Genomic DNA, 113483 nt, shown 5'->3' with positions numbered 1-113483 from the left:
GTCGCTCAGCGAGGAGGACATCAATGCGGTGGCGGAGTACGTGGCCAATGCAACAGCGGGGTCATGACGCGCGGTTCCATGGCGTCGGGTGCGGCCATCAGGGCCGTGCCCATTCAGGAACCCCTGGAGAATCGGGCATAGCGCATACAATAGAGGCACTGCATCAACTGGAACGGGCGTAGCCCGGCGGCCCCGACGGGGCGGAGCCTCATCATGCACGACCACAGCCATACAGGCGCGGCCCACGAACATGGCCATCACGGCCACCACCATCATCACGGCCCAGGCGGCCACAATCACGCGGCGGGTATTACCGACGAACGGCGCATAGCCTGGGCATTCGGCATCATCGTGGTGTTCCTGCTGGTCGAAGTAGCGGGCGGCCTGTTTTCGGGATCCCTCGCGCTGCTCGCCGACGCTGGCCATATGGCCAGCGATGCCGCTGCGTTGGGCTTCAGCTGGTTTGCGCTGCGCATAGGACGGCGTGAAGCCACTGAACAGCTGTCATACGGCTATCGCCGCATGGAGATCCTGGCGGCATTTGTGAATGGGCTTGCGCTGTTTTTCATTGCGGTCTGGATCGTGGTCGAGGCAGTGGGGCGCTTCATTGAGCCCGTGGCAGTAATGGGGCTACCCATGCTTGCCGTCGCCTGCGCGGGCCTGCTTGCCAATATCGTGGCCTTTGTGGTGCTGAATGGCGGCAGCCAGGCCAATTTGAACATGCGCAGCGCGCTGCTGCATGTGCTGGGCGACATGCTGGGTTCGGTGGCGGCCATAGCGGCGGCGCTGATCATCATGTGGACCGGGTGGATGCCCATAGATCCCATTCTCTCCGTTCTCGTTGCGCTGATTGTCTTGCGTGGCGCGTGGCACATCATCCGTTCGTCGGGCCATATTCTATTGGAGGGGGCGCCGTCCGGTGTCAGCATCGCCGATATCAAGGCCGACCTTGAGCAGAATGTGGCTCAGGTCAGCGATGCCCATCATATCCATGTCTGGTCCATGACGGCGGAGCAGCATCTGCTGACCGTCCATGTCGTACCTCGCACGGGCGCCCAGCCTCGCGACGTGGTCGCTGCCATCAAGGCACGTGTGGCCGAACGGTTCAACATCCTGCATGTGACCGTGCAGGTCGAAGAGGATGGCTGTGCCGATACCGACGAGGCGTCGGGCCAATGCTGCGGCTGAGATAGCCGGTTCCGATTTCGCCAGGCCTGAGGCCGGGTAAATGTCGCGCGCCGGTGTTACGCTTGATAAATGCCTGCCATGAGAATCCAATGTCCGCCCGGAGCCTGTATTTGCGAGCGTGAAAGGTTGCTGTCGCAACCCGAGGGCGATCTGCGCATTCTGATGTTGACGCGAGAAGAGGAAAAGCGGCTGCTTGCCCGCATCGAGTCTATCGACAGCCTGGCTGATCTGCGGCACGTCCAGGGTTTGATGCGCCGGCAGCTCGGAATCGTGGTGGATATAGCGCCGGGCAGCAACGAAGTGCGCACGGTCATGGGCCTGCGAATAGAGGTCTTGCCGCAACCAGGGCTGTGCCGCAAGACGCGCAAGAGCATTCCGGCGGCGCTGCGGCGATGTTTCGAGGCAAGACGGCAGGTCGTGTTCGACCTGCTGGATGAGCACGATCTGCTCGCGGCAGTCCATGACGGCGTTTCCAGGCCATAGCCTCATGAGCACATTGCCTGTGGTCATCGGCATCATCATCGGCCTTACGGCGATGTGGGGCGCATTGGCGCTGTATATTCGGTTGCCCGCGCCGCGGTGGGCAGGTGCCAGCGCGGCGGCGGTCTGGCTGGTGCTCGCCGCAGCGGCGCTGGCAGGGACGGCCTCTGGCCAATGGTGGCTGGCGTACGCATACGGGGCCGTACTGTCGGGGCTATTGGCCTGGTGGCATTCGATTCGGCCCGCGGGCGATCGCGACTGGATTCCCGAGGTGGCCAGGCAGACGCACGGCGTTGTGCAGGGCGATTGGATCACGCTGCGTAATGTACGCAACTTTGCATGGCGCAGCCGCAGCGATTTCACGCCGCGGTGGGAAACGCGCCGCTATGCGATATCCAGGCTTCAGTCCGTGGACCTCACCCTTTCCTACTGGGGGCACAGGTCGATCGCTCATGCGCTGGTCTCTTTCGGCTTTCTTGATGAGGACGGACGAAATGATTACGTTGTGTTCTCGGTCGAGATCCGGCGCAAGAAGGGTGACCGGTTCTCGGAGATCGGCGGCTTTTTCAGGCAGTACGAACTCAGCCTGATCGCGTCGACCGAAGAGGACAGCCTGCGTGCGCGCACCAATGTGCGAGGCGAAGACTGTTATCTGTATCGGGTGCATATGCCTCGGGAGGCTGCCGGCGCCCTGTTCCTGGCCTATGTGAACAGCGCGAACCGCCTGCTGGCGCAGCCGCGCTTCTATAACACACTTACGGCCAACTGCATCACCATTGTATTCAGAATGGCCCAGCAGATTGTGCCGGGCCTGCCCATGGACTACAGGTTGCTGTTGTCGGGCTACCTGGATGGCTATCTGTACGACCTGGGAGCCCTGCAAGGCGCCAACTCGCTGCCGGAATACCGGCGGCGGGGGCGTTATACGGACAGAGCGCGCGCCGCACGGGATGCGGTTTCCTATTCGGCGTCGATACGGCGCGGCGTTCCCGGCATCAATGCCGAAGTATAAAAGAACCGGCTCGTCGGCACGCCTCAGGCGGCGGCACGGCCGCTGTGGCGCACCCGCCGGTTGATCCTTAGCGCCAGCAAGGTACACGCGGCGCCGGACAGCAGATACAGGCTAATGCCAGCCAGGCCGAACCGGGTCGACACGCCCAGCGCGACCAACGGCGCAAAAGCAGCGCCGATCAACCATGCCAGGTCGGTCGTGAGGGCTGCGCCGGTGTAGCGGCAGCTGGGCAGGAAGTTTGCCGTTGCGGTACCCGAGGACTGGCCATAGGAGAAGCCCAGCAGGGCAAAGCCGATCAGGATGAAGGCGTCCTGGCTCATGGTGCCGCCGCCCAGAAGCCAGGGGGAAACCAGGGCAAAGGCGGCCGTCAGCACCGCGCCCAGGCCGAGTGTGGAACGGCGGCCGATCCTGTCGGCAATCATCCCCGACAGGAACATGAAGGCGAGGCCGATGACTGCGCCGATCAGTTCGATGATCAACACATCCGGAATGGCCTGGCTGTGATGAATGGCGATCCAGGACAGGGGGAAAATGGTCACCAAATGGAACAGGGCGTAGCTGGACAGCGAGGCAAAGGCGCCGATGAACAGGTTGTAGCCTTGGGTGCGGGCCATCTGCACAGTGCCGATGGGCTTGAGTTCGCGGTCTTCCAGCATTTGCGTGTATTCATTTGCCAGAACCAGGCGCAGGCGGGCAAAGAGACCGACCACGTTGATGGCGAATGCCACATAGAAGGGGAAACGCCAGGCCCAGGTCAGGAAATCCTGCGGTTCCAGCCTTGTGTGCAGATACAGGAATAGTGCGCCGGCCACCAGGAAGCCCAGAGGTGCGGCCAATTGGCCCATCATGGAATACCAGCCGCGTTTCTTGGCGGGGGCGTTCAGCGCCAGTAGCGACGGCAAGCCATCCCAGGAACCCCCATAGGCAATTCCCTGGATGCAACGGAATATGGCCAGAAGCAATATGGCGTGGGCGCCGCTGGTCTCGTAGGACGGCAGAAAGGCGATGCCCGCCGTGGCCGTGCCCAGCAGAAAGAGGGCGGCTGTCAGCTTGACACCCCGGCCCCACAGCTTCTGTATGTGCATGAACAGCGTGGTTCCCAGGGGGCGGAAAATGAACGCCAGTGCGAAGATCGCAAAGGAGTACATGGTGCCCGTGAACGCATCGACGAAGGGAAAGAAAACCTGCGGAAAGACAATGACCGAGGCGATGCCGTAGGTAAAGAAGTCAAAAAACTCCGAGGTTCTTCCTATGATCACGCCGACAGCGATATCGCCGGGTGTGACGGTTTCGTGACCCGCCGCCTCTCGGGCGGCCCTTGCCCTGTCGTCCCGCTGTGCGCGGACGCCCGGAACCGGCGCGTTCAGGGTATGTTCAGCCATGGTGTCTCTCCTGCTGCTGCTTTATATGTAACGACTACATGTAACAAATGCCTTTCTGTACTGCGATGTAACAAGTATTTCCTCGACAGCATGTCACCGCTCCGCACCGCGCGCCATAGGTCAAAACCCGTGCCCGGCACCGGACCGGCGCGGGGTGGTAGGACAAAATGTCCAATTCCCCCGCGGACTGTTCAAACTTATAGTACTCGCTTTCAGAATTGACCTTGGTTTTACCGGCATATCGGCAATGTTTCGTATCAAATCCCTGAAGCTGTTCCTCATTTCTGCCGTGGCCTTTCTCCTGAGCGGTTGCAACGCGGTTTTGCTCAAGCCCTCCGGAGATATCGCTGTCCAGCAACGCGATCTCATCTACATAGCCACCGGCCTGATGCTCATCGTCATCGTTCCGGTCATCATCGCGACCATTGTTTTCGCTTGGCGGTATCGCGCATCGAATGCAAGCGCCCGCTATGAGCCCGACTGGGATCACTCCACCAAGCTCGAGCTGGTCATCTGGTCCGTGCCCCTGATGATCATCATTGCACTGGGCAGCATCACCTGGGTCAGCACGCACTTGCTCGATCCCTATCGTCCTCTCGATCGCATTGAGGCGGGCCGCCCCGTGCCTGCCGATGTCAAGCCGCTTACCGTCGAGGTCGTGGCGATGGACTGGAAATGGCTGTTCATCTATCCCGAATACGGTTTTGCCACGGTCAACGAGCTGGCGGCGCCCGTCGACCGGCCCATCACGTTCAAGATCACAGCATCTTCGGTCATGAACTCCTTCTTCATTCCCGCCCTGGCTGGCCAGATCTACGCCATGGCCGGCATGCAGACCATGCTGCATGCGGTCATCAACAAGTCGGGCGTCTACGAAGGCATGTCCGCCAACTATAGCGGTGCAGGCTTCTCGGGAATGAACTTCAAGTTCCATGGCCTGAGCGAGGCCGACTTCGAGAAATGGGTCGCGAAGAACCGGAGCGCCGGCGGCGAACTTGACCGCGCCAGCTACCTGAAGCTTGAGCAGCCCAGCCAGAACGATCCAGTTCGCCGCTATGCCAGTGTCGCGCCAGATTTGTATGAAGCCATCCTGAACCGTTGCGTTCGCTCCGGCACCATTTGCATGCGCGACATGATGCACATGGACATGAAGGGTGGCGGCGGCATGGAGGGCGTGCATCATCCCGGTACGCCGGACATGCCCATGCCGCATCGGCATCCTCCCAAGCTGGATGCTTCTGAGATATCCGCGGCTGACTATGTCGGCGATCTGTGCTCGTACAGCGAGGCCGAGGCTCTCGCCAGGGCGCGTGCGCACGGCGTCAGCCCGGACGCATCCCTTTCGTAGCCCGGCCGCGGCCAAACGCCCCTGACGGGCTACCGGCGCTTTGCGCGCCACGCGTTGCTGTTTTCAAACCTTGCCATCAAGGCAATACCCGAAGTAAGAATTATGGACCTGCAAAAACTGGTATTCGGTAAGTTGACCTGGGAGTCCATTCCCTATCATGAGCCGATCCTGGTCGCCACGTTCGCCGCCGTCGCCGTGGGCGGCATCGCGTTGCTGTACCTGATCTCCCGCTATCGCCTGTGGGGTTATCTGTGGCGCGACTGGATCACCAGCATCGATCACAAGAAAATCGGGATCATGTACATGATTCTGGGTATCGTGATGCTGCTGCGCGGCTTTGCCGATGCAGCCATGATGCGTCTGCAGCAGGCCATCTCCTTCGGCGATTCGCTCGGCTACCTGCCGCCGCACCACTATGATCAGATTTTCACCGCGCACGGCGTAATCATGATCTTTTTCGTGGCCATGCCGCTTATCACGGGCTTGATGAACTACATCGTGCCGCTGCAGATCGGCGCCCGCGACGTGGCGTTTCCCTTCCTGAATAATTTCAGCTTCTGGATGACAACGGGCGGCGCCATACTGGTCATGATCTCACTGTTCATTGGCGAGTTCGCCAAGACCGGCTGGCTGGCCTACCCGCCGCTCTCGGGCCTTCAATACAGTCCCGACGTGGGGGTTGACTACTACATATGGGCCTTGCAGGTAGCGGGGGTTGGCACGCTGCTTTCGGGGATCAACCTGGCGGTCACCATCATCAAGATGCGCGCGCCGGGCATGAAGCTGATGAAAATGCCGGTGTTCACCTGGACCGCGCTGTGCACCAACGTGCTCATCATCATCACCTTCCCCATTCTCACCGCGACCTTGGCCCTGCTCGGCATGGACCGCTACGTCGGCACCCAGTTCTTCACAAACGACCTGGGCGGCAATCCCATGATGTACGTGAATCTGATCTGGATCTGGGGCCACCCCGAGGTCTATATCCTGATTCTGCCTCTGTTCGGCGTGTTTTCCGAAGTGGTGTCCACCTACACCGGCAAGCGCCTCTTCGGCTACACATCCATGGTGTATGCCACCATCGTCATTACCGTCCTGTCCTACCTTGTGTGGCTGCACCACTTCTTCACCATGGGTTCGGGCGCCAGCGTTAACTCTTTCTTCGGCATCACGACGATGATCATCTCGATCCCGACGGGCGCCAAGATATTCAACTGGCTGTTCACCATGTATCGCGGCCGCATCCGTTTCGAGCTGCCCATGATGTGGACGGTCGCCTTCATGATCACCTTCGTGATTGGCGGCATGACGGGCGTGCTGCTGGCTGTTCCGCCGGCCGACTTCGTGCTGCACAACAGTCTGTTCCTGATAGCCCACTTCCACAACGTGATCATCGGCGGCGTGCTGTTCGGCCTGTTCGCCGCCATCAACTATTGGTTCCCCAAGGCGTTCGGATTCAAGCTCGACCGGTTCTGGGGCAAGTGCTCCTTCTGGTTCTGGGTCGTGGGTTTCTGGGTTGCCTTCATGCCGCTGTACATCCTGGGCCTCATGGGGATCACGCGTCGTCTGAGCCATTTCGACGATCCTTCGCTGCAGATCTGGTTCCAGATCGCCGCGCTGGGCGCGCTGTTGATCGCACTGGGCATTGCATGCTTCCTGATCCAGATTTTTGTCAGCTACCGCAACCGCGAGGCCCTGCGCGATCACACCGGTGATCCGTGGGACGGTCGCACCCTCGAGTGGTCCACTTCCTCACCGCCGCCCGACTACAACTTTGCGTTCACACCCCGCATCTTCAGTCGCGACACCTGGTGGCACATGAAGCAGATGGGCTACAAGCGTCCCGTCGATGGGTTCGTGTCGGTACACATGCCCAAGAACACGGGTGCCGGCTTCATTCTTGCTGCGCTCAGCACCGTGCTCGGTTTTGCCTTGATCTGGCACATGTGGCCACTGACGATACTGTCGTTCGTTGCGCTAATCGCCTATTCGATCTACCACACCTTCAACTACAACCGCGACTATCATATTCCCGCCGATGAAGTCACCCGCGTAGAAGAAGCGCGTACCTTGCAGCTTGCCAATCATGTCTAATACACACGTCATCAGCCATCCGGGCGGCGGCCAGCCCGCGCCCGACTTCATCGTCCGCGAAGACCATCACCCGGAAAACGGCACACTGCTCGGGTTCTGGATCTACCTGATGAGCGACTGCCTCATCTTTGCGTGCCTGTTCGCCGTCTATGGCGTACAGGGTCGTGCCTATGCGGGCGGCCCGTCGGGCGCGGACCTGTTCGAGCTGCCCTTGGTCGCGCTCAACACCGCCATGCTGCTGCTTTCGTCCATCACATATGGCTTCGCCATGCTCAAGATGCAGCAGAACAAACTGAGCGGCACAGTAGGATGGCTCATCGTCACAGGCCTGTTTGGCCTTGCATTTCTGGGCCTTGAGCTCTTCGAATTCAGTCATCTCATCCATATTGGCGCCGGCCCGCAGCGCAGCGCCTTCCTGTCGTCTTTCTTCACGCTCGTGGGCACGCACGGCCTGCACGTCACCTTCGGCATAATCTGGCTGGTCACGCTGCTGTTCCAGCTCAAGCGCCACGGCCTCATACCAGAAAACCGCCGCCGCCTCATGTGCCTGTCCATGTTCTGGCACTTCCTCGATGTGGTCTGGATTGGCGTATTCACCTTTGTCTACCTCATGGGAGTGCTGCAATGAGCGTAAATCAACACGACGAACACGCGCACGACGCGCACGGACCTGAAGGCGGGCACGCTCCCAGCACGTTCAAGGGCTACATGACAGGCTTCATCCTGTCCGTCATTCTCACCGTCATACCCTTTTGGCTGGTCATGAACGATGTGCTGTCCACGTCAAGCGCCACCGCCCTCACCATTCTTGGCATAGGCGCGGTGCAGATGGTGGTTCACATGATCTACTTCCTGCACATGAGTCCGCGTTCCGAAGGAGGCTGGACTCTGCTGGCGCTCATCTTCACAGTCATCATCGTGGTCATCGCCATGGCTGGCTCGCTGTGGGTGATGTACCATCTGAATACCAACATGATGCCGGGCCACCTGCACGAGATGCCGTCCATGTAAAAGGCCCGGAAGGTTCCAAAGGGTGAACTCCCGAACTTCCGATATACAAACCGCTAAGGAAACCACACGGCACTCCCGGACGCTTCGTCCGGGAGTGCTTGTACTGTGGGCGCTGCTTGCCCTGATAGCCTTTTGCGGCTTTGTGGCATTGGGGACCTGGCAGGTGCACAGGCTGCACTGGAAACACGACCTGATCGCGCGGGTTACGCAGCGCATTCATGCGCCCGCCGTGCCCGCGCCGGGGCGGAGCCAGTGGGCCGGTATCAATGAACACGACGATGCCTACCGCCGTGTCATGCTTCATGGCGTTTTTCTCAACCAGGATGAAACCTTTGTTCAGGCAACCACGGCACTGGGCCCTGGGTTCTGGGTCTTGACGCCGCTCAGGCGCGACGACGGCAGCTACGTCCTGGTCAACCGGGGCTTCGTGTCGCCGGCCCATCGCGATCCTGCGACACGCGGCGCGCTGGCGCCGCAGGGAGAGGTTACCGTGACGGGGCTGCTGCGCGTTACCGAGCCTGGCGGCGCTTTTCTACGCAAGAACAACTCAGCGAATGACCGATGGTTTTCGCGGGATGTCCAGGCAATTGCCGACAAACTGGGTCTGAGTCCCATCGCCCCTTACTTCGTCGATCAGCAGGCCAGCGCGGGGGCGTCCGCGGTCAATCCCATGCAGCCGCCGTCAGTATGGCCGGTGCCAGGCCTGACAGTCGTGCACTTTCGCGACAGCCACCTCAGCTACGCCATCACCTGGTACATTCTGGCCCTGATGGTGGCGGCCGCTTCGTTCTACGTCGTTCGAATAGAGCTGCGGCAACGCAGGCGGCGTGCCGACCATCAGGCTGGGAGGAAGCCATGATGCCGCGAGGCAAGGACACCTCATTCGGCGCGACGCCCAACGGCAGCGTGGCTGGCCGCCACAATCTGCGGCAACTTATCCAGCTGCGCTGGATTGCTGTGCTTGGCCAGATCATCGCTATTTCTGTTGCCCTGATCGGCTTTCAATTGCCGTTGCCGCTCGAAGGCATGGTAATCGTGGTTGTGGTGCTAGCGGTATACAACCTCTTCAGCCTGCTGCGGCTCAGGCTGCATATGCCGGTTACGCAGATCGAGCTCTTCCTGGCGCTGCTGCTCGACGTCATGGCCTTGACTGCGCAGCTGTACCTGAGTGGCGGGTCGACCAATCCCTTCATCTTCCTGTTCCTGCTGCAGGTGGCCCTGGCGGCGGTTCTGCTCAAGCCTGCCACCACTTGGATGATTGTCGCGCTGACCGCGGTGGCGTTCGCCAGCCTGGCCCTGACCAGCCATCAAGAGTATGCGCTGCCGTTGGACCTGGGCCGCGGCCTGGCCAGCCCCTTCGTCATTGGAATGCTGGTGTGCTTCGTGCTCAACGCAGTGCTGCTGGCCATCTTCATCACGCGCATCACGCGCAATGTAAGGACCCGCGACGCGCGACTGGCAGCCATGCGTCAGCGGGCGGCTGAAGAGGAGCACATCGTCCACATGGGTTTGCTGGCCTCTGGCGCCGCGCATGAGCTGGGCACGCCGCTGGCCACGCTGGACGTCATCCTAGGGGACTGGGCGCATGCCAAGGCGGTGACCGAAGACGGTGAACTGAGCCAGGACGTGCTCGAGATGCAGGCTCAGGTTCGCCGATGCAAGGCCATAGTCAGCGGCATCCTCATGTCGGCGGGCGAGGCGCGCGGCGAGACGCTTACCGAAACTACAGTCAACACATTCCTGGATACGCTGGTCGAGCAATGGCGCAGGGCACAAGCGGGTTCCAAGCTGAAGTACGTGAACAAGGTGGACGAGGACATGGTCATCATTTCCGACCAGGGCCTGAAGCAGATGATCTTCAATGTGCTGGACAATGCGCTCGAGGCCTCGCCGCGTGGCCAGCGGTTGGTGGTCGAGCGCGATGGCGGCAATCTCGTCCTGGTTGTCACCGACGAAGGGCCGGGCTTTGCGCCCGAGATACTCAAGGAGCTTGGCAAGCCTTACCAATCGACCAAGGGTCGCCCAGGCAGCGGGCTGGGCCTGTTTCTATCGCTCAACGTGGCGCGCACGCTCAGCGGCAGCCTGATTGTGCGCAATCTGCCTTTTGGCGGCGCATCAGTCACGATTACCTTGCCACTGTCTTCCCTTGCGCCAGAGGAGTCCGATGATGACGATGAATGACAATACGCAGGCGTCGGCGCGCGACGACACCTTGCGCGGCGACGCGGATGCGGCGAACCGTCTGCTTCTGGTCGTGGAGGACGATGCGGCCCTGTCCCGCACGCTCGTGCGCTCCTTTGAGCGCCGCGGCTACCGCGTCATCAGCACCGACAGCCTCGAGGGCGTGCAGAAACTCCTGGAGGATCACTCCCCGGGCTATGCGGTGGTCGACCTCAAATTGCACGGAGAGGCATCCGGCCTGGCATGCGTCCAGACGTTGCACGAACACGACGCCGATATGCTGATCGTGGTGCTTACCGGTTTCGCCAGCATCGCCACGGCCGTGGAAGCCATCAAGCTGGGCGCTTGCCACTACCTGGCCAAGCCCTCCAATACGGATGACATCGAGCGTGCCTTTCAACTGACGCAGGGCAATGCCGAAGTTGCCCTGGCGCACCGGCAGGCGTCCATCAAGACGCTGGAATGGGAGCGCATTCATGAAATGTTGGTGGCTACGGATTTCAACATATCCGAAGCGGCGCGCCGTCTTGGCATGCACCGCCGCACATTGGCGCGCAAACTGGACAAGCGCCGAGTCAGCTAGCCGCAGCGCTTGCTCAGTGTCTCTGCGAGATCCAGCAAGGGGGCGCTGACGCGCCGGGCAAAGCGCTCGCCTGATTCCTCGGTGGTCATACTGGCGTTCAAGGCATAAACCGGGCCATTGGCCATCAGTACAGGAGCGCCTACCGCCACCACATTGGGCAGCCACGAGGCAATGCAATAGCCCTGTGCATGAACGTGGCGGATGGCGTCTTCGATGCCCTGGCGCACCAGCGGCCAGTGGTCGGGATGGCGCAGGCGAAAGCGCGCATAGTGGTCCAGGACCTGCTGCGTCGGCAGCGTGGCCAGCCAGGCGCGTCCAAGCGACGTCGTTTCCATGGGAATGCGCTGGCCCGGCATGACGGTGCGAACCGATTTGCGGCTGCTCAAGCGTATGGATTCAAGATAGACCATGTCGTCGCCGTCGGCTACGGCAATGCCGACGTTGATGCGCGCTCGCCGCGCCAGGTTTTCCATCAGCGCAGAGGCCTGGTGCAGCACCGTGGAACTGCTGCGCAGAGAAAATGCCCATCCCAGGACCGGCACGCCCAGCCGGTAGGCGCGCCGCACGGCATCGTATTCCAGCATGCCTTCATGCTGCAGCGTTTGCGTCAGGCGGCTGACGGTTGCCCGCGGCAGCCCCGTTTGTTCGGCAAGTTCGCCATTGGACAGTATCTCGACGCCAGGCCGAAATGCGCGAAGAATTTGCAGTCCGCGCGACAGGGAGCGGTTTGGTGTGGAAAGACCAGCTTTGCGCATGATTGGAGGGTAGGGCCGGTCAGGCGCGCAGCACATGCGGCCCTGCTTTTCGAATGCGGAAAGTGGAAATTATATATTCCACACAGTGAAATAAGTGGGATGCCTGCGGCAGCGCCCGCAGCTAGACTGTAAGACCAGTACACAGCGACAAATCCTTATCCCGAGCCCTTCGGGCACTTTTCCACGGAGACAACAATGTCATATAAAACTCTGGCCGCTACGGCCGCACTCGCCTTGGGCGTATTGTCGGCGGCGCCGGCAATCGCCGCTTTTCCCGATCACGCCATTGAAATCGTCGTGCCCTTTTCCCCGGGAGGAGGCACCGACCAGATCTCGCGCACGATTGCCGATGGCATGGCCAAGTCGCTTGGTCAGCCCGTTGTCGTCATGAACAAGCCGGGGGCAGGCACCATCATCGGCACGGGTTATGTCGCGAAGGCCAAGCCCGACGGCTATACGCTGGTCATGGCAACGTTTGCACATGTGGTGAATCCCAGCCTGCATAAAGACCTGCCATTCGATATCGACAAGGATTTCAAGCCGGTCGCACTGGTCGGAACATCACCCAATGTGCTGGTGGTCAACAGCAAAAGCCCATACAAATCGGTCAAGGACATCATTGACTATGCCAAGGCGCATCCCAGCAAGCTCACCTTTGGCTCCTACGGCACGGGCACGTCAGCGCACCTGGCAGCGGCCCTGTTCGAGAATCTCGCCAACGTGAAGATGACGCATGTGCCTTACAAGGGCAGCAGTCCGGCTATCACGGATCTCCTGGGTGGGCAGATAGATATGGTGTTCAGCACGGCGGCCAGCGTGTCTCAGTACGTGAAGGCGGGTCGTTTGCGCGCCATTGCCGTGACGGCAAAGGAACGTTCCACCGCCTTTCCGGACACGCCGACCATAGCCGAGTCGGGCCTGCCCGATTATGCGGCCGAAAGCTGGTATGGGCTGCTCGCGCCCGCAGGTACGCCGGATGAGGCCATCCAGGTGCTCAACCAGGCGGCGGGCAAGGCCATCCAGTCAGACGAATTCCAGCGCCAGATCAAGACCGAAGGGCTGAATCCCCATGTCGGGCCGCCCAAGGATCTCCAGGACTATATTTCCGCCGAGGAGCAACGCTGGCGCAAGGTAGTGCATGACGCGCACATTTCCCTTCAGTGACAGAGCCCTGCATGACGGCGGATCTGCACGTGCAATCTCGTGCTGGCGCCGGCATGCCCAACAACTTCCGGATTACATCAGATGAGCAGTACAAACCGTATCAGGCTGGAAACCGAGGATGGCATCGCCACTGTCGTTCTCAACCGTCCAGAAAAGCGCAATGCATTGGATGACGGCATGCGCGAGGAATTGCTTGCCGCACTGCGCGGCCTTGCCGACGACAAATCGGTGCGGGCCGTGGTCATCACAGGAACGGGCAAGGCTTTTTGTGCGGGGGGCGATATTGCCGCCATGCGGGAGCGCGCCCAGGCGCCTCTGGGAGAACTGGCCTTCAACGGCTGGAGCCGCCAGCAAAAAACACATCAGGTCGTTGCCTTTCTGCACACACTGCCCAAGCCCGTGGTGGCGGCCGTCAATGGCGCAGCCACCGGTCTCGGGGCGGACATCGCGCTCAGTTGCGATTTTGTCGTGGCCGGCGAGGCGGCCTCCTTTGCCTGGAACTATGTACTGCGCGGATTGATTCCCGACGGCGGCGGCATGTACTTCCTGCCACGCCGCGTAGGCCTGAGCAAGGCACGGCATCTGATTTACTCGGGCCGGACAATTTCCGCCGCTGAGGCGCAACGCATAGGTGTCGTGGACCAGCTTGTCCCCCAGGACAGTCTGCTTGAGCAGGCGCGCGCCTTCATTCGCGATTGCACGCAGGGCTCGGCGTCCGCCATTGCATTGTCCAAGTCGATACTGAACAAGAGCTTCGAAATGGATGCGGAAGCCGTTTTCGCCCAAGGCAGCCAAGCCCAGGCGATCTGTTATACCAGTACGGAGCACAGGCAGTCGATTGCCGCATTCCTGGAAAAGCGGAGCGGGGCCGATAAGCAATGAGTACCATCGATTCCCTGTTCAGACCGCGCAGCGTCGCCATCGTTGGCGCCTCGGCAGACCCGGCCAAGACGTCCGGCAAGCCGCTTGCCTACCTGCGCAAACACGGCTACGCGGGCGCCATTTATCCCGTCAATCCCAAAGTCAGTCATATCGACGGTGTGCCGTGCTTTCCGGACATAGCATCCCTGCCGCAGCCGCCGGATGTCGCCATCGTCATGCTGAGTGCGGACAGAGCCATCGAAGCGGTGCGTGAGCTTGCGGCCAAGGGCACGGCGGCCGCCATCGTGCTGGCCAGTGGCTATGCGGAACTTGGCGAGGATGGCGCGCGTCGCCAGCAGGCACTCAAGCAGGCCGCCGGCTCAATGCGGCTGCTCGGCCCGAACACGATTGGGCTGGTGAACCTGACGGACGGCATTCCGCTGTCGGCCAGCGGCGCACTGGAGGCCGGTCTGCTGCCTGCGGGGAATATCGCACTGGTATCCCAGAGCGGCGGCATTCTGGGATCGCTGCTGTCCCGGGCGGCGGCGCAGGGCATCGGGTTTTCAAAACTGGTTTCCACCAGCAACGAAGCCGACCTGGGCTTGGCGGACATCATTGACGCACTGGTGGACGACGCGGCCACGCACGTGATTGCTCTGTATATGGAGACATTGCGCGATCCGGTGCGCTTTCGGCGGGTGGCGGCGCGCGCGCGCGCGGCGGGCAAGCCCATCGTCGCATTCAAGATAGGCCGCTCGGAGTCCGGTGCGCGCTCGGCGGTTTCTCATACCGGGGCGATGTCGGGCGCGGATCGCATGTATGAGGCGCTATTCAGCGATGCGGGCATCTGGCGCGTGTACGATTTTGCGGATCTGCTGAATGTGCCCGCCGCGCTTGCCGTGGGCCGCAAGCTCAGGGGAAAGCGTGTTGCGATACTGACATCGACTGGCGGTGCGGGCACGTTGGTCGCCGACAGCCTTGGGCTTGCCGGGTTTGAAACACCCGTTCCCGATGCGGCGACATCGGAACGGCTGCGCAGCATACAGCACACGCAATCGGCATTGGATCGCAATCCCATCGATGTCACGCTGGCCGGTCTTGATCCGCAGGTGCTGCGATCCGCCATCAGCGCCTTGATGGATAGCGATACCTATGATGGCATCGTGGCGGTGGTCGGGTCGTCGGCGCTTGCACAACCCGATCTCATGGCGGATGCCATTGGCGCATGCCTGCATCTGAGCGCCAAGCCCGTGATCGCTTATGTCAGCCCGCATGCTCCGCACATCACAGCGCGTTTGAATCAACGGGGTATCCCCGCCTTCAATGCGCCCGAAGCCTGCGCTGCGGCATTTCTCGCCATGCATGCCTTGCCTGGCGGTCCAGCGTCCGGAGGATCGGAAGCACAGATGGAAGGAGCGCGCGAAGCCGTGAATACACCGAATGGAGGGCCTTCCTTGCTCCCTGCCGGCTTGGCGCAGGCCAGCGGCACGCTTGACGAGGCGTCTTCCAAACTGTTGTTTGCCCGCTTTGGCATTCCTTCCACCCGCGAGACCGTCGTGCATGACGAGGTGCAGGCGCAGGCGGCGGCCGTGCAATTCGGAGGCAGTATTGCGCTGAAGATCCTGTCGGCCGATATTACGCACAAGCGTGATGTGGGGGGGGTTGCGTTGGGGCTGGATGCGCAGTCCGTGGGCCCCGCGCTTGCGAGCATGCGACGCCAGGTGCTCGAGAGCACCGGCCATGCCCCGCGGGCCTTCCTGGTGCAGGAGATGATTACCGATGCAGACGAGCTCTTGCTTGGCCTTGCCCGGGACAGCCTGGGTTCGGCGATCCTGCTGGGTGCCGGCGGCACGCATACGGAGCTGCTCTCGGATACGCAGCTTCGCATGCAGCCGCTGGATCGCGCGCTGCGGTTCGATGAGGCCATGGATATGTTGCGCAGCCTCAAGACCTGGTCTTTGTTGACCGGCTATCGCGGCCAGCCGCCGCGGGATGTGCAGGCCATGGCCCGCTGCATTCAATCGTTCTCCGAAATGGTGCTGGCACTGGGCGACAGGCTCCGGGAAGCGGAAATCAATCCCATGTTTGTGCGCGGCGCGGGAAAGGGCGTCGTGGCGGGAGATGGTGTGGTCGTTATAGACTGATGGTTTCGTTTTCCGCGGTGCCCCCATGGCCAAAGATATTCATCTACTGATCGTTGACCCCCAGAACGATTTCTGCGACCTGCCCGACGAATGGCTTCCGGCGGACCCCATGGCTGGGCGCACCGAACGTCTGCGGCCACAATTAGCGGTCCCTGGCGCACGAGGACATGTTGCGCTTGTCCGACTTTATCCGCATCCATGGGGAAAAGCTGTCCGGCATTACGGTAACGCTCGATTCCCATCATCACGTGGGCATAGAGCGGCCAGCATTCTGGGTCGGTCCGGCTGGCGCCGACGTCGCGCCCTTCACCCCGATAACTGCCGGTCAGGTGCGCACGGGAGACTATTTGCCGCGGGATCCCGCACTGTTGGATCGCGTACTGGCTTATCTTGACGCACTCGAATCAGCCGGGCGCTATACCCATATGATTTGGCCCGCTCACTGCGAGATAGGAAGTTGGGGCCACGGCGTCCATGCCGCCGTACATGCGGCTTACAACAGTTGGGAATCGCGGCGCGCGCAGTCGGTGGGCAAGATTCTGAAAGGCCAGAACCCGCTTACCGAGCATTACAGCGCCGTGAAGGCCGAAGTTCCCGATCCCGACGATCCGGCCACCGATGTCAATCGGATGCTGCTGGGGCGTCTTGAGTCTGCCGATGTCATCGTGGTGGCTGGCGAAGCAGGCAGCCACTGCGTGCGTGCCACCACGGAGCATCTGCTCGAGTATCTCGAGCCGGACCGCGCGCGACAGCTTGTTCTTCTTGGGGATTGCATCAGCCCGGTTACCGGATTCGAGCGGGAATACGAGGCATTCCTGGCTGCCATGTCGGCACGGGGCGTGCGCACCGTGCCCGTCTGCGATTTCAATCTGTAGCAATGTTGTGCGCCCAGGTTGATCCGTGGCCTTTTCGTTGCAAGCCGGTCATTTGCGCGCTACGGCGGTCAGACCTGCAACCAGTTGGTCGATAAAGAAGGTGTACAGCACCGCCACCGGGATGCTGGCAATCAGCGCGCCGGCAAGCAGAGGCCCCCAGTGGTATACATCGCCACGTATAAGATCGGTGGGCACGGCAACGCTGATGGTTTTCGAGGCGGAGCTCGTGACAAAGGCCAGGGCGTAAATGAATTCGCTGGTGGACAGCGTGAAGGCAAAGACAACGACCGTGAGCAGTCCCGGCATCGCCAGTGGCAGGATAACGTGTAGAAAGGCGCCCAGCCGTCCATGCCCGTCTATCATGGCCTGCTCCTCGATGTCCACGGGAATACCCTTGAAAAAGCCCATGAGCAGCCAGGTGCAGAATGGAATGGTGAAGGTCGGATAGGCCAGCACCAGCGCCCACAGGGAATTCTGCAGGCCCAGAAGCGCGATGACTTTGGAAAAGGGAATGAAAAGCAGCGTCGGCGGCACAAGATAGCTCAGAAAAATCCCTATGCCCAGCGACTCTCCCCATCTTCCCGCAAGGCGCGCCAGGCCATAGGCGGCGGGCACCGCCAGCACCAATGTGATGGCCACCACAGCCAGCCCCACCAGTGCCGTGTTCAGCAGCCACTGTGTGAACTGAGTGTGCAGGAACAACTGCTCTATGTTGGCCACCGTGGGTGCCTCGGTGAACCAGAACGGATTGTTCGCCGGCGAGAATATGTCTGACTGCGTCTTGAACGTCGTGATCAGCATGACGTAGAAGGGCAGGGCCGAAAACAGCGTGAACAGAAGAACCGCGGCGTACAGGCCGCCGCGGCCGCCATAATACCTTGCCTTTCTCGACATGGTCAGATCTCCCGCCGCCGTATGGCGGCCAGAATAATCACCGATACGGCGGCCAATACTGGCAGGAGAAATAGCGCCGCCGCCGCGCCCTGACCGAGTGCGCCGCCCTGCACGCCGGTGAAGAATGCAAGTGTGGTCAGTACCTGCGTGCTGTTTGCCGGCCCGCCGCGTGTCAGTATGTAGACGGTTACGATATCGCTGAATGTGAACACAAAGGTAAACAGGATCGTGACGCCAAAGACGGGATAGAGAATGGGAAACACGATCTGGAACAAGCGGCGGAAGTAGCCTGCACCATCTATCTGTGCCTGTTCGGCGATATCGCGCGGTACGCCATTGAGTCCGGCCAGTATGATCACGGTACCCAGGGGCAGCATGCGCCATATATTCACCAACACAATGGACGCCAGCGCCAGTCCGGACCGCCCAAGCCAGTAGGCATTTGGAAAGGGTCCGAACAGGTCTCCCTGCTTGCCCATCAACCCCATTGCGCGCAGCAGCCAGTCCAGTGGACTGAATGTCGAGTCCAGCATCCACAGCCAGGCAATCACGCTCAAGGAGGCGGGCGCTGTCCAAGGCAGCAGGATCAGGAAGCGGACTATCCATTTGCCCCGAAAATCACGCAATAGCAGTTCGGCCTGTATGGTGGCGAGCACCAGCACACCTGCCAGAGTGGTCGTTGTGATCAGCAGCGTGTTGCCGACGGCCCGCAGAAAATCAGGACGGGAAAACAGGGCCTCGAAATTGGCAAGGCCCACGAACTTTGCCGCAATGCCTCCCGTCGTAATGTCGCTGAGGCTGTAGTACACCGCCAGAATGATGGGCACGCCCAGCAGCAGCGCAATATAGAGAATTGCCGGCAAAACCATGGCCGCCGCCAGCCAGTTGTCGCGCGTGCCCGCGGTCATGCCCGAATGAGCCGGTAAGGATCCGTTCATGCTGGTCTCCTAGCGGCGGCGCAGTCCCGTCCCAGCGTCGAAGCGCTGGACCAGGCCTGGCGGCACATGGAAGTGGTGGTGCATGCCCGTTCGCAGCGATTCGGCGCCGAGTTCGGGTAGCTTGATGATGATGTCCGTTGGCGGGTTTCCGGCGATACCGTACACCAGCGCATCGGCACCAAGCAATTCACCCTGCTGAACAAGCATGCTGACCGGATATGCACCGTCCGGTACGACACTGTTGGATGGATAGGCATGCTCGGGATGGAAACCGATGAGCACATCGCCTTCCGGCAGCAGATTCATGGGAGGCGAGCCCATGAATTGCGCCACAAACGTGTTGGCCGGCTCATGGTAGATTTCGTGCGGCGTGCCTATCTGCTGAATCTTGCCTGCGTTCATGACCGCCACGCGCTGTCCAAGCCCCATCGCCTCAACCTGATCGTGCGTCACATAAATAGTGGTTACGCCGGTTTCCTGATGCAGGCGTTTGAATTCACGCCGCGCGGCGTGGCGCAGCTTGGCGTCCAGGTTGGACAGCGGCTCGTCCATCAGAAACAGGCTGGGAGAGCGCACCAGCGCCCGGGCCAATGCAACACGCTGGCGCTCTCCACCCGAAAGTTCGCGGGGCCTGCGCGTGAGCAAATGCCCGATGCCGAACAGCCCGGCCGCCCAGTCGACTTTCTCGCGTATGGCTGCCGCGGGCGTCTTGAGCGCTTCCAGCGGAAAGGAAATGTTCTTCTCCACGGTCTTGTGGGGATACAGCGCATAGCTCTGGAATACCATCGAGATATTGCGATCCTTCGGTGCAAGATCGTTGGCCAGCTTGTCGCCGATCAGTATCGTTCCGGAAGTCGGCTGCTCCAGCCCGGCAATGGTGCGCATCAATGTCGATTTGCCTGACCCCGAGGCGCCCAGCAGCACCAGGAACTCGCCATCGGGCACGTCAAGACTGATGCCTTCGACCGCTTTGACGCGGCCATAGTACGTATGAAGATCCCGAATGCTCAAGCTTGCCAATTCACACCTCTCGTATTGAAGGAGGCGCCCGCGACCGCCGCCGCGGGCTGCGAAGATGTTGCCTCAGGCGTCGCCGCCTATCAGTCCGCGCTTGCGCCAGTTTTCATAGATCTTGCTGATGCGACCGGCCGCCTCATCCACGGCCTCTTCCGGCTTCAGATCGCCACGCGCGGCCTTGGCCATCATGTTGGGCAGAATGAAGGTATTGAACACCTCGCCCACGGCAGGGCTGGAATAGCCCGGATGTCCCAGGTTGGTGGTCCATTCCGTGGCGCTCTTGAGAGAGGCCAGCTTGCCGTCCGCCTCGCCATCCAGTTTGAACGGATCATGCGTGAACCAGGCGTCGCTCAACTGTTTCAAGGTCGAAGCGCCGTCCACCTTGTCGTAGCCGCGTTCGCCGTCCGGCACGGCGGTGTTGAAATAGCTTGGCGAGTTGTAGAGCTTGCTTTGATAGACAGCCTGGTCATAGCTCTTGAGCAGATGCAGGATGAACTGCTTGGCTGTATCTTCGCCAGCCTTGGCGAACTTAGGAATGATGTAGTTGTAAAGCACGTGCACATTGGCCCAGCGCGTGCCGTTGGGTCCGGCAAGCGGTCCGGTGAAGAACACATCGCGTGCGATATCCGGCTTGCTCTGCTGCGCCGACCGATAGGCCGAGATTGAGTTCAATATATAGGAAGCCTGCCCTGCGATCAGATCCTGATTGTTGGATGCCGCATTCCAGGAAAATACGGCGGGCGTCATTGCCTTCTGGAACAGATCGGTCATGTACTTCACGGCTTCCACGGCGCGCCGCCGAAAGACGCCCTTGTTCAGCACCACATTGTCCCATTCATCCTGGACATAGGTGTCCCACGCCCACAATATCGAGCGTGCCGCCATATTCGAATCCAGTTCCTGCGACATGCCTATGCCGACCTTCACGCCCTGTTCGTCGCGTATCCGCGCACCTACCTCGAGCAATTCCTGCCAGCTGTCCGGTCCTTGCGGCATACCGGCTTTTTTCCACAGCGATTGACGGTAGTCGCCGCAGTCTATCGTCCACCCGTGGCAGAAGGCATACCAGGCCTTGGTGACCGGATTCCTGGACACGCGTTCCGCAACAAAAAAGGGCGCGCCAAACTGCTTGCCCGCCTCTTGGTTGATATCGGCCATGTCCAGCACGTTCGGCATGAACTGGGCCGCTTCAGGGCCGAGTTCTATCAGGTCGTGACCCGAGCCGGCGGACATTTCCGATGTAGTCGTTGTGACCAGGTCGCCGATATTGATGTGGTCCACCACGACATTCACGCCATTGGCTTTGCCCCACTCCTTGGCAAAGTTGTCGAACCAGGTATCGTAGCTTGGAACGAAATGGCTCCATTGCAGAATCTTCAGAGAGCGCTCGGCCGCCATGGCCGACCTTATCCTGAACAGCGGCATTGCGATGGATGCCAGTCCAGCAGCGCCGGCCGCCTGCAGCACGCGTCTTCGCGACGGCCGCGCGGGCGTCGCGGCAGCGGTGGAACTGAAGGGTGGTTTGTTTTGTGACATGATCTGCCTCCTCCAAATGATGAAGGGGGAGTCAGTCTCGCTATCTTGCCGGCTACTCTCCCTTCGGATGGGACTGCAGCTGCGTAGCGGTCGAAATGTGCTGGCGCGTCACGCAAGGAAACGAAAGCGCAAAGGCTTTGATGTGAATTGTAAGACAATGATAGGGAATGTCAAAATCTCCACTTCGACCGTCTGGTGAAACAGCGGGCCCGCGTGTGATCCGCCGTCGCACATATCAGGGTACAGTCGATGCATGGTTCATGACCTTTCATTGCGAGGACAAAATGCTATACATGGTAGACATGACGGTGAATCTGCCGCATGACATGCCCGCGGACCGGGCAGATGACATCAAGGCCAGGGAAAAGGCCTATGCGCTGGATCTGCAGCGTCAGGGAAAATGGCCGCACATATGGCGCGTGGTGGGTGAGTATCGAAACATCAGCATTTTCGATGCGGCCGATCACAGCGAGCTGCACCAGCTATTGAGCCAGTTGCCCTTGTTTCCCTACATGGTCATCAAGGTAACGCCGTTGTGCCAGCATCCTTCGTCCTTGCAGGCCCAGTCATGAGCACCCTGGACCTGGATGGTGCATCCTTCCATTACGTTCTTGAAGGGCCCGGCGGCGCACCGGTTTTGCTGTTCTCCAATTCGCTTGGAACGGACTTGTCGCTCTGGGACGCACAGGCTGAAGCGCTGCGCGACACATATCAAGTGCTTCGCTACGACACACGCGGACATGGCAGCTCGGTCAAGAACGCGGGGCCATATACCATCGAACAGCTTGGTCGCGACGTCCTGAAACTGGCCGACGCACTGGAACTGCCACGTTTTTCATTCTGTGGAATTTCCATGGGTGGTCTCATCGGGCAGTGGCTTGGCCGGCATGCGCCCGAGCGCCTCGAGCGCCTCGTGCTTGCCAACACGGCTGCGCGCATCGGCACGGCGCAAGCGTGGAGTGAACGCGCCGCACTGGTGCGCAAGGAAGGCATGCAGCCTGTCGTGGCGGGCACGCCTGCCCGCTGGTTTACCGCCCGCTTCGTGTCCACACACCCAGAGATTGTGGACCCGTGGCTGCAAGCGCTGGGCCGTACCGATCCGGAAGGCTACGCGGCTTGCTGCGAGGCCATCGGCCAGGCCGACTTCCGCGATGAGCTCCAGCGCATACACACGCCAACCTTGGTCCTTACCGGGAGACACGATCCCGTGACGACGCCGGAGCACGCGGACTATATCGCGGGCCGGATAGCGGGGGCGCGGCGCATTGACCTCGATGCATCGCATCTGTCCAATCTTGAGGATGCCGAGGGATTCAACCGAGCGCTGCGGGCGCATTTGCAGCCCTGACTGGGCGTGGCCTGGCCAGGCTGCCGCGGCACGCCCTTCAGGCCAGGAGCACTTCGGGCACGGCGGCGGCGAGCGCCTCATAGCCTTCGCGCTGTCGGGCCTGGGTGTTGCTCACCAGAAGGCCGATTCGGTCGGGCATGCAATAGCTTTCCCTGCTGCGCACGCCGATCTTGCTGTAGTCGGCCAGTATCCACGTCTGCCGGGCACAGGACGACATGGCTCGCGCAATAACGGCCTCTCCATGATGAAAACTGGTGGCGCCGTGGCGTGCGTCCACGCCCACAGGAGAAAGCAGCGCGATATCCACTTGGAAACGGTGTATTTCCTCCACGGCCGACGGCCCCGTGGTTGCGGCAACATGTTCGCTGAGCTGGCCGCCAATCAGTATGATCTGGTTGTTCTGCCGCGCCGTGGCCTGGCTGTCACGGAACAGCGCCGCGGCATCGAGCGAATTGGTGATGATGGTCAAGTTGGACATCAAGGCCAGTTCGCGTGCCAGCAGTGTCGTCGTGCTGCCCGCATCCATGAACAGACTGACTGGGTGATCGATGCGCTGCGCCGCGGCCCGCGCGAGGGCTTGCTTGTGGCTTACGCGTATCGTGTTGCGTTTGTCTATGGGCGGCTCCTCCTGCACCAGCAAGGCGCCGCCATGGACGCGCTTGAGCACGCCCTGTGCCTCCAGCTCCAGGAAGTCGCGTCTGACGGTCTCGCGCGACACATCAAGTTCCTGTGCTACGTGCCCCGTGGTAATACGCTCGAAGCGTTGCAGCAGGGTCTGGATACGTTGTAGACGAGATTCTGACCACATGGCCTAGGTTAGTTTTTGATTCAGATTGGGACGGAAGTGATGCACAAGCCCGCGCATGAGCAGCATGGCGCAGGCAACGACGATAATGATAATGGTGGAAAACGCCGCCGCCTGAGACACAAATCCGGCCTCGTTCAGATGCATGACTGACACGGCGGCCAGATTCAGTTCCGGCGTGACCAGGAAGATGACCGCGGACAGCGTCACCATGGAGCGCATGAACAGAAAGAAAAACACAGCCAGGACTGTGGGCGCGATGAACGGAAGTATCACATCGCCGAGCACATGGCGGCTGCGGCCTCCCAGGCAGGACACGGCCTCTTCAAGCGCCTGAGGCACAGCCCGCATGCCGGTGGTCATCGTCAGGAAGCCCTGGGTGTGATAATGATAGAAATTGCACAGCGCAATCAGCACCGCGGTGCCGTAGAACCAGTAAAGCGGAGTGGCGGGGTTGTTGAATGCAAAGATGTAGGACAAGCCCAGTACGAGTCCGGGCACGCCCACGGGCAGTACGGCCAGCAGGTAGATCGCCTTGGCGACCGGTCCGTGTATCTGGCGCATGCCATAGGCCATTGCGAACAGCAGCAGCACGCCTGCGACGGCAGCCACTACGGATACATACAGCGTGGTCCAGATGGGCGTGTAGCCGCTGCTGATATTGACGTCGAAATTGGCCAGTGTCAGTGCCATATTGTAGGGCCACAGCTTGACGAAACTGGCAAACACCACCACGGCGACTATGGAAAGAATAAGGAGCACGGTCAGCCACGCAATGGCTGTGAAGACACTGTCGCGCAAGGGCTTGCGTTGAGGCTGTACCGGAATCTGCCCGTCGGTGGCCACGCCGAACTGCTTTTGGCTCGACACGCGTTCGATGTAGACCGAAACCAGGGCGGGCGCAAGCAGGATGATGCCCACCACCGAGCCCATGCCGAAATTCTGCTGCCCGGACACCTGATTGAATATCTCGGTGGCCAGCACGCGGTAGTCGCCAGCAATGACGGCCGCGTTGCCGAAATCGGTGATGGTGATCGTGAAAACCACGAAGGCCGCGCTCAGCAGGCCGAAGCGGCAGTTGGGCAGCGTGATGTGAAAGAAGCGCTGGGAAGCGCTGGCCCCCATGACAGTCGCTGCGTCGTAATAGCGTGTGTCGGCGCTGCGCAGCGCGGCCTGGATGATCATAATGGCTTGGGGCAGGGCATAGAACACGTCCGACAGCAGCAAGCCCCAGAAGCCGTAGATGTTCATGTCTATGCCCAGCCAGCGTGATACGAGGCCGTTGCGGCCCAGCAGGAACAGCAAGCCCAGGCCTTGTACCAGGGAGGGTGCGAGCAAGGGCAGAAGCAGGCCTATCCTGATCGCCTCGCGCCCGCGCATGCAGGTGCGTTCAAGACCATAGGCAATGGCGAAGCCCAGAACGATGCACACCAGCGTGGTGCCGGCGCTGATCGCCAGGCTGTTCCAGCCCGCCTGCACCAGTCCTGGCGTGGTGGTGATGGCGCGATAGTTGTCCAGGCCGATGGAGCCATCGAAAAGCGTGACGCTGTGCAGAAATATCGTGGCCAGGGGAAACAGGAAGAACAAAATCAGCGCCAGCGTGGGCACCGCAATACACACCCATGCCAGCCACTGTTCGGCAGTGCGTGGAACCGCGCGCGCACGGCGCGATGGCGTGGGGGAGGGCAGGGCGGCAGAGCCGGCTCGCATGGCGTCTCCTTTTCTGTTGCCAGGCATGATGTCAGCAGCGGACCCAGCTGCAGTGGCTGGCATCGATCTCCAGACGGGCGCGTGCGCCGGCCGGCAGCGGCGCCTCGCCGTGGCTTTCCACGATGAAGCGCTGTTCTCCCCAATGGGTGCGCGTGCGCAGCAGGTTGCCCAGGAAGGTCGTGGAATCGACGCGGACAGGACCATCCTCGGCGGGCAGCAGGCGAATATGCTGCGGCCGGACGCATAGTTGATGCGCTTCGGGGCCGCCGTCGGGACATCCGGCCATGAGTGCCGGCCATTGCGCGGCGACCCAGTCCGCCTGCAGTAGATTGCTCACGCCCACGAAATCCGCGACAAATCGTGTATTCGGGTGCTCATACAGTGTCTGTGGCGTGCCGATCTGCTCGATCACGCCGTTGTTCATGCATACCACCTTGTCGGCCAGCGTCAGGGCCTCTTCCTGATCGTGCGTCACCATGATGGTGGGTATGCCCAGGCGGCGCTGCACATCGTGTATTTCCTGCCGCATCTCGTCGCGCACTCTTGCGTCAAGAGCCGAAAGCGGTTCGTCCAGCAGGATCAGCCTTGGATCGACCGTCAATGCACGGGCAAGCGCCACCCGTTGCTGTTGGCCTCCGGATAGTTGCCACGGATAGCGGTCTGCCATGGAAGCCATGCGGATAAGATCCAGCAGCTGACCGACGCGCTGGGTTATCTGCGACCGTGCAGCCTTGCGGATGCGCAGGCCGTAGCCCACATTCTCGGCCACAGTCATGTTGGGGAAGAGGGAGTACGACTGGAACACAATGCCGAAATTACGTTCTCGAGCGGGCATGTCGGTCAGGTCGCGACCTTCGAACGTCAGGGTTCCCGTGTCCGCCTGAAGCAGACCGGCGATGATACGCAGCAAGGTGGTCTTGCCGCAGCCGCTGGGGCCGAGCAGACAGACGAAATCATGCTCGCCCACACTCAGGTTGATATCGTCCAGCGCCACGAAATCGTCGAATTTCTTGCTGAGTCGGGAGATTTCCAGGGTCATCGGCGTGTCTCGCGTGTCAGCCATGCGGCGCGCGGGCTCACACAGGCATGGCGCAAAAAAAGGAAAATGCTGCGTGCCGGACAGGCACGCAGCGAGGATGCTACTTAGCGGTGACTTGCTGCCACTTCTTGATGATATCGGCGCGTTCCTTGGCCGATTTTTCGAAGTCCATGGGGTACAGCACCTTGGACACATCGTCGGGCAGCCCGGCCTTGACCGCCTGCTCCGATGGCTCCACGCCCGGAATGGTGATGATCTCCTTGTATTTCTTGTAGAGCTCGGCTGCATCGGGAGACACGGTCCAGTCAAGGAACCGTTTCGCGTCCTTCAGGTTCTGCGTGCTGGCCATGATGCCCGAGGCTTCAAGCTCATAGCCGACCCAGTCGGACGGGATCACCATCTTCACCGGGAAGCCCTGTTCGATGGACTGCATGGCCGGAAAGGCAAATGATGCGCCGATGGCATATTCGCCGGTGCGGGCCATCTTGCATGGGCGGGAGCCAGAACTGGTGTACTGGGCGACGTTCGGATTGATTTCCTTGATCAACTGCCAGCCCTTGTCGTCGCCCATGCCCTGGAGTATGGCGGCGATCTGCAGATAGCCGGTGCCGGATGCGGCGGGGCTGGGCATGACAATCTCACCCTTGTACGCCGGGTTGGTCAGATCCTCCCAGCTCTTGGGCATGGGCAGGTCCTTGGATTTCAATCTCTCGGTATTCACGCAGAATGCGGCCATATAGCCCGTGGCCGCAAACCATTTTCCGTCGGCACCCTTGTAGATGTCGGGAAGCTTTTTGGCCGCCTCCGGCAGATAGGGTTGCAGGTTGTCGCGAATGCGCGGATCGAGCATATTGGTGACGGCGAACCCCCAGATGACATCGTTGCGCGGACTTTTGCCTTCGGCGAGCAGGCGCGCCGCCAGGTCGCCCGTGGACAGGCGAAGTACATGGAAATCGATATCGGGCATGGCCTTCTTGGCCACGGCCATATAGTCCGAGATCTCGTCATCCTCGAGTGCCGTGTAGACAGTCAGTGAGCCGGCCACGGCCAGTTGTGCGCAGGAAAGGCCTATCGCTGCAAGCAGGCCGCTGGCCAGGATGAATCTGGAAGGTTGTCTCATGGTGTCTCCTGTTTTTGATCGTACTGCGGGTCTGGTGGCGCCGGCCGGACGCTGCGGCTTGCCCAACGCGGTGTAGTTATTGCAGGATTTGACAATTGTTTTGCTATTTTGTGGAAATTTGCATATTTATGCAAGCTCATTCAGAATATTCTTACCGCCGATCTTTCAGTTGTCCAGGAGACGCTACGTTGACCAGCACCAAAGACGCGCCCGATACCCTGGCGCAAATGCGCGACTTCGCCCTGGATTGCGTGACCGAGGCGCGCGCCGTCGCGCTCCAGTGGTTTCGCCACCCCATCGATGTCATGGCCAAGGACGATGACAGCCCGGTCACGATCGCCGATCGCAGCGTCGAAGCCTTTCTGCGCAAGGCCATCAGCACCCGCTACCCGGACCACGGCATCCTGGGCGAGGAGTTCGGGCGCACTCATCTCGATGCGGACTATGTGTGGTCCATCGACCCCATCGATGGAACACGCAGCTTCATCTCCGGCAGCCCGTTGTGGGGCAGTCTGCTGGCGCTCTTGCACCGGGGGCAGCCGGCACTCGGCATCATCGACATTCCTTTTACGTCGGAGCGCTGGGTGGGCGAATGCGGCGCGCAATCGCTGTACAACGGTAAGCCGTGCTGTACCCGAAGTACCGGCACGCTTGAGGACGCCGTCCTGTATGCCACCTCGCCCGACCTGTTCGAAGGCGGCACGGCCAGCCGTTTTGACGCGCTCAGCCGTCGCGTGGGCATGCGGCGTTTTGGAGGGGATTGCTACAGTTACGGCCTGCTGGCATCGGGTCATATCGATCTGGTGGCCGAGTCGGGCCTGCAGCCCTACGACTATCTGGCCATTTGCCCTGTCGTGGAGGGGGCCGGCGGCGTCGTGACCGATTGGACGGGAAAACCTCTGACGCCGGCATCCGGCGGCAATGTGCTGGCTGCGGCCAATGCAGACATCCATCGCCAGGCGCTGGCGCTGCTGAACGCCTGAGACGCGGCCCGGGCGTGTTGTTCGCGCCGCGCCGATTGAGGCTAAATATCCCGGCGTGTCGTAAGCTAGCGGTTTGCATCCCTCAAAACGCTATTGCATGGCTACCGACTGGACCCACCGCATACGTCTGAGAAATCTGCGGATTCTGCTCAGCCTGGCACAAACCCGGAACCTCAGTCATTCTGCGGGTTTGCTCAATACGACCCAGCCGGCGCTGTCCAAATGGTTGCGCGAACTGGAAGACGACATCGGGTTGACGCTGTTCGAGCGCCATGCTCGCGGGCTGTCTCCCACTTCGCATGGTGACGTGCTTATCGCGCATGCGCGGCGCATCACTGCCCAACTTGACCGGGCCAGCGTCGATATGAACGTGCTGCGCGAAGGCGGTGGCGGCAGGGTGGCGATCGGCGCTTCCGGAGCGGCTGCTTCCGAAGCGGCGCCGCGCGGCATTCTTGCCATGGCGGCGCGCATGCCCGACATGCGCATTGATCTTGTGGAAGGCACCATGGACAGGCTGCTTTCGCTGCTAAGCCAGGGCGATCTCGATATCGTTATCGGGCGTACCACCAACGAGCAGGTCGATGAGTTGCGCATCAGCAGCGAAGTGCTGTATGTCGAGCCCATTGATCTGGTGGCCCGGCCTGAACATCCGCTTTTCGAGCTGCCGGAAATACAATGGGGCGACGTACAGGCTTATCGGTGGATAGTATGGCCGCGGCACACGCCCATACGCAATGCGCTCGAAGTGGCGCTCGCGGCGGCGGGCCAGGCGTTGCCGCCCAACTATATCGAGACCAATTCCGTCATTGCCAACGTGGCGTTGCTGAACAACAGCGACCTTATCGGTACCGCATCGCATCGCGCCACGCTCATGCTGGTCGAGATGGATCAGTTGCGCATTGTGCCGCTGCGGCTCGACGGCTATGGCTCAGTATCCATGTACTGGCGTAATGATGAAATCTATCCCAAGTCCGTCGACCAGGCGCTTGACTGCATCCGCCTCGCGGTGAAGGACGGTACCGCCTGAGCGGCGCTACATCGGCCAAGTGTTTTGCCTTTATCGCAACTGCAGGCAGTTTTCCTTGCGCCAGCCGTACAGCCACTCCAGGCTGCTGTAGAAGTCGTCCTGCGTCTTGTTCTGCCACAGCAGATTGCGCACCGTGCGTTCCACGCCCTTGGCGTGGTAGATGCGGCCCATTTCCCGTGTGGACCAGACTACACGCGCCGTGCGCGGGCAGCGGATGGACTCATACAGCCGGAAGGCGGCGTCGAGATCATGATTGCATTGCGCCACTGCTTCGCCCAGGGTTACGGCGTCTTCGAGCGCCATGCAGGCACCTTGCGCCATGTATTGGGTCATGGGGTGCGCGGCGTCGCCCAATAGCGTTCCCAGGCCCGAGCCCCATTCATCGACCGGATCGGCGTCGGCGGTGGCCCAGCGCCGCCATGATGTAGGACAGTCGAGCATTTGCCGGGGCCGTTCGTGTATGCCCGCAAAATAGGACAGCACTTCCTCTTTGCTGCCATCCTTGACTCCCCATTCCTCCTGTTCGCGGCTATGAAATGTGACCACAAGGTTGTACTGCTGGCCTCCGCGAAGTGGATAGTGCACCAGATGGCAGCGCGGACCGGCCCACAGTACCGGCGCCTTGATGCGCAAATCCTTGGGCATGTTCTCCAGCTCTACAACCGCGCGATACACCACATGACCCGTAACACGATGATGACGTCCAATGGTTTTCTCACGCACGACCGATTTCACGCCGTCGCAGCCCACCACCGCGTCGGCCCGATGGACGTCGCCCTTGGTGTCCGTCACTTCAACGCCCTTTGCACTTATTTTCACGTCCGCCACGTGCGTGGATGTCCGAAAACTGATCAAGGGGTTTTGTTGCACTGACTCCAGGATGGACAGGTGGATGTCGGCGCGATGGATGACGGCATAGGGGCCGCCGAAGCGGCTGCGGAATTTGTCTCCGGTTTCTATGCGGACCACTTCGGTGGCATCCACGGCATCCATCATGGTGATGTGTTCCGTATACACGGCTCGTTTGCGCGCGGCGTCCCCCGCGCCCAATGCATCCAGCGCATTGAAGGCGTTGGGGCCCAGCTGTATGCCCGCGCCAATTTCGCCGATGTGCGATGCCTGCTCCAGCAGTAGCACCTCGATGTTCTGCCGCGCCAGCGACAGGGCGGCAGCCAAGCCGCCTATGCCGCCGCCCACAACGATGATTTTCTGTTTGGCTCCGTGAGTGGTCATGAAATTACCTTTTTTATCTTGCCTCAGTCTTCGGGCCGGCGTCGCCGCCGCAGGCTTTGTGCCTATTGGTCGAAGTCCGGTTGTTGTGCAGGCGCCGCCTTCTGGAACGCCGGCAGCGTATTGCAGTGCTCATACACTGCCCTGATGCGAGGATAGGGCGATACATCGCACTCCATGCGCAGGGCATTGGCCACTTGGGGGACGAGGCAGCAGTCCGCCAGCGAAACCTGGCCGCCAATGCAGAATCCGCCGGAGCCGGCCCGGGCGAGCAGCGCTTCCAGCGAAGCGAAGCCTTCCGCGATCCAGTGCTGATACCACTGGTTTTTTGCTGCTTCCGTCACGCCCATATCCTGCGTAAGGTAGCGCAGCACGCGTAGATTGTTCACCGGATGCATATCGCAGGCAATCAGGTTGGCAATTTCCAGCACGCGGGCGCGCTGCTTGCTGTCACGCGGCAGCAAGCGCGGCTCAGGGTATTTGTCATCGAGATAGTCGATGATGGCCAGCGACTGGCCGAGGTGAAATCCGCCGTCATCGATCAGGGGCACGCCAGCGCTGGGATTACGGGAAACATAGCCCGCTTCCCGGTGCTCCAGCTTGCGGATGTTGACGGGTATTGTTTCATGGGCCACGTCCTTCAGGCCAAGCGCAATGCGCACGCGGTATGAGGTGGAACTGTTGAAGAAGCTGTAGAGATCCATCATCAGATCACCTTCACCTTGATTTCACCCAGGCCGTCGACACCACCGATCATGGTCTGGCCCGCCACGACGGGGCCCACACCCTCGGGCGTGCCCGAATAGATCAGGTCGCCCGGCTCCAGACGGAAGTATTTGGAGAGATAGGAAATCGTCTCGGCCACCGACCAGATCAGCTTGTCGATACTGCTGGACTGCTTGCGCTCGCCATTCACGTCCAGCCAGATTGCAGCCTTGTCGGGATGCCCTGTGCTGGATGCGGCATGGATGGGGCCAATGGGGGCGCTGTTATCGAATGCCTTGCCCAGCTCCCAAGGGCGGCCCATTTCGCGCATGTTCTTCTGCAGGTCCCGGCGCGTCATGTCCAGGCCGACCGCGTAGCCCCATACGTGCTTCAGGGCTTCATCGACGCTGATGTTGGTGCCGCCCTTGCCGATGGCCACGACCAGCTCAATCTCGTAGTGATAGTTGCTGGTTTCGGGAGGATACGGCACTTCAAGCGTGCCGCCATCGGCAACCGGACGTACCGCATCAGCCGGCTTGCAGAAAAAGAAGGGTGGTTCGCGATCCGGATCAAAGCCCATCTCACGCGCGTGAGCGGCATAGTTGCGGCCCACGCAATATACGCGGCGCACAGGAAAGGTATCGCTGCTGCCGGCGACAGGCACGGAAACAGCGGCGGGAGGCGTTACAACATGGGACATATCGGTTTTCTCTCGTTGTTGACGGGGGTGAGTGCGGGCAGGGCGGCGCCTGGCTAGTCGATGCGCTGTGTGCGCAGCAAACCCAGGGCCTGCTGGATGGGGCGGTCGGAAAAACTGAAGAGCACGGTTTCTTCATCCGCATTAAGCTGCACAGGCTGCCACGAGGGCACCACGAATACATCATGCGGCTCGAAATCGTAGCGGGCATCGCCGATGACGGCGTGGCCCCTGCCTTCGACGGCACAGTACACGGTCGCGTCGGTGCTGCGCTGGGCCTTGCCGCGAAAATCCTTGGGCAGGTATTGCATGAAGGTGGCCATGGTCGGCATGGCATAGCCGCCAGTCGCCGGGTTCACGTATCGCAGTTTCACGCCGTCCCATGCGTCAATCTCGCCATGGTGTTGAAGGTGATCCAATGCTTCCCGTGTTCTGTCATAGGGATAATTGATCAGCGGCGACGTCTTGCTTGTGTGCTCATAGCTGACAGGCAGCATGTTGTAGCCATAACGCGCCAGGCTGTCGCCGTCGGCGCGCGTCAACGGTTGCTCGGCTTCGGGATAAGGTTCCGCGAAGCCGGTTCCCAATGTTCGGATGAAGGGAATGTCCAGCCCGTCGAGCCAGACTACGGGCTCGCCGCCATCCGCTTCAGCCAGGTTGCCGTGATCGTGCCAGGTCCAGGAGGGCGTAATGATGAAGTCGCCTGGATGCATGATGGTGCGTTCGCCGTCCACGGACGTATAGGCGCCTGTGCCTTCGACGATAAAGCGAAGCGCCGATTGCACATGGCGGTGGCTGGGCGCAATCTCGCCCGGCAGGATCAATTGCAGGCCGGCATACAGGGTGGGCGTAATGGACGACAGGCCGCGCAAGCCGGGGTTTTCCAGCACCAGCACGCGCCGCACGGCTTCCTCGGCCGTGATGAGCGAGCCTGAGTCCATGATGTCGCCGCGGATTGCGGCATATTTCCAAAGGGCTGGCCGACAGTCGGTCGTGGGCTGTGTAGGCACGAGTGCATGCAGGGATTCCCACAGCGGAGTCATGCCTTTCTTGTCGATGCGCGCGTAATATGCTTCGCGCTCGGCCTTGTTGCGGGCTTGGGTAGTCATTGTCTTCGTCTCCGGAATTGCCGCGCGGGGAGCGGACTCGGGCCGCGCGCAATCAATACTACGCGGTTTGACGCGTCAAAAGGGTGTTTTGATATATATTTAATGATGAAATATTTCTATCATTCATATATAAAAATATATATCTGTGAGAACGCCCCATGACCTGTCTATGGACGGCGATGCAGGTGCGGGCGCAGCCTAGGAAGTGGCATTGCACGCCTGGCATTACCCGCCTGCGCGATGCCCGCGGATGCGGACATCGCCGAGCGCGAGGCCTCAGTCCTGGCTCTTGGCCTTCCACAGCTCCCACGGTCGGTGCATCACGCCTCGGATGGCGATGTCGGCCAACTGGCCTTCTTCCTGTTCCAGGTAAACAATGTCACCTCCCAGGTTGATGGCCTTTTCCTGCAGGGCGGCATTCTGCTCCGTGTAAATGGCGCGATATACCGCCACGGCGATGTCTCCACCCACGGCCACAAAGCCGTGTCCGCGCATCAGCGACACCGGGGCGTCGCCCAGCGCTTCGGCCAGGGCCTTGCCGTGATCGCCGCAGGTGACCAGCATGTCCGTGCAGCCGAAATGGCACCTGATGTCAAAAACCGGCGCGCCGCCGGTCAGGAAACCAGCCATGTGATAAATGGGCTTAAGACGCACGGAGGAGGCCGCAAAGGGTATGACTGACGGGGAGTGGCTATGGACCACCGCCTGCACGTCGGGACGCCTCCTGTATATTTCGCCGTGAATGAAACGTTCCAGGTAGGGACGCCGCGTGTCGCCGGTGACCGGCGTGGAGTCCAGATCGAACTCCATGATGTCGTCCAGCGTGACGAGCTCGGGGGCCAGCGAACGCGAGAGAAAGTAGTGCTGGGGATTTGCCGGGTTGCGCATGCTGACATGCCCGAAGCCGTCAAGCACACCGTGCTGTGCCAGAATGCGATTGGCAAGAACGAGGTCTTCCTGGCCGAACTGCAATGCCGTATTCATGGTGCTCCTTCCGATACGGGTTACTTGAGGACGATATTGGATTGCTCGGCCAGCGTCTTGTAGCTGGACAGGTCGCTGTCGATCTGCTTGGCGAAGGCGGCTGAATCCATGACATCGATTTCGTAATAGCGGTCATTGAACTCCTTGCGCAACGCAGGATCCTTCATGGTGGCGAGTATGGCCTCTTCCAGCTTCTTCCTGATATCCGCAGGCACGTCCAATGGCGCGAACACGCCGAACCACACCGTGATGTCCATGTCCTGGAACGGCGCTGTTTCAGCAATCGCCGGCACGTCCTTCATGAAGGACAACCGGTTTTTCGAAGCCACGCCCAACAGGCGCAGGCTGCCTTTTTCGGCATGCGGCGCCGCATTGGGTATGGTGCTGAACAACACAGGCACCTGATTGCCCACGCCGTCGTTGATGGCGGGCGCGCAGCCCTTGTACGGCACATGCATCATGGAGAGCTTGGCCTCAAGGTTGAACTTGGCCCCGGCAAAATGCTGGGGTGTGCCCGTACCGCACGAGGAATAATTGAGCGTGTCCGCATGCTTGCGCGCGTAGTCCACCAGATCGGACACGCTTTTTACCGGCAGGCTGCTGTTCACCGCCAATGCGATGGGCGTGGACACCAGGTTGGCAATGGGGGCAAGGCTTTTCCTGATATCGAACCCCTGCATCATGTCCAGGCTGGCATTGATTGTCATGGTGCTGTTGGTCAGCAGCAAGGTGTAGCCATCGGGTTTTGCACGGCCGACAAACTGAGCGCCGATGTTGCCCGAGGCGCCCGCCTTGTTGTCCACGACAATGTTCGCGTTGTCCAGATGCGCGGGCAGATACTGGCTGAGGAGCCGTCCCACCAGATCTGCGCCGCCTCCCGCTGAAAAGGGCACGACCAGCGTGATCGGCCGTTCGGGATAGTTTTCCGCGCGGACCGTACCGCTGGCGAGAAAGGCGGCCGCCATCAACGCGGCCAAGCCCAGCTTGGGCATATGAGTATGAAGAACCATGGTCCAGTCTCCTTGCTTGTTCTGGAATTGTTTGCATGTAGAGATGCTGCCTGGTCGCTGCAGGCGCGATGCCAGCTTAATGATCTTTAAAATATTGATCAATCTTGATTGAATAATCAATATAATAGCCGCGACAGGTTCCACATTTCATGCAATGACACGCTCAAAAAAGCCCATGCCAGCCAATGAATCCGCCAAACCGCGGGACAACGACCTATCAGCCGTCGATAAATCCGCGCGAGCCGTCACTGCCCAGCCGCCATCCGGTTCAGGCGAACACGACGGGTCGGGGTCGGGCATCTACCTCAGTGCACGCGAAGCCATCGAACTGCTCGATATCAAGCCCCAGACGCTCTACGCCTATGTCACGCGCGGCTGGGTTCGGGCAGTCGGACAGCCTGGAAGCAGGCAGAAACGCTATCTGAGGGACGACATCGAGAAGCTGCGTGCCCGCAGCCAGGCGCGGGCGGGACATGGGCCGACCGCTGCCGGCGCATTGCGCTGGGGCGAGCCGGTGATTGCCTCGTCCATCACGGAAATCACACCCGACGGTCCTCGGTATCGCGGCATACTGGCTACGGACATGGTGCGCAGGGAGTGCGCGTACGAAGCCACTGCCAACCTGCTCTGGAGCGGCGTATGGGACGAGACGGCCTCATACTGGCCGCGCCGCCTGCCCGGCGCAGCATTTGAGAAATCGGTCAACCGTTATATGCGGCATGCTGCCGACGGCATCATCCATAGCAAGTTTGCAACCATAGTGCAGGTGCTGTCCGAGGATCAGGGCGGCAACCCGGAGATATTGCTTGGCTCATCGACTGTGGCCGGATGCCAGATCATTCATACGCTTGCCGGAGCCTTCGGGCTGCTTTGCCGCGGCGGTTTCGTGGCGGGCGATGATGCCGAGCCTGTCGCGCACATAGTGCTGCGCGCGCTTGGCCGCGAGGCCGACGACGCGGTCATCAATGCCGTGAACGCGGCACTGGTGCTGGCTGCGGATCATGAGTTGGCCCTGCCGACTTTTGCAGCCCGTGCGGTGGCCTCCACGGGTGCGCCGCTAAATGCCTGCGTGCTGACGGGCCTGGTTTCCTTTGACGGCCCGCTGACGGGCATTGTTGGGCGAGGGCTGGAAGAGTTCGCCATGGAAAGCCGCAGCCAGGCGGACTTGAGGCGAAAAATCGAAACGGCATGCAGGCAGGGGCGCCAATTGGTGGGCTTCAATCATCCCCTGTATCCGACTGGCGATCCGCGCGCATTGCAATTGATGGATTTGGTCAAGGCCCTGCCGGTCATGCCGGCGCCGGCGCATGCCTTGCTCGAAACGCTGGAAGACGTTACGCGCGATGGCAATCTCGCTCTGGGTTTTCCCGCAGGCCTGCTTTTGCTGCAGATGGCTTTCGGGCTACCGCCGCGCACGGGCGGCGCGCTTTTCCTGCTTGGCCGCATCGCAGGCCTGGTGGCTCATGTGCAGGAACAGCGCCTGGCCGGATTCTTCATGCGCCCGCGTGCCAAATACATTGCTTGAGCAAAGCGCTAGACTACGGGGTAGGCATTATCCATTGTATTCAACCTCAGGACCCAGGAGCCTTCGGATGCAGCGCCACGCCATTGCCATCATCGACGATTATCAGGACAACGCCATGCAGCTTGCCGATTGGAGCGGCATACAGGACAAAGCGGATATCCAGGTGTTCAACTGCGCCTGGGAAAACGAGGATGATCTGATCCGGAAGCTGCAGCCCTTCAGCATCATTTCTCTCATGCGTGAGCGCACGGCTTTTCCCGCTCGCGTCATCGAACGGCTACCCAATCTCAAGCTTATCTCCATGACGGGGGGGCGCACTTCGACGCTGGACATCGATGCCTGCACGCGGCGGGGCATCTGGGTGTCGTATACCGGTTCTTCGCCTTCGCATGCCGCGGCCGAGCTTGCACTGGGATTGATGTTCGCCTGCGCCAGGGCCGTCCCCCGGGCAGATGAAAACATGCGGGGCGGAAAGTGGCAGCAGGGCATTCCCATGGGCATGCAGCTTGAAGGCAGGAGGCTGGGCGTGGTGGGCCTCGGCAAGCTCGGTGCATATGTGGCGCGTGTTGGGCTGGCCATGGGCATGGAAGTCGTGGCATGGAGCCAGAACCTCACTGCACAGGCGGCGCAGGAGCAGGGAGTTCAACGCGTCGAAAAAAACGAGCTGTTTGCAACATCTGATGTGGTGTCCCTGCATTTGACGCTGTCGCAGCGCAGCCTGGGCATCGTTGGCCGGCCGGAACTGGAATCCATGAAGGAGGGCGCCATTTTCATCAACACTTCGCGCGGCCCCCTGGTGGACGAAGGAGCGCTTCTGGATGTCCTGGGCGCTGGGCGCATCATCGCTGGCCTTGACGTCTACGACACCGAGCCGCTTCCCGCCCATCATCCGCTGCGCACTATGCCAAATGTCGTGCTGGCGCCGCACTTGGGCTACGTCGTGTCCAATGCGCTGACACTCTTCCTGCGCGAAAGCGCGAGAAACATCGAAACATTTCTGGCTGGCGAGGTACCCCCCCTCAGGAACCCCGAAGTGCTGAATCAATCGGGCGCTACGAAAGCGTAGCCTGCTCGAAAACTTCGGTGCGGAACTCGGCCGGCATCACGATTTCGAGCATTTCGAGATCGTCGCTGTGGCCCAGTTCCTTGTGCTTGATTCCTGGCGGCTGGTAGACACAGGATCCTGCCTCCAGGCGCGTGGCGCCATAGCCTTCGTATTCGAACTCGATCCAGCCATTCAGGATGTACACCATTTGAAATTGCGTCTCGTGTGAATGAACCGGATTATGCAAGGCCTGCCCCGGGACGGCGCGGATGACGTGAGCCACGACCCTTCCGTCGGTCGCATCTGCCATGCCCAGGTCTCTGTACTCGAAAAACGAGCGCAGTCCGCGTTCGAACCGCGCGTCGCGCGCGTGGCTCACGACCACTTTCGAATTATGCATTGATTCCTCCTTTTGATGCGGCGGCTGGCATCTGGCCATTCGCCTGGAACGGTCCCTGTTTTTCGACTGTAACGCATTGGCCTGGCAGTAGATTGCCACCAGCAGTGGGTGCCGGCCACGAGGCCGGCCTCGCCCATGCGCCGGCACGGTGTATAGTCTGCTTGAATGTACAAGCCTTTCGGGCCGGCTGCGCCAAGATTGCGCCGGCCTGATTCATTTTTTCAGGAGATGCACATGCCTGGCCTGTTGCCTGATGTCGATCCCGATGGACTTCTTGAATACTCGGTTGTTTATACCGACCGTGCCGTCAACCATATGTCAAACGCCTTCCAGGCGGTCATGCGCGATATTTCCCGTACGCTGAAGACAGTCTATAGCGCGGAATCCGCCATTGTCATTCCAGGGAGCGGCACGTTTGGCATGGAAGCGGTGGCTCGCCAGTTTGCCACCGGCAAAAAATGCCTGGTCATACGCAATGGCTGGTTCAGCTACCGTTGGACGCAGATATTCGACATGGGCGGCATCCCCGCCGAATCCATCGTCATGAAGGCGCGCCCTGTGCAGCAGGGCAGCGAAGCGCCCTTCGCGCCGCCGCCTGCCGGCGAGGTGGTGGAAGCCATCAAGAAGAACCGCCCCGATCTGGTTTTTGCCGCGCATGTGGAAACAGCATCCGGCATCATGCTGCCAGATGACTACATCCGCCAGATTGCGCAGGCCACACATGAGGCGGGCGGCCTGTTTGTACTCGACTGCATAGCATCGGGCACGGTGTGGGTTGACATGAAGGCTTTGGGCGTGGACATTCTCATCAGTGCGCCGCAAAAGGGCTGGACGGGATCCGCATGTTGCGGCCTCGTCATGCTGGGCGCCGATGCCCGCAAGACCATTGACAACACGACCAGCACCAGCTTCGCCTGCGACCTGCGCAAGTGGCTGCAGATCATGGAGGCCTACGAAGGGGGCGGCCATGCGTATCACGCAACCATGCCTACCGACTCCCTGACCGTGCTGCGCAATGTCATGGCCGAGACCGAGGCCTATGGCTTCGAAAAGGTCAAGGCAGAGCAGCTTGAGCTGGGCTTCAAAGTGCGCAAGCTTCTTGCCGAGAAGGGGTTCAAGAGCGTTGCCGCGCCGGGTTTCGAGGCTCCGGGCGTTGTCGTCAGCTATACCAGCGACGACGGCATTCACACCACGCGCAAGTTCGCCGAGGTCGGCTTGCAGGCGGCCGCCGGCGTGCCTTTGCAGTGCGATGAGCCCAAAGACTTCAAGACCTTCCGGCTGGGGCTGTTCGGGCTCGACAAGCTGCATAACGTGGATCGCACCGTCCAGCAGCTGGCCGACGCGCTGGACAAGATTTCCTGAGGCACTGTCCACGGCCGCCGCGGCGGCCGCCTCATTCAGCGGTTTTTGGTTGCTGTCTGACAGGAACCCGCATCTCTTTGATCAGATCATTCCCGATAGGCTGGCCACTGTATGGTTCCATTGAGGACAGGCCCGTGAGCGAGCGCAACAAGAGGGCTGTGACGACCGAGCGCAGGTTTCTTATTTCATAGTGGCGTGCCGGCCGCTGTCGGTTGTGTGGTTCTTGGCATGGTGTGGCCATTCGGAATCACCGGCACTTCGTGTCCGTCCTTGTCGTACAGCTTTCCGCCCACGACACGGTCGCCGTCGTTCAGGCATGCAAGGTCCGACTCCCGCAGTATGCGTTCAGTGCCAGCAACGAACACGGACTGTTGGTCGGAGTTGCCCAGTGTCATGTGGTTGAACAGCAGATTGAGAATAATGGCGACCACGGCAGCGGAACTGATGCCGGAGTGGAAAATCGTGGCGAACCAAGTCGGGAAGTGGTGATAGAAGGACGGTGCAACAATGGGTATCATGCCTGCGCTGATTGATGTGGCTACGATCACGAGATTCATGTTGTTGGTGTAATTCACCTTGGCCAGCGTGCGGATGCCGCTGGCTGCGACTGTGCCAAAAAGCACGATGCCTGCACCGCCTAGTACGGCCGAAGGCACGCAAGCTACAAGCCGCCCCATCACGGGCAATAAGCCCAGCACAATCAATATCAAGCCGCCAAACGCCACCACATAGCGGCTTTTGATGCCCGTCACTGCGACCAAACCCACATTCTGGGCAAAGGCGCTTTGGGTAAACGAGCCGAAAACGGGCGCCACCATGCTTGAAAGCATGTCAGCGCGTAAGCCGTTGCCCAGCCTCTGCGAGTCAATATCCGTTTCGATTATGTCACCCACGGCCAGAATGTCGGCTGACGTTTCCACCAGCGTCACGATAATGACAATGAACATGGAGATAGTGGCTGCAATCTCGAAGGTAGGCAGGCCGAAATGAAAGGGTGATGGCAGGGCAAAGGCAGGCCCTGAGGCAACCTGGGAAAAGTCAGCCTGGCCGATGAAAACTGCGAGCAAGGTGCCGATGATGATCGCCAGCAGGATGGACAACCGCGAAATGGCTGCGCTACCGAGCTTGCTCAGCAGCAGCACAATGGCCAGTGTGGCAGCTGCCAGCGCAATATTGGCCATGCTGCCGTAGTCGGGGGCGTGGCTATCGCCGCCCATGGCCCAATGGGCGGCCACCGGCATCAGCGTCAGGCCGATGGTGGTGATCACGGAACCTGTGACCAGCGGTGGAAAGAAGCGTATGACCTTGGAGAACACAGGTGTGATCAGCAATCCGATCAGCGAAGCCGCCATGACAGCGCCGAAAATGGCAGGGAGCCCGCCGCCGGTATTGACGATTGCAATCATGGTAGCCACACCGGAAAACGACACGCCTTGCACCAGCGGCAGTTGGCTGCCGAAAAAGGGCAGCCCCAGTGTCTGCAGCAGCGTTGCCAGTCCGCCCATGAACAGGCAGGCGGTGATCAGCAATCCGAGGTCGCTGCCCGACAAGCCCGCCGCTTCGCCAACGATGAGCGGCACCGCAATAATGCCGCCGTACATCGTGAGTACGTGCTGGAATCCATAGGCAAGATTGGCGCCCAGGCCCAGGTTTTCATCTTCCGGGCGCGGTTGCGCCTGAACAGGGCTATGGGTGGGTGTGGCGTTCACGGTTTGTCTCCTGGTTGATTCTCGTCCATGTCCGGTGTTGCCCCGGCTTGAATTTTTGCGAGACACTTCCAGTTGCGCATCGTCCAGCCCCGCCCACACGTCGTACAGTGTGGTCAGCCAGGAAAATAGAGGCTTGTTGAGCGCGGGGGAATTGCCACCAGCACCCCGCCAGCCGCTTCCGGATCGGAGCAGGCCAGCGGATTCTTGATCCAGAGCGTGTCGCTGGTGTCGGTCATGGGGCGTATGCTGCCTTCTGCTTATCGTCTCGCGATCGATAATATAGATGCGCATACCAGCCATTATTTGCAATACGTGATGATTATTATTTCATGCAGGTGATGTTATGGGGCTGGATTCACGTCTTTCCCTCTGAGCACACGTGGCCATGGCTAATTCTGTATGCGGGGTATGTGGGTTTGCATATGGCTGCCCATAGGAGATGAAGGCCGGACGAGTATTAATTGTTCTTGGCTCCAGAAGATTCAACAATACTCCTCCAATGTGGCACCTCGGATTCGACGAATTTCTGGAAGTCCGGCCCCGAAAGGTCCATGGTGAAGCTACCAATTTTCTTCATGGATGCTTCTATCTTGGGGTCGTGCGTCGCCTTGGCTATTTCTCCCGCCAATTTGCTGATCACCGCATCCGGCGTACCCGCTGGTGCAAATATTCCCGACCAACCCTCAAGTGCCGCGTCCGGGTAACCTAGCTCCCCCATGGTTTTAACATCGGGAAGTACGGTCAGTCGATTGGCGCCGTTGACAGCGAGTGCACGCAGCTTCCCTTGTTGAATAAATTGAGTCGTGCTTTCGGGGTAGTTGAACATGATATCGATTTGCCCTGCTATCAGATCTGTGAGTGCAGGTGCGCTACCCTTATATGGCACGTGTGTAAACTCAACGCCCGCCACAGACTGAAGATTCTCAGCGGCAAGATGCGTTTGGGTGCCCTTCCCCGCTGAGCCGTAGTTGATTTTTCCTGGTGCGGCTTTGGCTGCATCTATTAGATTTTGCAGTGTTTTATATGGAGTGGCGCTGCCTGTGACAAGAATGCTGGATTGTCTCCATAGAGAATGCACAGCCTTCAAGTCCTTGGGTGGATTGAATCGAATGTCGTCGTATAAAGCTAGGTTGGCTGCTTGTGTGCCATGAGTACCGTAGAGCAGGGTATACCCATCAGGTTGAGAGCGGGCTACATACTCTGCACCTATCATTCCGCTTGCGCCCACCTTATTTAGCACGACGACGGACTGCTTGAATGCCTTGGATAGTTTTTCCGCTATGAGCCTAGTTTGATTATCTGAAATGCCGCCGGCGGAAAACGGTACGACAATTGTGATGGGTTTGTTGGGGTATGAGTCCTCGTTTGCACATGCAACTCGAGCTGCGAACAAGGCCATAGCTGACAAAAATAATGCAACATAAGTACGCTTTTTCATGTTTTCTCCTTTGGTGTATAGGCGGAAGGTAAATCCGCTAATATGAATGCCGTCCGGCGGTAGCTCCCGCGTCTACAGGCAATATGGCACCGGTTACCCAACCTGCTTCGTCGCTAGCGAGGTATCGGATTGCATTGCCTACATCCCAGGCTGTGCCCTCTGTTTGTAGTAATGATCGATTGCGCCGGTGAATGCGGCGTTCTTGGCTCATACCGTTGGCGTAGACCATGGGCGTATAAACCATGCCTGGAGCCACGCAATTCACTCGGATGCCTTCAGCGCCATGATGTGCCGCCATCGCGCGGGTCATATTGACCACAGCTCCTTTTGAGGTGGGATATAACAGTGAAGGGTGACCTCCGATCAGCCCGGCAACAGATGCTACGTTTATGATTGATCCCTTTTTTCTTGAACGCATATCTGGAATGCAATGTCGTGCCATGAGCATCATGGATGTGACATTAACTCGCAGAGCTTTGTCCCACTCCTCCAGATCAACATCTACTGCTGACCCAGTTGGGCCGCCAATACCAACGTTATTGACGAGAATATCAACCTTGCCCCAACGGGCTATAGTTTCTTTCACTGCTTGGCTGCAATCGCTGTCTACGCTCACATCACACTCAAGTACATAGCCATCTCCAGCCTCTTGCCTGATCATGTCAAGTGTTTTCTCGGCCCATGCGGGCGTGCTGTCTATTAAAGCTACGCGCGCACCGTGGCGGGCAAGCAGGATGGCGGAAGCACGGCCATTGCCGATGCCGTCTGAGCGCGATCCAGCTCCAGTAACTATTGCTATGCGGCCCTCCAATGATCGAGCTAAATTATCGTGTTTCATGTTGCGATGACCTCAGAATGCTGTTGATGTACAGGCAATAAATATCAAATTCAGTGGACGGCGCGCTTCAAGTTGTGCCAGTAGACATGTCTTAGCTTTTTCTTGTCGGGCTTCCCGAGACCGGTGAGGGGCAGTTCGTCCACGAAGTCAATCGACTTGGGAGTATTGACGGTGCCTTTGGATTTCTTGACAAACTCAATGAGCGTTGATGCGTCCACGTCATGCCCACTACGTCGCACGACGATTGCTTTCACCGCCTCTCCCCATTTGGAATCTGGAACGCCGATAACTGCTGCTGCAAGTACAGAGGGGTGTGTGGCTAATGCATCCTCGACTTCCTTGGGATAAACATTGAAGCCGCCGGAGATGATCATGTCCTTCTTTCGATCTACAAGGTGGAAGTAGCCGTGAGTATCGCGGAACGCCATATCCCCAGTGTGAAGCCATCCCCCCTTCGTGACCTGCGCCGTCAGTTCGGGCAGGTTCCAATATCCCTCCATAACCAAGGGGCTGCGTACACACAGTTCCCCAACCTGGCCGTCTTGGACCTCGTTCCCATCATCGTCTCGCAGCGTAACTGTCACGCCCGGATAAGGCAGGCCGGCTGATTCAAGGATGGTTGCATCTTCACGCATATGGTCGCTGGGGGAGAGATGCAGGATGTTGCTCGGACATTCAGTTTGACCATAGCTTTGCATCAGTATGGGTCCGAATACTTCAAGTGCCTCGCGGATACGCGACGGTGACATGGGAGAAGCGCCGTAAGACAGAATTTTCAGTGAAGACAGATCCAACCTTTTGCATAGAGGATGATCGAGAAGCGTGTAGATCATGGTTGGAACGAGAAATGTCATTGATGCCCGATGGTGTTCGATTGCATTTAGAAATTTTTCTGGATCGAATCCCTGTTGAAGAATGATGGTGCCTCCCCGCCAGAGGGTCGGAACGATCATCGCTCCCGCGCCATGTGAGATAGGCGTTGGGCATAGCAATATGACGTCCTTCGGCAGCGGACGAGCAGCAAGTAAAAGGGTAGCCTGCATCCAAAGGGAACGGCTGGTTAACATGACCCCTTTCGGTCTTCCAGTCGTTCCTCCCGTATATGCCAAGCGTACGATGTCGGTCGGCATGGCTTCGCATCTAAGCTCTTCTGCAGCTCCTTCATTGTGTACCTGCCAAAAGTCGACGAATTGGCTGTTGCAGGAGTGAGAGAACCAATGATTGACAGCATCATGACAGGTTTCATGAATCTCGCGGGCTCGTTCCTCATAAGAAGAACTGGCTATGAAAACCGCTGCTTTAGCGTCCTGGACGATGTACTTATGATCTTCAATGCCACCCATGGTGTGCAGGGTGATCGAGCGCAAACCCATGAGGTAAGCAGCGGCCATAATCACGAACGTTTCGGGACGGTTTCCCGAAAGTTGGATCACGCCGTCACCCCGGCGTAAGCCAAGTCTCCGAAAATTTTCAACGGCCTTGCATATGAGATCTCCTAGTTCTTGGTAGCTGATCTTTGTTTGGCCGTCGATAAACGCCACTCGATCTGGAAACCTGCGAATCGATGTGACAATCATGTCTCCAAGTGTGCCCCCTTGGTGGACGGACGCAGTTTCGTTCATGAGGTTTCGGTCTCCTGCGACTCAAAAAAGCAAGAAAATATGGGTGATTTGAAGTCTAAATAACGTTTCATCGAACTTTAATAAAAGATAAATAATCTATTGACGAATCACATTTTAAACTCATATGAATCGTTTCATCAAGTGTTGTTTTTTCTTATTGCCTATGACAGTGAATGGGATCGTGATGGGGCGGGGCGAAAGAGTTGACGTGTTTAGGATGAAGGATCGATAGAGGCGGGTGAGGAAGGCTATACTGGCTGCAAAAATGGGCTTTCAAGACGTGAAAAAAATTAGTATCCGTGATGTGGCGGCACTAGCAGGCGTATCAGTTGGGAGCGCATCGCGCGTGTTGAACAATGCGCCTAACGTGACCGAGGATGTGCGTGTCAAGGTTGAGCGGGCGGTGTCGGTACTTCAGTATCGACCAAACCATGCTGCTCAATCACTGCGTTCGCAGACCAGCAAGACAATAGGATGTCTATTTTCCGACGTGAGCAATCCGCTATATGCACGTGCATTTCGCGCTCTGGAAGGCTGCTTTCGCCCGGATGGTTACATGTTGCTGCTAAGCAATGGATTGAATGACCCAGAGCGTGAAATTGAAATATTGCGGACGTTCCAGCTTCGCGGCATGGACGGGGTAATAATTGCGCCGGGTAACGAAAGACATGCTGAAGTGCTGGATGCCGTGAATCGTCTTAGCATGCCTGTTGTTATTTATGATCGCGACATGGCTGTGGATTGCGACGCAATTCTTTTGGATCATTTCAATGGGGTAAAAACTGCCGTAAAGCACTTGATTTCTTTGGGCCATCAGCGCATAGGAATTGCTCTCTGGCATGGTCACAGTAGACCAGTGCGGCGGCGGCTTGCGGGATATAAGGCAGCATTCAGGGAACTTGGGCTGGATGTCCCGAACCTGATCATGCAAGAGGCTACTTCCACCAGTTCCGTCTTTGAAGATATGATGCAGACTTTGCGTTCGGATGAGCCGCCGACGGCAATGATAGTACAGGGCACCTACACGCTGATCAGCGCTTTGCGAGCAATTTCAAGAATGGGTTTGCGTGTGCCCGCTGACATATCGGTTATTGCCTTGGGGGATACAGAGTTTGCCCAGACTTATGATCCTCCTTTGACGGCGCTGCGCACACCAATTGAGCAGATTGCCCAAAAAGCAAGACTGTTGCTGCTTGAGCGAATCAATGGTAGGCGAGGCAATGATGATGCCGACCATATTGGTACTGCGCCAACCAAAGAACTGATACCGTATGAGTTTATTGTGCGCGAATCATGTGCGCCGCCTGGAGGTGCTGGCTAATATATTTCTGCGGACAGTTGATAGGGGTAATTAAAGCGTGGCAACAGGCGTGACAGGTGATCCCACGGCTCCAGTTAACCGTAGTGGCGGGGCTGTCAACAGGAATCCATGACGCTTGCTTTTTTCCAGAGCGCTTGCGAGTTCGCCAAGCAGCCAAAGTTCTCCTAGAGGGATGCCGTAGCCAAAAAGGCATAACTCATGCAGTGGCAGCCTAGCACATGGTGCAGCTACAGCTGGGGCAGGCGGTAACGCTTCAACCGCATAATTATCTGCCGCTATTGCGGCAATATTGCTATCTACGATCCAGTTCTGCAACGAGGTACATCTTCCATCAAGCACCGAATGGCTGGAGGCAAGCAGCTGCGGGTCGGGTTTCCCTTTCATTTGCATGACCATGTCAGCAAAGCCCGTATATAGGCAGAGTATGTCACCAGACTCGATGGAAATTTGGTCTTCGTCAATGATACGCATTAAATCATCATAGTTGACCAGTTTTCTATCACGTCCGAAGCGAGAGAATAGATTGACTAGGACGCCTCTGGTTTGTATCGCCTTAACCGCCATCGTCTCAATTCCCAGCCTTTGTGCGCCTATGGGGCGACCATTGGACTCCGATGGGCCAACAATGTCGTCACCGCCACGGTATCCGTTATAGTAAATGGGTTTTGGTGCTCCGGTTCCGGTTGCGTCATACAGTTTTCCGACATGAGCAAAGCTATCCCACTGCGTGGAGTATTGAGTATGAAGCAGCACGGCGTCGTCGCTCAGAACGTCCGTATGGGTGAGCCCACTCTCGTCAAGAGGAAGGTTATAAACAGGCTTGTCATCCCTGAAGGTGGGACACAGCTTCGGAGGATGTCGTCGAGGACTTAAAACATTCCCACCAGGATAATCAAGAGGAAGGCTCAAACAGAAGCTTCGTCCTTCCTTGACTTCACGCACACCTCTTAACACCGCGTTGTGGTCTATCAGGTTAAGACGCCCCAGCTCATCGTCAGCACCGAAATCCCCCCAGTTTGATCTTTCGGGGCGCCGTGTCCAACGGGGTTTGTTCATAAGTTTATCCGGCTATTAGATGGTGGTTGAAGAATATTGACTGTTCTGCGCAAAGCGGAGGATATATGCTCATACGCCGCCGCATGTCGGAAAAGTCTATATCATGGCAAAGCCGCCACTCACACTGATTGTTTCGCCAGTTATGAAGGCTGATCGATCAGATGAGAGAAATGCGACCGTGTTGGCTACATCTTCTGGGCGGCATAGGCGTTTCAGCCCTCGTGCAATAGGGTAGGCTTTCAGCATCTTTGCAAGACGCTCATTGTTTTCAGGAGTTGAGTCCGGATGCAAGGCGCCGTTTTTGATCCCTTCGTGTGAAACGGCTCCCAGTGCCACAACATTTACATTGATTCGGTCTCGGCCGTGTTCCCGTGCAATGGCTTTTGAAAAGCCTAGTATCGCGGCTTTTGCGCCTGAGTAGACGGCAAGATGAGCCTCCCCAAGACGGCCTGCCTCGGACATTATGCTGACAATCTTTCCTCCACCCTTTTCCCGCATTCCGGGAAGTACCATGCGGCAACAATTCATAGTGCCGTACACATTCAGATCGACGATTTTTTTCCAGTCTTCTGGGGGCATATCTAGAAAGTTTGGAGGGATGCCGCCCTTTTCGCGTCTCTCAGGAACAATTCCGGCATTATTTACCAGGATATCTATCCCTCCCAGGCCGGCTTGAGCAAGGCATTTATTGACCACGGACTCCATGGCTACCTGTTCAATAATATTCGCAACTACTGGGAACGCAGTGCCGCCTTCAGAACGGATTTCATCCGATACCGAGTGCGCCCGTTGTTCGAAGAGATCGTTGACCAGGACCAACGCTCCCTCCTGTGCCAGCATTCGGCATATGCCTCTTCCCACGCCTTGGCCCCCACCCGTTACCAATGCTACTTTACCTTTTAGCCGAAGATCCATGTTCTATTCCTTTTTGCTGTCCATATCGTGACTTGCTGGTGGCTGGCTCATCTGCCTTTGAATTTCGGCTGCCTTTTTTCGATAAATGCCCTCATGCCTTCCGCTTTGTCGTCACTTTCGACGAGCATGGCAGCTGCATAGCGCTCAAATTGCAACGCGCTTTCGAGGTCGACCTGGCCACCCAAATTTATCGCGTCTTTTGCAAGCCGAACTGCGAGTGGTGGCTGTGATGCTATTTTTTGCGCCAATGCCATTGCGGATTCGCGTAATTTGGCTGCAGGGGATACTTGGTTAACCAAACCAATTTGAGATGCTTCGTATGCGTCGATCAACCTGGATGTGTATATAAGTTCCTTTGCTTTACCCATACCTATTAGTCTAGCGAGTCGTTGCGTTCCGCCGGCAGCTGGAATGACACCTAGCTTTACTTCGGGTAAACCAAGACGAGCATGCTCTGCTGCAATTCGCATATCACAGCAAAGCGCCAACTCCAGGCCGCCGCCCAGCGCGACCCCATTCAATGCTGCGATTACCGGTTTCTCAAAATTCTCAATTCCGCTGAACAGATCATGTGTACGCCGCTGCTGAACATGGTATTCATACATCGTTAGTGTACTGGCCGAACGCTCTTTTATGTCTGCCCCAGCACAGAATGCGCGCTCTCCCATTCCGGTTAAAAGAACGCAGCGTGCAGCATTGTCATTGCGAATATTATCGAAGAATACTGTAGCCAAATCTTGTTTCAATGTGCCTCCCAGTGTATTCATTCTTTCTGGGCGATTAATTGTTACTACGGCTACGTTGTCAATTAGTTCGTAGAGCAGAGTTCCGATTTCCATCATGTTGTTTTCTGTGATTGAAAAATGAATAACGCGCATCAACTAGTTTCGCCCCATGAGGCCAAAACATGAGCAAAGGAGACTGACCCAAGTCCGATCATATGTGCCAGACCGAGTTTCGATCGAGCATGTTGGCGTACCTGAGCTTCGCCGCGAATCTGCCGAACAATTTCTGCTATTTGTCCTATACCCGTAGGGCCGAGTGGGTGCCCCATGCCAAGAAGACCTCCAGAAGAATTCACGGCGCATTGACCATTTATTGCGCTGGCCCCATCTGCTAGAAATTGGGCACCTTCTCCGTGCTTGCAAAGCCCCATGGCTTCGGTATAAAGCAGCTCCTCAATAGAGAATGCGTCATGCAGTTCTATCAAATCAAGATCTTTCGGGCCAATTCCGGCTTCCTCGTAAGCTTGCTGGGAAGACATTCTTACCATTTCAACAACTGATGGTTCTTGATTGGTTCCTCTCCGTTCGCTATTGGCTACAGAGGCGAGTACGCGGACTGCTCGCTGCTTCGGATAACCCAAGCGATCAAGCGCAGAGCCCGATGCCAAAATGACGGCGGCTGCGCCATCTCCGCGAGGACAACATTGCTGTACAGTGAAGTCGCCAGCCACTTTCGGCGAAGCCAAAACCTGCTCCAGCGAGCGTTGTTTACGGAACTGAGCATATGGATTCATGGCTGCATTGCCATGGTTTTTTACTGCAACTTTGGCCATAGCCTCCACCGGCAAACCATGGCGCTCTAGGTATTCGCGCGCAAGCAGTGCAAACTTGACTGCAGGGATGGTGGCGGTGGGACTAAGCCGAGGCAGTCCATCCTTGTTTGCAGCGCGCTTACCATCACCGAACTTGTCAACCCCCATGGCTAGAACGATGTCGTTATTGCCAGAAGCAACGTCCATGCAGCCAAGTCGAAAAGCAGAACAGCCCGATGCCGATGCGCTTTCCACCTGCGTTACATGTAGTCCGGTGGAGCCCAAATGCTGGAACATCACTCTTCCAGCAGCCATGCCTATGGCTGCCGTCCCCACATAGGCGGATTGAACGGCCTCCCAGGCTATCTGCGCATCGCACAGTGCTTCCCTGACAGCGCGTAACCCCATGGGCACGAAGCTGTTTTTATTGGGAAAGGTATAAGGGTGCATCCCAATACCTATGACAAATACAGCGCGCTCCTTAAGCAGCCCCTTCATATCCCCATCTCCAACTTGTTTCCTGTCGGCCTGAAACGACACGGGATCAGTGCCTTATCTTTTATGTCAGGGATATATACAGCCTCCATCAGCATGCCAGGATGTACCTCATCCTCACTGCCGACATCCAGTACAGCCTCCTCGATCAGGCCAGGTGCAAGCTCTATCTCCCCGATAACGTAAGGTGCCTTCAAGGCTGGGCATATATCGGCGTAGACGGTAATGGCAGTGCGCAAAACTCCTTTGCCGGGCCGAGATATCGTATGACCATCTTCAGTGTGTGCGCCGCATTGATGACAACCAAAAGTGTTTGCAGGGAAACTCAGTGCTCCGCATTTATCACACTGATGAAAGCTGAACGCCAAACGATTTTGGCTGTCGGAAATCTTAAAAAGAGAGAAAGAAGAATCTGTCATGCTGTACCTTTATATTCATTTTGGATCCAGGTGCACTCCTGAATAATCCACGACATCCTGCCAATGCTTGCGCTCTTCCTGGATGAATTTTGTGAATTTCGTGCCGGACAAATCTGCAAGAATCTCTGCGCCATATTTGCTGGCGTACTCCTTGATCTCTTCGGAAGCCAGCGCCTTGTCAATGGCAGCCGAAAGCCGGTTTACGATTTCAGATGGTGTGCCAGCGGGTACGAAAATTCCTGACCAACTTGAGTTCACTGCTTGTGGATAGCCTGCTTCAACAATCGACGGGATATCAGGGAAGCTCGCAAGGCGCTTGTTTGCGGTCACTGCCAAAGCGATAAGGTCGCCACTCTTGATATGTGGGCCCGAGCTGACCGGGTAATCGAAGAGGACATCTACCTGTCCGCCCAGAAGATCGTTCAATGCCGGCGCACTGCCCTTGTAGGGCACGTGCAGCATTTTTATTCCGGCAGCCATCTGAAAAGATTCTCCCGTCATGTGAGAGCCTGTTCCCATGCCAGAGGATGCCATATTGACTTTTTCTGGATGGGCTTTGGCGTAGCTGACCAGCTCTTTGACGGATTTATATGGCCGATTCTTGGCTGAAACAAGAATATTTGGAGTGGCAAACATGGCGTGAACCGGTACGAAGTCCTTATCGGGGTTGTACGCCAAAGTTTTATAGAGAGCCGGAGCAGCGGCGATAGTGCCTTGGGTGCCATACAAGATCGTATATCCGTCATTTGATGCGCGCGCCACGGCTTCTGTGCCCAGTTGACCTCCTGCTCCTGGTTTGTTTTCAACAACTACTGGCTGCCCGAGATCTTCTGATAGACGTTGGGCCATCATGCGAGACGTTGTATCCGTTATCCCGCCAGGCGTAAAGGGAACTACCCACCTTATTGGCTTATTTGGGTAAGCGTCTGTGGCGCGAGCTATAGGGCTACCTGTAAGACATAAGGCAGCCAATGCAAGAAATAGTCTCCTTCTGGTCATGCTTTGCTCCTTCGAGAAAATTTTAATTTTGTTTATCACGAAATATCGTGATAGCATTCAGTATATCGTGTTTGTTGCGGGATTCAAGACTTTTTTGGGGCGGCATTTTTCGCCCGCTGCATGTCTGGAGGAGAATGCGGTGTTATTACCATTCGTTAGATATTCCGGAGGTTTTTATGCCAGCAACTATTCCAGCGGTGACGCGCGTTATGTCAATCTTCGAGACCTTTGCGCGAGAGAGGCGTGATCTTGGTAATTCGGAAATAGCTCGCCTGATAGGCGTACCTGATAGCAGTTGTGCGGATCTGCTTCATACGCTTCATCAGGCTGGCTATGTCGTGCGGATGGCCCGGTCCAAGCGCTTTTATCCAACATCCAGGCTGCAAGCTATTGCCTCGGGCATCGCAGAAAATGACCCGCTGGCACAGGTAAGTACCGAAGCGATAGAGACTTTGACAGAGAAAACCGGCGAAACAGCACTGTGCGGTCGCCTGGAATCGGGGTTTGTTCGGATCGTAGGTTTTAACGAAGGACGCTACGAACTGCGCTATATCCTGAAAGTAGGTGAAAAAATCGCATTGCACGCATCCGCGCTGGGGAAAGCGCTTTTATCGGTCATCCCTCAGGAGGAAGCACAACAGCAATTGCGTATAAAACCGCTGCGAAAGTTGACGCCCGATACTGTTACTAGCCTGCCATTGCTCGAAAGAAATATTGAAGAGACGCGATCGCGGGGATGGTCTGAAACGCAGGGCGAAGGCGTAATTGGTGTTGCGGCGCTAGCCGTCGCAGGCATTATCAATGGAGAGCCCATTGCTGTGTCTTTGGCTGGCCCAACTGATAGATTGTCTCAGAACAGAGACCGCTATCTGGCTGCCTTGCTAGACGTCAGAAACCTAATCTTCTCGTCTGAAGATGTGGAAGTTGGCAAGCTGAACATCACATCACGGTTGCCAAAACCGTCTTCTTGTGGTCCGTCTGGCGTTGATTGACACTAGCCAATACCTAAGGAGGCATGATGCAGTTCAAGCTAAGTCAAGAACAAGAATTATTGCGAGATGTGATCAGACGCTATGTCAGGGAAAATGTCACGCCTGTGATCAATCATCATGAGGAAAGGAGAACCTTTCCATTCGAGTTGTTAAAGGGTCTGCGGAACTTTGGCTTTATAGGGGGGCTGTTGTCTGAGGAGCAGGGCGGTATGGGCTTGGACTATGTGACCTGGGCCATGATGATGGAGGAAATGGGCTATGCATGGATGTCCTTGAGAACCATCGTCAACATCATAAATGGCTCCATATTGCGTCTCGCAGCATTAGCGACTCCGGAACAGAGAGAGAGATTTCTGGTTCCCTTGCTCCAATGTGATCGCCGCCCATTTATGGCAATTACAGAACCTGACACGGGGTCAAATGTCGCAGGGATTCAGACTCGCGCGGATCTGGATGGTGATCACTACATACTGAATGGTCGAAAGCTATGGATTACCAATGGCGCATTTGCAGATTTTGGTATTGTCGTGGCACGTACCTTCAGCTCAGAGTGCGATGGCGCACTGTCGTTGTTCCTGGTTGAGCGTGATGCCGCTGCTTACGACATCCGCAAAGTTGAGACCATGGTATTACGATGTACGGGAACTGCGGAGTTGGGTTTCGCCGATGTGCGTATTCCACGTGCTAATTTGCTCGGCCAAGAAGGAAAAGCGTTCTCAAACGTCATGTCGGGCCTTAATGCAGCAAGGCTGAACATTGCCATGGGGGCCGTGGGGGCAGGGCAAGCAGCACTTGACTTGGCGGTGGATTACGCCCGCACTAGGCAACAGTTTGGAAAGCCAATTGGTGGCTTCCAGTTGATTCAGAAACACATAGTTGACATGACTGTTCGCGTTGAGGCTGCGCGTGCCCTCGGATATCGAGCAGCTGCAGCTTTACAGGAAGGTTCGTCTGCGCGGATGGAGTGCTCTATCGCAAAATTATATGCCACGGAAACTGCACACGAGGTTGCAAGTATGGCATTGCAGGTGCATGGTGGCCTAGGTTATTCCGTGGACTACCCTGTAGAGCGCATATTCCGTGATACGCGTGGAGGCATGATCCCTGAGGGAACGACGGAAATACAGACTCTTATTATTGGCCGAGAAATTCTTGGCATGTCGGCGATTTCTTGAGGAAGAGGACAGTGGACATTGGCGACCAAAATCTCTCCCGCCTGGTCTCGCCGCGAAGCGTGGCAGTGCTGGGTGCATCGGACAATCCACAGAGTATCGGTGGGCGTGCCGTGCGCAATCTATTGGAATTCTCTGCTTATGCGGGGGGTGTTTACTTGGTGAATCCCGCTCGTGAGATTGTGGCCGGCAGACGTAGCTGGCCGGATATTGAAAGCCTACCTGAAATACCTGATCTTGTTGTCGTGGCTGTGCCTGCGGCGGCGGCTGTTGCGGCGCTGGAGCGCTGTGGCCAACTAGGTGTGAGGTTTGCGGTCTTATTCACGTCCGGGTTTGGTGAGGGAGGAGGGGAAGGACGGGAGTATGCTGACCGACTACTGAAAATAGTAGAAAGTACGGGTATGCGCATCCTTGGGCCTAATTGCCCCGGTTTATGCAATATCAATCAGAGGATTGGCTTTACATTTTCCCCGTCCTTCCGCAACGACTTGTCAGCAGGGCCAGTTGGGCTGGCGACCCAAGGAGGGGGACTGGGTCGCAACATTATGCAGTCCATGGATCGTGGGGTTGGCATTGGTTTATGGGCTTCAACCGGAAACGAGCTTGATTTGCAAGTAGCTGATTTTATTCACTACATGGCTGGCAAGGAGGATATACGAGTCATTGTTGCTTTGCTGGAAGGGATTAAGGATGGCCCTCGATTCATGAGGGCAGCGCGGTATGCAGCGCGTATTGGCAAGCCAGTGGTTGCATTCAAGCTTGGCCATTCTGATTATGGGCGTCGTGCTGCTCAGTCTCACACAGCATCCCTCACCGGATCCGCAGATATCAATAGTGCAGTCTTTCGGCAACTGGGTGTTGTGGAAGTGGACGATATCGATGAGCTTATAGATACGGCCTGGTTGCTGTCTCGTGGGTTACCCAATCAAATGAAGCCGAAGATCGCCGTCTATTGCTCTTCGGGAGGTACTGCCGCGCTGGCGGCGGACGCGATTGGCCTTGCGGGAATTGAGCTCGCTCAGTTTTCAGCTCCGACTTCCGAGATCCTGGGCTGTAACCTGCCAGCCTATGCGGCTATTGCTAACCCGGTAGACACCACGACGGCAGTTCTTAAGGATATGAGCATTATTGATCGAACTTTGATTGCAGTATGCAATGATCCAGAGGTGTCGCTCGTGCTGTACCCAATGGCGCTGGATTATGGTGATGTTACTGAAGCCACCGTCCGGAGCATCATTAAAGTTAATAGTGAAAGTCGTGTTCCCATCATTCCGGTCTGGATGAGTGACCGGCAAGGCCCGGGCTACCAGTTGTTGGCTGCCTCGGGCCTTCCACCTATTCGTAGCATAGGCAAGGCGGTAAAGGCAATAAAGCGATGGATTGATTATGGCTCATGGCAGAAGGAGGGAAAGCGGGAGTTCATGCCGAAAATGCTCTCTGCACCCGAGTTTGTAATAGAGGATGCTCCTTCGGTAATGGGCGAGTTTCAGGCAAAGCGATGGCTGCGCCATAGCGGTATTGAGATACCCCGTTGTGAAATTGCGGCATCGCCGGAAGCGGCAATTTCGATTGCCTCCAAGCTTGGTTATCCAGTGGTTGCCAAGGTGGTTGGTGAGGACATTCTGCACAAGTCTGATGTGGGTGGAGTTCGTTTGGGTCTGGCAAGCGATTGCGATCTGGAAAATGCGTGGAACGAAATTCACGCCAATGTGCAATCATCGCTACCTGAAACACACATTGACGGAATTTTAATAGAGGCTATGGCACCGTCGGGCGGTCTGGAAATGCTTATCGGACTCTCACGAGACCCCGTTATGGGGTTGATCATTACATGTGGCCTGGGTGGCGTGTATGTTGAGGTTTTCAAAGATGTTTCGAGACGCATGCTACCTGTAGACTACGAACAAGCGTCTGCCATGCTGAAAGAGTTGCGATGCTATCCCTTGCTTACTGGCATGCGTGGCCAACCAAGGCGCGACATTGCTGCGCTTTGCCATCTATTAGTGAAGGTGTCTGACTTTGCCGTAGAGCATCTAAATTCTCTATCCGAAATGGACTTGAATCCGGTTTGGGTTGGTAGGGAAGGGCAAGGAGCGTATCCATTAGATGCGGTGATTGTAGGGTGGGGCCTTGATGCGCGTGCGGCTCCATTGGCGTGCAGAGATGGGGAAAATTGATGGCTAGGCGCAATCGAGAAGGGTCAGGATTGCCATTGGACGGTATTCGCGTGGTCGACTTTACCGAGTTATTGCCAGGGCCGTTTCTCACCCATAATCTGCTTGAGCTTGGTGCAGATGTAGTGAAGATAGAGCGCCCTTTGGTAGGCGACGCGCTACAACGCAGTAATCCTACTTTGTACAGCGTGCTGAATGAACACAAAGAATGTATCCAGCTTGACCTTCGAAACCCAGCTGACCATAAAAAGGCGAAGGAGCACATACTGCATGCTGATGTATTGATAGAGGGTTATCGTCCTGGTGTGATGGCTCGCCACGGATTGGACTACTGTAGTTTGAAGACAAGCTGTCCTCGACTGATATACGTGTCTCTCACCGGCTATGGGCAAACTGGTCCCGATGCGAAGCTTCCCGGTCACGATATCAACTATCTGGCGTGCAGCGGGGTGCTTGCGCTATCGGGTGAACCACTGGGAGAGCCGATGCCTGGCGCAGGCGTCCCCGTGGCCGATCTGTGTGGCGCCATGTATGGGATGTCGGGCCTGCTTACAGCGTTGTTCCAACGAGAGCGAACCGGCCGCGGACAGTATCTGGATGTCGCTATTACGGAAGCTGTAACGCATTGGATGATTTCACGCGCTTTTACGCTGCAACCATCTCAAATCCAGGATTTCACGGGCCGTCGTCAGTTCTTCATACGTCCCGCATATGGTGCGTTCAAATCCAGAGATGGCCGTTACCTTAGTATTGCGGCGCTGGAAGATCATTTCTGGGTTCGTCTTTTAAGTGTCATCGATATTGGTCCATATGCAACACCTGTATATGCGCGCATGGCAGTCCGTCGTGAACACGCCACAGAAATCAATGAGGCGTTAGCGCAAGCTGTACTGAAGTGGGATGGAGAAACATTGGCAAGACGGCTTCGAGAGGCGGATGTGCCAGTGATGCTCATGTTTGAGTTTGATCAGTTACCGGCATTGGCACAACATAGCTCACGCGGGTTGTTTATGGATACGGCGCACGGCCCGGTATGCAGATTTCCCGTTCGCCTTGAAGGTATGGGTGCTGGGCGTCGAAGCTAGAAGGAAGTAGAATATGCAGCTGTCTCAAGTGGAAAAAATGGTCTTTTATTATGAGGATATGCAAGAAGGCATGCTTCTCATGAGCCCAGCGCGGACTGTCACAGAGGCCGATATAGTTAATTTTGCTGGCGTATCGGGAGACTTTAATGCCCTGCATATGGATGCGGAATACGCGCAAGGGCATCCATTTGGCAGGCGTGCAGCACATGGATTGCTTGTGCTGGCAATCACCTCGGGACTATGTAGTCGGATGCTCTTTTCGCAGCTTACCGCTTCATCCAGGCTTGCACTCGCGGGATTAGATTGCCAGTGGCTCAAACCCGTGTTTATTGGAGACACGATACGGGTGCAAATGAGTGTGCACTCTCGAACCCCTTCGGCGACGCGGGTTGGGACAGGTGTCGTTTGTTTCCTGCGCAGGGTTTTTAACCAGGATGGGACTGAGGTATTGCGAAGTACTTGGAACGTATTAATGAAAATGCGTTGAATGACTCTTTGCGATGTGAACCTCAACTCCAGCCTGTGGTCACGATCACCACTATGCCAGAAGCCAGTGCAAAAACCAGTACACCCTTGCGCAGGAATCGCTGGTTTATTCTGTGGTGGATCAAATGGCTTGCACACATGCCGAGCAACAAGGCGGGAAGGCAGTACAGTGCATAGCTCAACTGTGGCCAGCCTATGCTTTGCGACAGTACCAGTACGGTCAGCGAGATAATCTCGCCGACCAGAAAGCACAGCGCCACGGTGGAGCGCAGGGTAGCCACCGGCGCATGCTGGTACACCAGCGTCAAGGGGGGGCCGCCAATGCCCGTAGCGGTTTCGGTAATACCCGTGACCACGCCTGTCAGCCCGAATGCGCGTCTGCCGGGTGTGAAGGCTGGCGCCATCAGGGAGGCGATCACCGCCAGTATGGTGCTGACACCCACCACCATGTTCAGCCAGTAGGCGGACAGCAGCAGAAGTATCCATAGGCCGACAAATGTGCCGGCAAAGCGCCCCAGGGTAATCCATCCGGCGCCCCGCATGTCTATGGACCGGAACTCGCGCCCCGCCACATAGGCATTGAGCGGAAGCATCAGATAGAGCAGGGCGCCCGGTATCATGCGAGGTTCTACCAGCGCCAGCACGGGTACGACGATGAGTGCGAAACCCATGCCGGTCGTGCCCTGTACGAATGCGGCAAGGAAGATGGTGGCGAGAACGACAGCGAAGCCGACCGTCATGTCTTTGGGGGCGGCCTGCCGGTGGTGCGGCGCGCAGAGGGCCGTGGCGGCACGAGGGCATGCAAGCCCAGGTCGCGCGGCTTTTCAGTCGATTTCGTAATCCATCCAGGTTGCCACTGTGTCCCGCAGGGCAGACCCGTGTACAAATGCGTCCCGGTCACCTTCAGCCTTGTTCTTTCCGAGTTCCAGGATGTACAGATAGTCGGAAATCTCGGCGCAGCGACGCACATTCTGGTCCACCAGCACCACTGTCATGCCGTCGTCTGCAAATCCCCTGATCAAGCCATACAGCTCTTTTGATATCTTGGGAGCCAACATGGCGGTTGGCTCGTCGAGCAGTATAACGGATGGCTCTATGAGCAGGGCCCGGCCGAATTCCACAAACCGCTGCTGCCCGCCACTCATGCTCGAGGCTGGATCCTTGCGTTTGTCGGCGAGGATGGGAAACCGCTCATAGACAGCATTTATTCTCTTGCGGACAAGTGGCTTGTCCTTGCGGAATGGCCAGCATCCGAGCAGCAGATTATCTTCAACCGACAAGTCGCCGAATAGGCTCCGGTTCTGCGGGACAAATGCCACTCCCGCCTCCGCCCGTTTGTTTGGCCCTTGCCGGCTGATGTCTGTTCCGTTCAGGACGATGCTGCCCTTGATGAGGGGCAGAAAACCGAACATGGTTTTCAAGACGGTGGACTTGCCGGCCCCATTCGGGCCGATGATGCCGGTAACCTGGCCTTTGCGAGCCTGCACGTTGACGTTGTTCAGTATCGTGATGTCGCCGTGATATGCGACAGTCACATCATTAAGGCTCAATATACTTTCCATGTCAGGCTCCCAGGTAAGCTTCGACCACGGCGGGGTTTTCCTTGACCTGCGCCGCAGAGCCCTCGGCCAGTACCGCGCCTTCGTTCATGACGACGATATGATTCGACAGCCGGTAAATCGAAGTGAGATCGTGCGAGACAAGGATGACAGAGCAGCCGTGCTGCTGGGGTATTTCCTTGATGATTCCGATGAGCATCTGTGCCAGCTCTGGGTTGACCCCGGCGAAGGGTTCGTCCAGAAGTATGACCTTGGGGTTTGCCACCATGATTCGGGCCAGCTCCAGCAGCTTCTGTTGCCCGCCCGAAAGCTCTTCTGCATAGTTGTGGCGCAGTCTCAGCAGTTCCACCTTATGCAGCCAGTATTCCGACCTGGCGTATCGCTCGTCATGGGTGCTGTCATGCGCGACCTGGGCAACATCCATGTTCTCCATCAGCGTCATGTGCTGGAAAACTCGCGGAACCTGAAATGTGCGGCCAACCCCCCTCGCCGCTACGCGATGGATGGGCATCCCGACGAGATTTATATTGTCCAGGCGTATGCTGCCTTCGTCTGGCACGTAAATGCCGTTGATGCAGTTGAGAAGTGTGGTTTTTCCGGACCCGTTCATTCCGATGACGCCCAGGATGGACTCATCGGGCAGAGTGACGCTGACTCCTTTCAGTGCCTGGAGTCCGCCGAACGATTTTTTCAGGTCTTCGACAACAAGCATGACGACTCCTTCAGCGCAGCTGGCGTTGGCCAAGCAGGCCTGTGGGGCGTATGAAGATCATTGCGATCATCAGCGAAAATCCGAGAATAGTTGCAATGGACGGATTGAAAAACACGATTGCAACCTGCTCGGTGAGTCCATACACAAGCGCACCTAGAAGCGCGCCCAGCGGATGGCCCAGGCCGCCCAGCACGATAATGACAAAGCCGATGAGCGTGTAATCGGTGCCCATGAAAGGGTTGAAAGCAGGGAAGACCATGGCCACGATGACGCCGGTTGCGGCGGCAAGGCCGATGCCGAGGCCAAATGCCACCGCGGACAGCCGCTCTGCGTTGATGCCCACGATATTGACGGCATCCCGGTTCATGATGATTGCGCGAAGTGCCTTGCCTATCTGCGTCTTATAGAGAAAGTAGGACAGGATGCAAACCAGCACCAAGGCGATGCCAAGAGCCAGTAACCGGACAGTTGGCAGGATAATGTCGCCGAAAGTCAGAAAAACCGGATCGATATCGACCGTGAGACTGCGGGCATCCGCATCGAAGATGAGCAGCATCGTTGCGCTCAGGGCGATAGAGACACCGAACATCAAAAGCAGAGAGCTGGTTTCCGGATCATCCGATTTGCTCATTCTGGGAATCAGCACGAAGTACAGCAGATAGCTGACGGCAAAGAAAATGAGGAACGTCACGGGTATGGAAAGAAGCGGACTGATTCCCAGATAGGTAAACAGCACCCAGGCGCAGTAGGCGCCCAAAACCAGAAATTCTCCGTGTGCGAAGTTCACCACCCGCAGCACGCCATAGATGATATTCAGTCCGATCCCGATGAGGCCATACAGCGCGCCCAGTATCAGCCCATTGAGAATACCCTGGATAACAAGAGACGACATCGCGGGCTCCTTCAGGCGATATAACGACGGGATTCGGGCTTGCGCTTGAGAATGCTGCCGATGACGCCGCGCGGCAGGAACAGCATGAGCGCAATGATGATCAGGCCCAGCAGAAGCAGATTGATCAGCGGGAAGGCTTCCCAGATCACATGGTCTATACCCACGAGGGCAATCGCGCCGACCACGGGGCCGATGATGGTGCCGAAGCCGCCGGCCATTCCATAGATAATGCTTTTTGCAGTGATCAGCACGTGGAAGGCATATTCCGGATCGACAACATTGGTGTACCAGGCCTCCACGCCACCAACCAGCGCGGGAATAATCGCCGCCAGGAGCCAGGCCTTCAGTCTGGTGGCGGGAACATTGATGCCGACGCAGGCGGCCGCTGCGTCATCGTCCTTGATGGCCCGTAATTGCCGGCCCAAGCGTGAATTGGATAGCCACAGCACGATACCCAATGCGATTGTCATTACCAAGAGCATGGTGTAGTAGCTGTGCACGGGGTTGTTGGCACCGGCGAGAATCAGCCCCATGCTGCCGCCGGTCCAGTCATCAGGAAGATTTGAAATAATCAATCGGACGATGGTGGCCAATGCCAGGCTGACGATACCGAAATAGACGCCCTTGAGCCGCAGCGTTGGCGTCATCAGGAGTGCAACAACGGCTCCGGCAATGCCGGCCGCAACGAGAGACAAGGCAATGGGCCAGCCGAGCAGTTTGTAGAAGATCCCGGTCGCATAGGCACCGATTCCGTAGAACACCACGTAACCAAATGGCAGGTATCCGGTGAAGCCAACGCAGATGTTCATGCCAGTCGCCATGGCAATCCAGAGCATGAGGTAGAACCCCAGGGAGTTGTTCGTGCTGAACAGGGGCAGAGCGGCCATGATCAGGACGAGGGCGCCGAAAAGCCCTGTGGCGATCAGGTACTTCAGCCTTGCGATCGACCTGTCGTGTGTTTGATGGCTTGCCGAGAATGCTGCTGGTGCCGGGTCGGCCATGCGCGTCTCCAGTATCTCATTGTCCTTATGTCGGGAATTATGCCCATCGAAGACTATAACTTCAAGTTAATGAATATGAATGATTACCCTAGCCTCGCATCTCCGCCGGCACTCGCTTCCGAGGCGATTGAGGTTGATTTGCCGCGCGTCTGGTGTAGGGATTTGACGACGCGAAGAAACCGTTTTGCGACTTCCGGCAGCGGGCGGTTCGTTGCGTGGACAGCATGCATGCGAATAGGAATGTGCGTGTCCAGCGGAATGGCTTTCACGTTGGGCCAGGCATCCTCCGTCACGGAAAAAGCATCCACAATGGCGCAGCCTATTCCCTGGTTGACCATGGCATAGGCGAGATCCGACCAGGGTACATCTGCAATGACATTGGGCTGAACGCCGGCATGCTTGAATGCGTTGGCGGCAATCATCCCGTAGTGCAGGCGCTCGCCCACCAATATATGAGGAGCTTGTGCCAGTTCGCGCAGCGAAAGCACGTTGTTTGCGGCAAGCGGCCAGTCTTTCGGGGCAATGGCTACCATGCTCCCCTCGCATATGGAAGTTGTTGAAAGAAAAGGATGTTCTGCCGGAATCGCCAGCACCGCAATATCTATTTCGCCACTGAGCAGTTCAGCAACGAGGTCGGAGATCATGGCGGTATGGAAGCGCAGAAACGTGTCCGGATACAGCTTGTGAAAAGCATCGAGCGCCTTGGGAATGACGTGTTTGGCGAGGCTTGGGTTGGATGAGACCCGTAGAACGCCGCCTTGTGCTTCGGACATGGCGCTCATCATGTCGTTGACGCGCTGCAGTGCTTTTTGAGCTCGTTCAATCTCGGGCAATAGATCAGTAAGCTCTTTGCTGGGGCGCAGGCGGCCGCGTATCCTCTCGAAGAGTTTCATGTCCAGTTGCGCCTCTGTCTGGGCCAGCATCCGGCTGATGGCGGGCTGGCTGACGTCAAGCTGCCTGGCGGCGGTGCTGATGGATCCGGCCGTTATGATGGACCAGAGCATTTCTATTTGCTTGAAATTAAGTTTTTTCATGGATGCATTCCATAATTTTTTGGTATAAGCTATCGTTGAGTGTAATGACTCGCCAGCAAAATACAACATAAAACTGGGTACGCATTCCAAATGCGACGTACCTCAAGGAGACTTCCATGCTAGCCAAATGCTTGAAGAAGACGTTATCTATGTCCCTGCCCGCGCTTGCCTTGGCGGCGGTTCTTGGGGCGCCGGGCGCCCAGGCGCAATCCGCGGATCCGATTCGAATCGGAATGACCGTATCATCGACAGGCAGTTTTGCGCTGGCCTCTCAATCGGGCGTTCGTGGTGTCGAGGTGTGGGTCGACGACGTCAATAAAAGAGGCGGAATCGAGATCAATGGCGAGAAGCGCAAGGTCGAGCTTGTCAAACGGGACGACCGAAGCGACAAGCAGATGGTCACGCGGGTTTACGAGGGCTTGATCACCGACGACAAGGTCGATCTTGTGTTTGCCCCTTTCGGCTCGACGTTGACCACGGCGGCGGCAACGGTTACGGAGCGCCTCGGGAAGTACATGATGATTTGGTCCGCTGCCAGCGACCAGCTGTACCAGCAGGGATTCAAGTACATTGTGTCTGGAACCCAGATGCCTGTTTCGAGAATGCTGGTCGCACCGATGGCCTTTGCCAAGGAGCTGGGTGTCAAGAAAGTGGCCATTGTCTATTCGGACGAGCCTTTCCCGACAGGTCTTGCGCAAGGCGGAAAAGTGCAGGCGGAAAAGGATGGCATCGAGGTTGTCATGTATGAACGCTACCCGAAGGGGCAGAAGGACTTCAGCACCCTGTTGCAGAAGGTCCGCGCATCGGGGGCCGAGGCATTTGTTCCTACATCCTACGAAGGCGACCTCATCAGCATGGTGCGCCAGATGAAGCAGTTGAACATCAGCTTTCCCTATACCTTCATGGTCTACGCCTCTACGCCGCAGTTCCAGGCCATAGGGCCGGACTCCTACTATATTTTCAGCCACACGAACTACGATCCGGCCATCAACTGGAAGGTGAATGCGGGCATGGACAGAGAGGCGTTTGCCAAGGCATATGATGCGCTTTTTCCAAAGGCCGAGTTTCCTCCTGACTTCCAAACGGCGCTGGCCTATGGCGCTTCGGTCATTGCCGAGGAGGTTATCAAGAAGGCGGGGTCATTGGATGCGGCAAAGCTGAAACAGGCATCTCTGGATTTGTCTGACAAGCTCACTGTAATGGCTGGCCCCTATGCCATCGACGATACCGGCATGCAATTGAAAATGCCGTTTCCGGTGGTTCAGGTCATGCCGGAGAAGGGCATTGTGCCTGTATACCCGGCTGATGTTGCTACCGCCAAGCCAGTCTATCCTGCACCTAAATGGAGTGAGCGGAAATAATCATGGGTGACAATCTACCGTTTGCGTCTATCGAAGCGCTATCCGGAAAGCTGGAGCGTGGAGACATCAGCTCGGCGCATCTCACGAACCTGTATCTGGAGCGTATAGACAGGCTCAACCCTGCGCTGAATGCCTATGTCGAGGTCTATCATGAGGCCGCGCTGATGCAGGCGCGAGCATCCGACCAGCGTCGGGCGCATGGCTATCAGATAGGCCCGCTCGATGGCATTCCGCTGGCGGTCAAGGATCTCTGCGCGATAGACGGCCGCGGCATTGCGGCGGGTTCCAAGTCCTGGCACGGGCGGCGCAGCGAGAGTACGGCGACCGCCATCGCCAGACTGATTGCGGCGGGAGCGGTCATTCTTGGAAAGACGCAGATGGTGGAATTCGCGTTTGGTGGCTGGGGCACCAATCCGCTGCTGGGTACACCCCGAAACCCCTGGTCGGTCTCGTCTCATTGCATTCCGGGCGGGTCGTCCAGCGGGTCGGGGGTGGCCGTTGCGGCCGGCCTGGCCGCCGGCGCCATTGGCTCCGATACCGGCGGATCAGTACGGATTCCCGCAACGCTGAACGGTATTACCGGCTTGAAGACAACGGCGGGGTTGATCAGTCTCGCGGGCTGCTGTGATTTGTCCAAATCGCTCGATTCGCTAGGCCCCATGACGCGCTCGGTTTGGGATGCGGCGCTCTTGACGCAGATCATGGCAGGCTACGACAAGCTCGACCCGAGAACCCATCATGCTCCGCGCGTGATGTTCGACCTGGATGATGATGAGGATCCGGACGATGTGCTGACGGGGGCTGTCATTGGCCTGATTCCGCCTTCCAGTTACCCCATTGAGGTCAGCCCGGAAATTGCCGGCGCGCTCGACGAGATGGTGTCGGTGCTGATGGAGCACGGCGCCACCGTAATCGAGCAAGAATTTCCGTTCGACTTTCATGAAATGATGCTCCTCAACGGAAAGATCATTTCTGCGGAAGCTTATGCCCTGCACAGAAGCTATATTCACGACGAGTCGCTCGAGATCGGGCCATGGGTCAGGCGCCGCATAATGAGTGGAAGAGATATCAGCGCGGCGGAATATATCGATGCCATGGCGGCGCATAACAATGCGAAGCGTGCATGGGCTGCATGGATGCGGGGAATGGACGCCCTGCTGGTGCCTGGAACGCCTATCGTGGCGTGCCCGCTTGAGCAGGTGGATGAGTCGGAGACGCCGCTTGCCGCCTTCACGCGGGCAGGCAACTTTCTGGGCACAAGCGTGCTTGCCGTGCCTGCCGGTTTCGACGGCGCGTCCATGCCAATCGGCATGCAGCTATATGGCAAGCCTTTTGAGGAGCCTTTGCTTGTGAGAATAGGGCGTGCTTACCAGCGCGTCAGTGATTGGCACAGGCGTGTACCCGCCATGGTCTGAAGCAAGGGCGCCTGAACCGGCCGCTTGTGTCGTCGGCCCTGCAGATTCAACCTTTCGCTGACGGGCGCGTCAACGACAGCCTTTGCACGAAACCTTTGGGGAGCGGGTGTGACGCATGCACACGCGCTGTCTCCTGCAATTGCTGTGCAAGTTCCGCCGGGAACGGTACAACCCGTCTTGTGTCCAGATTGACGTGGATGGACAGCTGCTCCATGGTTGCAGCAAGGTAGCCGTCGCGGGTCTGGAAGAGTTCCATCAGGCACAAAAGACGCTTCTGGTCTGCCGCCATAATGCGCAGACGCAGCTCTAGCGGATCATTCACCAGCACCTCCTTGCGGTAGTTGACGGCAATATCCACGGTATAGATGCCGCAGCGGCTGGTCTTGGTGTATTGCTCGCCTACACCTGCCTGCTCCAGCAAGGTGTAGCCCGTATGGTCAAACACGCCCACATATCGTGCAGCATTCATATGGCCGTAAAGGTCTATCCAGTCGGGGGAAACCGATAATTGGGCGGCGGGCAGCGAAGAAGGCGTGGTGGGCATGATGGAGATGGCGGCTAGGTGGGGGCTCAGGCTGAAGCAGGTTCAAAGAGATTGGATTGTATTTGTTCGAGGTGCTCTCTCAGCAGCATTCTGGCCTTTGCGGCGTCGCGGTCCAGCAGGGCCGCCACGATAGCTCGGTGCTGTCCCTCGTATTGAGTGCGGCGGGCGGGAGTCAGCGAATTGCGTTTTAGCCGGCCCCATTCGCCCTGTTCGCGCACCTGGTTGCTTAGATCGAGTATCTGAAGGAAGAAGTTATTGTGGGTCGCGCGCGCAAAAGCCTTGTGCAGTTCGCCATCCCAGTGTTCGAAGGCCTCGATGGAGGTGGCGGCCTCGGAGCTGTCTATGCATTCGCGCATGCGGGCGAAATCGCTGGCTGTGGCGTTGCGTGCGATCAGCGCGGGCATCAGCGGTTCGATGAGCAGCCGCGCTTCCATGAGTTCGGCCGGACTGGTGCTGGTGCTTTGCCCTTCGCTGATTGTGGATGCGGCCAGCATGCCGGGCGCGAGCGCCGCAAATGTGCCGCTGCCTACCACTTGCGTGATCCAGCCACGTTCGCGGAACTCGGCAAGCACGCGGCGCACGGAGCCGCGCGATGTGCCGAACCTGACACTCAGATCCCGCTCCGCAGGGAGCTTTACGCCTGCTTGCAGTCGACCCGAGCGCATTTCATCGAGCAGATAGTCTGCCAGTGCGCGCGCGCCTGCAGCGCGTCGCGTGCCGCTGAGCGGCTGGGCGGTAGGGGAAAGCGGTGCGTTCATGCCGGTATGTCATGGAAATGGTCATTTATTCGATGTCAGTATAGTTTCAATGATACCAATTGGTCAAAATCTGATGCATCGCCCCGTCTATGGTGCTGGTTGATGAAAAAATGCATTGAATTTATTCCTGTTGTCATCGGAAATAGCCTCGCATATACTTTCAAGAAGTACCAACCGGGCAAATAGCACACTTATAAATAGTCCAATTGGTATTATCTAGACAGGGAGCATCATGCGATTTGCAACTTTCGAGCACAATCAACACCGCCATGTGGGTATCGTTTCCGGCGACGGCCTGTCCGTGCAACCCCTGGCGGTTTCGGATAGCGTGGCCGCGCAGGGCGTCCTGGGGCTGATTGCGCTGGCCTCGGACGGCGCCGCGCTTGCGGAGTTGTCCGCGCACGATGCCGTGGCCATGGCGCAGGTGCGCTTGCTGGCGCCCATTCCTCGTCCCAGGCGCAACATCTTCTGCGTGGGCCGTAATTATCATGCGCATGCCAAGGAGCTGTCCGGCTCGGTATTCAAGGCCAACGCAGCAGATCCAGCCGCGTGGCCCATCGTTTTCACCAAGGTGCCGGAATGCGTAACAGGGCCCGGCCACGAAGTCCGCCTGCCAGCGGGCCTGTCCGAGCAGATCGACTACGAGGCCGAATTGGCCGTCGTGATTGGCAAGGCGGGAACAAATATCAGCCGGGAGCATGCGCAGGCGCATATCTTTGGCTACACCATCATCAATGACGTGACTGCGCGCGATGTTCAAATGCGCCATCAGCAATGGGATCTGGGCAAGTCGTTCGACACTTTCTGCCCCATGGGCCCCTGGGTGGTCACGGCCGATGAGCTCGACGGCGCCGATACACGCGTACGGTGCTGGGTGAATGGCGAACTGCGGCAAGATGCCCGCACGCGTGATTTTATTTTTGATATTCCCGCGCTTATAGAAACCTGCTCGCGCGGCATCACGCTTTATCCTGGCGACATCATCGCCACGGGCACGCCCGCCGGTGTCGGCATGGGCATGAACCCTCCGAGCTACCTGAAAACCGGAGATCGCGTCCGGATTGAAATCGATGGCCTGGGCGTGTTGGAAAACCCGTTCAGGTAATGAGCAACCGGCATGCCTTGCTGCGTGCCGGGCCGTTGTTTAGACATGATGGCCAGACACAATGAATGGCCGAAAAACAGGAGACAAACATGAACGGCAAGCATTTCCTGAAGCTGGTATTCGTGGGGGCGGCCATGCTCGCGTCAAGCGTCGCCCTGGGCAAGTATCCGGACCGCCCCATCACCATGATCGTGCCATTTCCGCCCGGTGGCGTCACCGATACGGTGGCGCGGCCTGTTGCTGAAGCGCTGGGACGTGACTTGGGTCAGTCGGTGGTGGTGGAGAACAAGGCTGGCGCTGGCGGTGCGATAGGAGCCAGTGCTGCCGCGAAGGCAAAACCCGATGGCTACACCATTATGCTAATGCTCTCGTCGATCTCGATTCTCCCGGAAGCGGATATCATACTGGGCCGCCAACCTGCTTATGACACCAAGGATTTCAAGGCCATTGCGCGCATAACCGCTGATCCTACCGTATTGGTGGTGCGTGCCGACGCTCCATGGAAGACCGCCAAAGACTTTGTCGAGGCGGCGCGGCAGTCTCCGGGGAAAATCAACTACGGCAGTTCGGGCATGTATGGCTCCATGCATGTCCCCATGGCTATGCTCGAGAAAGCCGCGGATGTCAAGATGACGCATGTGCCGTACACGGGCGCAGGGCCTGCCGTGGCGGCGTTGTTGGGTGGCCAGGTGGATGCCATATCCACCGGCCCCTCCAGTATTCTGCAGCACATCAAGGCGGGCAAGGTGCGGGCGTTGGCGCACTGGGGAGACAAGCACCTGGTCACGCTGCCTGACGTGCCGAGCCTGCAGTCGCAAGGCTACGATGTCAAGTTCGTGCAATGGTCAGGCATATTCGTGCCTGCCACTGTTCCCCAGGAGGTTGTTGAGACATTGCGCGCAAGCGCCCATCGCATCGCGACCGACGAGAAGGTCAAGGCTCAGGTGCTGGCGGCAGGTAGTCCTATCGAATACATGGATGCGCCCGAGTTTCAGACCTACTGGGATGCGGATGACGCTGTTCTACGCCAGGCGGTGAGGGATATCGGCAAGGTCGATTGAGGCATTCCTGTAAATCCAGGAAGCATGTTGTAATACTTGGGCGTGCGGAAAGACTATCATTTACTGAAGAGGATTTTTTCCGGCTTTCGCTGTATTGAAAGCACCTGAAAAAGGGGGGGCTTGCGTTCTCGGAAAATCTCCTCCTCACCTAGTCGGCAAGGAGCGCTCATGAATGAAAAATCAGCATCAAGCACACAAGTGGATCGCGGCGATGTGCGGGCAAGCCTGGACGCCCTCATAGTCAGCGCACAGGATCTGCTTGAAATGACAGCCAGCTACAGCGGTGCAGAAATAGAGGCCGCGAGAGACCGCATGAAGCTGCAATTGCATCTGGCCCGTATGCAGCTGGAGGATTATGGCAGCGGGCTGCAGTCGCAGTTGTGCGCAGCGGCCAAGCAGGGCGAGCAATGCATCAGGGACAATCCCTGGAAGTCCGTGGGTATCGCCGCGCTGTTTGGCATCCTGCTCGGAAAATGCATGCGGCCTGACGACTAGGCCGCTGAATGCCGTTCAGCGGCATGTCGCGGCGGCATGCCGGCTTTATGTCTGCGCCGCGTGCACCATAGATACAGGCCGCTGCACAACACAACGATGGTCGCCAGATCCAGCAGTGCCCAGATTATCTTGAGTGGCAAGCCGCCATAGTCTCCAAAATGTAGCGGCTGCGACAGATACAGCGCCTGTACGTACCAAGGCATCTCAATGAGTTCAAGCAGACGTCCTGTTTCTCCATCCAGCAGCGCGGTCTTGAACAGCCGCGCTGTCAGTGCCTCGGTCCCGGACATCACGGCCAGGAAGTTTCCGGGGCCGGCCAACGCCTGACCAGGGAATAAAAGACTGATTACCTCCATGTCTGGCGCAGCGTGTTCAGCGGAGGTAATGACATCTTGAATCCGTGCAAGCGCATGCGGCGGTGTTGGGTTGGCATGTTCTTGCAGGGCGGGTGTCAGGCTGTTTGCACGCCAGAAAGCGCCGACGGGCTTTTCCAGCGTGTTGATGGCGCCCGTGAGCCCCACTACCATTGCCCAGGTCACGGTGACGATGCCAAGCAGATTATGAATATCCAGCCAGTACAGCCTGCGCGCCCGTTTGGTGCGCACAGACCCGAACGCATGCTTGCGCATGAAGGGTCCATACAGCAGCACGCCCGAGACGATGGATATCGCCAGCAGCGCACCCATGGCGCCGAGGAAATACAGGCCCGGCTGCCCCGCGTACATATCGGTGTGCAGGCGCAGCATCACATCCATGAAGCCCGCGTCTTCAGCATGGGGCTCTACAGCATGTCCGGTTCGGGTATCGAAAATATGAGTCTGCAAGACCTCGCCATCCTCTGCGCCGCCAGCGGCGATGCCTACTGTGACCAGAGGGTGGTCGCGATCGAAAATCACGAAACGCACCCGACCGTCGCGCAATGGCGCCAGCGCCTGCGTCACCATTGCGTCAATGGCGAGTGTGGGATCTGCTTTCCCTTCGGCATGCATGTCAGGCTCCTGCCAGTGCTCGATCTCCTCATGGAAGATGAGCGGCAAGCCCGTGATGCAAAGCAATAACAGAAACATCGTCGCGGCCACGCTGCTCCAGGTATGGACGGCACGCCATACCCGTATGGTGGAACTCTTCGGATTCATGCTGGCCGGCTCCTTGCTGCCTACCACTGTTTGCGCAGGCTGAGCAGTACGATCCGACCCTGGCCATAGAAGCATTGGAGCTCGTTCAGGCAATAGCTGACGTACTTGCGGTCGGTCAGGTTCGAACCGGTCAGCGACAGTTTATAGCCTTCGAGCTGGGGGTTGGCCTTCCCCATGTCATAGTGGATGCCTGCATCCCACAGCGTATTGCTGGGCAACTGGATGGTGGCGGCCTGGTCCGCGTAGTTGGCGCCGATATACCTGACGCCCACGCCCACCGAGACGCCGTTGGCCAGGCCTTCGCTGAATTCGTGGTTGAGCCACAACGACGCCATGTGCTTGGGAACGCGCGGCAGGGGGCGTCCTTCCAGAGACACGCCCGCGGCATTGGGGTTTGCCTTTGTGATTTTGGAGCGCGTGTAGGCATAAGCGGCAATGACATCAGTGCCTTCCCACAACTGCGCCCTGGCCTCGACATTGATGCCGCGCGAGCGCACTTCCCCGGTCTGGGTACTGAAACCGGCATGGCCTGCCACATCGTCGGGTGTCAGCATGTTTTTCTGGGTCAGTTGGTAGGCGGACAGCGTGAACAGCATGTCTGATCCGGAAGGCTGGTATTTCACGCCAACTTCGTACTGCTCACCCTCCATGGGTTCAAACGGTTTGCCTGAATAGTCTGTGCCACCGACGGGTTCGAAAGAAGTGGCGTAGCTGGCATAGGGCGCAATTCCCGATTCGAATACATAGTTGACGCCCAGCCTGCCCGTGAAGGCTTCATCCCGCCGCCCGGCACTGGTCCGGTTCATGCGGTCGTCGGTGTCGGCGTCCGCGCGGTCATAGCGACCACCGGCGGTGAACACCCAGCCGCCGGTGCGTATCTGGTCCTGAAGATACAGTCCCGTTTGGCGCATGGTCTGCAGTGTGCTCAGGCGAGGAATCAGATCGGGGATGGCTACATCGTAAACCGGGTCGTACAGATCTATTGATGGTGCCAGATTGGATGCGAAGCGATAGTCGTCACGTTGCTTAACAAAATCGACGCCCGCGAGCAGCGTGTGGTCCAGAATGCCTGTATCGAATTTGGCTTCCGCCTGGGTATCTATGCCCAGTATGCTGCCTTCTCCTTGTCCGCGCGTGGCTACGCGGCTCAATGTGCGCTTGTCGGCGGCGAGCATGTAGCCCGGCGTGCCGCGCGCGTCCACGTCCACGCGCGTGTAGCGCATGTTCTGGCGCACAGCCCAGGTGTCGTTGAAACGGTGTTCGAATGCATAGCCCACCGCATACTGGTCCCTGTCCATTCCTTCGTACGAGGGCTCTCCTGAAAATCGTGACCGAGGCAGCGAGCCATTGGGGTTGTAGCGCAGCGTGCCGTCTGCGGGCAAGCCCTGGTATTGCGGAATGTCCTTGTCATGCTGGTAGTGTGTGAGCAAGGTCAGTGACGTATCGGCGGAAGGCTGCCAGGTGAAGCTGGGTGCGATCAGCGTCCGCTTTTCTTCTGAGTAATCGGCAAGGCCGTCGCTCCGGTTTACAAGCCCTGTTATCCGGTATAGAAACTGCTTGTCCGCATCGAGCGGGCCAGTCGAGTCAAAGGCCAGCTTGCCGGCATCCTTGTTCCCGCCCTGTATCCACACTTCATGTCCCGCTTCAGTTTGGGGGCGGCGGCTGACCATATTCAGCACGCCGCCAGGCGTCGTCTGGCCGAACAAGCCTGAAGACGGGCCTTGCAGCACTTCGATGCGTTCAAGCATATAGGGATCGAACTGTGGCACCGAAACACTGTAGGCACTGAAAGGCAGCACAATGCCGTCCAGATACTGGCGCACAAACAGGCCCCCGCGCGCCTTGACCACATCGTAGCGGCTGTCTGTGCCGCCGAACGCAGACAGCACGCCTGGCGTGTAATGCAGTGCCTGGTCCACCGACTGCGCGCCCTGCATTTCCACTTGGGTGCGGGTGACGATATTAATGGTCTGCGGCGTCTCTAGAATCGGCGTGTCTGTTTTGGTGGCGGTTGCGGTTCGCTGAGCGCTCAGTCCACGTACGGGACCATACGGATTCTCCACGTGGCCTCTTACGAGAACGGGTGCAAGCGCCGACACGTTGCCGCTTTGCGTTTGCACAGCGGGTGCCGGACGCAGTGAATAAGTGCCATTGGGCGCGCGCACGACGCGCAGCCCATGGCCTTGGACGATCTGCATGAACCCGCCCTGCACGGAGTATTGGCCATGCAGGCCCGGGCTCTGCTTGCCATGCGTCAGCTCGGCTGCGGCGGAAAGATCAGCGCCCGCCGCCTGCGCAAACTGATTGAGTACCGAGGCCAATGGCCCGGCTTCAATGTCGTATGTCTGTTGCGCTTGAGATGCCTGTTGGGCATGGACGGGCGAGGCGAGCACGGCGGCGCAAGCGATAAGCGTCGTATGCAGTGAAAGTCGAGCCGCTAGCGAGGCAGCGCCGATGGCGGCGAGGCGCAAACGGGCGTGACGGGAGCGCGTGCGCGTTGAGTGCAGGGCCATGAGGGTAATCCTTGTTCGATCCGGAAATGTTGTTGTCTTCCTATGTATTCCGGATGAAGCGTCAATTTCCTCAATGCGCACGCAAACTGTTTTGTAACAGCATGGGTGCCGCCGCTCGGGGCCTCAGCTAGTCTTCACAGGCTGCACGGCTACCCAGTAGCGCGTCCGATAGATCACTTCCACCGGCAAGGCAAGTTTCAGATTGTTCAATGCGCGGTCGGTATCCGTGACAGGAAATACGCCGGATACACGCATGTCGGCGACATCGGGATCGCAGTGAATGAGGCCGGTGCGATAGCGTTCCAGTTCGCGCAGAAAGTCCTGTACGCGCATGTTATTCGCGACGAGCAGACCTTGTGACCATGCCGCGTCACTTTCCCGCACCGGCATGGATGCTTGAATGTGGCTGTCGGAAAACCGCGCGCTGCGGCCGGCTTCCAGCCGCAATGGCGCGTCTTGTGTGTGTACTGGCTTGATTTCGACAGCGCCGTCGAATACGGCGACATGGGACACAGCGTCCTCCTGACGCAGACTGAAGCGCGTGCCGAGGGCAAGGACGCTGCCTTCCCGGCTGCGCACGCTGAAGGGACGGGCCGGCGCCATGCTGTCGCGGCCGGTCGTCACAAGTATCCCGCCCGAACGCAGTGTCAATTCCCTGCGGCGTGCGCCAAAGTGCACATCAAATGCACTGGCCGTGTCGAGCAGCACGCGCGTGCCGTCGTCAAGTGCGATTTCGCGAATTTGCCCTGTGTGTGTGTTGTAGTCTGACGAGAACCATCGCCATGTGTCGCTGTTCCGAACCAGATGTACAGTACCCACGCCGACAGTGCACAGGGCCAGTGTCTGCAGGATGCGGCGCCTGGAAGCGCCGTGTGTTGCGGCGGGCGATTGTAGCAATGCGGGCGCGGCATGCCGCGGCACTTCCTGGAGCTTGGCATCGAAGGCCAACAAGCGGTGCCAGGCGCGCTCGTGATCCGGGTGCGCGGCGCGCCACTGCGCACAGGCTGCACGGTCGGCGTCGCTGGCGTCGTCCGCCCACAGGCGCGCCATCCATTGTGCGGCCCGCTGCACGATGGCTTCGTCGGTGCCGGCATGCGCTGCGCCCGTCGCCGGCGCAGGTGCCGTGTTACGTGGATCAGCCATTCTGAAGCGCCAGGTAACAGGCCTGTAGTGCGCGGGCGATATATTTTTCCACCGACGATACGGATACGTTCAATTGCACGGCGATTTCCCGGTAGCTCAACCCGTCCAGCTTGCACAGGAGAAGGGCGCGCCGCGCCTTTTCCGGCAGCCGATGGAGAATGGCATCGATTTCAACCAGGGCCTCAAAGGCGAGGGCGCGGGTCTCCTCGGACGGAACCTCTGGTTCCGGCAGAAGGCTGAGCGCATGCAGATAGGCGGATTCCAGGCGCCGGCGGCGGTAAAGGTCGATCAACAGGCCGTTGGCCACCTGCGCCAGATAGCGCCTGGATTGACTAGGCTCGGGGGTATGGCCGGAAGCCAGGATGCGCACATAGGTATCGTGCGCCAGATCGGCTGCATCGAACGCGTTGCCCAGTTTCTTGCGCAACCATCCGTGCAGCCATCCGTGGTGGTTGCTGTAGAAGGCTTCTGCTTCCTGCAACGGAGGTTGAGCCGTGGACATCATGAGTAAGCCGGCCGCTGGCGTATGGGTGATCGAAAATGCGAATGAATCGCATTGTAGTTTGAATGGCGGTATTTGCCCAATCGCCCATATCCGTGCTTACCCCGAGATGCCTACTGCACCACGATGTCGGCGCGCTTGACCAGCGCTTCGATAATCGGCTTTTCCGTGTTGATTTGTTTTATCAAGGCTTCGGGGGAGCCATCCGCAGGCTCAATGCCCATCTCCAGGATACGTTGGCGAACCGCCTTGTCTTCCAGCGCGGCTTTCAGGGCCTTGTTCAGCGTTGTCGTGATATCCGCAGGCGTGTTGGGAGGGGCAACCAGCGTGAACCAGGCGGTCAGGTTGAATTCGGGGTAGCCCTGTTCGCCGATGGTAGGAATATCTGGGCGTGTGGACAGGCGCTTCTGGCTGGTGATGCCGACAACATCCACCTTGCCGTTGTCCACTTGCGGCATGCCGGTGCTGACCATGTCGAAAAAGAGGTCTACGTCGCCGTTGATGAGTTGGGGCAAGGCGCCTGTGGATCCCTTGAATGGCACGTGCAATAACTTGATGCCGGCAAGATCCTGCAAGTATTCCGCAGCCAGGTGGGACGACGTGCCCGAACCGAACGAAGCGATGCTGAGGGGTTCGGGAGCGTCTTTCGCTGCCTTGACCACATCGGCCAGCGTCTTGTAGTGATGCTTTTTCGCAGTCAGAAGCACCATGGGACCAATGCCTATCATGCCGATGGGTGTGAAGCCGTCCGGGTCATAGGGCAGTTTCTTGAACAGAAAGCGATTTGTGACCAGCGTGGAGTTGGTTGCAAGCAGGATGGTGTAGCCGTCGGGCGTGGCGCGGGCGGCGTGAGATGCGCCGATGGTGGTTGCCGCGCCCGCGCGGTTCTCGACCACCAGCGTCTGCCCCAGGGTCTTGCCCATACTGTCGGCAAGCACGCGAGCCAGGGCATCGGTAGCGCCGCCAGCCGGAAATGGCGTTACCAATGTGATGGGGCGTTCCGGATAGCCTGCGGCTGAAGCCAGGCTGGCCATGCCGCACAACACAGTGGCCGCGATGAGTCGGATTCCTGCCTTGATCATATGTGTCTCCTCGCTGAAATGAAATCGGATCGGATAGATAAATTATTGAATTCCGTACAATGGAATTCAGTTCCTATAAAATGTCTGGTGACTATAGAACCAAGGGCTTTCGAATGCAATCCTCCATTTCCAGCAAAGACGGCAAAACAAGCAATGCGTCCGAGTCCAGGCGCCCCGCCCGTCGTAAGCGTAAAGAAAGCGTGGGCAACGCTTCTTCGCCCGACTTTGTCGAGGCGCTCGCGCGCGGCCTGAGTGTGATGCGCTGTTTCGGTCCGAATGTCGTTACGCTGGGCAATCTCGAGCTGGCCGAGCTTACCGGCCTCCCTAAGTCAACGATCAGCCGCATTGTCCACACGCTGACGACCTTGGGCTATTTGCGCTATCACCCTGATACCGGCCGGTACTCGCCTGGATATGGCGTACTCGCGCTGGGGTTTGGATGCTTGGCCAATCTCGAGGTGCGCGAGTTGGCTCGTCCCTTGATGCAGAATCTGGCGCGCGCCACCGGCGCGGCGGTGGCGCTGGGTGCGTTCGACGGCGAGGCAATGACTTATGTGGAGGCAGTGCACGGCTCAGCGGCGCTTTACCTGCGTCTGCCAGTGGGCTATCGGGTGGGGTTGAACAGCACCATGGGTCGCGCTTACCTGGCGAGCCTGGGAGAGAAGGAGCGGATGCGCTTGCTGAGTTCGCCGGATCTGCCGGTGGAAATGCCTTCCATGATGGTGCAGGCATGCGCGGATTTCGATCTTTGCGGTTGTTGCTATGGCATCGGCGATTGGCAGGCGGGCATCAATGCAGCGGCATCGCCATTCGATGCGCCGGGTGGCGAGGGCCGGTTTGTGATCAGTTGCGGTGGGCCTGAGAATGTTGTGCCCGAGGCGCGGCTCCGTGGAGAGATCACCACGAAGCTGAATCAGCTCGTGAGGCAATTATCTCCAGGTGATTATTAATTATTGAAAATAAAAATGAGTCGCATTAATATTATAAGGCTGTAATTTTTTATCCCCAAAACGAAAACAGCCTTTTTCTCATGCCTTTCCACAATCCAGCATTCGCAGATGGGTTCGCGCGGCTTGTCATGCCGCGTTCCGCTGCGCGCCAAGGGCGCACGTCCTTGTTTCTGTCTCTTATTGTTGTATGGGCTACAGCCGGGCACACAGCCGCTGCACATGCCCAACAGAACGCGACTTCCGGCAATGCGGCGCAGCAGGCCGGCAAGGTGACGATGCTGCCAGCGATCACAACAACGGGCACGATGGGGCTTGGCGCGTTGGTCACTGAGGGCACGCATTCATATACCGCGCAATCGACCAGCGCGGGCACGGGTATGCCGCTGACGTTGCGGGATACCCCCCAGTCTGTCACCGTGATCACCAGCCAGCGTATGCAGGATCAAAACATGCAATCGCTGACAGATGTCATGGCAAGCACGCCGGGCGTATCTGTGCAGAACTATGATTCCGAGCGCTATTCATTTTCCTCGCGTGGTTTCAGCATAGACCGCTATATGTATGACGGCATTCCGACCGCGTACGACACGGGCTACAGCGCAGGAGAATCTTCGCTGGATCCGATCATCTACGACAGGGTAGAGGTGGTGCGCGGTGCAACTGGCCTGCTGACCGGCGCCGGGAACCCTGGCGCCTCGATCAATCTCATTCGCAAGCATGCCGACAGTAAGGAATTTGCCGCCAAGCTGACCGCGGGCGTGGGATCTTGGGATAACTATCGTACAACAGTGGATATCTCCTCGCCGCTTAGTCGCGATGGGCATGTGAGGGGGCGTCTGATCGCGGCCTACCAGCAGTACAACAGTTATGTCGATTACTACAGCATGAAGAAGAAGGTGCTGTACGGCACCGTCGACGCCGACCTGACTCCCGACACAACACTGAGGGTGGGTTTCAATTACCAGGACAATGACCCCCGCGGCAGCAGTTGGGGCGGATTTCCACTATGGTATGCGGACGGCACGCGCACCGATTGGACACGGTCAAAATCGGTCGGCGCAGACTGGACATCGTGGGCGAGTACCACGACTGGCGCATTCGCCGACCTTGAACATCGTTTCGGCAACGACTGGACTGTGAATGTGTTGCTCAATCACAGCAGGCACGAAGCGGATGCGAAGCTGCTGTACTTGTACAACTGGCCGGATGCGGCGACAGGCTTGGGGATGGCCGCCAGCCCTGCTTGGTACCTCGGCGACCGCACGCAGAACAGTGTGGATGTGAAGGCATCGGGCCCATTCGAGATGTTTGGGCGCCGACATGAGCTGGTGGTAGGCTTGAGCAGCAGCAGGCAGGTCTCCGATTTTGATTATCGGGCCGCATTGAACGTACCACCGGTGGGAAATTATCTGACATGGAACGGCAGTTATCCCGAGCCGAACTGGAGTAACGCGGAAACCAGTGCAACCTATGATGCAACACGCCAGAACGGTATGTATGCCGCCGCTCGATTATCTTTGACCGACGCGATCAAACTGATTGTCGGCGGACGCTATAGCCGATGGGAAACCGATGCGGTGGGTTGGGCGGGTGGCTCCCCGACGTCGTTCAGCAAGAATGCATTCACCCCCTATGCAGGCCTGCTTTACGATCTCAACGACAATCTGACTGCCTATGTAAGCTATACCAGCATCTTCAATCCGCAGAGCTATCAGGATCGCGACGGCAACTGGCTCGATCCGCTGGAAGGCGACAGCTATGAAGCGGGCATCAAGGGCGAGTTTCTCAACGGAAAGCTGAACGCAAGCGCCGCGCTATTTCAGATAGAGCAAGATAATCTCGCACAGCCTGATCCCGGTCATATGGTCCCGGGCACGACGAACCAAGCCTATTACGCGGCACAAGGAACCAAGAGCCGTGGCTACGATCTGGAGGTATCGGGCGAGCTTCGCAGGGGGTGGCAGGTTGCCGCTGGACTGTCGCACTGGACAGCCAAGGATGCGGATGGGGCGCCCGTGCAAACCAATCATCCCAGAACGCTGCTGCGCCTTTTCACCACCTATCAGTTTCCCGGCGCGTGGCATCGGCTGACATTGGGCGGTGGCGTCAATTGGCAGAGCAAAGTGTATACCGTGGCAGCAGGGCCAAACGGCGACGAGGAGGTTTCGCAGGAATCCTACGCCCTGGTCAACCTGATGGCGCGCTACCGTTTCAATCGGCACTTGTCGCTGCAAGTCAATGCAAACAACATTCTCGATAAGAAGTACTACAGTCAGATCGGTTTCTACAGTCAGGGCGCTTGGGGTGCGCCACGCAACGTGATGGCAACATTGCGCTATCAATATTAGCGTGCTGCACCCAGCATGGATCCAATGTCATGCACCAGATCGGCAAGGCGAGGGCCCAGGTCGTTCTCCAGCTTCTTTTTGTCTACGGCATAGCTTGGAACGGTCAGGTTGAATGCCAGGGGCAGCCCCAGGGAGGGCTGCAGCATGGGAACCGCGACGGCGGCCAGCGTAGTGCGCCAATCTCCGATTACCGCGCAAAAGCCGCGTTCGTCCAACTGTGAAAATGACGCTTGCACGCGGTTGCCGAAGGTATTCCATTCGTCGGGATATACGTGCTGCAAACGCTCCATGACCCATTTTCTTTCCTCCTGCGGCAGGCCGTACAGCAATGCGCGGCCCATGGCTGTGCGCAAGAACGGGCGAGTGGATCCTATCCCAGGCCGCGTCTCGTTTGAATGATTCGCGTACACCGTCTCCACGTAAACGACTTGGAGACGATCTCGCGCGCCCACCGATATCGGCCCGTTGGCGTAGCTCGCCAAAGCCATCATGGCGCTGCCTGCAACCTGGTGAATCATGAGCTTTGAGAGCAGTGGATATCCCAGGGAAAGCACAGCCGGCCCCAGCGCGTATTTTCCGGTAGCCGCATCGCGGCGCAGATAGCCCAGGCCCATCAAAGTAAACGTAAGGCGCGAGACGGTAGGCCGCGTCATGCCCAATTGTTCTGCGAAATCTTTGTTTCCCAAAAGGAATGAGCCGTTGGCGAAACAACCCAGTATGGCGAGGCCATTCGCGAGCGTGGAAGCGAATTGCGGATGAGCCTCCAGCTCGGCCTCGTTCAGCGTTTCGGGTTTTTCCCGGGTGTTTCCAGATTTGATGCGATTTGGTGCCACTAACGAAAACCTCTGTATTCGTGCATTGACGAGTTGACATCTTACCGCGCGGATTCGATAATTAATTCTAATTAATGGGTATCAATTCAAATAAATGGAATTAAGGGCTCGGAGGCCAAGAATGTCGCTTGTATCGTCATCCAGATCGCCGGTTTTCAGTTTCGTCGTGGTTGCCGACACGCATATCAATGAGGATGAAAGCCTCTCCAGCTCTCCGTATCAAACCAATGCGCTCGCCAACGCCCGCGCTCGCTACGTGTTTCAGGACATCGCAGCTATGAGCCCTGCTCCCAGGTTTGTCGTCCATCTGGGCGATATCGTGCACCCGGTGCCATCCCTTCCAAGTTTCATGCAAGCGGTGGAGAACTTCAGGTCCATTTCCAGTTCGGTCAAGGTGCCGATTCACTTGGTGCCCGGCAATCACGATGTCGGCGACAAACGCGTGCAGGGAATGCCGGCGGATCAAGTGTGCGATGCCTACCTGGATACGTATCGCAAGGCGTTTGGGCGTGATTACTATGCTTTTGACGAGGGCCCGCTGCGCTTGGTGCTCGTCAATTCACTGCTGATCAATTCCGGCCTGGACGAGGAGGTCCGGCAGCGTGAATGGCTGGAGGAGCAGCTGTCTTCCGCAGGCGATCGCCGGATTTTCCTGTTCATGCATTACCCGCCATATATTTATTCAGAAGATGAGCGCGGCAATTACGACAATATTGACCAGCCTGGCCGAGACTGGCTGCTTGATCTTATGCGCCGGCCACAAGTGGAAGCCACATTTGCGGGGCATGTCCATAATTTCTGGTACGACCGGGTGGGCGAGGGCGAGTTTTATATGTTGCCGTCTACCGCATTTTTGCGTCATGACTTCACCGAGTTCTACCGCACTGCGCCGGATGTGGAGTTTGGCCGTGGCGATGCGGAGAAGTTCGGCTATTTCATCGTCGATGTATATGCCGACGGACATGTGGCTCATTCGGTACGGACCTTGGGCCGCCAGGTGTCCGGGGATTCGGAAGCCTTCGCGCCCGTTGATCAGTTCCTCACACATCCGAAGACTTCCATGCTCGATAACATGGGTGTCGAGCTGCGCCATCCCTGGGCAGAAAGCATGCAGATAACAGCGACGGGCGGCGTGCAGGAGTTCGGCCGGAAATGGGCGCGGAACGACTATCCGCTGCTGGCTCTTTGGGAAATGGGGGTGAAGCTTTCAAAAGTTCCCGTGCTTGATCTTGAGGAACAGGAATCCCGCACACGCATGCAGCTGATGGCCCGGATGGGACACAGATATGTCGTTACGACGCTGGGGCTGCCGCGAGGCGCCCAGTCCGTGGACGAGCTGTCGCGAGCGGGCGTGGCAGCCTATGAAGTCAATTTTCCATCGGCCCAGTTCGAGATGCATCGCCATGCGTTGAAAACGCGAAGAGAAACAGACGGGGTCCAGATTTTTTACTCGCCCATTCTGAGCCATGATCCCGACCAGTATGACGGGCAGCATTTCAATCATGTCATAAAGGCCGGTTTCAGCCTGGAGGATCTGGATGGCGTCGCGCAGACCATGTCGGCATCCAGACAGGCCGGGGAAATAGACGGTGTAACGGTAAGGATTACACCCGATCAGGATCTTCTGTATGCGTATCGCGAGATGCGCGCTTTTCATGAGCGTACGGGATGCGAGATCCTGGCATCGCTGAAGCTGGCTGGCCCAAGCTTGGCGAAGGAACGGGCCGACGACGCTGCCAATGTGGCCAGTGTTGCGCAGACTATCGTGCTGTCGCGAGCAAGCTCCGGCATTCGATATATATACGACACATTCATGGATGTGGATCGCGGTTATTTCCCTCGCCATGCCTTCATAGACCGGCATTTCAATCCCCGCCCGATGGCGCGCGCATATTGCTGCCTCAACGCGCTGCTGTCGGGGCTGGGAGACTGTCAGCTGACGGACGTGGACAAGGCCACGGCCGAAAGCCTCGAGTTCAAGGCGGGTAACCAATCCTTCAGGCTGGTCTGCGCAACGGCCGCAGGTTTTCGACAGCTTGAACACCTGCCATCAGGAGCCGCTGTCCTTGATCTGGCAAGCGGCCAGTATACGAATGCGGCTTCGGTGCTCGAGGAGGCTGAAGCTGATGGATTACTGCATGTTGTATTGATCACCCTCAAATAGGCATCGATGCCAATAAGGAGACAAACCCATGTCATCACGAATCATCATGCTTGCCATTGCTGCGGTCGTGTTCTGTGCGGCAGTGCCTGCTCAAGCGGCTTATCCCGACCGGCCCGTCACATTGCTTGTGGGATATGCTCCAGGTGGCTCCACGGACATCATTGCCCGCCTGCTGGCCAAATCCTTGAGCGATCAATGGAAACAGACTGTGGTTGTCGAAAACAAGGCTGGTGCAAGCGGCATGATTGCCGCGGACTCAGTCGTCCGTGCCGCACCCGACGGCTATACGCTATTGCTTGGATACACGCCTGAAGTTTCGATCAACAAGCTTGTGTTCAAGGAGATGCGCTACGATCCCATCCATGATCTGACGCCTATCGCGCTTGTCGCCTCGGCGCCGCTGGTGCTCGCTAGCGGCCCGAAGTTGCCGGCCAGAAACTGGAAGGCACTGCTTGCGCTGAAGGGCAAGGAGACGGCGATTGCATACGGATCGCCCGGTGTTGGCGGGCAGCAGCACATGGCTGGCGAGGTGCTCAAGCGCCTGACCGGTTTGCCTTTGCAGCATATCCCTTATCGCGGAACTTCGCTGGCGGTGCAGGATCTTGTTGGCGGGCAGATAGATCTTTTCTTTGCCACTACGCCGCCTTTGTTGGGCAATATCCGTGCTGGGAAGATTTGGCCGATTCTGGTTGCTGGCGACAAGCGCGAGAAGTTGCTTCCCGATGTCCCGACGGCTGTTGAACTGGGTGTGCCCGATCTGCAGCTCACAAACTGGTTTGGCGTATTCGGGCCGGGCCAGCTTCCCGATCCGATCGCTCAAAAAATCGGCACGGATGTCATGGGCATCCTGGCCAGCAAGAGTTTCATTGAGGAGCTGGAAGCAAAAGGCCTTACGCCCACGCCCTTGCAAGGCGAGGACTTTGCCGGCTTCATCCAGGATGAAATGGCGAAATACCAGCGCATTATTCAGGAGACAGGCATTTCCCAACGCTAGCGCTTGGCCTTTCCTTGGGAAAGGCAGTCATTTCAGACAGCTGTCGAGGAGATAGATGCGCCGCGTCATATTGAGAGGCTGCGGAGGCGCTCAAGGATATACTGGGCCATAAGCCGCCAAGCGCGAATCAGAATTGGTCTGGAATGGATCTACGACAGCTGGAGTATTTCATCTATGTGGCTGAACTCGGCAGCTTTACACAAGCTGCCCGCGTTCTGGGTGTCGGACAGCCTGCACTCAGTAGGCAAGTGCGCAGACTGGAAGTGGAAATAAGGCAGACGCTCTTTTACCGCAACGGCAGGGGTGTAAGCCTGACAGAGGCTGGCAAACGTTTGCTTGCTCATGGTCGTACCATCCAGATGCAGTTTGAGCACGCACGCCACGACGTTGAGGATGCCCGCGGCAGTCCGGTGGGACGAGTCACCGTTGGTTTTCCTTATGCCGTTGGCCGGGCGATTAGCGTCCCATTTGTCCAGGCCTTTCGCCAGCGTTATCCCAAGGCTGACCTGTGTATTACAGAAGGACTGACCATACACCTATACGAGTGGTTGTTGTCTGGCCGTGTCGATATCGCCTTGCTGCATGATCCGGTGCCGTCACCGAGCCTGGATATTCGTCCAATACGGAACGATGAGCTGTTGGTGCTTGGGTGCCGAAAGCGGAACCAGCCAGCGATGGGTGCCTCCATACCCTTGCGCAAGATTGCGGATTTGCCGCTAATCATCCCTTGTCGCCCGCACACTTTGCGGATGATGATTGAGACGCAGCTAGCCAATATGGGCCTCAAGCCTCGGATAGCGCTTGAGGTTGATGCTGTGGCCACAATCGTCAATCTTGTGGCGCAGGGGCTCGGTTATGCGATCGCGACCCGGCATCCGGTCGTAATCAGCACCGTTCAGTCCAACCTGCAGATGCATCGCATTGTAGAACCGGGCCTGAGCAGCGTACTGGCTATGGCAACCTCGGCGGAACGGCCATTGACAACGCTGGTGCATCGCACGGCTGAGTTGTTGAGTGAAATGCTTCTGAAAAAATCTTCATCGCATTGACTTGATGGTTGTGAGGTGGAAGCGCCCACTGACTATCTCCAAGCTATGTTTTTAAGGAATATCAGCTAGGCGGAAATGTCGGTACTAGCGGTACTCTCACGGCGCTACTATCCTTTTCATCCCCGGCAAATACCGGCATACCGGGATGATGCTCACTACAACAAAACAAAGGAGACACAGCCATGAAACCAAGACTGGGCCACATGCTTGCATCGGTCGCGTTGGCGATTCCCCTGATGGCGGGTGTTGCAGCGCCTGCGCATTCCGCGTATCCAGACAAGCCTCTCACACTGGTTGTGCCCTTTCCGCCAGGCGGGGCCGTGGACACCCTGGGACGGCTGTTTGCAGATAGCATAAGCAAACAGACTGGCCAATCGGTGATTGTGGAGAACAAGGCTGGCGCCAATGGCAATATAGGCACCGAGGCGGTGGTAAGAGCGCCTGCCGATGGCTATACGTTACTGATCGCAGCAAATGGCATGGCCACCAATCCGTCGCTTTACACCAACCGAAGCTTCAATGAAGTGGATGACCTGAAACGCGTAGCCTATCTGGGTTATGCGCCGCTGATTCTTGTGGTTGCGTATGACTCTCCATTTAAATCCTTCAATCAACTGATCTCGGAGGCCAAATCCAAGCCGGGCACGATTTCCTTTGCCACATCAGGGGTGGGTAGCGCCCCGCATCTGGCGACGGAACTGCTTCAGATCAAGACTGGTACGAAGCTTATGCATGTGCCATACAAGGGCGGTTCGCCCGCCAAGTTGGATCTGGTGACGGGGCGGGTGTCACTTATGTTTCTTAATCCACTCGAAGCCGTGCCCCAAGTCCAGGCGAAGAAGCTGCGGGCGCTTGTTGTTGACAGCCCGCAACGCCTGCCGCAGCTTCCTGATGTGCCCACAGCGCAGGAGCTGGGCTATGACGGCCTCCAGGCACGAGTTTGGTGGGGCTTTGCTGTGCCTGCGGGAACGCAGGACGAGGTCGTGAACGTGCTAAACAAGTGCATCAACACTGCGCTGCAAGATCCACAAGTAAAGGAGAAGCTCGATCAAATGGCGGTCACCACCGTAGGCGGCAGCCCACAGGATTTTGAGAAATTCTATCGTGATCAGGTAGCCACATGGGCAACGGTAGTCAAGACAGCCGGCATAAGCCCACAATAATGTGGGAGGCTGACAGATGAAGCTGATGCCGTGCATTGCAATACAGTTTGAATTCGATACTCTGCCGAACCGGATGAAGCATGATTATTGACTGTCACGGTCACTACACGACGGCGCCTGCGGGACTGGCGGCTTTCAGAAACTGGCAGCTTGAACAGCTGGCAAATCCTGCGGCACGGCTCATGGACCCGGGAGTCGCTGTCAGCGATGATGAGATCCGCGATTCCCTTGAGGAAAACCAACTGCGTATCCAGCGTGAGCGCGGCGTGGACCTGACGTTGTTTTCCCCACGGGCGGGAGGGATGGCACATCATGTGGGTGACACCGCCGTAAGCGAAGCATGGGCTCGTCATTGCAATGACCTGGTTTACAGAGCTGTGTCGTTGTATCCGGATCGCTTCGCAGGTGTGTGCCAGTTGCCGCAGTCACCCGGCGTCGGTCCGGCAAACTGCGTCTCGGAACTTGCGCGATGCGTGGAGGAGTTGGGCTTTGTGGGATGCAATCTCAACCCTGATCCCACTGACGGTTACTGGCGGGATCCTCCCATCACTGACCGTCACTGGTACCCGCTGTATGAAAAAATGGTGGAACTTGATGTGCCCGCCATGATTCATACCAGTTGCTCCTGCAATCCCAACTTTCACTTTACAGGGGCACACTACATCAATGGCGACACGACGGCTTTCATGCAGTTGGTGCAGTCCGACCTGTTCAGAGACTTTCCCACGTTGAAGTTTGTGATCCCGCATGGGGGGGGCGCCGTGCCGTATCACTGGGGTCGATACCGTGGCCTGGCCCAGGACATGGGCCGCCCGCAACTGGAGACCTTGCTGCAGAATGTCTTCTTCGACACCTGCGTATATCATCAGCCGGGCATTGAGTTGCTGCTGCGGGTAATTCCTGTCGATAATATCCTCTTTGCCTCGGAAATCGTAGGTGCCGTGAAAGGCGTCGATCCCCGTACAGGATTCAGTTACGACGACACCAAACGCTATATTGATGCCGTGCAATGGCTTCCACCCGCAGATCGCGACAAAGTCATGGGAGAAAACGCATTGCGGATATATCCACGACTGCGCAAGCGGTTAGGTATCAGGTAGCGGTTCCCATGTTCCGGACGCCGCTGGAGGATATGGAGCGGACGCGGGCAGCATTTGCCAGCCACCTGTGCCGTCTCCCGCAACGAGCAGCTGATTCGCATGGTGGCGCAGCAGCGTACTGCGGTGGCCAACGCTGAGCAGTATCGTGCCCGGCAGTTGGCTATGCACCAGGCGGTACATGGCGTCCTCCAGCCCTTCATCCATTGCGGAGGTCGCCTCATCGAGCAGGGCGGCCCGGGGCTTGAGCAACAGAAGCCGCCCGAACGCCAGGCGCTGTTGTTCGCCGAGCGAGAGTATTCGACTCCAGTCATCCTCATCGTCCAGGCGTTCTGCCAGATGGCCCAACTGTACCTGAGCAAGCACGTCGCGCGCGGCCGCTTCTTGCGCCGCGTGGTGGGGAAGGTTGGGAAGGGGGCGTGGATAATACAGGGCGCCGCGAAGGCTGCCTTGAGGCAGATAAGGCTTCTGGCTGAGGAATAGCGTGTCGCCGAGTGGACGCAATATGGTGCCTTCGCAGTAGGGCCACAGGCCGGCAATGGCACGCAGCAAGGTTGTCTTCCCTGCGCCGGATGGGCCCCGTATCAGGAGCGGCGCATCGGGGCGAACCTCGAGATTCAATTGCCGCACGAGCGGGCGTCCGTCGGGTGTGGCAACGGTTAGCGCCTGCAGCGCCAGACAGTCTCCCTGGTTTCTGATATCCGGCTCGTGCAACTGCGCAGCATCGTCGATCCCGCGAGAGAATCCGCTGAGACGATTTAGCGTGGCGCGGTAGGTGGCAAACTGATCATAGGCATTGCGGAAAAATGAGAGATTGTCTTGTAACTGCCCGAACGCTTGCGCCGTTTGCATGAGATCTCCCAGGCTGATCTGCTTGGAAAAGAATCGAGGAGCCTGAATAATGAATGGAAATACCACTGCTGCCTGCGTGACGATGAAGTTGAAACCCAGGAATTTCAACGACCGGTAAACAATCTGCCATGCATTGGCTATGACCTGCGCGAACCGGCTGCGCAGCAGGGCGCCCTCCACGGCTTCCCCTGCGTAGAATGCGATGCTTTCCGAGTATTCGCGCAGGCGCACGAGCGCGTAACGATAGCTTGCGTTGAAGCGCTCATTCAGGAAGTTGAGCGGGATGAGTGGGCGTCCTATCCGAACCGCCATCACAGTGGCGATCACGACGTAGATGAAGACCAGAAATACCATGCCGCGCGGAACCTCCCAGCCTGCAACCGACAGTGGACCGGACAGTGTCCAGAGTATGACGGTGAAGGCGAAGGTGGAAACCACAGCGTTGATCACGCCTATGGACAAAGTGAGCGATCCGGTCACGAAATCGGCGACATCCTGCTGAATGCGCTGATCGGGATTGTCGACAGCCGTATCGAGATACTGGGTTCGATAGTAGGATTTGTTGTCGAGCCAACGCGAGAGCAACTGCTCGTTCAGCCATACCCGCCATCGTATCGTGAGCGCCTGCTGCACGTAGAAGTCGACGAGGGAACGCACGACATGTACGGTGGCCAGAATGCCGAACAGCGCCATGGCCATCCAGAATCCCTTGCCGTCCAGCTTTTGCAGGGCTGTGTACATGGTGTTGTACCAATCCGAGAATAGAACCTGCAGCCGTACCGCGCCCAGCGTAAGGAAAAGAATGAAGGCAAGTGTGGCCAGGGGCCGCCAGTCGCGTCGGGGCGAGAAATAGGCGGCTGAAAGCCGCCAGAATTGCTGTCCCCAGCTGCTGTAGCGTGCTAGGCCTGCTATGGCCAGGGCTGCCATGGCGAGGGTAATGACATAGGCCTTGGCCAGCCATAGTGCGCTGTCGAGTAAAGCGTTGTTCCAATCCATGGGTTGCGTCGTTGTTCTTTTTGGTTGTAGGAGGTTCTGGGACTGCATCCTATACACATTGAAGCACCAACGCCACCCACGGCTGCCCGCCGCAGGTCAGGTCAGGGGAGGGTTGAGTCGTGCAAAACCTTCCTGGCGCCGATATGGAAAATGCGGGTAGGGCGCGGTTACAAGGCTTGCCTTATCCAGCTTGGCGATCTGCTCATCAGTTAGAGACCATCCAACGGCGCCAAGGTTCTGTGTCAATTGCATTTCATTGCGGGCGCCCAGGATGACCGACGATACGGTGGGCCGCTGCAGCAGCCAATTGATGGCGATCTGAGGCACGCTTTTACCGGTCTCTTGGGCTATCTCGTCCAGGGCATCCACGATCCGGTAGAGATGCGCGTCGTCTATCGGCGGGCCGAAACGGGCCGTTTCATGCAGGCGGCTTTCTTCGGGAATAGGGGACCCGCGCCGTATCTTGCCGGTCAGGCGGCCCCACCCAAGCGGGCTCCACACCAGTGCGCCCAGGCCCTGGTCCTGGCCCAGCGGCATCAGGTCCCACTCATAATCGCGCCCGAGCAGGGAGTAATAGACCTGGTGGGCAACGTAGCGCGGCCATCCATGTCTGTCGGCTACGGCCAAGGATTTCATGATCTGCCAGCTGGCGAAGTTGGAAACGCCAACGTAACGGACCTTGCCCGCGCGCACCAGCGCATCGAGCGCGGAGAGGGTTTCCTCCACGGGCGTGTGTGCGTCAAAAGCATGCAATTGCAGGATGTCGATATAGTCGGTGGCCAGCCGGCCCAGCGCCTTGTCCACTGCGCATGTCAGGCGGCCTCGGGAGGTTCCGGCGTCATTGGGCCCATCGCCTATGGGCAAACCGGTCTTGGTGGATACAAGAACCTGGCTGCGCCGGCGCTTGATCGCCTCGCCGAGCACCTGTTCTGATGCGCCATCCGAATAGACATCTGCGGTATCAAACAGATTGACGCCATGCTCCAGGCAGATGTCGACAAGACGGCGCGCTTGCTGGGCATTGGTGGTGCCCCAGGCGCCGAACAGTGGGCCTGTGCCGCCGAATGTACCCGCGCCGAAAGCCAGCACGGGCACCTTCAAGCCCGATTTTCCAAGATGGCGATATTCCATGGTGTAGTCCTGATTGGAGTTTGAGAGAAGAATGCGGCGGGTCCGCCGCGCCTTTGATGCCTGATCGCCAACATAGTTTTTTTGGTTTAAATGTAGAATAGGTAATATTCAATAATATGAATTCGCATAAATCGAATAATCATGATAGGCATGGACCATTTGGCGCTGTTTCTGCGCATCGTCGAAAAAGGAGGGTTGGCGGTCGCCGGCCGTGATTTCGGCCTCTCGCCCGCCACCGTTTCCGAGCGGCTGGCCGCGCTCGAAAAGCATTACGGCGCAACCTTAATCGTGAGAAGCACACGCGCCATCAGTCTGACCGAAGAAGGAAGAGTGCTCGTATCAGGCGCTCGGCGTTTGCTCGCAGAAGCACAGGAAATAGAAAGCCGCATTCGCCTGGGCACCGAGACCATATCGGGGCCTGTACGCCTGAGCGCACCGGTGGATCTTGGCAGGCGCTATCTTGTTCCCATCGTCGATGCATTTCTGGCGGAGCATCCACAGGCCAGCGTCGAGCTCAATCTGGCCGATGGCTATGTTGATATGGTGGGCCAGGGACTGGATTTCGCAATCAGGCGCGGCATGCTGGCCGACAGCAGACTGCGCAGCCGCTCGCTCGGTGCTAATCGGCGTGTCGCCTGTGCGGCGGCAGCCTACATTGCGTTGCACGGCGCGCCGGCGCACCCGCATGATCTGGCGTCGCACGACTGCCTGCTGATGCGGTTCGGACAGCATTTGGATGCGGATTGGCCGTTTCTGGTAGATGGAAAGACGCTGCGCGTGATGGTGCATGGACGTCGAATTGCCAACGACGGCAGTTTGATACGCCAGTGGTGCCTGGCGGGGCATGGCATTGCGCTGAAGTCCATTCATGATGTTCAGGACGACCTGGCTTCGGGCGCGTTGGTCGAACTGCTGGGCGATTACTCAGCGAAGGGCTCTTCGCTGCAGATCGTCTATCCCGACAGCGCGGTGCAGCCCCGGCGTGTGCGCTTGCTGATGGAGCGCATTGTGCTTGCCTTCGGCGGCTAGCCGTAGCGGGTGTGAGCCCGCCACGGCTGTGCGCGAACAAGATCAGGCAGAGACCGTTTCCAAGGCGCGCTGGTGCGACAGATGTACATTGTCGATGGGGAGGTCTTTCCCGTCGGCAACCGCATCAATCCACGCATCGGTTGTGGCAACGGCGGCGAAATTCGAGTGAAACACGGTGCTGAAAACACGGTGGATTTCCTCTGCGCTGGCTTCGCCCGCCGCATTCCTGTAGGGAAGGGATCCCGTTGCATCGCTCAGGAACTCAACAGCCAATCCATTGTGGTGTGCGTGGTTGATCGAGGAGGCGTCGCAGTTGTGCGTCATGTAGCCCACGATGGTGAGCGTATCGATGTTGTGGTCTTCGAGCCATGGGGACAGGTCGGTGCCTGTGAATATGCTGGCTTTCCTTTTATTGATACGGTGATCCGCCGAGCGGTCTGCGACAACAGGGTGCAGTTCCCAATACGCCGATCCATGCGCGAACAAGGGCGCATCGGGCGGGGAGTCATGCTGGATGACGATAACGGGAATGCCTGCTGCCTTGGCGGCATCCATCGCACGGCCGATATTGGCCAGTGACGATTCAACGGGCGGATATTCGATCAGCAGATTGCCTGTGACATATTCATTTTGTACATCGATGACAGCCAGTGCGCGGCGAGGTGAAACGGACATTTTTTCTCTCCGGGAATGAATGGTTGAGGGTCAGCGGCGCATGTCGGATCGGGCGGATGAAAACAGCTGCATGGACCGCCTGCCGCCGTGCGCCAACTGATGAGATGTATTGTCCCCGCGATCAAGCCAAATAAACATTGGCCCAAAGATATATATTAGATAAAATTGGGCCATTATGAGATCACGCACAGCTATCGCTGACCCATTCAGGGTCGCAGTCATTGCTTTCGACGGCATCACCTCCTTTCATCTTTCCGTGCCTTGCCTGATATTTGGATCGAGGCATACCGGTACGCATGGCCCGGCTTTCGACGTGAAGGTGTGCGCCCAGGAGCAGGGCATGTTGTCAACCGCCTCGGGTTTCGACATCGCGGTTCATCACGATTTATCCGGAATGGACGGCGCTGGCATTGTTGTCATGCCGAGCTGGTATGACGACTGCCGGGATGCGCCCGAGCCGCTGATCAGGGCGCTTCAAAAGGCAAGCCAGCGCGGCGCGATCATTCTCGGGCTGTGCCTCGGCGCGTTTCCCTTGGCCCAGGCGGGCTTGCTGGATAGCCGGGTGGCCACCACGCATTGGGCGTTTGCGGATATCCTGGCCGAGCGCTATCCCCATGTGAACGTCGATAGCGATGTATTGTATGTGGATGAGGGAAATGTTCTCACCTCAGCGGGCGTGGCGGCTGGCCTGGACTGCAGCCTCCACCTGGTGCGACGCATTTGCGGTGCCGATGTCGCAAATCGGATTGCCCGCCAGTGCGTCATTGCGCCGCATCGGCAAGGCGGCCAGGCTCAGTTTATCGAGCGCCCTTTGCCGGTGTCCGCCGGCGAAAGCCGTGTAGCCGACGTATTGTCATGGGTGAGCGGCAATCTGGCCCAGGCGCACGGCATCGATGCACTTGCACGGCGCGCCGCCATGAGCCGGCGCAACTTCACGCGTCATTTCCGTCAGGCAACAGGCATGTCGTTCAAGCAGTGGCTGTTGAATCAGCGGCTGGCCCACGCGCAGCACATGCTGGAAAGCAGCGACGTATCCATTGAACTGCTGGCTCATCAAGCGGGCTTTGGGTCGGCATTGTCGCTAAGGCAGCATTTTCGCGCGGCATTCTGCACGTCGCCGTCTGCCTATAGAAAGCTGTTCCGGGCGAACGATGAAGGCGGAACGCCGCTGCATTGACCCGTCTTTCCGTTGTGAGTCAGATCATGGGCCGGTAGCCGGGTTAGTGGCCGCGGGGGCAAGCCGCATCGAGGCGTGCTGCGTCTTCTTTGGACGATGTGATGTCACCCGCCGCGGCATTCTCGATCACACGAGAGACGATTCAGGCTTCTTTAGTTTATGCGGCATACCAAGCCGCGCTGCTTGTCGCGTCTCATATTCCAGAAACGTCTGAGTAATGCCTTGCCCGCGAACGCCACCGCGTACGGATCCCGCTCGAACATCACCGTAATACTCTTCCCAGTTTTGAGGCAGAGGTTGAGAGCCAGGCAAGGCAAGCCATAGGCGCAGAAGGTGTCTCTTTCTTGAAGGATCTTCGTAATCTTCGAAGCTAGTACGGGAATGCAGATGAACGTAGTTGTTCAGCAGTTGCATGTCCCCTCGTTCGAGCCACATCGAGTAGCAGAATTTGGGATGTGGCAGGATTTCCTCCAGTAAATCGAGAGCCTCCAGTTGTTTAGGCGTCAGTCTAGGTATCTCCGAAAAATCTCGTTGTGCAGCGACAGTGTTCTTACGATTTGCGCGCAGGGCGAAATACTCGGGATGATTGCCGAGAATCGGGCATTGATAATAGGGAGGTTGAGATGGGTCCTGGGTTCCTTGATAACTATGATAAAAGGGCTCCTGCAGCGTTTCGATCAGATCGGGGCGACGGAGAGCCACCTCGTCGCGCAATGCAATAGAGCTGGTGATCTTGCTTTCTCCGCCTGATTTGGCTGTCTGCAGGGTGAGCAATGCCACCACGTCGCCAGAGTCCATATGGAAATCGAGTCCGGCGTTTGTGTTGTAGCCGCGCCCATTCTTTGTTTTATATGACGCGCCGATATCCCGGACGTCTGTCATGATGTCACTCATCGTGTTTTGGGTGCGAGCCAGACCGACATGGAGCCCTATTCCCCAGAACACGAGTCGGGCGTCATCTACAGTCCAGCGTTCGACGGGAAAACCTTTTACCAAGCACAGCCCCCAACGTTCTTGTGTTGCATCGAAGGCGCGGCGCAATGCAAAGCTGGCGGCCTCGTTCAAGGGAAAATCCTCTTGCGCCATGGCGAGCATGGGTTTGCCGCTTGCCTTAGCGTGCGCCAACGCCTGTTCAATTCCTTCAATCGCCTGATTGTCGAGACGATGAATCCAGTCTTGGTGTTCAGTTAGATCACTTGAGAGCCACGCCTGTGGGCGAGTAGGTTTGTCCATCTTCATGTTCCTGTTGAGGTTGAAAGCCAGATTCGTGAAGGCAAGGATAAATTAGTAGTTAATCAATTAATATCGAAGTTTCGTTGAACGCCAGTTAAGGCTTTTTTATGAAGATAGAGGCATTTGCCACGTTGGATGCGGTGTTGCGCCTGGGCACCATGGCCGCCGCAGCGCAGGAGGGCAATATCACTCCCAGTGCGGTCAGCATGCAAATGAAGCAGATTGAGACTTACATGGGCCAACAGTTGTTCGATCGCTCAGGATTGAACATCAAACCATTGCCGCTTGCGTATGAAGTGTCCGATACCATGCAGCCGTCGCTTCGGAGACTCGAGTCTTTGCGCAATCGCACGACGATTGTGGTGGAGGGCACTATTCGTTTCGGTGTCATTGAATCTTTGCAACCCATCTTGATCCCAGGTGTGATGCGGACCCTGGCGGAGCGTTACCCTCGACTCCGTCTGCTGCCGGGAAGAGGAAAAAGCGCCGCGCTGATTGAGGCCGTCAAGGCAGGCTTGTCGGATGCGGCCGTGGTGGCTCAGCCCGAATCAGGCGGCTCTTCCCGATTGAGTTGGTATCCCCTATTCCAACGTGAGCTTGTTGTCATTGTGCCGCAAAGTGAATCCGAAACATCGCTAAAGGCGCTCTTCAGCAAGTATGATTGGATACGCTACGATCGAAAATCCGTTACGGGTCGCTTGGCGGCTCGCTACATCAATCGGTACATTCAATCGGATCGCGGAACCATAGAACTGGATGGCGTACGAGCGATTGCCGCGACAGTCAGCGCGGGGCTGGGTGTTTCCATGGTGCAAATTGTCGAGCCGGGGATTTTGTTGGTGTATCCGGTCAGAGTAATGCATGTGCCGCACGCGCCGAAACTGCGCTTCGCTTTGGTTACGCGGCGTGGAGAAGGGGAAAACCGTCAAGTAGCGGCTCTAAGGGACGCTTTGACCACCGTGGTCAGAAGATGTTATGAGTCCTAATGCCAGCCAACAATTTTTTTGATGTAGTGAATAAAAAACTATCACTTTTTGTTTAGCAGCGCATCCGGTACCTTCTTCTTGCCTATTCAATTTTGACCTGTATACGAGAAGAATGGAGAAGACATGAACGTTGCTGCCCTGAAACTGGCCTGTGCGCTTGCTACTTGCCTGGCTATCGGTGTGATTCTGCCTGCCGGTTCTGCTACGGCAGCTGATGCGGACAATACCGCTGCCAGCTATCCATCCAAACCCATTACCATGGTGGTGGGCTACCCCCCCGGTGGGGCCACCGACATTATTGCGCGTTTGGTTGCAGACAAGCTAGGCCAGGCATTGCACCAGCCGGTCATTGTCGAGAATAAAGCGGGAGCAGGCTCCAACATCGCCACCGATCAAGTCGTGAGGGCTCAGCCTGATGGATATACGCTGCTTGTGGAGACGATCGCCAATGCCACAAACATGTCTATTTACAAGAATCTCCATTATGACTCGCGTAAGGATCTTGAGCCTATTGTGCAGTTCATGGCCTCTCCGAGCGTGTTGGTGGTAAACCCAGCTGTGCCGGCCCACAATTTGAAGGAGTTGATTGCCCTTGCCAAGTCGGAGCCAGGAAAACTCAGTTTTGCCTCGTCTGGGGTGGGTGGCTCACCTCATCTGGCAGGCGAAATGCTAAAGCTGCGTGCCGGCATTGACATGTTGCACGTACCATACAAGGGTGCAACACCGGCCCTGAATGACGTTCTGGCTGGGAATGTATCGTTGGGCTTCATGACTTCGCTCGGCGCTTTACCGCATATGCAGGCTGGCAAGCTGCGGCCGATTGCCGTGGCCAGTCCACATCGTCTTGCAGATTTACCCGATGTGCCAACTATGGCTGAAGCTGGCTTGCCGGATTTCGATGTGGTTTCCTGGAACGGCTTGGCTGCGCCCTCGGGTACGCCGAAGCCCATCATCGACAAGCTCAACAAGGAAGTGAATAGTATTCTTGCTATGCCAGATGTCAGGCAGCGTCTGAAATCACTGGGGGCGGAGCCAGTTGGAGGGACGCCGGAAGCGTTCAAGGCCTATGTCAACGCGGAAATAGAAAAATGGGGCGTTGTGGCTAGGAAGGCAAATATTTCTCTGGATTAAGGAGGCTATATGCCGGCTTCGCGTTGCGCGCTGGTTACCACTGGCGGCACGATAATTTCAAAAATAGATCCCGCGACAGGTCTGGCTATGCCTGTTCTGACAGGTGATGAGCTGCTGGCGTCACTGGCCGGCATTGTGGGTGAAACTGAAGTTGAGGTACATGATGTGGTGCGTGTTGCATCGCCCCACATCATGCCGCAGCATTGGTGTGCATTGCACGATGTGATACAGACCTTGGTTGATCGTGAGGATGTCTACGGTGTGGTGATTACTCACGGAACCAGTACGTTGGAGGAGACTGCCTGGTTTCTCGATCTGACGATCAATACGCAAAAACCCATTGTTGTGACGGGAGCACAACGTAATGCTTCATCCAGAGATTTCGATGGTCCATCAAATCTGCTCAACGCGATCAAAATTTGCCAGGATTCTAAGTCAGAGGGAAAAGGTGTTCTGGTTGCGTTGAATGATCAAATCAATGCTGCCCGTGAAGCGACAAAGACGCACACGGTCAATGTGCAGACTTTTCAGTCTGGAGAGTGGGGCTATCTGGGAAATATCGTGAATGATCGCGTGACGTTTCACAGGGCACCGCTTCGTCGTCTCCACGTACCTTTACGTACACACCAGCTTCCGGTCGTGGAAATCGTATCGATGTTCGTCGGCGCGACGGGCAGGTTGATTGATGCCGCACTGGAAATGGGCATACAGGGTCTCGTCGTGCAAGGGGTGGCATCGGGGCATGTCAATGCTGCGATGTATGAAGCTGTTCTGCGTACGCTGGAGCGTGGCGTGCCTGTCGTCATTGCTACGCGGATACCTCAAGGTGGAACCCGTGCTGGTTATGGCTTCCCGGGTTCTTCCCAGCTACTGCTGGATGCGGGAGCTGTGCTTTGTAATGATCTTTCCGCCTGGAAAGCAAGAATTCTCCTGATGCTTGCGCTACAGGACGAAGCGTCGATGAGCGCAGGCTTGCAGGAATTGTTCGATGCATAGTCGATCCAGCCTTTTCCCTTGATAGGGAACTTACTGCTCCACCAATGGATAGAAGCACGCCGCACTGCGCCCGTCGGATAGCTCCCGCAGCTCGGGCACGTTCGCTTGGCAGTTTGCCTGTGCCCGCGCACAGCGTGGATGGTAGGTGCAGCCAGACGGCAGGTTTGTAGGAGACGGTATTTCACCGGTAATTCTGTTCAGCGTGATGCGAGCGGTGGGATCAGGTACCGGGGAGGAGTCCCGCAAGACCCGGCTGTACGGATGCAGCGGCGCATCCAGCACCTGTTCCGTTGCGCCGCGTTCCACGATGCGTCCCAGATACATGACACAAACCTCATCGCAAAAATGCCGGATCACGCCCAGGTCGTGCGATACGAAGACAAAAGAGAGTCCACGCTCCTTCTTCAGGCGTTCGAGCAACTGCAGTATCTGGGCTTGTACGGACACGTCCAGCGCCGAGACCGGCTCGTCGGCGACGATAAGCTCGGGATCCAGCACCAGGGCACGTGCGATACCCACCCGTTGCCGCTGGCCGCCCGAGAACTCATGGGGATAGCGATCCAGGGCGGTCTGTGGAAGGCCCACCTCGTCTAGTATGCGCCGGATGCGTGCATCGATCTGCGCCGCGCTGCCCAGCCCATGTACGCGCAGGGGCTCGGATAGGGCCTGGCGGATGGTCAGACGCGGGTTTAGCGAGGCAAAGGGGTCCTGAAATACGATTTGAATACGTTGGCGCAGTTTACGCATCTGGGCGGCGTTGGCGTCCTGCAGCGCGATGCCGTCGAATAGGATGGCGCCCTCGTCGGGCTCGACCAGGCGCAACAGCGTGCGCGCAACCGTCGATTTTCCACAGCCTGACTCTCCCACGAGACCAAGAGACTGTCCGCGCGCCACATCGAAGGACACATCGTTGACGGCACGGACAACTTGTTTCGGGCCGCCGAGCAGGCCGCCACCGCTTTCAAACCGTTTGACAAGATGCTTGACCTGCAGCAGTGGGTTCATGGCTGTTCTCCTGATTCGCGCGCCCGCACAAAGCAGCGCACCCGGTGTTCGCCATTCCCCAATGGCACGAGTTGCGGATGCTCGGCTTCACAGATCTTCTCCTTGAGCGGGCAGCGGGCCGCAAAGGTACAGCCCGTGGGCATGTCGGTGATGGCCGGAACACTGCCGGGTATGGGCGCCAGGGAGGTGGCGCTTGTGTCCACACGTGGCATGGCGCGAAGCAGTGCCTCGGTATAAGGATGCGTGGGGCGGGCAAAGAGCGCCGCCGCATCGGCCAATTCGACGATCTCACCGCCATACATGACCGCTACGCGATCAGCGATTTGCGCCACGACGCCCAGATTATGGGTGATAAAGACAACGGACATTCCATAGGCCCGCTTCAGCTCGTCAAGCAGGGTGAGAATCTGCGCCTGTATTGTGACGTCGAGCGCTGTCGTCGGCTCATCGGCCAGCAGCACCTTGGGCCGGCAGGCAAGCGCCATTGCAATCATCACGCGTTGCCGCATCCCGCCGGAGAACTGGTGTGGATAGTCGTGAAACCGCTTGGCCGCGCCAGGTATCTTCACTTCTTCCAGAACTTCCAGCGCGACGGCACGCGCCTTCGTCCAGCTCAGTCGCCTGTGCTGCCGGATGGCTTCGGCAATCTGATCGCCTATGGTCATGGTGGGGTTCAGAGAAGTCATCGGCTCTTGAAAAATCATGGCGATCTCATTGCCGCGAACGGACGCCATCTTTTTTTCCGGCAGTGCCGCCAGATCCTTGCCTTCCAAAAAGATGGATCCTCCGCCATGGCGTGCGCCGGAAGATGGCAGCAGCCGCAGGATGGACAGCGCTGTCACGCTTTTCCCACTGCCTGATTCGCCGACGACGGCCAGCGTTTCGTCTCGCGCCACAGACAGCGATACGCCGCGCACGGCCGCATGCCAGCTGCCGCCGATACGAAATTCAGTGCGCAGGTTCCGCAGTTCAAGCGTCGGGTTTTCTGTTGCCATGGTTACTCCGAACGTAGCTTGGGATCGATGGCGTCGCGTAGCGCGTCGCCAAGGAGATTCAGCGCGAGCACAGTGAGCAGAATGGCCAGGCTGGGGAACACCGTCAGCCACCAGGCATCCAGTATGTGCTCGAACCCTTCTCTGATCATGCTGCCCCAGGTGGCGGTGGGAGGCGGCACCCCAAGCCCGATGAAGCTCAACGACGCTTCGGTACGTATGGCGGATGCCATCCATAAGGAGCCGAGGACGACCACATCCGAGATCATATTGGGCACAATATGCACACCCATCAAACGCAAGGGCCCATAGCCGAGCGCTCGGCCGGCCTCTATGAAATCTCGATGGCGAAGCGCGATGGTGGGGGCTCGCGCCACGCGTACGAAGGGCGCAATTTCGGTAATGGCGATGGCGATGATCAGGTTCTCCAAGCTGGCGCCCAGCATGGCAGCCACCATCAGACCCAATACCAACGTCGGAAAGGACAGCAGGACATCGACAAGCCCCATGACCAAACGGTCAAATATGCCGCCTAGATAGCCCGCCAGCACGCCAAGCGATGAGCCTATGGTCATAGCGATGAGGATGGCCACGAAGCCTACCATCAGCGATACGCGGGATCCGTAGATCATGCGTGAAAGCACATCGCGCCCATAGCTGTCTGTGCCCAGCAGGAATTCGGCGGATGGCGGTTCCAGGCGCGAAATAATATGCTGCTTCAATGGATCGTGCGGAGCGATCCAGGGCGCGAATATTGCAGTCAGGACTATGGCGGCCAGCAAGCCTATCCCTATCCAGGAGAGGCGGTTTCGGCTCAGCGCTGCCCAAAGCGCGTTGGAGCGCTGCGCCGGCGATGGCGGGGTGGTGGCAATGGAACTCATTTGTACTTTACCCTAGGGTCGACAAGACCATAGACCAGATCGGTCATGAGGTTGACGAGAATCACGCAAAACGCAAACACGATCATCAGTCCCTGGAGCAGGGTGTAGTCGCGCACGTTGAGCGCGCCCAGGATCAGCTTGCCGAGTCCCGGGCGGTTGAAGACAATTTCGGTCAGAACGGAATTGCCGATCAGTGTTCCGAAATACAGACCGACAACGGTCACAATGGGAATCAGCGCGTTGCGCAAGCCGTGCCGGAGGATCAGCCGCAATGGGCGCACCCCTTTGGCGCGTGCGGTACGAACGTAATCCTCTCCCATCACGCCCAGCATCGAGGAACGTGTCACGCGCATGACATAGGCCATCATGATCAGGCCAAGGTTGAATGCAGGCAGCGCCAGATTGGAGAGCTGGTCTTTCCAGCCGGAGGCGGTCACCTTGCTGACGACCGGAAACCAGCCCAGTTGTATGGCAAATGCCAGCAACATGAGAATTGCGGAGACAAATGCGGGGAAAGACAATCCGGTCAGTGAGAGCAGACGGCCCAGATAGTCGGGCCACGCGTTGCGGCGCAGTGCGGCCCATATACCCAGCGGCATTCCAAGCAGGGTGCCGATGAGGATTGCACAGGCCGTAAGCTGCAGTGTCCATGGCAGAACCGCTGCAACCTCCTGCAGCACGGGCCGGCCCGTGGACATTGCGGTGCCCAGATTTCCGGACAATACCTCGCCCATGAAATGGAGATATTGTTGATAGACGGGAAGGTCCAGGCCCAGCTGCTGCCGCAGCGCTTCCAGCGCCTGGGCGCTGGCCTGGTCTCCAAGCATGACCGCGGCCGGGTCGCCGGGTACCAGGCGCACCAGTATAAATACCGCCGTCAACATGGCCAGCAAGGTGGGTATGGCCTGGAGCAGCCGCTTGATGGTAAAGCGCATCATCGGGTGTTCTCTCTTTATGAGTGAGGTGTCTGCATGAGCCGCTGGGCTGTGAGGCTGCCGATGTTTCTGTCGGTGTTGCCACGCACAATCAGGTCGGTGAGCACGGCGCCAACAATGGGAACCAATTGGAAGCCGTGGCCGGAAAACCCAAATGCGTGAAAGACGCCCGGGGCATTGGGTGAGGGGCCGACAATGGGCAGGAGGTCCACCGTCTTGGCTTCAAGGCCGGCCCAAACGCGCACGATGCGCACGTGGCTGACCACCGGAAACAAATCGGTGGCTGCGCGCGCGCCCTTGGCCAGGATACCCATGCGTGCAGTGGAGGTTTCCTTGTCCAGGTCCGGCACGCCCTGCAGGCCGCCTCCGATGACCAGCGTGCCCTGATCGGACTGCTTGAACGACAGGGAACGTCCGACTATGGAAACGACGGGCTTGATGAACGGTTCAAGCCGCTCGCTCACCATCATCATGGATGATTTGGTTTGCAGTGGGATCGCATCTCCCACCATCTCCGCGATGCGGGCGGACCACGCGCCGGCCGCATTGACAATCACCGGGACAGTCCAGCGCCCATGATCGGTAACAAGCGTCCAGTTGCTGCCACTGCGTTCGATGGCGCTCACACCGCAATGCTCATGCAGTGTTACGCCTGCCGCCTGAGCCGCCTGGCGAAAGGCACGCAGCGCGCGGTGCGGGTCTGCCGCGCCGTCGCGCCGGGCAATCGATGCGCCGCGGCAATGCGGGCTCAAGGCCGGCAGCAACTGCCGAAGTTCATGGGTGTCGATCAGCGCTTCATGCGTATAGCCATCGCGCTGCAAGGCCTCGACGTGCGATTGCAGCCGCTTCAGGGTGGCATCATCCTCCGCCACGCAGATCTGCCCGTTTGCATGAAACCCACAGTCGTCGCCTACCATTTCTTTCAGGCGCGGCCACATTTCCATGGCCTCCAGGGATAGATCGAGTTCGCCACGATCGCGGTTGAGCGTGCGCACGCCCGCCGCCGTGGCGCCGGAGGCATGCCTGCCCACCCAATGACGCTCGAGAACGATGACACGTTTTCCTGCCCGGCCCAGGTGTAGCGCCGCGGACAGGCCATGAAGGCCGCCGCCGACGACGGCGACATCGTAGACGGGTGCCGTCATGAGGATTCCCCCTGTTCATCCAGGGAAGCGAGCTCTCCCAGCGTCAAGGGCTTGAGGGGTGGACGAATGCGGTAGAAACCGACGTCCGCCACGGGGCGCTCCTGCGCCTCGGCCAGGATATTGGCTATGGTGTAGCCGCACTGGCGTCCCTGGCAAGGGCCCATTCCCGCTCGGGTGAATGACTTGATTTGGTTGGGACCTGGCTGCCCGAGTTTTGCCGCGGCGCGTATATCCCCCGCGGTCAACTCCTCGCAGCGGCACACTATCGTGTTGTCCGATGGACAAGCGGTGCTCGGACGTGGCGGATACATGGCGTCAAGCATGGGGCGCAAGCCCAACTCAGCCGCAAGTTGCCTGCGCAGCGGCACCGCCATGGCATCCGCCTGTTCCTGGGAGAGCTTGTTCGCACGCGCGGCAATCGCAAGCGCGGCAATCCGTCCGCGCCATCCCGCCGCGCGCGCGCCCGCTATGCCCGCACCGTCACCGGCTATATAGACGCCAGGCTGGCTGCTTGCCCCCCAGTTGTCCAGCAGCGGTGCGAAGCACCGCTGACTGTCCACCCAAACGTGCTCGCATTCAATTGCACGGCTCATATGTATGGACGGCACGATGCCTTCATGCACCAGCAGCAGTCCGGCTGGAAAGCGCTTGTCGGCGCCGCTGCCGTCAGTGAAGGCGATGGTCGACAACTGGTCCTGGCCCTCGGCCCGGAATTCGCTGATATTCCGATACACGGGTACGCCGGCTTTCCTGATTGCGCGAAGCCAGCTGTAGCCTTTACGCAGGTCTCGCCATTTCGCGAGCGCGGGAAATAAATGCGGCATCCCTTTGCGCCAGTTGTCCGCTGGCGAGGTATCCAGCCATCCGGCGACGGTGCCGCCCGCATCGAGCAGTTGCTTGATATAGAGCAGGACGAGCGGGCCGCTGCCCGCGATCCATACGGGCTCGGCCGGGACCTGGCTGGATACCTTGAGGGCGATTTGCGCCGCACCGACGGTCATGACACCGGGCAGGGTCCAGCCGGGAAAGGGGGCGGGGCGTTCCTGGGCGCCGGTGGCCAGCAGGATATTGTCAGCCTGGACCACCGACGCTTTCTCGTTCCGGGTCATGTAGACATGCCAGCCTTGTTCTATCTGCCATACCTGCGTCAACGGGCGGTATTCCGCACCGCAGCGCCGGAAGTGGCGGGCCACCTCGGCGCCGCTGCGGTACTCTTCTCCAAGAATGGCGCCGGTATGCTGACCGGCCCTACGTTCCACGGCGCGCCATATCTGGCCTCCCGGTTCGGGTTGGTCGTCGGCCACCATCACATCCAGGCCATGACCACAGGCCTCGATCGCCGCCTGCATGCCGGCAGGCCCCGCACCAACAATGAGCAGATCCACTTTTCTGTTCATGCGACACTCCGTTTGCCGTGCTGGCGTTCCACATGCATGCCGTCGCGTACGGGCACCATGCATGTTTGGGTTGATGCCACGCCATCCACGACGGCCAGGCATTCAAAGCACACGCCCATCATGCAATAGGGTGCCCGCGGATTGCCCTGTACCGGCGTGGTTCTTGTCACAGGAGAAGGCTGTCGCAGCATGACCGCGGCAACCGTTTCACCGGCATGTGCAGCAACGGCCTGGCCGTCGATATAGAGCGTCAGCGCCTGGGCGCTGGGATCACTGAGTTTTCGGAACATCGAATCGCCCATGATGAAAGAAGTCAAGATTGGCTGGCAGCGCGGATTGGCGCAAGCAGCGGGAGAAGGGGCCGGCGTGGAATGAAGCCAAGGTCACACCGGAGTGGCATACGGCTACCCACGCGCCGGGATGGGTTGCGGAGCCCGCATAAACAGGACAGCCATCGGGCGTCATGATCCGCAGGCATGACCAGTGACGGACCAACCGCGCGCGGGCCAGGTCGGGCAAGGTGCGCAAGGCATTGCGCGCCATGACGGCGGCCGCACTGGAGGTCGTATGCAGGTCGTACCCGACGTTTTCCTGCGTGAGGCCAACCATTACGGTGCCTTCGGCGGTCTGGCGTATGCCGCTGGCAGCCATGGGCAGCAGGGGCTGTAGGCGTTCGGTAACCATGACTTGTCCCCGTTGCGGATAAAGCGGAATGTCCAGTCCCACCTTGGCGGCCAGTTTCGCGGAGCCCAGTCCGGCGGCAATGACAACCTGCGCGCCGTGGAAATGATTGCTGCCAGCCTGTACGGCAAACCCGCCACCGGACATTACCTCTATCTCCGTGACGGGGCGGTTGTTCAGCAGGGTTGCACCATGGCGCAGCAGGCCTTTGTGAAGGGCGGCCAGCAGCTTCAGGGGGTTGACGTGACCGTCCATGCTGCCCAGGCTTGCGCCTGCCACATCGGGTCCCAGGCGCAAGCCTGGCAGAAGCGATTGCAATGCCGTCCTGTCCAGCATCCGGGTACAGGGCGGCTCGTCTTCAGCCTGGCTATGCCATGTTGCAAGCCTTGCCTGGCGTTGATGCCAGGCCTCCTCGCCGAGGCAGAAGTGAAGGCCTCCGCGGCGATCGTAGTCCAGAGCCATGCCCGTTTCCTGTTCCAGCACGCTGGCAAAGTCGGGCCACAATGCCGACGCCTGGCGCGAGAGCTTCTGATAAGCGGGCGCGCCGTATCCTTTGCCCTGTACCCAGACCAGGCCGAAGTTGGCCTTGGCTGCGCGATAATCCGTATCAGCGCCATCCAGGACCAGCACCCGCTGGCTTGCCTTGGCCAGGCCGTATGCGATGGCTGCGCCGACCATGCCAGCGCCCACCACGATTACGTCATAAGATTTCATATTGCTCATTCGCATACTTACTGGACAGATGCATGAAGAAAACCTTGAACCTGCGCCAGATCGAGGCGTTCAAGGCCGTGATCGAACATGGCACGGTCAATCGCGCCGCGGACGCCTTGTTTGTGTCCCAGCCAGCAGTCAGCAAGCTGCTGCTGAAGCTGGAGCAGGACACCGGCTTGGCGCTGTTCGAACGCGTCAAGGGCAAACTTGCGCCGACGCCGCATGGTATGCGGTTGTATGAAGAGATCGACCGGATTTTTGCCGGCCTGCGGCAACTCGAAGAGGCAGTTGACTCGATCCGCAGGGACGAGCAGAGGCAGCTTCATATAGGCGTCATGCCCGCGTTGTCGGGATCTTTTGTGCGCCGGGTCACCATGGCGTTCATCGAAACCCATCCAGACGTGCACGTGTCCATACAGACCCGCAGTTCTCAGTTTTTGGCCGAGTGGCTGGTGGCCAGGCAAATTGACGTCGCCCTGGTTGGTAACCGCATCGAGAACCCTTATATAGATCGGGAGCCGATGATTTCCTCGCCGCTTTTCTGTGCACTGCCCCTGGATCATGAGCTTGCGCGCAAGCGCGTTATTCGCGCCACGGACCTGGACGGCGTTCCCTTTATATCCTTTGCATATGGAAGCCAGACAGACAGGCTTGTTCGCCAGGCCTTCAGCGCGGTGGGTGCGCGTCTGACGCCGGTACTGGACACGGTGACGGCGCCCACGGTGTGCGAGTTCGTGGCGGCAGGCCTGGGGGTGTCGCTTGTACACCCCCTTTTTGCCGAGGGCGTCAGCAAGCGCGTTGTATTGCGCCGCTTCGAGCCCGAGATCGAATTCACCTTCCAGCTTTGCCGTGTGCGGGCCTCGCGCAATGCAAACCTGGTCGAGGCTTTCATGAGCGTGGCCCGGCGCGTGGCGCAGGACGTGTCCAATGAGCTGCTGCATGGCAGTTGAGCGCGGTTCGCGGTTTAGTCGGCCAAGCGTGTCGTATCTTCTGTGATGGGTGGCGCCAGGTTCAGGGAACCCTTCAGATCGTAGCCATAGTTGACCTTGCCGGAATGAAGCCATACCTGCTTCAGCCCGAACAGCGGGATGGCGCACACATCGTCATGGATCTTCTGCTGGGCATCCTTCCATAATGCCAACTGCCTGGCGTCGTCGGGCTCGATGCGTGCGGCGCGAATGCTTTCATCCGCGACCGAGCAATGCGAGAAATTCGACATGGCTGTGGGCGATCCGATTTCCGACGCGGAATCGAAGAACTCAGACAGATAGGCGTCTGCATTGGGGAATCGCGCGGCCCCGTAGAATACGATGGCGCTTTGATCCTTGCGGCTGCGTGCCTGATAGGTGGCGTGGTCGACGACCTCCATGTTCAGCTTGATGCCGGCTTCGGCCAGCTGGGCCTGAACGATTTCCATGATGGGCTGCTGGGCGGAAATATTCGAGACAATGGACTTGATCTCTATCCCGTTGGGATATCCCGCTTCGGCCAGCAGTTTCTTGGCGGCCGCGACGTCGTGCTTGTATGTGCCGGCGCTGCAATCGTGGCCAAGATAGCCTTCCGGGACAACCGAGCAGCCCTTGGTGGCGACATCCTTGCCCACATATTTCAGTATCTGGTCCACATTCACGGCGGCGGCGATCGCTTCACGCACTTTCAAATTGTCCAGCGGCTTTATATTGCGGTTCAGGTGCAGGATGCGGAACTCGGCCGGCTCAAAGATATCGACGTCGTAGCCGCGTTTGCGGGCGCGCTCCACCCAGCGTTGCTCGCGCTTTCCCTGGATGATATCGACCTCGCCTGAAGCAAAGGCGAGTTCGCGGGCGCTGTCGGAAGGAATCATGCGGTACATGATGCCCGCGGCCTTGGGCTTGCCGCGATAGTATTGATCGTTTGCCACCAGCTTCACGTATTGCTGGGTGACGTGTTCGGCAAAGGCAAATGGCCCGGTGCCTATGGGGGAGGCGCCGAACTTGTTGCCAAGCTTTTCCGCAGCCTTCTTGCTGACGATATTGCCGCCGTGGTAGTCGGATACGCGGCCCAGAAAACCCGAGTCGGGATATTTCAGCGTGACGCGCACCGTATAGTCGTCCAACGCCTCTATCTTCTCTACCCCGACGAAGGTGGAGGCGAAGCTGGACCGCTTGGGATCGGCAGCGCGCTCCAGAGAGTACGCCACATCCTCAGCCTTCATCTCTCCATAGCCGCCATGGAACTGCACACCTTTGCGCAAATGGAAGGTCCAGACTTTACTGTCATCCGATACATCCCAGCTTTCAGCAAGGTCGGGCTCGAGTTTGGTGGGGTCCGCACTGCCGGGCGGGAATCGAACAAGGCCGTCGAACATCTGGCTGACTACGCCCTTGTCGTGCGTTGAGGTGGCGCGATGCGGATCCAGTGTGGCATTGTCGGCAGCGCCCGAACTGATTCGTAACATGGGGCGTGTCGTCTCCTGGGCGTGAACCGTCGCCGCAGGCATGGCACAGAATCCGAGTGCGGCCAAGGCCAGCGCTGGTAGCAGTTTCATTTTCATAATGGTCCTCGATCTAGATGGATTGGGTGCTGCACGGCACATCCTAGATAGAGCCCATGTATGAGTCAAAGTCCTTTATTTCAGGATCGCATTCTAAAAGGTTATAGGATGTGCAAATACGCGGCGCCCTGCCTGTCATAGGCGACATTGAATACGGGTTTATACCTAGTTTTCAGGCCGGGCGGATTTGGGGTTAATACCAAGGCCGGCTTGTAGGGGTTGTGTTGCGTAATGACCAGATGCAGGTTGTCGCGGGCATCATCCCTCCATTTGCCCGGTGATTCTCATGTGCCGCACATTTGATTGATAAAGCAGGATCAGCGAAATCCAGACGATGCCGTAAAGCAGCATGAAGGTGCTGGACCTTATGCCGGTCAGATCCAGCGCGGCACCGAAGAGCACGGGCAGTAGGAAGCCGCCGACGCCACCCGCCAGGCCAACGATGCCTGTGACGATGCCCATGTTTTGGGGAAAGTCATCAGCCACGTACTTGAATGTGGACGCCATGCCGAATGCGAAGACAGTACCCAGTATGAACAGCAGCACGATGAATAATGAGGGGGGGACATGAATGGCGAAGCTGCGAGGGCCGTTGATTGTATTGATCGTGAAGACTGTGTCGGGGTAGGAAAGCACAAAGAGGCAGACCCACGCGACCCATAGGCCCCACCATGTGATGGCATGGGCGCCAAACCGGTCGGCCAGCATTCCGCCGGCTGCGCGCAGAACGGCGCCGGGCAGCGTGAAGCCGGCGGCCATGGCCGAGGCCAGCACGATGGGGTAGTGATACTCGGCCATCATGTATTGCGGGATCCATAACGACAGTGCCGTGAAGCCGCCAAAGCAGATCGAATAATACTGGCAGTACCGCCAGACGCGCGCATCGCGCAAGACCGCAAAAGGCCTGCTTGCGGCCGCCGTCCCTGCACCCGTGCCCGGGTCTCGAACCGAACCGAACCAGAACACAACGGCCGTAATGACCAGGGAGATCGCATAGATGCGCGGCACCGCACGCCAGCCCAGTGCTTCCTGCAGCGATGGCGTGATGAACAGGTTGACGGCCGCGCCGACCGTGCCGGCGCCGAATACGCCCATGGCGAAACCGCGCTTCTCCGGCGGAAATAACCTGGCTACATAGGGCGTGCCCACGGCAAACGACGCACCCACTATGCCCAGTACCAGCCCTATCGCCAAGAACTGCCAGAATGCCTGGGCGTAGGAAACCGCATACACGGGTACAGCGCAGACGAGCAGCAGCAAGGTCATGACGGTGCGTCCGCCAAACCGATCCGTCCACATTCCGAGAGGCAATCGCAAGAGCGCGCCGCTCAGCACGGGAGTAGCGCTGAGCAGTCCGAACTCGGCACTGTTCAATCCCATTTCTTCGCGCAATGGTATGCCGAGCACGCCAAACATCATCCAGACCACAAAGCACACCATGAAGGCGAAGGTCGTGACGCCGAGAACGAGCATGGGCGATTTTTCGATAGCCATAATCACTCCTTTCGGGGGATTCGGCGCGGGGGCTATTGCTGGAGCAGGCCTGGCCGCGCGTTCAAGTCTATGCCTTCGAGTTCGGCGCTGGAGATCAGCAAATTGAGATACTGCTGTATGGACTTCTGCCGCACGTGCTCGGAAAGATAGCGCGCAATACGCGCGCGCACTGCGTCAAAGGGCAGCGGCCCACCTTCTATGCGGCGTTCCACAAGCACGATGTGAAAACCGTGTCGCGTTCTGACCAGGTCGGGAAGCAGACCCCTGCGGGGCGCCTCGAACAAGGCGGCATCGAATTCCGGCAGCGTTTCTCCTCGGGACAATTGCCCCAGATTGCCGCCCAACTGCCCGGACGGGCAGTTGGAAAGCGTCCTGGCCATCTCATCGAAACGGTCTGGGTGGCTGCGTAAATCCTGCAATGCTTGCTCCGCCTGCGCCCGCAGCAGGCTCATGGCCACGCCGTCGGTGAGTGCAAACAGAATATGGCGCGCATGAACCAGGTCGGGGCTGCGGAACCTGGCGGTGTTCGCACTGAAGTAGCGCAGGCACTCTTCATCCGTGGGCTCGGGCGTAGGGCATTCCATGTCCAGCAACTGGTCGATGACATCGTCGTCGATGTCTGCACCCTGCGCAAGCAGGCCTTTTGCGCGCGCCCGCTGGGCAAGCAGTTCGCGCACGACAAGGGCGCGCCGAGCCGCGTGGCCAGGGTCCGCCTCGCCGTCGTGCGCCGGCAGTTCCAGGGCTATGGCTTGCGCATCTATGGCCACGCCGTTCACGCTCAGGATCTCGCTGTCTGTTTTCATGTTCAAGGGCTCGGAACTTGTCGGGGTTGCGGAAACGCTTGTGTATTGCACGCGGCCTGGTGGCGCCGCGTCAACGCCTGCGCACGATCTGGCGCGGGCGAAACAGATAGCCCACCGTGGCCCAGCCGCTCCATATATGAGCAAGCCGTGTGAAGGGCGCAACCAGGAAAATCGTGAAACCCAGGGCGATATGTGCCTTGTAGACCAGGGGTGCGCCCGCTATCAGCGCCGGAGACGGGTTGAATGTCACAATGCCCTTGATGTAATCGCTCAGCGTCTCGAACATGGCGCCATCCATATGCTGCATCGACATGGGTACGGTGAGCAGGCCCAGTGCAAGCTGCACCCACAGCAGCACCAGCACCAGCATGTCGGCATGCGCGCTGTTGATGCGCACACGCGAATCGAAGAGTCTGCGGTACAAGAGCATGGTCAAGCCAATGATGGCGACAATGCCGGCGGCACCGCCGCCCGCCATGGCCAGCAGTTGGTGCTGTGATGCGTTCAGAAAGGCCGACACCAGCCAATGGGGGGTAAGGAAACCCACAAAGTGGCCGATGACGACAATGAGTATGCCGAAATGGAACATATTGCTGCCCATTCTCAGCATCCGGCGGCGCAGCAGCTGGGACGAGTCGCTTTTCCATGTGTACTGCTCGCGGTCAAACCGGATCAGGCTACCCAGCAGCCAGATGGTGAGACAGATATACGGATACACGCCGAACAACAAGGTGTTCATCAGATTCTGTTCCATGGAGCCGTTCTCCCGAATGATGCAATACGTGGTTGACGTGGCTTTTGGCGCGTGCACGCCGGTTTGTCCTCTGTGTCATGCAAAGGGAAGATCCTCATCGTGGCGGTCGTTTGTCGTAGAAATGGACAGGCTGCGGTTGCATGGCCGCCGGATTGCCGGCATTCAGAAAGTTCACGGGCTGATCCTGCCAGGCTTGATCAAGCGCCTCTTTATCGATGTCTTCTTCCAGCCTGGCGGCCATGTGGAAGTCGATCTGCAGCGCGGGCTCACCCGCCAGCGGAAGCAGGGCGGCAACGGCGGCATAGTAGGGCGTACCGCGGGCCGCCAGTTTCTCCGCAATCGACTGGGCGATGTCCGCGATTTCCCCCAGCAGCGAGCGAGCCTTCTCCGACGACTCATGTGCAAGGAACTCAAGAAAGACGGGCAGGTAATCAGGCAGTTCGCCCGTGGCAAGATACATGCCCTTCTTCTCGTACATGGCCAGCAGATCCACCATGGCTTGGCCGCGGTCGCGGGATTCGCCATGCACATGTTCGAAAAGATAAAGAGACGTGGCGCGGCCGCGATCAAAGACATCGACATAGCCTTCCTGCAGCTCCAGCAGGGTGTGGCGGCCCAGGTAATCCACCAGCATCAGCAGGGCGCTGCGCGCGGCCTGAGGCAGAGAGGGGTGGCGCGAAACGGTTGTCCGGATTTCGGGCAGCGATTCCTGCAGAAAGGCTTCAGGATATTCCAGGAGCGCGCCTATCATGCTCAGTAGCGGGCCGTGGTCTTTCAGTGCGGATTTCATCTAGTCCCCCGCCTGCCGGATGGGTATGGTCTTGCGCGTCTTGCCGATACCCTTGCGGCCGCCGAACAGGCTTGTTTCCGTAGTGCCTTCGGAGCAGCCGTTGCCAAAGGAAAAGCCGCAATTCCCGCGAAGATGGAATGCGTCCTCGGCATACTCGCGATGCGTGGTGGGAATTACAAAGCGGTCTTCGTAGTTCGCGATGGCCATATAGCGATACATGTCATCCACCTGGGATGCTGTCAGGCCGACCTCGTCGAGCAGCTGATGGTTGTCGTGCTTGTCCACCTGCCTGCCGCGCATGAAGGCGCGCATGGCAAGCATGCGCTTGAGCGCCAGCTTGACAGGCGCTTCCTTGCCGGCTGTCAGTAGATTGGCGAGATAGCGCACGGGAATGCGCAGCGCGTCCACGTCGGGCAACAGGCCCTGCATGCCCAATTGCCCGTCCGATGCCGCTTCATTGATGGGGGAGAGCGGCGGCACATACCAAACCATGGGTAGCGTCCGGTATTCCGGATGCAGGGGGAAGGCGACCTTCCACTCCATGGCCATCTTGTATACCGGTGACTGCTGCGCGGCATCCAGCCAGTTCTGGGGCACGCCGTCGCGTGCAGCCTGGGCGCGTATTGCGGGATCGTGCGGATCAAGAAAGATGGATAGCTGAGACTCGTAGAGATCCTCAGGATTTTCCACCGAGGCGGCGGACTCTATGCGGTCGGCGTCATAAAGCACCACGCCCAGGTAACGGATGCGTCCCACGCAGGTTTCGGAGCAGACGGTGGGCTGTCCCGCCTCGATGCGTGGGAAACAGAAAACACATTTCTCTGATTTTCCGCTTTGCCAGTTGTAGTAGATTTTCTTGTACGGGCAGCCCGATACACACATACGCCAGCCCCGGCATTTGTCCTGATCGATGAGAACAATGCCATCCTCTTCCCGTTTGTAGATGGAGCCCGATGGACAGGACGCGACACAGGCGGGATTCAGACAGTGTTCGCACAGGCGCGGCAGATACATCATGAAGGTGTTCTCGAACTTGCCGTAGATATCGGTCTGCACCTGATCGAAGTTGTAATCGGCCTTGCGCCGCTCGAATTCCCCGCCCAGGATCTCCTCCCAGTTCGGACCCCACTCGATTTTCTCCATGCGTTCACCGGTAATCAGCGACCGGGGCCGTGCAACGGGGCCGACCTTGACGTCGGGCGCGTCATGAAGATGCGCATAGTCGAACGTAAAGGGCTCGTAGTAGTCATCGATCTCCGGCAGATTGGGGTTGGCGAAAATCTGTGCCAGAACCCGCCAGCGCGCCCCCGCCTTCAGCTGTATCTTGCCATTGGCCTTTCGCGTCCAGCCGCCCTTCCAGCGCTCCTGGTTTTCCCAGTCTTTCGGATAGCCAATGCCCGGCTTGGTCTCAACGTTGTTGAACCAGGCGTACTCGGCGCCTTCCCGCGACGTCCACACATTCTTGCATGTGACTGAACAGGTGTGGCAGCCTATGCATTTGTCCAGATTCATGACCATGGCAATCTGTGCGCGTATCTTCATTGCGTGCTCCCTGCCTGCTTCTCCGTTTCAGCCATTTCCAGCGTCGGCGCACCCTTGTCCAGGGTATGTTCGTGACGCTGCGCTTCCGTGGCGGTCAACACCGAGGATGGCGTGGATTCGTCTTTCCAGTCTATGTTGCGCATCTTGCGCACAATCACAAATTCATCGCGGTTGGATCCCACCGTCCCGTAGTAGTTGAAGCCGTAAGACAGCTGCGCATAGCCGCCTATCATGTGCGTGGGCTTGAGGACTATGCGGGTGACTGAGTTGTGGATGCCGCGCACGCCGGTCACTTCCGACCCTGGCGTGTTTACCAGTTTCTCCTGTGCGTGGTACATGAATACCGCGCCCTCGGGAATGCGCTGGCTGACCACCGCCCTTGCGGTCAGCGCTCCGTTCACGTTGAACGCCTCGATCCAGTCGTTATCCACGACACCGATCTTGCGTGCATCGGTTTCCGACATCCATACAATCGGTCCGCCGCGCGACAGCGTGAGCATGAGCAGGTTGTCCGTATAGGTGCTGTGTATGCCCCATTTCTGGTGGGGTGTCAGGAAATTCAGTGCGATCTCGGGATTTCCATTGCTTTGACCAGAATGCGGCATGACCGCACTGCGCGTGTCAAGCGGCGGCTTGTAGACACACAGCGATTCGCCGAAATCCCGCATCCAGGAATGGTCCTGGTAAAGTTGCTGCCTGCCGCTCAGCGTGCGCCATGGAATGAGCTCATGCACATTGATATAGCCGGCGTTGTATGACACATGCTCGGACTCGATCCCGCTCCATGTCGGCGAGGTAATGATTTTGCGCGGCTGCGCCTGTATGTCACGAAACCGGATCTTTTCGTCTTCGCGGGCGCGCGCCAGGTGCGTGTGATCGC

At 58.2% G+C, this 113483-nt stretch carries 106 protein-coding genes and 1 pseudogene (2 of these 107 only partly in view); 46 read left to right on the top strand and 61 right to left on the bottom strand.

The features are described from left to right. The 4 genes from sorU to ERD78_RS03695 form a co-directional block, all read left to right on the top strand. Positions 1-67 carry the end of a SorU family sulfite dehydrogenase c-type cytochrome subunit gene (sorU, locus tag ERD78_RS03710; protein WP_129967888.1) on the top strand. 266 nt of this gene lie to the left of the window's left edge, so the window shows 67 of its 333 coding nt (coding positions 267-333); its start codon lies beyond the left edge, outside the window; it ends in the stop codon at positions 65-67. A gap of 146 nt (positions 68-213) precedes the next feature. Continuing rightward, on the top strand, positions 214-1188 hold the full coding sequence (locus ERD78_RS03705; protein ID WP_129967887.1) for a cation diffusion facilitator family transporter: 975 nt from the start codon (positions 214-216) through the stop codon (positions 1186-1188). 69 nt (positions 1189-1257) lie between these two features. Then, complete coding sequence (locus ERD78_RS03700) at positions 1258-1671, top strand: hypothetical protein (protein ID WP_129967886.1); 414 nt, start codon at positions 1258-1260, stop codon at positions 1669-1671. 4 nt (positions 1672-1675) lie between these two features. After that, positions 1676-2680 carry an Lnb N-terminal periplasmic domain-containing protein gene (locus ERD78_RS03695; RefSeq protein WP_129967885.1) on the top strand — a complete coding sequence of 335 codons (1005 nt, stop codon included), beginning with the start codon at positions 1676-1678 and terminating at the stop codon, positions 2678-2680. Between the two features lie 23 nt (positions 2681-2703). Here the strand turns inward: ERD78_RS03695 and ERD78_RS03690 are convergent, their stop codons facing one another. Continuing rightward, positions 2704-4062, bottom strand: a complete 1359-nt coding sequence (locus tag ERD78_RS03690; RefSeq protein ID WP_129967884.1) for an MFS transporter — start codon at positions 4060-4062, stop codon at positions 2704-2706. Positions 4063-4309: 247 nt separating this feature from the next. Between ERD78_RS03690 and cyoA the strand changes: the two genes are divergently transcribed. From cyoA to ERD78_RS03655, 7 genes are all read left to right on the top strand, one after another. After that, positions 4310-5410: a ubiquinol oxidase subunit II gene (gene cyoA / locus ERD78_RS03685; protein ID WP_129967883.1), complete on the top strand. Its 1101-nt coding sequence runs from the start codon at positions 4310-4312 to the stop codon at positions 5408-5410. 102 nt (positions 5411-5512) lie between these two features. Beyond that, positions 5513-7504 (top strand): cytochrome o ubiquinol oxidase subunit I, encoded by a 1992-nt coding sequence (gene cyoB, locus ERD78_RS03680; RefSeq protein WP_129967882.1) that lies wholly within the window; start codon positions 5513-5515, stop codon positions 7502-7504. After that, positions 7497-8132 carry a cytochrome o ubiquinol oxidase subunit III gene (gene cyoC / locus ERD78_RS03675; protein WP_129967881.1) on the top strand — a complete coding sequence of 212 codons (636 nt, stop codon included), beginning with the start codon at positions 7497-7499 and terminating at the stop codon, positions 8130-8132. The genes cyoB and cyoC overlap by 8 nt, the downstream gene beginning before the upstream one ends. Continuing rightward, a complete protein-coding gene (cyoD, locus tag ERD78_RS03670; RefSeq protein WP_129967880.1) occupies positions 8129-8515 on the top strand; it encodes a cytochrome o ubiquinol oxidase subunit IV in 387 nt (128 codons plus the stop codon). The genes cyoC and cyoD overlap by 4 nt, the downstream gene beginning before the upstream one ends. Before the next feature lie 22 nt (positions 8516-8537). Next, positions 8538-9374, top strand: a complete 837-nt coding sequence (locus ERD78_RS03665; protein ID WP_245152318.1) for an SURF1 family protein — start codon at positions 8538-8540, stop codon at positions 9372-9374. Continuing rightward, positions 9374-10696: an ATP-binding protein gene (locus tag ERD78_RS03660; RefSeq protein WP_180029189.1), complete on the top strand. Its 1323-nt coding sequence runs from the start codon at positions 9374-9376 to the stop codon at positions 10694-10696. The genes ERD78_RS03665 and ERD78_RS03660 overlap by 1 nt, the downstream gene beginning before the upstream one ends. Further along, on the top strand, positions 10689-11279 hold the full coding sequence (locus tag ERD78_RS03655) for a response regulator transcription factor (RefSeq protein ID WP_209019950.1): 591 nt from the start codon (positions 10689-10691) through the stop codon (positions 11277-11279). Before ERD78_RS03660 ends, ERD78_RS03655 begins: the two co-directional genes overlap by 8 nt. Here the strand turns inward: ERD78_RS03655 and ERD78_RS03650 are convergent. Continuing rightward, positions 11276-12034 (bottom strand): IclR family transcriptional regulator, encoded by a 759-nt coding sequence (locus tag ERD78_RS03650; protein ID WP_180029185.1) that lies wholly within the window; start codon positions 12032-12034, stop codon positions 11276-11278. The two genes, ERD78_RS03655 and ERD78_RS03650, sit on opposite strands and share 4 nt — an antisense overlap. Positions 12035-12229: 195 nt before the next feature. Between ERD78_RS03650 and ERD78_RS03645 the strand changes: the two genes are divergently transcribed. The 4 genes and pseudogenes from ERD78_RS03645 (at position 12230) to ERD78_RS03630 (ending at position 17078) form a co-directional block, all read left to right on the top strand. Further along, positions 12230-13198 carry a Bug family tripartite tricarboxylate transporter substrate binding protein gene (locus tag ERD78_RS03645; RefSeq protein WP_129967877.1) on the top strand — a complete coding sequence of 323 codons (969 nt, stop codon included), beginning with the start codon at positions 12230-12232 and terminating at the stop codon, positions 13196-13198. Between the two features lie 81 nt (positions 13199-13279). Next, a complete protein-coding gene (locus ERD78_RS03640; protein WP_129967876.1) occupies positions 13280-14080 on the top strand; it encodes an enoyl-CoA hydratase/isomerase family protein in 801 nt (266 codons plus the stop codon). Further along, on the top strand, positions 14077-16203 hold the full coding sequence (locus ERD78_RS03635) for an acetate--CoA ligase family protein (protein WP_129967875.1): 2127 nt from the start codon (positions 14077-14079) through the stop codon (positions 16201-16203). The genes ERD78_RS03640 and ERD78_RS03635 overlap by 4 nt, the downstream gene beginning before the upstream one ends. Before the next feature lie 25 nt (positions 16204-16228). Continuing rightward, positions 16229-17078, top strand: a pseudogene (locus tag ERD78_RS03630) (cysteine hydrolase family protein). Positions 17079-17126: 48 nt separating this feature from the next. Here the strand turns inward: ERD78_RS03630 and ERD78_RS03625 are convergent. From ERD78_RS03625 to ERD78_RS03610, 4 genes are all read right to left on the bottom strand, one after another. Further along, on the bottom strand, positions 17127-17972 hold the full coding sequence (locus ERD78_RS03625) for a carbohydrate ABC transporter permease (RefSeq protein ID WP_129967874.1): 846 nt from the start codon (positions 17970-17972) through the stop codon (positions 17127-17129). Between the two features lie 2 nt (positions 17973-17974). Next, the gene (locus tag ERD78_RS03620) at positions 17975-18910 is read right to left on the bottom strand and encodes a carbohydrate ABC transporter permease (protein ID WP_245152317.1); all 936 of its coding nucleotides are present in this window, start codon (positions 18908-18910) and stop codon (positions 17975-17977) included. A 9-nt stretch (positions 18911-18919) separates the two neighbouring features. Then, the gene (locus ERD78_RS03615; protein ID WP_245152316.1) at positions 18920-19921 is read right to left on the bottom strand and encodes an ABC transporter ATP-binding protein; all 1002 of its coding nucleotides are present in this window, start codon (positions 19919-19921) and stop codon (positions 18920-18922) included. 72 nt (positions 19922-19993) lie between these two features. Beyond that, complete coding sequence (locus ERD78_RS03610; protein WP_129967872.1) at positions 19994-21463, bottom strand: ABC transporter substrate-binding protein; 1470 nt, start codon at positions 21461-21463, stop codon at positions 19994-19996. A gap of 284 nt (positions 21464-21747) precedes the next feature. Between ERD78_RS03610 and catC the strand changes: the two genes are divergently transcribed. After that, positions 21748-22035: a muconolactone Delta-isomerase gene (gene catC, locus ERD78_RS03605; protein ID WP_129968332.1), complete on the top strand. Its 288-nt coding sequence runs from the start codon at positions 21748-21750 to the stop codon at positions 22033-22035. Further along, positions 22032-22811: a 3-oxoadipate enol-lactonase gene (gene pcaD, locus ERD78_RS03600; protein ID WP_129967871.1), complete on the top strand. Its 780-nt coding sequence runs from the start codon at positions 22032-22034 to the stop codon at positions 22809-22811. The genes catC and pcaD overlap by 4 nt, the downstream gene beginning before the upstream one ends. A gap of 37 nt (positions 22812-22848) precedes the next feature. On the opposite strand, the gene ERD78_RS03595 is transcribed toward pcaD, so the two are convergent. From ERD78_RS03595 to ERD78_RS03580, 4 genes are all read right to left on the bottom strand, one after another. Next, positions 22849-23619 carry a DeoR/GlpR family DNA-binding transcription regulator gene (locus ERD78_RS03595; protein ID WP_129967870.1) on the bottom strand — a complete coding sequence of 257 codons (771 nt, stop codon included), beginning with the start codon at positions 23617-23619 and terminating at the stop codon, positions 22849-22851. 3 nt (positions 23620-23622) lie between these two features. Next, on the bottom strand, positions 23623-25326 hold the full coding sequence (locus ERD78_RS03590; RefSeq protein WP_129967869.1) for an ABC transporter permease subunit: 1704 nt from the start codon (positions 25324-25326) through the stop codon (positions 23623-23625). Between the two features lie 31 nt (positions 25327-25357). Beyond that, positions 25358-26365 carry an ABC transporter ATP-binding protein gene (locus ERD78_RS03585; protein ID WP_129968331.1) on the bottom strand — a complete coding sequence of 336 codons (1008 nt, stop codon included), beginning with the start codon at positions 26363-26365 and terminating at the stop codon, positions 25358-25360. A 100-nt stretch (positions 26366-26465) separates the two neighbouring features. Further along, positions 26466-27485, bottom strand: coding sequence for an ABC transporter substrate-binding protein (locus ERD78_RS03580; protein ID WP_129967868.1), 1020 nt, complete (start codon positions 27483-27485; stop codon positions 26466-26468). 227 nt (positions 27486-27712) lie between these two features. Between ERD78_RS03580 and hisN the strand changes: the two genes are divergently transcribed. Together hisN and ERD78_RS03570 are read left to right on the top strand one after the other, a co-directional pair. Then, positions 27713-28468 (top strand): histidinol-phosphatase, encoded by a 756-nt coding sequence (gene hisN, locus ERD78_RS03575; RefSeq protein WP_129968330.1) that lies wholly within the window; start codon positions 27713-27715, stop codon positions 28466-28468. A gap of 97 nt (positions 28469-28565) precedes the next feature. Continuing rightward, positions 28566-29495 (top strand): LysR substrate-binding domain-containing protein, encoded by a 930-nt coding sequence (locus tag ERD78_RS03570; protein WP_129967867.1) that lies wholly within the window; start codon positions 28566-28568, stop codon positions 29493-29495. Between the two features lie 30 nt (positions 29496-29525). On the opposite strand, the gene ERD78_RS03565 is transcribed toward ERD78_RS03570, so the two are convergent. From ERD78_RS03565 to ERD78_RS03540, 6 genes are all read right to left on the bottom strand, one after another. Next, positions 29526-30728 (bottom strand): 3-hydroxybenzoate 6-monooxygenase, encoded by a 1203-nt coding sequence (locus tag ERD78_RS03565; protein ID WP_129967866.1) that lies wholly within the window; start codon positions 30726-30728, stop codon positions 29526-29528. Positions 30729-30790: 62 nt separating this feature from the next. After that, positions 30791-31429, bottom strand: a complete 639-nt coding sequence (maiA, locus tag ERD78_RS03560; protein ID WP_129968329.1) for a maleylacetoacetate isomerase — start codon at positions 31427-31429, stop codon at positions 30791-30793. Positions 31430-31431: 2 nt separating this feature from the next. Further along, positions 31432-32130: a fumarylacetoacetate hydrolase family protein gene (locus ERD78_RS03555; RefSeq protein ID WP_129967865.1), complete on the bottom strand. Its 699-nt coding sequence runs from the start codon at positions 32128-32130 to the stop codon at positions 31432-31434. 53 nt (positions 32131-32183) lie between these two features. Beyond that, a complete protein-coding gene (gtdA, locus tag ERD78_RS03550) occupies positions 32184-33236 on the bottom strand; it encodes a gentisate 1,2-dioxygenase (protein ID WP_129967864.1) in 1053 nt (350 codons plus the stop codon). A gap of 276 nt (positions 33237-33512) precedes the next feature. After that, the gene (locus ERD78_RS03545) at positions 33513-34220 is read right to left on the bottom strand and encodes a class II aldolase/adducin family protein (protein ID WP_129967863.1); all 708 of its coding nucleotides are present in this window, start codon (positions 34218-34220) and stop codon (positions 33513-33515) included. A 20-nt stretch (positions 34221-34240) separates the two neighbouring features. Then, the gene (locus tag ERD78_RS03540; protein ID WP_245152314.1) at positions 34241-35230 is read right to left on the bottom strand and encodes a Bug family tripartite tricarboxylate transporter substrate binding protein; all 990 of its coding nucleotides are present in this window, start codon (positions 35228-35230) and stop codon (positions 34241-34243) included. A 154-nt stretch (positions 35231-35384) separates the two neighbouring features. Here ERD78_RS03540 and ERD78_RS03535 point away from each other — a divergent pair, with 154 nt between their 5' ends. Beyond that, on the top strand, positions 35385-36755 hold the full coding sequence (locus tag ERD78_RS03535; RefSeq protein ID WP_129967862.1) for a citrate synthase: 1371 nt from the start codon (positions 35385-35387) through the stop codon (positions 36753-36755). A gap of 67 nt (positions 36756-36822) precedes the next feature. Beyond that, positions 36823-37821 carry a D-2-hydroxyacid dehydrogenase family protein gene (locus ERD78_RS03530; protein ID WP_129967861.1) on the top strand — a complete coding sequence of 333 codons (999 nt, stop codon included), beginning with the start codon at positions 36823-36825 and terminating at the stop codon, positions 37819-37821. Here ERD78_RS03530 and ERD78_RS03525 read toward each other — a convergent pair. Next, entirely contained in the window at positions 37808-38200 is a 393-nt protein-coding gene (locus tag ERD78_RS03525; protein WP_129967860.1) for a cupin domain-containing protein, read from the bottom strand. The two genes, ERD78_RS03530 and ERD78_RS03525, sit on opposite strands and share 14 nt — an antisense overlap. A 234-nt stretch (positions 38201-38434) precedes the next feature. On the opposite strand from ERD78_RS03525, the gene ERD78_RS03520 reads away from it, so the two are divergent. Beyond that, the gene (locus ERD78_RS03520) at positions 38435-39562 is read left to right on the top strand and encodes an aminotransferase class V-fold PLP-dependent enzyme (RefSeq protein WP_129967859.1); all 1128 of its coding nucleotides are present in this window, start codon (positions 38435-38437) and stop codon (positions 39560-39562) included. A 185-nt stretch (positions 39563-39747) separates the two neighbouring features. Here the strand turns inward: ERD78_RS03520 and ERD78_RS03515 are convergent, their stop codons facing one another. The 5 genes from ERD78_RS03515 to ERD78_RS03495 form a co-directional block, all read right to left on the bottom strand. Next, entirely contained in the window at positions 39748-41271 is a 1524-nt protein-coding gene (locus tag ERD78_RS03515; protein WP_129968327.1) for a nucleobase:cation symporter-2 family protein, read from the bottom strand. Positions 41272-41384: 113 nt separating this feature from the next. Beyond that, a complete protein-coding gene (locus ERD78_RS20095) occupies positions 41385-41507 on the bottom strand; it encodes a hypothetical protein (protein WP_257216461.1) in 123 nt (40 codons plus the stop codon). A gap of 221 nt (positions 41508-41728) precedes the next feature. Continuing rightward, a complete protein-coding gene (locus ERD78_RS03505) occupies positions 41729-42709 on the bottom strand; it encodes a Bug family tripartite tricarboxylate transporter substrate binding protein (RefSeq protein WP_129967858.1) in 981 nt (326 codons plus the stop codon). A gap of 37 nt (positions 42710-42746) precedes the next feature. After that, positions 42747-43547, bottom strand: a complete 801-nt coding sequence (locus ERD78_RS03500; protein ID WP_129967857.1) for an SDR family NAD(P)-dependent oxidoreductase — start codon at positions 43545-43547, stop codon at positions 42747-42749. A gap of 50 nt (positions 43548-43597) precedes the next feature. Beyond that, on the bottom strand, positions 43598-45169 hold the full coding sequence (locus tag ERD78_RS03495) for an AMP-binding protein (RefSeq protein ID WP_129967856.1): 1572 nt from the start codon (positions 45167-45169) through the stop codon (positions 43598-43600). 265 nt (positions 45170-45434) lie between these two features. Between ERD78_RS03495 and ERD78_RS03490 the strand changes: the two genes are divergently transcribed. Next, positions 45435-46490: a LacI family DNA-binding transcriptional regulator gene (locus tag ERD78_RS03490; protein ID WP_129967855.1), complete on the top strand. Its 1056-nt coding sequence runs from the start codon at positions 45435-45437 to the stop codon at positions 46488-46490. A 30-nt stretch (positions 46491-46520) separates the two neighbouring features. Here ERD78_RS03490 and ERD78_RS03485 read toward each other — a convergent pair whose 3' ends face one another. From ERD78_RS03485 to ERD78_RS03460, 6 genes are all read right to left on the bottom strand, one after another. Next, positions 46521-47546 carry a cyclase family protein gene (locus tag ERD78_RS03485; RefSeq protein WP_129967854.1) on the bottom strand — a complete coding sequence of 342 codons (1026 nt, stop codon included), beginning with the start codon at positions 47544-47546 and terminating at the stop codon, positions 46521-46523. Positions 47547-47642: 96 nt separating this feature from the next. Then, positions 47643-48461 (bottom strand): SDR family NAD(P)-dependent oxidoreductase, encoded by an 819-nt coding sequence (locus ERD78_RS03480; RefSeq protein ID WP_129967853.1) that lies wholly within the window; start codon positions 48459-48461, stop codon positions 47643-47645. A 47-nt stretch (positions 48462-48508) separates the two neighbouring features. After that, positions 48509-49303, bottom strand: a complete 795-nt coding sequence (locus ERD78_RS03475) for an enoyl-CoA hydratase/isomerase family protein (protein WP_306669762.1) — start codon at positions 49301-49303, stop codon at positions 48509-48511. A 35-nt stretch (positions 49304-49338) separates the two neighbouring features. Next, positions 49339-50496, bottom strand: a complete 1158-nt coding sequence (locus ERD78_RS03470) for a thiolase family protein (RefSeq protein WP_129967852.1) — start codon at positions 50494-50496, stop codon at positions 49339-49341. After that, the gene (locus ERD78_RS03465) at positions 50493-50912 is read right to left on the bottom strand and encodes a Zn-ribbon domain-containing OB-fold protein (RefSeq protein ID WP_129967851.1); all 420 of its coding nucleotides are present in this window, start codon (positions 50910-50912) and stop codon (positions 50493-50495) included. The genes ERD78_RS03470 and ERD78_RS03465 overlap by 4 nt, the downstream gene beginning before the upstream one ends. Before the next feature lie 15 nt (positions 50913-50927). Continuing rightward, positions 50928-51764: a Bug family tripartite tricarboxylate transporter substrate binding protein gene (locus tag ERD78_RS03460; RefSeq protein WP_245152313.1), complete on the bottom strand. Its 837-nt coding sequence runs from the start codon at positions 51762-51764 to the stop codon at positions 50928-50930. A 323-nt stretch (positions 51765-52087) separates the two neighbouring features. On the opposite strand from ERD78_RS03460, the gene ERD78_RS03455 reads away from it, so the two are divergent. Genes ERD78_RS03455 through ERD78_RS03435 form a run of 5 tightly spaced genes read left to right on the top strand, consistent with a single transcriptional unit; the run spans position 52088 to position 57821 of the window. Then, positions 52088-52903, top strand: coding sequence for an IclR family transcriptional regulator (locus ERD78_RS03455; RefSeq protein WP_129967849.1), 816 nt, complete (start codon positions 52088-52090; stop codon positions 52901-52903). A 26-nt stretch (positions 52904-52929) separates the two neighbouring features. Next, positions 52930-54078, top strand: coding sequence for an acyl-CoA dehydrogenase family protein (locus ERD78_RS03450; protein WP_129968325.1), 1149 nt, complete (start codon positions 52930-52932; stop codon positions 54076-54078). 11 nt (positions 54079-54089) lie between these two features. Next, positions 54090-56252: an acetate--CoA ligase family protein gene (locus ERD78_RS03445; protein WP_245152312.1), complete on the top strand. Its 2163-nt coding sequence runs from the start codon at positions 54090-54092 to the stop codon at positions 56250-56252. 35 nt (positions 56253-56287) lie between these two features. Further along, a complete protein-coding gene (locus ERD78_RS03440; RefSeq protein WP_245152311.1) occupies positions 56288-57334 on the top strand; it encodes a CaiB/BaiF CoA transferase family protein in 1047 nt (348 codons plus the stop codon). 13 nt (positions 57335-57347) lie between these two features. Continuing rightward, positions 57348-57821: a MaoC/PaaZ C-terminal domain-containing protein gene (locus tag ERD78_RS03435; protein WP_209019937.1), complete on the top strand. Its 474-nt coding sequence runs from the start codon at positions 57348-57350 to the stop codon at positions 57819-57821. Positions 57822-57843: 22 nt separating this feature from the next. Here the strand turns inward: ERD78_RS03435 and ERD78_RS03430 are convergent, their stop codons facing one another. From ERD78_RS03430 to ERD78_RS03405, 6 genes are all read right to left on the bottom strand, one after another. After that, positions 57844-58560, bottom strand: a complete 717-nt coding sequence (locus tag ERD78_RS03430) for a sulfite exporter TauE/SafE family protein (RefSeq protein ID WP_129967847.1) — start codon at positions 58558-58560, stop codon at positions 57844-57846. 84 nt (positions 58561-58644) lie between these two features. Continuing rightward, on the bottom strand, positions 58645-59382 hold the full coding sequence (locus ERD78_RS03425; protein WP_129967846.1) for a branched-chain amino acid ABC transporter ATP-binding protein: 738 nt from the start codon (positions 59380-59382) through the stop codon (positions 58645-58647). 1 nt (position 59383) lies between these two features. Next, on the bottom strand, positions 59384-60091 hold the full coding sequence (locus tag ERD78_RS03420) for an ABC transporter ATP-binding protein (RefSeq protein WP_129967845.1): 708 nt from the start codon (positions 60089-60091) through the stop codon (positions 59384-59386). A 10-nt stretch (positions 60092-60101) separates the two neighbouring features. Next, positions 60102-60983, bottom strand: a complete 882-nt coding sequence (locus ERD78_RS03415) for a branched-chain amino acid ABC transporter permease (RefSeq protein WP_129967844.1) — start codon at positions 60981-60983, stop codon at positions 60102-60104. An 11-nt stretch (positions 60984-60994) separates the two neighbouring features. Further along, on the bottom strand, positions 60995-61984 hold the full coding sequence (locus ERD78_RS03410) for a branched-chain amino acid ABC transporter permease (RefSeq protein ID WP_129967843.1): 990 nt from the start codon (positions 61982-61984) through the stop codon (positions 60995-60997). 83 nt (positions 61985-62067) lie between these two features. Beyond that, positions 62068-63018: a LysR family transcriptional regulator gene (locus ERD78_RS03405; RefSeq protein ID WP_167668828.1), complete on the bottom strand. Its 951-nt coding sequence runs from the start codon at positions 63016-63018 to the stop codon at positions 62068-62070. Between the two features lie 116 nt (positions 63019-63134). Here ERD78_RS03405 and ERD78_RS03400 point away from each other — a divergent pair, with 116 nt between their 5' ends. Both ERD78_RS03400 and ERD78_RS03395 read left to right on the top strand, forming a co-directional pair. Next, positions 63135-64379, top strand: a complete 1245-nt coding sequence (locus ERD78_RS03400; protein WP_245152310.1) for an amino acid ABC transporter substrate-binding protein — start codon at positions 63135-63137, stop codon at positions 64377-64379. A gap of 2 nt (positions 64380-64381) precedes the next feature. Continuing rightward, on the top strand, positions 64382-65794 hold the full coding sequence (locus tag ERD78_RS03395; protein ID WP_129967841.1) for an amidase: 1413 nt from the start codon (positions 64382-64384) through the stop codon (positions 65792-65794). A gap of 46 nt (positions 65795-65840) precedes the next feature. Here ERD78_RS03395 and ERD78_RS03390 read toward each other — a convergent pair whose 3' ends face one another. Beyond that, positions 65841-66338: a thioesterase family protein gene (locus tag ERD78_RS03390; RefSeq protein WP_129967840.1), complete on the bottom strand. Its 498-nt coding sequence runs from the start codon at positions 66336-66338 to the stop codon at positions 65841-65843. A 26-nt stretch (positions 66339-66364) separates the two neighbouring features. Then, complete coding sequence (locus ERD78_RS03385) at positions 66365-67096, bottom strand: FadR/GntR family transcriptional regulator (protein ID WP_129967839.1); 732 nt, start codon at positions 67094-67096, stop codon at positions 66365-66367. Between the two features lie 232 nt (positions 67097-67328). On the opposite strand from ERD78_RS03385, the gene ERD78_RS03380 reads away from it, so the two are divergent. The 3 genes from ERD78_RS03380 to ERD78_RS03370 all read left to right on the top strand — a co-directional run bounded on the left by ERD78_RS03380 (position 67329) and on the right by ERD78_RS03370 (position 69757). Further along, complete coding sequence (locus tag ERD78_RS03380; RefSeq protein WP_129967838.1) at positions 67329-68201, top strand: fumarylacetoacetate hydrolase family protein; 873 nt, start codon at positions 67329-67331, stop codon at positions 68199-68201. An 89-nt stretch (positions 68202-68290) separates the two neighbouring features. Then, positions 68291-69262: a tripartite tricarboxylate transporter substrate binding protein gene (locus tag ERD78_RS03375; RefSeq protein WP_129967837.1), complete on the top strand. Its 972-nt coding sequence runs from the start codon at positions 68291-68293 to the stop codon at positions 69260-69262. A 168-nt stretch (positions 69263-69430) separates the two neighbouring features. Beyond that, positions 69431-69757 (top strand): ElaB/YgaM/YqjD family protein, encoded by a 327-nt coding sequence (locus ERD78_RS03370; protein WP_129967836.1) that lies wholly within the window; start codon positions 69431-69433, stop codon positions 69755-69757. Here ERD78_RS03370 and ERD78_RS03365 read toward each other — a convergent pair. The 5 genes from ERD78_RS03365 to ERD78_RS03345 form a co-directional block, all read right to left on the bottom strand. Then, positions 69754-70893 (bottom strand): PepSY-associated TM helix domain-containing protein, encoded by a 1140-nt coding sequence (locus tag ERD78_RS03365; RefSeq protein ID WP_129967835.1) that lies wholly within the window; start codon positions 70891-70893, stop codon positions 69754-69756. The genes ERD78_RS03370 and ERD78_RS03365 overlap by 4 nt on opposite strands. A 20-nt stretch (positions 70894-70913) precedes the next feature. Next, a complete protein-coding gene (locus ERD78_RS03360) occupies positions 70914-73406 on the bottom strand; it encodes a TonB-dependent siderophore receptor (protein WP_129967834.1) in 2493 nt (830 codons plus the stop codon). Between the two features lie 123 nt (positions 73407-73529). After that, a complete protein-coding gene (locus ERD78_RS03355; protein ID WP_129967833.1) occupies positions 73530-74549 on the bottom strand; it encodes a FecR domain-containing protein in 1020 nt (339 codons plus the stop codon). Then, positions 74542-75051, bottom strand: a complete 510-nt coding sequence (locus tag ERD78_RS03350) for a sigma-70 family RNA polymerase sigma factor (protein ID WP_129968321.1) — start codon at positions 75049-75051, stop codon at positions 74542-74544. The genes ERD78_RS03355 and ERD78_RS03350 overlap by 8 nt, the downstream gene beginning before the upstream one ends. A 113-nt stretch (positions 75052-75164) precedes the next feature. Then, entirely contained in the window at positions 75165-76133 is a 969-nt protein-coding gene (locus ERD78_RS03345) for a Bug family tripartite tricarboxylate transporter substrate binding protein (protein WP_129967832.1), read from the bottom strand. A gap of 113 nt (positions 76134-76246) precedes the next feature. Here ERD78_RS03345 and ERD78_RS03340 point away from each other — a divergent pair, with 113 nt between their 5' ends. Continuing rightward, positions 76247-77083, top strand: coding sequence for an IclR family transcriptional regulator (locus tag ERD78_RS03340; protein ID WP_129967831.1), 837 nt, complete (start codon positions 76247-76249; stop codon positions 77081-77083). A gap of 128 nt (positions 77084-77211) precedes the next feature. Next, entirely contained in the window at positions 77212-79431 is a 2220-nt protein-coding gene (gene fhuE / locus ERD78_RS03335) for a ferric-rhodotorulic acid/ferric-coprogen receptor FhuE (protein WP_245152309.1), read from the top strand. Here fhuE and ERD78_RS03330 read toward each other — a convergent pair. Then, positions 79428-80264, bottom strand: coding sequence for an IclR family transcriptional regulator (locus ERD78_RS03330; RefSeq protein ID WP_245152308.1), 837 nt, complete (start codon positions 80262-80264; stop codon positions 79428-79430). The genes fhuE and ERD78_RS03330 overlap by 4 nt on opposite strands. A 121-nt stretch (positions 80265-80385) precedes the next feature. Between ERD78_RS03330 and ERD78_RS03325 the strand changes: the two genes are divergently transcribed. The 5 genes from ERD78_RS03325 (at position 80386) to ERD78_RS03305 (ending at position 86734) form a co-directional block, all read left to right on the top strand. Next, complete coding sequence (locus tag ERD78_RS03325) at positions 80386-82428, top strand: metallophosphoesterase family protein (protein WP_129967829.1); 2043 nt, start codon at positions 80386-80388, stop codon at positions 82426-82428. Between the two features lie 28 nt (positions 82429-82456). Next, entirely contained in the window at positions 82457-83422 is a 966-nt protein-coding gene (locus ERD78_RS03320; RefSeq protein WP_129967828.1) for a Bug family tripartite tricarboxylate transporter substrate binding protein, read from the top strand. Positions 83423-83565: 143 nt separating this feature from the next. Then, positions 83566-84471, top strand: a complete 906-nt coding sequence (locus tag ERD78_RS03315) for a LysR family transcriptional regulator (RefSeq protein WP_129967827.1) — start codon at positions 83566-83568, stop codon at positions 84469-84471. A gap of 182 nt (positions 84472-84653) precedes the next feature. Beyond that, the gene (locus tag ERD78_RS03310) at positions 84654-85634 is read left to right on the top strand and encodes a Bug family tripartite tricarboxylate transporter substrate binding protein (RefSeq protein WP_129967826.1); all 981 of its coding nucleotides are present in this window, start codon (positions 84654-84656) and stop codon (positions 85632-85634) included. Positions 85635-85714: 80 nt separating this feature from the next. Continuing rightward, a complete protein-coding gene (locus ERD78_RS03305) occupies positions 85715-86734 on the top strand; it encodes an amidohydrolase family protein (RefSeq protein ID WP_129967825.1) in 1020 nt (339 codons plus the stop codon). Here the strand turns inward: ERD78_RS03305 and ERD78_RS03300 are convergent. Beyond that, positions 86720-88579: an ABC transporter ATP-binding protein/permease gene (locus ERD78_RS03300; RefSeq protein WP_129967824.1), complete on the bottom strand. Its 1860-nt coding sequence runs from the start codon at positions 88577-88579 to the stop codon at positions 86720-86722. The genes ERD78_RS03305 and ERD78_RS03300 overlap by 15 nt on opposite strands. A 96-nt stretch (positions 88580-88675) precedes the next feature. Continuing rightward, complete coding sequence (locus ERD78_RS03295; RefSeq protein ID WP_129967823.1) at positions 88676-89710, bottom strand: aldo/keto reductase; 1035 nt, start codon at positions 89708-89710, stop codon at positions 88676-88678. Between the two features lie 144 nt (positions 89711-89854). Between ERD78_RS03295 and ERD78_RS03290 the strand changes: the two genes are divergently transcribed. Further along, the gene (locus ERD78_RS03290; RefSeq protein WP_129968319.1) at positions 89855-90739 is read left to right on the top strand and encodes a LysR family transcriptional regulator; all 885 of its coding nucleotides are present in this window, start codon (positions 89855-89857) and stop codon (positions 90737-90739) included. Between the two features lie 42 nt (positions 90740-90781). Here ERD78_RS03290 and ERD78_RS03285 read toward each other — a convergent pair whose 3' ends face one another. After that, positions 90782-91414, bottom strand: a complete 633-nt coding sequence (locus ERD78_RS03285) for a cysteine hydrolase family protein (RefSeq protein WP_129967822.1) — start codon at positions 91412-91414, stop codon at positions 90782-90784. A gap of 175 nt (positions 91415-91589) precedes the next feature. On the opposite strand from ERD78_RS03285, the gene ERD78_RS03280 reads away from it, so the two are divergent. After that, the gene (locus ERD78_RS03280; RefSeq protein ID WP_129967821.1) at positions 91590-92591 is read left to right on the top strand and encodes a GlxA family transcriptional regulator; all 1002 of its coding nucleotides are present in this window, start codon (positions 91590-91592) and stop codon (positions 92589-92591) included. Between the two features lie 126 nt (positions 92592-92717). On the opposite strand, the gene ERD78_RS03275 is transcribed toward ERD78_RS03280, so the two are convergent. Further along, positions 92718-93824: a TauD/TfdA family dioxygenase gene (locus ERD78_RS03275; RefSeq protein ID WP_129967820.1), complete on the bottom strand. Its 1107-nt coding sequence runs from the start codon at positions 93822-93824 to the stop codon at positions 92718-92720. A gap of 107 nt (positions 93825-93931) precedes the next feature. Here ERD78_RS03275 and ERD78_RS03270 point away from each other — a divergent pair, with 107 nt between their 5' ends. The 3 genes from ERD78_RS03270 (at position 93932) to ERD78_RS03260 (ending at position 96937) form a co-directional block, all read left to right on the top strand. Continuing rightward, positions 93932-94810 carry a LysR family transcriptional regulator gene (locus ERD78_RS03270; RefSeq protein WP_129967819.1) on the top strand — a complete coding sequence of 293 codons (879 nt, stop codon included), beginning with the start codon at positions 93932-93934 and terminating at the stop codon, positions 94808-94810. Between the two features lie 123 nt (positions 94811-94933). Next, positions 94934-95941 carry a tripartite tricarboxylate transporter substrate binding protein gene (locus ERD78_RS03265; protein WP_129967818.1) on the top strand — a complete coding sequence of 336 codons (1008 nt, stop codon included), beginning with the start codon at positions 94934-94936 and terminating at the stop codon, positions 95939-95941. 9 nt (positions 95942-95950) lie between these two features. Next, positions 95951-96937 carry an asparaginase gene (locus ERD78_RS03260; RefSeq protein WP_129967817.1) on the top strand — a complete coding sequence of 329 codons (987 nt, stop codon included), beginning with the start codon at positions 95951-95953 and terminating at the stop codon, positions 96935-96937. A gap of 30 nt (positions 96938-96967) precedes the next feature. Here the strand turns inward: ERD78_RS03260 and ERD78_RS03255 are convergent, their stop codons facing one another. From ERD78_RS03255 to ERD78_RS03220, 8 genes are read right to left on the bottom strand one after another with little or no spacing between them, the layout of a single operon-like run. Continuing rightward, positions 96968-97942, bottom strand: coding sequence for an ABC transporter ATP-binding protein (locus tag ERD78_RS03255; protein WP_129967816.1), 975 nt, complete (start codon positions 97940-97942; stop codon positions 96968-96970). Beyond that, positions 97939-98937 (bottom strand): ABC transporter ATP-binding protein, encoded by a 999-nt coding sequence (locus ERD78_RS03250; RefSeq protein ID WP_129967815.1) that lies wholly within the window; start codon positions 98935-98937, stop codon positions 97939-97941. The genes ERD78_RS03255 and ERD78_RS03250 overlap by 4 nt, the downstream gene beginning before the upstream one ends. A 2-nt stretch (positions 98938-98939) precedes the next feature. Beyond that, positions 98940-99815: an ABC transporter permease gene (locus ERD78_RS03245; RefSeq protein WP_129967814.1), complete on the bottom strand. Its 876-nt coding sequence runs from the start codon at positions 99813-99815 to the stop codon at positions 98940-98942. After that, positions 99812-100753, bottom strand: a complete 942-nt coding sequence (locus tag ERD78_RS03240; RefSeq protein ID WP_129967813.1) for an ABC transporter permease — start codon at positions 100751-100753, stop codon at positions 99812-99814. Before ERD78_RS03240 ends, ERD78_RS03245 begins: the two co-directional genes overlap by 4 nt. A 14-nt stretch (positions 100754-100767) precedes the next feature. Continuing rightward, on the bottom strand, positions 100768-101895 hold the full coding sequence (locus ERD78_RS03235) for an NAD(P)/FAD-dependent oxidoreductase (protein ID WP_129967812.1): 1128 nt from the start codon (positions 101893-101895) through the stop codon (positions 100768-100770). Further along, entirely contained in the window at positions 101892-103292 is a 1401-nt protein-coding gene (locus tag ERD78_RS03230) for an NAD(P)/FAD-dependent oxidoreductase (protein ID WP_129967811.1), read from the bottom strand. The genes ERD78_RS03235 and ERD78_RS03230 overlap by 4 nt, the downstream gene beginning before the upstream one ends. Continuing rightward, positions 103289-103582, bottom strand: a complete 294-nt coding sequence (locus tag ERD78_RS03225; protein ID WP_129967810.1) for a (2Fe-2S)-binding protein — start codon at positions 103580-103582, stop codon at positions 103289-103291. The genes ERD78_RS03230 and ERD78_RS03225 overlap by 4 nt, the downstream gene beginning before the upstream one ends. Continuing rightward, positions 103563-104696 (bottom strand): NAD(P)/FAD-dependent oxidoreductase, encoded by a 1134-nt coding sequence (locus tag ERD78_RS03220; protein WP_167668827.1) that lies wholly within the window; start codon positions 104694-104696, stop codon positions 103563-103565. The genes ERD78_RS03225 and ERD78_RS03220 overlap by 20 nt, the downstream gene beginning before the upstream one ends. A gap of 23 nt (positions 104697-104719) precedes the next feature. On the opposite strand from ERD78_RS03220, the gene ERD78_RS03215 reads away from it, so the two are divergent. Further along, positions 104720-105637, top strand: coding sequence for a LysR substrate-binding domain-containing protein (locus ERD78_RS03215; RefSeq protein WP_129967809.1), 918 nt, complete (start codon positions 104720-104722; stop codon positions 105635-105637). Between the two features lie 14 nt (positions 105638-105651). On the opposite strand, the gene ERD78_RS03210 is transcribed toward ERD78_RS03215, so the two are convergent. The 7 genes from ERD78_RS03210 to ERD78_RS03180 all read right to left on the bottom strand — a co-directional run. Next, positions 105652-107220, bottom strand: coding sequence for an ABC transporter substrate-binding protein (locus ERD78_RS03210; RefSeq protein WP_167668826.1), 1569 nt, complete (start codon positions 107218-107220; stop codon positions 105652-105654). Positions 107221-107478: 258 nt separating this feature from the next. After that, complete coding sequence (locus ERD78_RS03205) at positions 107479-108714, bottom strand: MFS transporter (RefSeq protein WP_245152306.1); 1236 nt, start codon at positions 108712-108714, stop codon at positions 107479-107481. A 32-nt stretch (positions 108715-108746) separates the two neighbouring features. Beyond that, a complete protein-coding gene (locus tag ERD78_RS03200) occupies positions 108747-109517 on the bottom strand; it encodes a peptidylprolyl isomerase (RefSeq protein ID WP_129967807.1) in 771 nt (256 codons plus the stop codon). A 70-nt stretch (positions 109518-109587) separates the two neighbouring features. Then, positions 109588-110271 (bottom strand): respiratory nitrate reductase subunit gamma, encoded by a 684-nt coding sequence (gene narI / locus ERD78_RS03195; RefSeq protein WP_129967806.1) that lies wholly within the window; start codon positions 110269-110271, stop codon positions 109588-109590. Positions 110272-110365: 94 nt separating this feature from the next. Next, a complete protein-coding gene (narJ, locus tag ERD78_RS03190; RefSeq protein WP_129967805.1) occupies positions 110366-111061 on the bottom strand; it encodes a nitrate reductase molybdenum cofactor assembly chaperone in 696 nt (231 codons plus the stop codon). Continuing rightward, positions 111062-112603 (bottom strand): nitrate reductase subunit beta, encoded by a 1542-nt coding sequence (gene narH, locus ERD78_RS03185; RefSeq protein ID WP_129967804.1) that lies wholly within the window; start codon positions 112601-112603, stop codon positions 111062-111064. Beyond that, on the bottom strand, positions 112600-113483 hold the end of the coding sequence (locus ERD78_RS03180; protein ID WP_129967803.1) for a nitrate reductase subunit alpha. Its footprint extends 2944 nt past the window's final position; 884 of the gene's 3828 nt are visible here — the last part of the coding sequence; its start codon lies off the right edge, out of view — the gene reads right to left on this strand; it ends in the stop codon at positions 112600-112602. The genes narH and ERD78_RS03180 overlap by 4 nt, the downstream gene beginning before the upstream one ends.

This window comes from Allopusillimonas soli (assembly GCF_004153445.1).
GTDB lineage: Bacteria > Pseudomonadota > Gammaproteobacteria > Burkholderiales > Burkholderiaceae_B > Allopusillimonas > Allopusillimonas soli.
This window is presented reverse-complemented; position numbering and strand designations above follow the sequence as displayed.

What these genes read in the sequence shown, in the direction of transcription:
- ERD78_RS03705 (WP_129967887.1), top strand. Translation starts at nt 214, where the DNA reads ATGCACGACCACAGCCATACAGGCGCGGCCCACGAACATGGCCATCAC.
- ERD78_RS03700 (WP_129967886.1), top strand. Translation starts at nt 1,258, where the DNA reads ATGCCTGCCATGAGAATCCAATGTCCGCCCGGAGCCTGTATTTGCGAG.
- ERD78_RS03695 (WP_129967885.1), top strand. Translation starts at nt 1,676, where the DNA reads ATGAGCACATTGCCTGTGGTCATCGGCATCATCATCGGCCTTACGGCG.
- ERD78_RS03690 (WP_129967884.1), bottom strand. Translation starts at nt 4,062, where the DNA reads ATGGCTGAACATACCCTGAACGCGCCGGTTCCGGGCGTCCGCGCACAG.
- cyoA (WP_129967883.1), top strand. Translation starts at nt 4,310, where the DNA reads ATGTTTCGTATCAAATCCCTGAAGCTGTTCCTCATTTCTGCCGTGGCC.
- cyoB (WP_129967882.1), top strand. Translation starts at nt 5,513, where the DNA reads ATGGACCTGCAAAAACTGGTATTCGGTAAGTTGACCTGGGAGTCCATT.
- cyoC (WP_129967881.1), top strand. Translation starts at nt 7,497, where the DNA reads ATGTCTAATACACACGTCATCAGCCATCCGGGCGGCGGCCAGCCCGCG.
- cyoD (WP_129967880.1), top strand. Translation starts at nt 8,129, where the DNA reads ATGAGCGTAAATCAACACGACGAACACGCGCACGACGCGCACGGACCT.
- ERD78_RS03660 (WP_180029189.1), top strand. Translation starts at nt 9,374, where the DNA reads ATGCCGCGAGGCAAGGACACCTCATTCGGCGCGACGCCCAACGGCAGC.
- ERD78_RS03655 (WP_209019950.1), top strand. Translation starts at nt 10,689, where the DNA reads ATGAATGACAATACGCAGGCGTCGGCGCGCGACGACACCTTGCGCGGC.
- ERD78_RS03650 (WP_180029185.1), bottom strand. Translation starts at nt 12,034, where the DNA reads ATGCGCAAAGCTGGTCTTTCCACACCAAACCGCTCCCTGTCGCGCGGA.
- ERD78_RS03645 (WP_129967877.1), top strand. Translation starts at nt 12,230, where the DNA reads ATGTCATATAAAACTCTGGCCGCTACGGCCGCACTCGCCTTGGGCGTA.
- ERD78_RS03640 (WP_129967876.1), top strand. Translation starts at nt 13,280, where the DNA reads ATGAGCAGTACAAACCGTATCAGGCTGGAAACCGAGGATGGCATCGCC.
- ERD78_RS03635 (WP_129967875.1), top strand. Translation starts at nt 14,077, where the DNA reads ATGAGTACCATCGATTCCCTGTTCAGACCGCGCAGCGTCGCCATCGTT.
- ERD78_RS03625 (WP_129967874.1), bottom strand. Translation starts at nt 17,972, where the DNA reads ATGTCGAGAAAGGCAAGGTATTATGGCGGCCGCGGCGGCCTGTACGCC.
- ERD78_RS03620 (WP_245152317.1), bottom strand. Translation starts at nt 18,910, where the DNA reads ATGAACGGATCCTTACCGGCTCATTCGGGCATGACCGCGGGCACGCGC.
- ERD78_RS03610 (WP_129967872.1), bottom strand. Translation starts at nt 21,463, where the DNA reads ATGTCACAAAACAAACCACCCTTCAGTTCCACCGCTGCCGCGACGCCC.
- catC (WP_129968332.1), top strand. Translation starts at nt 21,748, where the DNA reads ATGCTATACATGGTAGACATGACGGTGAATCTGCCGCATGACATGCCC.
- pcaD (WP_129967871.1), top strand. Translation starts at nt 22,032, where the DNA reads ATGAGCACCCTGGACCTGGATGGTGCATCCTTCCATTACGTTCTTGAA.
- ERD78_RS03595 (WP_129967870.1), bottom strand. Translation starts at nt 23,619, where the DNA reads ATGTGGTCAGAATCTCGTCTACAACGTATCCAGACCCTGCTGCAACGC.
- ERD78_RS03590 (WP_129967869.1), bottom strand. Translation starts at nt 25,326, where the DNA reads ATGCGAGCCGGCTCTGCCGCCCTGCCCTCCCCCACGCCATCGCGCCGT.
- ERD78_RS03585 (WP_129968331.1), bottom strand. Translation starts at nt 26,365, where the DNA reads ATGACCCTGGAAATCTCCCGACTCAGCAAGAAATTCGACGATTTCGTG.
- ERD78_RS03580 (WP_129967868.1), bottom strand. Translation starts at nt 27,485, where the DNA reads ATGAGACAACCTTCCAGATTCATCCTGGCCAGCGGCCTGCTTGCAGCG.
- hisN (WP_129968330.1), top strand. Translation starts at nt 27,713, where the DNA reads ATGCGCGACTTCGCCCTGGATTGCGTGACCGAGGCGCGCGCCGTCGCG.
- ERD78_RS03570 (WP_129967867.1), top strand. Translation starts at nt 28,566, where the DNA reads ATGGCTACCGACTGGACCCACCGCATACGTCTGAGAAATCTGCGGATT.
- ERD78_RS03565 (WP_129967866.1), bottom strand. Translation starts at nt 30,728, where the DNA reads ATGACCACTCACGGAGCCAAACAGAAAATCATCGTTGTGGGCGGCGGC.
- maiA (WP_129968329.1), bottom strand. Translation starts at nt 31,429, where the DNA reads ATGGATCTCTACAGCTTCTTCAACAGTTCCACCTCATACCGCGTGCGC.
- ERD78_RS03555 (WP_129967865.1), bottom strand. Translation starts at nt 32,130, where the DNA reads ATGTCCCATGTTGTAACGCCTCCCGCCGCTGTTTCCGTGCCTGTCGCC.
- gtdA (WP_129967864.1), bottom strand. Translation starts at nt 33,236, where the DNA reads ATGACTACCCAAGCCCGCAACAAGGCCGAGCGCGAAGCATATTACGCG.
- ERD78_RS03545 (WP_129967863.1), bottom strand. Translation starts at nt 34,220, where the DNA reads ATGAATACGGCATTGCAGTTCGGCCAGGAAGACCTCGTTCTTGCCAAT.
- ERD78_RS03540 (WP_245152314.1), bottom strand. Translation starts at nt 35,230, where the DNA reads ATGGTTCTTCATACTCATATGCCCAAGCTGGGCTTGGCCGCGTTGATG.
- ERD78_RS03535 (WP_129967862.1), top strand. Translation starts at nt 35,385, where the DNA reads ATGACACGCTCAAAAAAGCCCATGCCAGCCAATGAATCCGCCAAACCG.
- ERD78_RS03530 (WP_129967861.1), top strand. Translation starts at nt 36,823, where the DNA reads ATGCAGCGCCACGCCATTGCCATCATCGACGATTATCAGGACAACGCC.
- ERD78_RS03525 (WP_129967860.1), bottom strand. Translation starts at nt 38,200, where the DNA reads ATGCATAATTCGAAAGTGGTCGTGAGCCACGCGCGCGACGCGCGGTTC.
- ERD78_RS03520 (WP_129967859.1), top strand. Translation starts at nt 38,435, where the DNA reads ATGCCTGGCCTGTTGCCTGATGTCGATCCCGATGGACTTCTTGAATAC.
- ERD78_RS20095 (WP_257216461.1), bottom strand. Translation starts at nt 41,507, where the DNA reads ATGACCGACACCAGCGACACGCTCTGGATCAAGAATCCGCTGGCCTGC.
- ERD78_RS03505 (WP_129967858.1), bottom strand. Translation starts at nt 42,709, where the DNA reads ATGAAAAAGCGTACTTATGTTGCATTATTTTTGTCAGCTATGGCCTTG.
- ERD78_RS03500 (WP_129967857.1), bottom strand. Translation starts at nt 43,547, where the DNA reads ATGAAACACGATAATTTAGCTCGATCATTGGAGGGCCGCATAGCAATA.
- ERD78_RS03495 (WP_129967856.1), bottom strand. Translation starts at nt 45,169, where the DNA reads ATGAACGAAACTGCGTCCGTCCACCAAGGGGGCACACTTGGAGACATG.
- ERD78_RS03490 (WP_129967855.1), top strand. Translation starts at nt 45,435, where the DNA reads ATGGGCTTTCAAGACGTGAAAAAAATTAGTATCCGTGATGTGGCGGCA.
- ERD78_RS03485 (WP_129967854.1), bottom strand. Translation starts at nt 47,546, where the DNA reads ATGAACAAACCCCGTTGGACACGGCGCCCCGAAAGATCAAACTGGGGG.
- ERD78_RS03480 (WP_129967853.1), bottom strand. Translation starts at nt 48,461, where the DNA reads ATGGATCTTCGGCTAAAAGGTAAAGTAGCATTGGTAACGGGTGGGGGC.
- ERD78_RS03475 (WP_306669762.1), bottom strand. Translation starts at nt 49,303, where the DNA reads ATGATGGAAATCGGAACTCTGCTCTACGAACTAATTGACAACGTAGCC.
- ERD78_RS03470 (WP_129967852.1), bottom strand. Translation starts at nt 50,496, where the DNA reads ATGAAGGGGCTGCTTAAGGAGCGCGCTGTATTTGTCATAGGTATTGGG.
- ERD78_RS03465 (WP_129967851.1), bottom strand. Translation starts at nt 50,912, where the DNA reads ATGACAGATTCTTCTTTCTCTCTTTTTAAGATTTCCGACAGCCAAAAT.
- ERD78_RS03460 (WP_245152313.1), bottom strand. Translation starts at nt 51,764, where the DNA reads ATGATGGCCCAACGTCTATCAGAAGATCTCGGGCAGCCAGTAGTTGTT.
- ERD78_RS03455 (WP_129967849.1), top strand. Translation starts at nt 52,088, where the DNA reads ATGCCAGCAACTATTCCAGCGGTGACGCGCGTTATGTCAATCTTCGAG.
- ERD78_RS03450 (WP_129968325.1), top strand. Translation starts at nt 52,930, where the DNA reads ATGCAGTTCAAGCTAAGTCAAGAACAAGAATTATTGCGAGATGTGATC.
- ERD78_RS03435 (WP_209019937.1), top strand. Translation starts at nt 57,348, where the DNA reads ATGCAGCTGTCTCAAGTGGAAAAAATGGTCTTTTATTATGAGGATATG.
- ERD78_RS03430 (WP_129967847.1), bottom strand. Translation starts at nt 58,560, where the DNA reads ATGACGGTCGGCTTCGCTGTCGTTCTCGCCACCATCTTCCTTGCCGCA.
- ERD78_RS03425 (WP_129967846.1), bottom strand. Translation starts at nt 59,382, where the DNA reads ATGGAAAGTATATTGAGCCTTAATGATGTGACTGTCGCATATCACGGC.
- ERD78_RS03420 (WP_129967845.1), bottom strand. Translation starts at nt 60,091, where the DNA reads ATGCTTGTTGTCGAAGACCTGAAAAAATCGTTCGGCGGACTCCAGGCA.
- ERD78_RS03415 (WP_129967844.1), bottom strand. Translation starts at nt 60,983, where the DNA reads ATGTCGTCTCTTGTTATCCAGGGTATTCTCAATGGGCTGATACTGGGC.
- ERD78_RS03410 (WP_129967843.1), bottom strand. Translation starts at nt 61,984, where the DNA reads ATGGCCGACCCGGCACCAGCAGCATTCTCGGCAAGCCATCAAACACAC.
- ERD78_RS03405 (WP_167668828.1), bottom strand. Translation starts at nt 63,018, where the DNA reads ATGAAAAAACTTAATTTCAAGCAAATAGAAATGCTCTGGTCCATCATA.
- ERD78_RS03400 (WP_245152310.1), top strand. Translation starts at nt 63,135, where the DNA reads ATGCTAGCCAAATGCTTGAAGAAGACGTTATCTATGTCCCTGCCCGCG.
- ERD78_RS03395 (WP_129967841.1), top strand. Translation starts at nt 64,382, where the DNA reads ATGGGTGACAATCTACCGTTTGCGTCTATCGAAGCGCTATCCGGAAAG.
- ERD78_RS03390 (WP_129967840.1), bottom strand. Translation starts at nt 66,338, where the DNA reads ATGCCCACCACGCCTTCTTCGCTGCCCGCCGCCCAATTATCGGTTTCC.
- ERD78_RS03385 (WP_129967839.1), bottom strand. Translation starts at nt 67,096, where the DNA reads ATGAACGCACCGCTTTCCCCTACCGCCCAGCCGCTCAGCGGCACGCGA.
- ERD78_RS03380 (WP_129967838.1), top strand. Translation starts at nt 67,329, where the DNA reads ATGCGATTTGCAACTTTCGAGCACAATCAACACCGCCATGTGGGTATC.
- ERD78_RS03375 (WP_129967837.1), top strand. Translation starts at nt 68,291, where the DNA reads ATGAACGGCAAGCATTTCCTGAAGCTGGTATTCGTGGGGGCGGCCATG.
- ERD78_RS03370 (WP_129967836.1), top strand. Translation starts at nt 69,431, where the DNA reads ATGAATGAAAAATCAGCATCAAGCACACAAGTGGATCGCGGCGATGTG.
- ERD78_RS03365 (WP_129967835.1), bottom strand. Translation starts at nt 70,893, where the DNA reads ATGAATCCGAAGAGTTCCACCATACGGGTATGGCGTGCCGTCCATACC.
- ERD78_RS03360 (WP_129967834.1), bottom strand. Translation starts at nt 73,406, where the DNA reads ATGGCCCTGCACTCAACGCGCACGCGCTCCCGTCACGCCCGTTTGCGC.
- ERD78_RS03355 (WP_129967833.1), bottom strand. Translation starts at nt 74,549, where the DNA reads ATGGCTGATCCACGTAACACGGCACCTGCGCCGGCGACGGGCGCAGCG.
- ERD78_RS03350 (WP_129968321.1), bottom strand. Translation starts at nt 75,051, where the DNA reads ATGTCCACGGCTCAACCTCCGTTGCAGGAAGCAGAAGCCTTCTACAGC.
- ERD78_RS03345 (WP_129967832.1), bottom strand. Translation starts at nt 76,133, where the DNA reads ATGATCAAGGCAGGAATCCGACTCATCGCGGCCACTGTGTTGTGCGGC.
- ERD78_RS03340 (WP_129967831.1), top strand. Translation starts at nt 76,247, where the DNA reads ATGCAATCCTCCATTTCCAGCAAAGACGGCAAAACAAGCAATGCGTCC.
- fhuE (WP_245152309.1), top strand. Translation starts at nt 77,212, where the DNA reads ATGCCGCGTTCCGCTGCGCGCCAAGGGCGCACGTCCTTGTTTCTGTCT.
- ERD78_RS03325 (WP_129967829.1), top strand. Translation starts at nt 80,386, where the DNA reads ATGTCGCTTGTATCGTCATCCAGATCGCCGGTTTTCAGTTTCGTCGTG.
- ERD78_RS03320 (WP_129967828.1), top strand. Translation starts at nt 82,457, where the DNA reads ATGTCATCACGAATCATCATGCTTGCCATTGCTGCGGTCGTGTTCTGT.
- ERD78_RS03315 (WP_129967827.1), top strand. Translation starts at nt 83,566, where the DNA reads ATGGATCTACGACAGCTGGAGTATTTCATCTATGTGGCTGAACTCGGC.
- ERD78_RS03310 (WP_129967826.1), top strand. Translation starts at nt 84,654, where the DNA reads ATGAAACCAAGACTGGGCCACATGCTTGCATCGGTCGCGTTGGCGATT.
- ERD78_RS03305 (WP_129967825.1), top strand. Translation starts at nt 85,715, where the DNA reads ATGATTATTGACTGTCACGGTCACTACACGACGGCGCCTGCGGGACTG.
- ERD78_RS03300 (WP_129967824.1), bottom strand. Translation starts at nt 88,579, where the DNA reads ATGGATTGGAACAACGCTTTACTCGACAGCGCACTATGGCTGGCCAAG.
- ERD78_RS03295 (WP_129967823.1), bottom strand. Translation starts at nt 89,710, where the DNA reads ATGGAATATCGCCATCTTGGAAAATCGGGCTTGAAGGTGCCCGTGCTG.
- ERD78_RS03285 (WP_129967822.1), bottom strand. Translation starts at nt 91,414, where the DNA reads ATGTCCGTTTCACCTCGCCGCGCACTGGCTGTCATCGATGTACAAAAT.
- ERD78_RS03280 (WP_129967821.1), top strand. Translation starts at nt 91,590, where the DNA reads ATGAGATCACGCACAGCTATCGCTGACCCATTCAGGGTCGCAGTCATT.
- ERD78_RS03275 (WP_129967820.1), bottom strand. Translation starts at nt 93,824, where the DNA reads ATGGACAAACCTACTCGCCCACAGGCGTGGCTCTCAAGTGATCTAACT.
- ERD78_RS03270 (WP_129967819.1), top strand. Translation starts at nt 93,932, where the DNA reads ATGAAGATAGAGGCATTTGCCACGTTGGATGCGGTGTTGCGCCTGGGC.
- ERD78_RS03265 (WP_129967818.1), top strand. Translation starts at nt 94,934, where the DNA reads ATGAACGTTGCTGCCCTGAAACTGGCCTGTGCGCTTGCTACTTGCCTG.
- ERD78_RS03260 (WP_129967817.1), top strand. Translation starts at nt 95,951, where the DNA reads ATGCCGGCTTCGCGTTGCGCGCTGGTTACCACTGGCGGCACGATAATT.
- ERD78_RS03255 (WP_129967816.1), bottom strand. Translation starts at nt 97,942, where the DNA reads ATGAACCCACTGCTGCAGGTCAAGCATCTTGTCAAACGGTTTGAAAGC.
- ERD78_RS03250 (WP_129967815.1), bottom strand. Translation starts at nt 98,937, where the DNA reads ATGGCAACAGAAAACCCGACGCTTGAACTGCGGAACCTGCGCACTGAA.
- ERD78_RS03245 (WP_129967814.1), bottom strand. Translation starts at nt 99,815, where the DNA reads ATGAGTTCCATTGCCACCACCCCGCCATCGCCGGCGCAGCGCTCCAAC.
- ERD78_RS03240 (WP_129967813.1), bottom strand. Translation starts at nt 100,753, where the DNA reads ATGATGCGCTTTACCATCAAGCGGCTGCTCCAGGCCATACCCACCTTG.
- ERD78_RS03235 (WP_129967812.1), bottom strand. Translation starts at nt 101,895, where the DNA reads ATGACGGCACCCGTCTACGATGTCGCCGTCGTCGGCGGCGGCCTTCAT.
- ERD78_RS03230 (WP_129967811.1), bottom strand. Translation starts at nt 103,292, where the DNA reads ATGAACAGAAAAGTGGATCTGCTCATTGTTGGTGCGGGGCCTGCCGGC.
- ERD78_RS03225 (WP_129967810.1), bottom strand. Translation starts at nt 103,582, where the DNA reads ATGTTCCGAAAACTCAGTGATCCCAGCGCCCAGGCGCTGACGCTCTAT.
- ERD78_RS03220 (WP_167668827.1), bottom strand. Translation starts at nt 104,696, where the DNA reads ATGAGCAATATGAAATCTTATGACGTAATCGTGGTGGGCGCTGGCATG.
- ERD78_RS03215 (WP_129967809.1), top strand. Translation starts at nt 104,720, where the DNA reads ATGAAGAAAACCTTGAACCTGCGCCAGATCGAGGCGTTCAAGGCCGTG.
- ERD78_RS03210 (WP_167668826.1), bottom strand. Translation starts at nt 107,220, where the DNA reads ATGAAAATGAAACTGCTACCAGCGCTGGCCTTGGCCGCACTCGGATTC.
- ERD78_RS03205 (WP_245152306.1), bottom strand. Translation starts at nt 108,714, where the DNA reads ATGGCTATCGAAAAATCGCCCATGCTCGTTCTCGGCGTCACGACCTTC.
- ERD78_RS03200 (WP_129967807.1), bottom strand. Translation starts at nt 109,517, where the DNA reads ATGAAAACAGACAGCGAGATCCTGAGCGTGAACGGCGTGGCCATAGAT.
- narI (WP_129967806.1), bottom strand. Translation starts at nt 110,271, where the DNA reads ATGGAACAGAATCTGATGAACACCTTGTTGTTCGGCGTGTATCCGTAT.
- narJ (WP_129967805.1), bottom strand. Translation starts at nt 111,061, where the DNA reads ATGAAATCCGCACTGAAAGACCACGGCCCGCTACTGAGCATGATAGGC.
- narH (WP_129967804.1), bottom strand. Translation starts at nt 112,603, where the DNA reads ATGAAGATACGCGCACAGATTGCCATGGTCATGAATCTGGACAAATGC.